85 protein-coding genes and 1 pseudogene (1 of these 86 running past the window's edge) are annotated in these 97,432 nt (G+C 68.9%); 31 read left to right on the top strand and 55 right to left on the bottom strand.

Annotated features, from left to right (window positions below; all coding sequences use genetic code 11):
- Positions 1 to 1,219, bottom strand: a pseudogene (locus RN743_RS07415) (hypothetical protein); the annotation flags it as partial.
- 103 nt (positions 1,220 to 1,322) lie between these two features.
- Between RN743_RS07415 and RN743_RS07410 the strand changes: the two are divergent.
- A complete protein-coding gene (locus tag RN743_RS07410; RefSeq protein WP_310778254.1) occupies positions 1,323 to 2,366 on the top strand; it encodes a Rieske 2Fe-2S domain-containing protein in 1,044 nt (347 codons plus the stop codon).
- Here the strand turns inward: RN743_RS07410 and RN743_RS07405 are convergent.
- The 6 genes from RN743_RS07405 to RN743_RS07380 all read right to left on the bottom strand — a co-directional run bounded on the left by RN743_RS07405 (position 2,363) and on the right by RN743_RS07380 (position 11,148).
- Positions 2,363 to 3,394: a methyltransferase domain-containing protein gene (locus RN743_RS07405; protein ID WP_310778251.1), complete on the bottom strand. Its 1,032-nt coding sequence runs from the start codon at positions 3,392 to 3,394 to the stop codon at positions 2,363 to 2,365. The genes RN743_RS07410 and RN743_RS07405 overlap by 4 nt on opposite strands.
- A gap of 11 nt (positions 3,395 to 3,405) precedes the next feature.
- Positions 3,406 to 5,433 carry a cytochrome P450 gene (locus RN743_RS07400; RefSeq protein ID WP_310778248.1) on the bottom strand — a complete coding sequence of 676 codons (2,028 nt, stop codon included), beginning with the start codon at positions 5,431 to 5,433 and terminating at the stop codon, positions 3,406 to 3,408.
- Positions 5,434 to 5,467: 34 nt separating this feature from the next.
- Positions 5,468 to 7,552 (bottom strand): efflux RND transporter permease subunit, encoded by a 2,085-nt coding sequence (locus tag RN743_RS07395; RefSeq protein WP_310778246.1) that lies wholly within the window; start codon positions 7,550 to 7,552, stop codon positions 5,468 to 5,470.
- Complete coding sequence (locus RN743_RS07390) at positions 7,440 to 8,675, bottom strand: efflux RND transporter permease subunit (RefSeq protein WP_310778243.1); 1,236 nt, start codon at positions 8,673 to 8,675, stop codon at positions 7,440 to 7,442. Before RN743_RS07390 ends, RN743_RS07395 begins: the two co-directional genes overlap by 113 nt.
- On the bottom strand, positions 8,672 to 9,892 hold the full coding sequence (locus RN743_RS07385; RefSeq protein WP_310778240.1) for an efflux RND transporter periplasmic adaptor subunit: 1,221 nt from the start codon (positions 9,890 to 9,892) through the stop codon (positions 8,672 to 8,674). The genes RN743_RS07390 and RN743_RS07385 overlap by 4 nt, the downstream gene beginning before the upstream one ends.
- Before the next feature lie 77 nt (positions 9,893 to 9,969).
- A complete protein-coding gene (locus tag RN743_RS07380) occupies positions 9,970 to 11,148 on the bottom strand; it encodes a leishmanolysin-related zinc metalloendopeptidase (protein ID WP_310778236.1) in 1,179 nt (392 codons plus the stop codon).
- Between the two features lie 321 nt (positions 11,149 to 11,469).
- Here RN743_RS07380 and RN743_RS07375 point away from each other — a divergent pair, with 321 nt between their 5' ends.
- Positions 11,470 to 12,678, top strand: coding sequence for a Fic family protein (locus RN743_RS07375; RefSeq protein WP_310778233.1), 1,209 nt, complete (start codon positions 11,470 to 11,472; stop codon positions 12,676 to 12,678).
- A gap of 7 nt (positions 12,679 to 12,685) precedes the next feature.
- Here RN743_RS07375 and RN743_RS07370 read toward each other — a convergent pair whose 3' ends face one another.
- Genes RN743_RS07370 through RN743_RS07360 form a run of 3 tightly spaced genes read right to left on the bottom strand, consistent with a single transcriptional unit; the run spans position 12,686 to position 16,879 of the window.
- On the bottom strand, positions 12,686 to 13,105 hold the full coding sequence (locus tag RN743_RS07370; protein WP_310778230.1) for a secondary thiamine-phosphate synthase enzyme YjbQ: 420 nt from the start codon (positions 13,103 to 13,105) through the stop codon (positions 12,686 to 12,688).
- Positions 13,106 to 13,158: 53 nt separating this feature from the next.
- Positions 13,159 to 15,573, bottom strand: coding sequence for a molybdopterin cofactor-binding domain-containing protein (locus RN743_RS07365; RefSeq protein WP_310778227.1), 2,415 nt, complete (start codon positions 15,571 to 15,573; stop codon positions 13,159 to 13,161).
- 58 nt (positions 15,574 to 15,631) lie between these two features.
- Positions 15,632 to 16,879 (bottom strand): TolC family protein, encoded by a 1,248-nt coding sequence (locus tag RN743_RS07360; protein WP_310778224.1) that lies wholly within the window; start codon positions 16,877 to 16,879, stop codon positions 15,632 to 15,634.
- 248 nt (positions 16,880 to 17,127) lie between these two features.
- On the opposite strand from RN743_RS07360, the gene RN743_RS07355 reads away from it, so the two are divergent.
- A complete protein-coding gene (locus RN743_RS07355) occupies positions 17,128 to 18,246 on the top strand; it encodes a carboxypeptidase regulatory-like domain-containing protein (RefSeq protein ID WP_310778221.1) in 1,119 nt (372 codons plus the stop codon).
- 15 nt (positions 18,247 to 18,261) lie between these two features.
- Here the strand turns inward: RN743_RS07355 and RN743_RS07350 are convergent, their stop codons facing one another.
- Entirely contained in the window at positions 18,262 to 20,937 is a 2,676-nt protein-coding gene (locus RN743_RS07350) for a sodium-dependent transporter (protein WP_310778218.1), read from the bottom strand.
- Positions 20,938 to 21,070: 133 nt separating this feature from the next.
- On the opposite strand from RN743_RS07350, the gene RN743_RS07345 reads away from it, so the two are divergent.
- From RN743_RS07345 to queF, 3 genes are read left to right on the top strand one after another with little or no spacing between them, the layout of a single operon-like run.
- A complete protein-coding gene (locus tag RN743_RS07345; protein WP_310778215.1) occupies positions 21,071 to 22,198 on the top strand; it encodes a hypothetical protein in 1,128 nt (375 codons plus the stop codon).
- Entirely contained in the window at positions 22,195 to 23,439 is a 1,245-nt protein-coding gene (locus tag RN743_RS07340; RefSeq protein ID WP_310778212.1) for a dicarboxylate/amino acid:cation symporter, read from the top strand. Before RN743_RS07345 ends, RN743_RS07340 begins: the two co-directional genes overlap by 4 nt.
- On the top strand, positions 23,436 to 23,840 hold the full coding sequence (gene queF, locus RN743_RS07335) for a preQ(1) synthase (RefSeq protein ID WP_310778209.1): 405 nt from the start codon (positions 23,436 to 23,438) through the stop codon (positions 23,838 to 23,840). Before RN743_RS07340 ends, queF begins: the two co-directional genes overlap by 4 nt.
- 52 nt (positions 23,841 to 23,892) lie before the next feature.
- On the opposite strand, the gene RN743_RS07330 is transcribed toward queF, so the two are convergent.
- A complete protein-coding gene (locus RN743_RS07330) occupies positions 23,893 to 25,461 on the bottom strand; it encodes a D-aminoacylase (protein ID WP_310778206.1) in 1,569 nt (522 codons plus the stop codon).
- 123 nt (positions 25,462 to 25,584) lie between these two features.
- On the opposite strand from RN743_RS07330, the gene RN743_RS07325 reads away from it, so the two are divergent.
- Together RN743_RS07325 and RN743_RS07320 are read left to right on the top strand one after the other, a co-directional pair.
- Positions 25,585 to 26,142, top strand: coding sequence for an OmpH family outer membrane protein (locus RN743_RS07325; protein ID WP_310778203.1), 558 nt, complete (start codon positions 25,585 to 25,587; stop codon positions 26,140 to 26,142).
- Between the two features lie 91 nt (positions 26,143 to 26,233).
- Positions 26,234 to 26,443 (top strand): hypothetical protein, encoded by a 210-nt coding sequence (locus RN743_RS07320; RefSeq protein WP_310778201.1) that lies wholly within the window; start codon positions 26,234 to 26,236, stop codon positions 26,441 to 26,443.
- Between the two features lie 46 nt (positions 26,444 to 26,489).
- Here RN743_RS07320 and RN743_RS07315 read toward each other — a convergent pair whose 3' ends face one another.
- The 5 genes from RN743_RS07315 to RN743_RS07295 form a co-directional block, all read right to left on the bottom strand.
- On the bottom strand, positions 26,490 to 27,293 hold the full coding sequence (locus RN743_RS07315; protein WP_310778198.1) for a nucleotidyl transferase AbiEii/AbiGii toxin family protein: 804 nt from the start codon (positions 27,291 to 27,293) through the stop codon (positions 26,490 to 26,492).
- Positions 27,290 to 27,928 (bottom strand): hypothetical protein, encoded by a 639-nt coding sequence (locus RN743_RS07310; RefSeq protein ID WP_310778195.1) that lies wholly within the window; start codon positions 27,926 to 27,928, stop codon positions 27,290 to 27,292. Before RN743_RS07310 ends, RN743_RS07315 begins: the two co-directional genes overlap by 4 nt.
- Positions 27,929 to 28,037: 109 nt before the next feature.
- Entirely contained in the window at positions 28,038 to 29,540 is a 1,503-nt protein-coding gene (locus tag RN743_RS07305) for a serine hydrolase domain-containing protein (protein ID WP_310778192.1), read from the bottom strand.
- 16 nt (positions 29,541 to 29,556) lie between these two features.
- Positions 29,557 to 30,126: a RidA family protein gene (locus RN743_RS07300; RefSeq protein ID WP_310778189.1), complete on the bottom strand. Its 570-nt coding sequence runs from the start codon at positions 30,124 to 30,126 to the stop codon at positions 29,557 to 29,559.
- Positions 30,123 to 30,647 (bottom strand): 2Fe-2S iron-sulfur cluster-binding protein, encoded by a 525-nt coding sequence (locus tag RN743_RS07295; protein WP_310778186.1) that lies wholly within the window; start codon positions 30,645 to 30,647, stop codon positions 30,123 to 30,125. The genes RN743_RS07300 and RN743_RS07295 overlap by 4 nt, the downstream gene beginning before the upstream one ends.
- 168 nt (positions 30,648 to 30,815) lie before the next feature.
- Between RN743_RS07295 and RN743_RS07290 the strand changes: the two genes are divergently transcribed.
- Complete coding sequence (locus RN743_RS07290) at positions 30,816 to 32,435, top strand: hypothetical protein (RefSeq protein WP_310778183.1); 1,620 nt, start codon at positions 30,816 to 30,818, stop codon at positions 32,433 to 32,435.
- Here the strand turns inward: RN743_RS07290 and tatA are convergent.
- Together tatA and RN743_RS07280 are read right to left on the bottom strand one after the other, a co-directional pair.
- Entirely contained in the window at positions 32,338 to 32,901 is a 564-nt protein-coding gene (gene tatA, locus RN743_RS07285; protein ID WP_310778180.1) for a twin-arginine translocase TatA/TatE family subunit, read from the bottom strand. The two genes, RN743_RS07290 and tatA, sit on opposite strands and share 98 nt — an antisense overlap.
- A 33-nt stretch (positions 32,902 to 32,934) precedes the next feature.
- Positions 32,935 to 33,447 carry an HNH endonuclease gene (locus tag RN743_RS07280; RefSeq protein ID WP_310778177.1) on the bottom strand — a complete coding sequence of 171 codons (513 nt, stop codon included), beginning with the start codon at positions 33,445 to 33,447 and terminating at the stop codon, positions 32,935 to 32,937.
- A 108-nt stretch (positions 33,448 to 33,555) separates the two neighbouring features.
- On the opposite strand from RN743_RS07280, the gene priA reads away from it, so the two are divergent.
- Positions 33,556 to 35,865: a primosomal protein N' gene (gene priA, locus RN743_RS07275; RefSeq protein ID WP_310778174.1), complete on the top strand. Its 2,310-nt coding sequence runs from the start codon at positions 33,556 to 33,558 to the stop codon at positions 35,863 to 35,865.
- A gap of 103 nt (positions 35,866 to 35,968) precedes the next feature.
- Positions 35,969 to 37,294 (top strand): hypothetical protein, encoded by a 1,326-nt coding sequence (locus tag RN743_RS07270; RefSeq protein ID WP_310778172.1) that lies wholly within the window; start codon positions 35,969 to 35,971, stop codon positions 37,292 to 37,294.
- A 30-nt stretch (positions 37,295 to 37,324) separates the two neighbouring features.
- On the opposite strand, the gene RN743_RS07265 is transcribed toward RN743_RS07270, so the two are convergent.
- From RN743_RS07265 to RN743_RS07230, 8 genes are all read right to left on the bottom strand, one after another.
- Positions 37,325 to 37,969 carry a phosphoribosylanthranilate isomerase gene (locus tag RN743_RS07265; protein WP_310778268.1) on the bottom strand — a complete coding sequence of 215 codons (645 nt, stop codon included), beginning with the start codon at positions 37,967 to 37,969 and terminating at the stop codon, positions 37,325 to 37,327.
- Between the two features lie 23 nt (positions 37,970 to 37,992).
- Positions 37,993 to 39,030 (bottom strand): dipeptide epimerase, encoded by a 1,038-nt coding sequence (locus RN743_RS07260; RefSeq protein WP_310778169.1) that lies wholly within the window; start codon positions 39,028 to 39,030, stop codon positions 37,993 to 37,995.
- Complete coding sequence (locus RN743_RS07255; RefSeq protein WP_310778167.1) at positions 39,027 to 40,262, bottom strand: M24 family metallopeptidase; 1,236 nt, start codon at positions 40,260 to 40,262, stop codon at positions 39,027 to 39,029. The genes RN743_RS07260 and RN743_RS07255 overlap by 4 nt, the downstream gene beginning before the upstream one ends.
- Positions 40,263 to 40,312: 50 nt before the next feature.
- Positions 40,313 to 41,266, bottom strand: coding sequence for a histone deacetylase (locus RN743_RS07250; RefSeq protein ID WP_310778266.1), 954 nt, complete (start codon positions 41,264 to 41,266; stop codon positions 40,313 to 40,315).
- A gap of 59 nt (positions 41,267 to 41,325) precedes the next feature.
- Positions 41,326 to 42,165: an RNA polymerase sigma factor RpoD/SigA gene (locus RN743_RS07245; RefSeq protein WP_310778165.1), complete on the bottom strand. Its 840-nt coding sequence runs from the start codon at positions 42,163 to 42,165 to the stop codon at positions 41,326 to 41,328.
- A 132-nt stretch (positions 42,166 to 42,297) separates the two neighbouring features.
- The gene (locus RN743_RS07240; RefSeq protein WP_310778163.1) at positions 42,298 to 43,101 is read right to left on the bottom strand and encodes a metallophosphoesterase family protein; all 804 of its coding nucleotides are present in this window, start codon (positions 43,099 to 43,101) and stop codon (positions 42,298 to 42,300) included.
- Positions 43,091 to 44,089, bottom strand: a complete 999-nt coding sequence (locus RN743_RS07235; RefSeq protein WP_310778160.1) for a radical SAM protein — start codon at positions 44,087 to 44,089, stop codon at positions 43,091 to 43,093. Before RN743_RS07235 ends, RN743_RS07240 begins: the two co-directional genes overlap by 11 nt.
- A gap of 129 nt (positions 44,090 to 44,218) precedes the next feature.
- Positions 44,219 to 45,571 (bottom strand): HD domain-containing protein, encoded by a 1,353-nt coding sequence (locus RN743_RS07230; RefSeq protein WP_310778158.1) that lies wholly within the window; start codon positions 45,569 to 45,571, stop codon positions 44,219 to 44,221.
- 194 nt (positions 45,572 to 45,765) lie between these two features.
- On the opposite strand from RN743_RS07230, the gene RN743_RS07225 reads away from it, so the two are divergent.
- The 7 genes from RN743_RS07225 (at position 45,766) to RN743_RS07195 (ending at position 53,695) form a co-directional block, all read left to right on the top strand.
- Positions 45,766 to 46,149 carry a hypothetical protein gene (locus tag RN743_RS07225; RefSeq protein WP_310778155.1) on the top strand — a complete coding sequence of 128 codons (384 nt, stop codon included), beginning with the start codon at positions 45,766 to 45,768 and terminating at the stop codon, positions 46,147 to 46,149.
- Positions 46,121 to 48,238, top strand: coding sequence for a hypothetical protein (locus RN743_RS07220; protein ID WP_310778152.1), 2,118 nt, complete (start codon positions 46,121 to 46,123; stop codon positions 48,236 to 48,238). The genes RN743_RS07225 and RN743_RS07220 overlap by 29 nt, the downstream gene beginning before the upstream one ends.
- Before the next feature lie 143 nt (positions 48,239 to 48,381).
- The gene (locus tag RN743_RS07215; RefSeq protein ID WP_310778149.1) at positions 48,382 to 49,014 is read left to right on the top strand and encodes a 2Fe-2S iron-sulfur cluster-binding protein; all 633 of its coding nucleotides are present in this window, start codon (positions 48,382 to 48,384) and stop codon (positions 49,012 to 49,014) included.
- 13 nt (positions 49,015 to 49,027) lie between these two features.
- Complete coding sequence (locus RN743_RS07210) at positions 49,028 to 51,424, top strand: xanthine dehydrogenase family protein molybdopterin-binding subunit (protein ID WP_310778146.1); 2,397 nt, start codon at positions 49,028 to 49,030, stop codon at positions 51,422 to 51,424.
- Positions 51,425 to 51,437: 13 nt separating this feature from the next.
- Positions 51,438 to 52,436 (top strand): xanthine dehydrogenase family protein subunit M, encoded by a 999-nt coding sequence (locus RN743_RS07205; RefSeq protein WP_310778143.1) that lies wholly within the window; start codon positions 51,438 to 51,440, stop codon positions 52,434 to 52,436.
- The gene (locus RN743_RS07200) at positions 52,437 to 53,312 is read left to right on the top strand and encodes a cytochrome b/b6 domain-containing protein (protein ID WP_310778140.1); all 876 of its coding nucleotides are present in this window, start codon (positions 52,437 to 52,439) and stop codon (positions 53,310 to 53,312) included.
- Positions 53,309 to 53,695: a hypothetical protein gene (locus RN743_RS07195; protein WP_310778138.1), complete on the top strand. Its 387-nt coding sequence runs from the start codon at positions 53,309 to 53,311 to the stop codon at positions 53,693 to 53,695. Before RN743_RS07200 ends, RN743_RS07195 begins: the two co-directional genes overlap by 4 nt.
- A 23-nt stretch (positions 53,696 to 53,718) precedes the next feature.
- On the opposite strand, the gene RN743_RS07190 is transcribed toward RN743_RS07195, so the two are convergent.
- The 12 genes from RN743_RS07190 to RN743_RS07135 all read right to left on the bottom strand — a co-directional run bounded on the left by RN743_RS07190 (position 53,719) and on the right by RN743_RS07135 (position 69,312).
- The gene (locus tag RN743_RS07190; RefSeq protein WP_310778136.1) at positions 53,719 to 54,453 is read right to left on the bottom strand and encodes a spondin domain-containing protein; all 735 of its coding nucleotides are present in this window, start codon (positions 54,451 to 54,453) and stop codon (positions 53,719 to 53,721) included.
- Between the two features lie 64 nt (positions 54,454 to 54,517).
- On the bottom strand, positions 54,518 to 55,609 hold the full coding sequence (locus RN743_RS07185) for an NAD-dependent epimerase/dehydratase family protein (protein WP_310778134.1): 1,092 nt from the start codon (positions 55,607 to 55,609) through the stop codon (positions 54,518 to 54,520).
- A 36-nt stretch (positions 55,610 to 55,645) separates the two neighbouring features.
- Positions 55,646 to 56,908 carry a serine hydrolase domain-containing protein gene (locus RN743_RS07180; protein WP_310778132.1) on the bottom strand — a complete coding sequence of 421 codons (1,263 nt, stop codon included), beginning with the start codon at positions 56,906 to 56,908 and terminating at the stop codon, positions 55,646 to 55,648.
- On the bottom strand, positions 56,905 to 59,697 hold the full coding sequence (gene polA / locus RN743_RS07175; RefSeq protein ID WP_310778131.1) for a DNA polymerase I: 2,793 nt from the start codon (positions 59,695 to 59,697) through the stop codon (positions 56,905 to 56,907). Before polA ends, RN743_RS07180 begins: the two co-directional genes overlap by 4 nt.
- Before the next feature lie 152 nt (positions 59,698 to 59,849).
- Positions 59,850 to 60,056 (bottom strand): cold-shock protein, encoded by a 207-nt coding sequence (locus tag RN743_RS07170; protein WP_310778129.1) that lies wholly within the window; start codon positions 60,054 to 60,056, stop codon positions 59,850 to 59,852.
- 145 nt (positions 60,057 to 60,201) lie between these two features.
- Complete coding sequence (locus RN743_RS07165) at positions 60,202 to 62,586, bottom strand: transglycosylase SLT domain-containing protein (protein ID WP_310778127.1); 2,385 nt, start codon at positions 62,584 to 62,586, stop codon at positions 60,202 to 60,204.
- 210 nt (positions 62,587 to 62,796) lie between these two features.
- Positions 62,797 to 63,471: a MotA/TolQ/ExbB proton channel family protein gene (locus tag RN743_RS07160; RefSeq protein ID WP_310778125.1), complete on the bottom strand. Its 675-nt coding sequence runs from the start codon at positions 63,469 to 63,471 to the stop codon at positions 62,797 to 62,799.
- Between the two features lie 131 nt (positions 63,472 to 63,602).
- The gene (locus tag RN743_RS07155) at positions 63,603 to 64,478 is read right to left on the bottom strand and encodes a hypothetical protein (RefSeq protein ID WP_310778123.1); all 876 of its coding nucleotides are present in this window, start codon (positions 64,476 to 64,478) and stop codon (positions 63,603 to 63,605) included.
- A complete protein-coding gene (locus RN743_RS07150) occupies positions 64,475 to 65,167 on the bottom strand; it encodes a metal-dependent hydrolase (RefSeq protein ID WP_310778121.1) in 693 nt (230 codons plus the stop codon). The genes RN743_RS07155 and RN743_RS07150 overlap by 4 nt, the downstream gene beginning before the upstream one ends.
- Before the next feature lie 40 nt (positions 65,168 to 65,207).
- Complete coding sequence (gene gcvP, locus RN743_RS07145) at positions 65,208 to 68,105, bottom strand: aminomethyl-transferring glycine dehydrogenase (protein WP_310778119.1); 2,898 nt, start codon at positions 68,103 to 68,105, stop codon at positions 65,208 to 65,210.
- A 16-nt stretch (positions 68,106 to 68,121) separates the two neighbouring features.
- Positions 68,122 to 68,523 carry a glycine cleavage system protein GcvH gene (gene gcvH / locus RN743_RS07140; protein ID WP_310778117.1) on the bottom strand — a complete coding sequence of 134 codons (402 nt, stop codon included), beginning with the start codon at positions 68,521 to 68,523 and terminating at the stop codon, positions 68,122 to 68,124.
- A gap of 93 nt (positions 68,524 to 68,616) precedes the next feature.
- Positions 68,617 to 69,312, bottom strand: a complete 696-nt coding sequence (locus tag RN743_RS07135; protein WP_310778115.1) for a DUF1707 domain-containing protein — start codon at positions 69,310 to 69,312, stop codon at positions 68,617 to 68,619.
- Positions 69,313 to 69,698: 386 nt separating this feature from the next.
- Between RN743_RS07135 and dapF the strand changes: the two genes are divergently transcribed.
- The gene (gene dapF / locus RN743_RS07130; protein WP_310778113.1) at positions 69,699 to 70,502 is read left to right on the top strand and encodes a diaminopimelate epimerase; all 804 of its coding nucleotides are present in this window, start codon (positions 69,699 to 69,701) and stop codon (positions 70,500 to 70,502) included.
- Entirely contained in the window at positions 70,474 to 71,559 is a 1,086-nt protein-coding gene (gene mutY, locus RN743_RS07125) for an A/G-specific adenine glycosylase (protein WP_310778111.1), read from the top strand. Before dapF ends, mutY begins: the two co-directional genes overlap by 29 nt.
- On the opposite strand, the gene RN743_RS07120 is transcribed toward mutY, so the two are convergent.
- The 4 genes from RN743_RS07120 to dnaA all read right to left on the bottom strand — a co-directional run bounded on the left by RN743_RS07120 (position 71,517) and on the right by dnaA (position 76,611).
- The gene (locus RN743_RS07120; RefSeq protein ID WP_310778109.1) at positions 71,517 to 72,326 is read right to left on the bottom strand and encodes an MBL fold metallo-hydrolase; all 810 of its coding nucleotides are present in this window, start codon (positions 72,324 to 72,326) and stop codon (positions 71,517 to 71,519) included. The genes mutY and RN743_RS07120 overlap by 43 nt on opposite strands.
- Positions 72,323 to 73,801, bottom strand: coding sequence for a YIP1 family protein (locus tag RN743_RS07115; protein WP_310778107.1), 1,479 nt, complete (start codon positions 73,799 to 73,801; stop codon positions 72,323 to 72,325). The genes RN743_RS07120 and RN743_RS07115 overlap by 4 nt, the downstream gene beginning before the upstream one ends.
- Positions 73,802 to 73,818: 17 nt before the next feature.
- Positions 73,819 to 74,946, bottom strand: coding sequence for a DNA polymerase III subunit beta (dnaN, locus tag RN743_RS07110; protein WP_310778105.1), 1,128 nt, complete (start codon positions 74,944 to 74,946; stop codon positions 73,819 to 73,821).
- 282 nt (positions 74,947 to 75,228) lie between these two features.
- A complete protein-coding gene (gene dnaA, locus RN743_RS07105) occupies positions 75,229 to 76,611 on the bottom strand; it encodes a chromosomal replication initiator protein DnaA (RefSeq protein ID WP_310778103.1) in 1,383 nt (460 codons plus the stop codon).
- Positions 76,612 to 76,849: 238 nt separating this feature from the next.
- Between dnaA and rpmH the strand changes: the two genes are divergently transcribed.
- The 3 genes from rpmH to yidC all read left to right on the top strand — a co-directional run bounded on the left by rpmH (position 76,850) and on the right by yidC (position 79,333).
- A complete protein-coding gene (gene rpmH / locus RN743_RS07100) occupies positions 76,850 to 77,023 on the top strand; it encodes a 50S ribosomal protein L34 (RefSeq protein WP_310754963.1) in 174 nt (57 codons plus the stop codon).
- A gap of 357 nt (positions 77,024 to 77,380) precedes the next feature.
- Complete coding sequence (yidD, locus tag RN743_RS07095) at positions 77,381 to 77,602, top strand: membrane protein insertion efficiency factor YidD (RefSeq protein WP_310778101.1); 222 nt, start codon at positions 77,381 to 77,383, stop codon at positions 77,600 to 77,602.
- Positions 77,603 to 79,333, top strand: a complete 1,731-nt coding sequence (gene yidC, locus RN743_RS07090) for a membrane protein insertase YidC (RefSeq protein ID WP_310778099.1) — start codon at positions 77,603 to 77,605, stop codon at positions 79,331 to 79,333.
- Between the two features lie 15 nt (positions 79,334 to 79,348).
- Here the strand turns inward: yidC and RN743_RS07085 are convergent, their stop codons facing one another.
- The 3 genes from RN743_RS07085 to pyrF form a co-directional block, all read right to left on the bottom strand.
- The gene (locus tag RN743_RS07085; RefSeq protein WP_310778097.1) at positions 79,349 to 80,005 is read right to left on the bottom strand and encodes a DUF1207 domain-containing protein; all 657 of its coding nucleotides are present in this window, start codon (positions 80,003 to 80,005) and stop codon (positions 79,349 to 79,351) included.
- A gap of 394 nt (positions 80,006 to 80,399) precedes the next feature.
- Entirely contained in the window at positions 80,400 to 81,197 is a 798-nt protein-coding gene (locus RN743_RS07080) for a DNA-formamidopyrimidine glycosylase family protein (protein ID WP_310778095.1), read from the bottom strand.
- Positions 81,198 to 81,410: 213 nt separating this feature from the next.
- The gene (pyrF, locus tag RN743_RS07075) at positions 81,411 to 82,151 is read right to left on the bottom strand and encodes an orotidine-5'-phosphate decarboxylase (protein WP_343219002.1); all 741 of its coding nucleotides are present in this window, start codon (positions 82,149 to 82,151) and stop codon (positions 81,411 to 81,413) included.
- A 448-nt stretch (positions 82,152 to 82,599) separates the two neighbouring features.
- On the opposite strand from pyrF, the gene RN743_RS07070 reads away from it, so the two are divergent.
- From RN743_RS07070 to RN743_RS07040, 7 genes are all read left to right on the top strand, one after another.
- Complete coding sequence (locus RN743_RS07070) at positions 82,600 to 83,376, top strand: ParA family protein (RefSeq protein ID WP_310778090.1); 777 nt, start codon at positions 82,600 to 82,602, stop codon at positions 83,374 to 83,376.
- Positions 83,366 to 84,262: a ParB/RepB/Spo0J family partition protein gene (locus RN743_RS07065; RefSeq protein WP_310778088.1), complete on the top strand. Its 897-nt coding sequence runs from the start codon at positions 83,366 to 83,368 to the stop codon at positions 84,260 to 84,262. Before RN743_RS07070 ends, RN743_RS07065 begins: the two co-directional genes overlap by 11 nt.
- Positions 84,259 to 85,071, top strand: coding sequence for a M23 family metallopeptidase (locus RN743_RS07060; protein WP_310778086.1), 813 nt, complete (start codon positions 84,259 to 84,261; stop codon positions 85,069 to 85,071). The genes RN743_RS07065 and RN743_RS07060 overlap by 4 nt, the downstream gene beginning before the upstream one ends.
- A gap of 13 nt (positions 85,072 to 85,084) precedes the next feature.
- On the top strand, positions 85,085 to 85,537 hold the full coding sequence (locus RN743_RS07055; RefSeq protein WP_310778084.1) for a polymer-forming cytoskeletal protein: 453 nt from the start codon (positions 85,085 to 85,087) through the stop codon (positions 85,535 to 85,537).
- Positions 85,538 to 85,628: 91 nt separating this feature from the next.
- Positions 85,629 to 86,615, top strand: coding sequence for a calcium/sodium antiporter (locus RN743_RS07050; protein WP_310778082.1), 987 nt, complete (start codon positions 85,629 to 85,631; stop codon positions 86,613 to 86,615).
- Positions 86,616 to 86,726: 111 nt separating this feature from the next.
- On the top strand, positions 86,727 to 86,930 hold the full coding sequence (locus tag RN743_RS07045) for an AbrB/MazE/SpoVT family DNA-binding domain-containing protein (protein WP_310778080.1): 204 nt from the start codon (positions 86,727 to 86,729) through the stop codon (positions 86,928 to 86,930).
- The gene (locus tag RN743_RS07040) at positions 86,893 to 87,393 is read left to right on the top strand and encodes a PIN domain-containing protein (RefSeq protein WP_310778078.1); all 501 of its coding nucleotides are present in this window, start codon (positions 86,893 to 86,895) and stop codon (positions 87,391 to 87,393) included. The genes RN743_RS07045 and RN743_RS07040 overlap by 38 nt, the downstream gene beginning before the upstream one ends.
- A 6-nt stretch (positions 87,394 to 87,399) precedes the next feature.
- Here the strand turns inward: RN743_RS07040 and RN743_RS07035 are convergent, their stop codons facing one another.
- The 9 genes from RN743_RS07035 to RN743_RS06995 all read right to left on the bottom strand — a co-directional run bounded on the left by RN743_RS07035 (position 87,400) and on the right by RN743_RS06995 (position 97,053).
- Positions 87,400 to 88,158: a succinate dehydrogenase/fumarate reductase iron-sulfur subunit gene (locus RN743_RS07035; protein WP_310778076.1), complete on the bottom strand. Its 759-nt coding sequence runs from the start codon at positions 88,156 to 88,158 to the stop codon at positions 87,400 to 87,402.
- A gap of 4 nt (positions 88,159 to 88,162) precedes the next feature.
- Positions 88,163 to 89,959: a fumarate reductase/succinate dehydrogenase flavoprotein subunit gene (locus RN743_RS07030; RefSeq protein ID WP_310778074.1), complete on the bottom strand. Its 1,797-nt coding sequence runs from the start codon at positions 89,957 to 89,959 to the stop codon at positions 88,163 to 88,165.
- Positions 89,960 to 89,986: 27 nt separating this feature from the next.
- Positions 89,987 to 90,703, bottom strand: a complete 717-nt coding sequence (locus tag RN743_RS07025) for a hypothetical protein (protein ID WP_310778072.1) — start codon at positions 90,701 to 90,703, stop codon at positions 89,987 to 89,989.
- A gap of 135 nt (positions 90,704 to 90,838) precedes the next feature.
- Entirely contained in the window at positions 90,839 to 92,332 is a 1,494-nt protein-coding gene (locus RN743_RS07020; RefSeq protein WP_310778070.1) for a dihydrolipoamide acetyltransferase family protein, read from the bottom strand.
- Between the two features lie 33 nt (positions 92,333 to 92,365).
- Complete coding sequence (locus RN743_RS07015; RefSeq protein WP_310778068.1) at positions 92,366 to 93,340, bottom strand: alpha-ketoacid dehydrogenase subunit beta; 975 nt, start codon at positions 93,338 to 93,340, stop codon at positions 92,366 to 92,368.
- 55 nt (positions 93,341 to 93,395) lie between these two features.
- The gene (locus tag RN743_RS07010) at positions 93,396 to 94,481 is read right to left on the bottom strand and encodes a hypothetical protein (RefSeq protein ID WP_310778066.1); all 1,086 of its coding nucleotides are present in this window, start codon (positions 94,479 to 94,481) and stop codon (positions 93,396 to 93,398) included.
- 80 nt (positions 94,482 to 94,561) lie between these two features.
- Complete coding sequence (locus RN743_RS07005) at positions 94,562 to 95,200, bottom strand: OmpA family protein (RefSeq protein WP_310778064.1); 639 nt, start codon at positions 95,198 to 95,200, stop codon at positions 94,562 to 94,564.
- A 25-nt stretch (positions 95,201 to 95,225) separates the two neighbouring features.
- Entirely contained in the window at positions 95,226 to 95,897 is a 672-nt protein-coding gene (locus RN743_RS07000) for a hypothetical protein (protein ID WP_310778062.1), read from the bottom strand.
- 244 nt (positions 95,898 to 96,141) lie between these two features.
- A complete protein-coding gene (locus RN743_RS06995) occupies positions 96,142 to 97,053 on the bottom strand; it encodes an NAD(P)H-binding protein (protein WP_310778060.1) in 912 nt (303 codons plus the stop codon).
- A 128-nt stretch (positions 97,054 to 97,181) separates the two neighbouring features.
- Here RN743_RS06995 and RN743_RS06990 point away from each other — a divergent pair, with 128 nt between their 5' ends.
- Positions 97,182 to 97,432, top strand: the beginning of a protein-coding gene (locus RN743_RS06990; protein WP_310778059.1) for an aconitase family protein. 1,780 nt of this gene lie beyond the right edge of the window; 251 of the gene's 2,031 nt are visible here — the first part of the coding sequence; it begins with the start codon at positions 97,182 to 97,184; its stop codon lies beyond the right edge, outside the window.

The raw sequence follows: 97,432 nt of genomic DNA, 5'->3' as shown, positions 1-97,432 counted from the left end.
CCCGCCAGTACTCGTACAGTGCGACCATCCAGTAGGGCGTGGTGTCCGCGTGGTAGTACGCGTACGGGTAGACGTCGAACCACGGGAGGCGCGCCGCCGCCTGGGAGATCTCGTGCGTGATCTTGCCGTCTTCGCGCTGGTATCTCGCGAGAAAGGCGAGTTCCTCCGCCACCAGCTCCCACTGGCCGAGCGCATCCATGGCGAAGCTCGTCTGCGCCGCGTCGCCGCCGAAGAACCAGCCGAACCCGGGACGGGTCCCGTTGCGCGACAGGCCCCAGCCGGCGACGAACCCGCACCCGAGGTCGGGACTGCAGACGCGCTGCTCCTCCAGGTTGATCTTCGCCCACTCCAGGGCGAGATCGAGCCGTGGATCCGGCGACTCGATGGAGACGGTGGAGGCGAGCACCGAGTCGGCCCACGCCCGTTTGGCGTCGTACAAAGAACGGGCTTCGGCGATCAGCCGGTCGTAGCTGGCGAAGACCTCCTCCCGGGGCGCAGTTCCCCCCACCACCGCGATCGGGATGAACTCCCGGCGCGCGCGTTCCGGGTCGACCGGGATCACCATGGTGCGCGGCGCCTCGCCCAGTTGATGCGCCGGGTGCTCCACGGAGTTCGCGGCCCACGGCGACCCGACGACGGCGTTCGTCTCCTGCAGGCTCTCCGACAGCACGAAGGCGCGCCGTTCCGCATCCCAGTAGGCGTACTGCCCCCCGAGCGAACCCGGCCACATGTAGTTCAGCACGGGCTCGAACTCGGCGATGATCTCGAGCGGTTCGGGGCTCTCCACCTCGAGCAGCACCAGGAGGCCGGGGAGGTCGGCGGGCGCAAGGATGTGCTGGCGCACCTGGAAGGCCGCGTGGCTGTAGGCGATCGTCGTGAGTTCAGGCCGCACGTGTACCGTGCGCGCGACGGCGCTACCCGCGATCGGCGCTCCGTAGGCCGGGGTCGAGAAGCCGAGCCGAAACCCGTTTCCGACCTTGACGGGGTGGACCCACAACTCCGCCTCTCCGGTCTCGAGGCCGAGCCACGCCGACCGGGGCCCGGTCACCCCCAGGTATTCGCCGGGACGCACGGGGCCCGTGAGTTCGATCGGCGACGATGCGATCTCGAAGCGCGGAACCCTGGCCGCGGTCTGGCCGGAACCGTTCGCCGGCAGACCGGCGGCCATCGCGGCCAGGAGCAGGAGGAGCGAGGCCCGCGGCGCAGAATTCAGAGTCATCGCCCGTATCCCTCACTTTCTCGAGATCCGTTCCCGGCCCACCGCCAACACACGAGTGTACACTAGTTGACGCGCCAGCGGGACCGAAACCAAGTTCGCCAGCATGGCTACCTACAGCGATGCGCTGCCGCCGTTTCCCGAAGGCTGGTACTTCATCGGAGACCGCGCCTCCATCGAGCGCGCGAAGCTCATCGAGAAGACGTGGATGGGCGAGGAAATCGTCGCCTGGGCCGACGACGAGGGCCGCATCTGCGTGGCGGACGCCTTCTGTCCCCACCTGGGCTCGCACATGGGACCGAGCACGGGCGGCCTGGTCCGCGATGGCTGCCTCGTCTGTCCCTTCCACGGGTTCGAGTTCGACACGACCGGCCAATGCGTGGCCACGCCCAATGCCCCGCCCCCGAAGGCCGCGAGGTTGAAGCTCTACGAGACCCGCGAGATCCTCGGCATGATCTTCGCCTGGTGGGGGAGCGGCGGCCGAGCCCCCCAGTGGCACCTGCCGGACGAACCACCCACCGGCGCCCAGTGGACCGGGCTCCGATCCTGCAAGCTGCGGTTTCGAGGCCATCCCCAGGAGACGACGGAAAACTCCGTGGACGTGGAGCACCTCGAGTACACACATGGCTACCACGACGTGGAGCCGACCGACTTTTCCGTCGACGGCGCCTACCTGAAGAGTTGTTTCGACTTCAAGGCGGTGCGCCGGATCCTGGGTCTGGTGGACATTCATTCCGAAGTCTCGGTCATCACGCACGTCCACGGACTCGGCTACTCCTTCGTCGAGATTCACGAGAAGTCGGTCGGCATAAGGTCGCGCATGTGGGTGCTTACGACGCCCGTCGACGGCGAATTCGTGGAGTTGACGATGGTCAATCAGGTGCGGGAGATCCGGAAACCGGGGCGGTTCATCTCGGGCCTGGGCTTCCTGCCCGTGCCGCTGCGCCACCGGGTGCTGAATTACTTCATCCTCCGCGAGGAGAGGCGGTTCGTCCTGCAGGACATCGTGATCTGGGACAGGAAGCGCTACCGGTCTCCCCCGCGGCTTTGCCGGACGGACGGCCCCATCGGGAAGTACCGCCGACACTGCCGACAGTTCTATCCGGACCCGGCGATGGCGCCTCGAAGCCCTGACCGCAGCGCCGACTAGGGCTTGCGCGCCAGGAAACAATACAGGGGCGTGAAGATGCCCGTCTTGCCGCCTGCGACGTAAGCCTCCGCGGTTCGGTCAAGGAGTCGAACCACCTCCGCCGAGCCCTTCGGAAAGAACCGCAGCACCTCGGCCAACTTCGACCCCGCGATGAACGCCTTGCGGCCCCAGGGGAGCCTGCGCACCGCGTTCCCCAACGTCCCGTGCCGACTCTCCATGGGTTGATACCAGGGCGTAGCGGGTCCTTCCCGGACCTCCCAGTCACTCCCCTCGATGACCTGGAATCCCGCCCCTTCGAGAGCGCGATTCACTTCTCCGAACGTGGCGATGTCGTGCAGCGCGATACCGCGCATGAGCTCCCGCTTGATGGTCCGGTGCCGGCCGTCCCGCGGATCGAACCGGTCCGTCAGGCACATTTCCTGGCCCCAGAACAGGGCGCCCGGCTTCAGTACGCGGAATACCTCCGCGAACGCGCGTTGCTTGTCCTGCGCATGGCACGTCGACTCGATCGCGTAACCCGCGTCGAAGGTGTCGTCCTCGATGGCGCTCATGTCCTCGAAGCTGCGCTTCCTGAAATCGGTCATGTGCTCCAGCCCCGCCTCGGCGTTCAGCTTCTTCGCCTCCCCCAGCTGGATCTCATTGATGTTGATGCCCACGACCCTGACACCCGCCTCGCGGACGACTCGGCGCATGGGGCCGCCGATTCCACACCCGACGTCGATCACCTCCATGCCCTGTTGCAGCTCCAACATGGAGATCATCGCCCGCTGGTGCCGGAGCTTGGACTCCTCCAGGCTTTCACTGGGCGTGAGGGGCGCGAAGTGCAGGGATTCGCCCCAGCCGTACACCATGAAGCCGTTGCACAGCTCGTAGTAGTCCCTGACCGTTTCCGCGTGGTCGTAGGTGCCCGCGCCCGCAGCCTCCGATGCCGCTCGATCAAGCCAGCCTTCGAGGTGCCGGACTCGACGCGCGACGCCCGATCCCGCGTGCGCAGCTCTCAGCGCTTTCGACAGTTTGCCGAGTCGCATTGTGGGGGGGCTCAGGCGGGCAGCTCCCGCCTCTGCTCGGCGATGCGGAACCTGACCTTCTTGCTCGGCTTCAGCGATGGAAGCGGATTGAAGCGGAGCTTCCGGGCGTATTTCGCCGGCGACACCTCGATCGTGAAATAGTGCGCCAGCATCAACAGGTTGGCCGCCAGGTGCATCTCCATCCAGCGGGTGCCGAGACATTTGTGCGTACCCAGCCCGTACGGGGCGAACCCGAGACTGTGATGCTCACGACGCGACGGCAGGAAGCGGTCGATGTCGAACCTGTGGGGTTCGGGAAAGATGTCGCTCATGTAATGCGTGGCGGTCATGGCGATGTGGACCCGTTCCCCCAGGGGCAACTCGTAGTTCTCGACCGTGCAGGTATTCATCACGTTCCGAACGGACATGGACACGATCGGGTACATGCGCATGCACTCCATGAGGAAGCGATGCGTCACGTCGATGTTGGCGGGGGTGAAATCCTCTTTTTCGGGGTCACCGTTGGCAAACAGCGCATCCGCTTCGGCGCGGATCCTCTCGTAGAGCGCCGGCTGCGATACCATGGCGTAGACTGCGAGGCTGAACGTGTCGCCGAGGTACACGCTGGCAATCAGAGCCGCGGAAAAAGCGAAGAGCAGGTTGGACTCCGGGAGAAACTGCGGGTCGCTGGCATGCAGGCTGAGATAGTCGTCCACCAGGTTCCGCGGGCTGTCCACGCGTTGGGCGGGAGTATGGACGCTCAAGATCCGCTTCATCAGCGTGTCCAGGACGGCCGCCCGACGCCTCATGCCCGGGGTATGCAGCGTGAACCTGGGCAGGATCCTGGCGATGTGCACGCTGAGGGCCCGCTCCTTGTAGACCATCAGGTCGTCCATGAGATCCTGCGTGTCGACGCCGATGAACAGCGGCGACAGCTGGGCGTTCACCATGGCCCGGCCCATGGACGTGGCGCGGTAGGAGTCCCCGACCGTCAGGGTCGACATGTACGCGCGCCCCCTGCCGTAGAGGTCGTCCAGCTGCCCTGCAAGTCTCGTGCGGGAATAGGCCGGCGACAGGAACTTGCGAAGCCGGAAGTGGTCGGCCCCGTCCAGAGCGGGCAGAACGCCGGCCGCGCCGTAGACCTTCTCGAAGTCGGCGAAGTAGTCCCTGGTCCTCAGGTACATGCGCCCGCGCTTTTGCATCCATTCATTCGTCTCGAGTCCGGCCAGGAAGATCATGCGCTTCGAGAAGGGCGGGCGGATCTGGAACACCGGGCCGTACTCCTCCGCGAGACTGCCGAAGAGCGCGTTCAGGTTGCCGTCGCGAACATGCGGGTTGCGCATCAGCCTGGTCAGCGGAACCGTCGGAATCTTCTTGGCGAGAGCAGTATGTCTCCGGATCGGACCGACGAGGTTCTCGGAGACCACAGCGGCGATGGACCGGCCGATCAGGTCCAACTGACAGATCCACTTGATGCGCTCCTCCGCCGCTTCATCGAGTTCGAAGATCAGGCGAAACACATCGCAGGTGTTGACGAGGCACACGATGACGGCGTCTCTCGGTTCGGGAACCTCGTCGGCGAAGATGACGTTGCCGATGCGCGCCTTGATGAACTGGTCAGTCGCGTCTTCCTCGAACATCCCGTACTGCTGCCGATGCATGACGGGGGGAGCCAGCGTCCAGAATTCGCCCTCGTGGTGTTGGAGGATCCCCCGTTCAACCAGGCGATCCAGGGTCAGGTCGACAACCGATTCGGCGCGGGGGGCGAGCCGTTCGACCCAGTACCGGGCCGTGTGTTGGACCGGTTCGTCCGCAATCTCCTTCAGGATGGGATCCAGGACGGGATCGCCCGTCTCGGCCCGGTCCACCACGTACAGGGATGTCAGGTCCGAGTCGAGCCGCGACCGGAAGGAGAGTTCCGCCAGCACCCCGCCGACCACGGCGCAGTTCAGCTGCCAGCCGGGGACCTGATGGAAGTAGCCTCCCTTCTCGTCGAGAAGCATCAGGATGAGTTCGTCGACGAGGCTCAGGGATTCGACCTTCAGACTCTGCACCGTCATTTGTCGGTTCTCGCCTCGCCGCGGTCGACGTGCACTATGCGGCGCTCGGAATCGAAGGACGCCGCGACGGCATCAAGCGCAGATGTAGAGTGCATAGCGCCGGAACCACCATCATAAGTATGGCCGTTATGAAGAGAATGCCGCAACCGAGCGAAGCGGCAAACGGTATCAGGAACTGGGCCTGGATCGCGCGCTCGAGGATCAGGGGCGTGAAGCCGAGGAACGTGGTCAGGGAAGTGAGCATGATCGGACGAAAACGCCCCTTTGCCCCCTCCATGATCGCGGTTCTCGGCGGGACGCCTTCCCGGAGTTTCTGATCGATGAAATCGATCATGACCAGGGAATCGTTCACCACCACGCCGCTCAGACCGAAGATCCCCATGAAGGAGACGGCGCTCAGGGCTACTCCCAGGATCCAGTGGCCCAGGATCACGCCGATGAACCCGAAGGGGATGACGGCCATGATGATGAACGGCTTGGTGTATGAACGGAGGGGGATGGCGAGGAGCGCGAAAATCAGGATCAGCGCGACCGCGAAACCGCGGTACAGCGCGTCGATGGACTCCAGCTGCTGCTGCTGCTCGCCCCCGAACGTGTATGTCAGGCCCGGGTACGCCGCGGCCAGGTCCGCGAGGATCGAACCGGCCAGGATCTCGTTGGCTTCGTCGCCGGAAATCACCGAGGCGTCCACATCGGCGGTGACGGTGACGACGCGCTGGCCATCCCTGCGCCGGAGGGCCGAGGGCGATACGCCCGGGATCAGCGACGCCACACTGACCATCGGCACCTCGTCCCCGCCCGGCGTCCGGAGCAGGTAGCCCTCGATATCGGTAATCGAGTTTCGCTCTTCGGCGGGCAGCCGGACGTAGACTCGTACCTCTTCCCGGCCGCGCTGCACCCGGACGGCTTCCGCGCCGAAGAACGCGGCCCTCGCCTGTCCCGCCAACTCCTGCACGGTGAGACCGAGCGTGCGCGCTTCGGGCCGCAACTCGAGCTGAACCTCCGGGATGCCCGGGGCGTGATCCGACCGTATGTCGTAGACGCCCCTCACGCTGCGGAGTCCGTCGACCACCGAGCCGGCGATCCCGGCGAGGCGCTCCGGGTCCGGGTGTGACAGTACGACCTCGACCGGGTTCCCCAGGGTGAAGATCTCGCCGCTGAAGGTGATGCCGCGGACGTAGGGCAGCACACCCACCTCCTCCCGCCACGCCTGCACGACGTCTCCGGTGGAGATCCGCCTCTGCTGCGCACCGAGGAGTTTGAACTCGATGGTGGCGATATTGGCCTGCGGATTGAGGGTGGGCTGCGGGTTGAGTCCGCCCTCGATTCTCGATCCCAGTCCGACGGTCACGGTGACACCGGTCAGCAGCGGCGGCGCGTCCGCGGGGCGGCTTCGAGAGAGTTGTTCGATGACCCGGTGGCCCGCGGCCTCCAGCTCCAGCGCGACTTCGTACGTTCGCGGAGCGGTGGCCCCATCGGGCATCTCCAACACGACCGTCACGATATCGCCCTCCACGTCGTCGGCCAGCGTGGTGGGGACGATTCCCGCGGGCAGCAGGGAAATGCTCAGCACGAGCAGTGCAACGGCCCCCGTCATCGTCACCCCGGGCCGGGCCGTGGCGAACCGCAGGGCCCGGTCCAGGGGCCCCTGGATGAACCGCTGCAGTTGGGCGTCGACACGACTCTGGAGTCGCGAGAAGAATCGGTCGAACGCGTTGGCCGGCACCCAGTCCGGACCGGGCAGGTGGGACAGGTGGTTCGGCAGAACGAACAGCGATTCCACCAGCGAAAACAGCAGCATGGCGATCATGATGATCGGCAGAGCCCGCCATACGTCACCGACGCCGCCGGGGATGAACAGCAAGGGGACGAAGGCCACCACCGAAGTGAGAACCGCGAACGTCAACGGCACCTTGATCCGCCGGACGCCCCGGATCGCGGCCGCGACCCCCGGGGTCCCCTGATTGCGTTCGTGTTGAATGTGCTCGGCCACAACGATGGCGTCGTCAACGACGATCCCAATGGCGAGGACAAAGGAGAAGAGGCTGATGGTGTTGATCGCCACGTCGAATGCCATCATGGCGGCGAGCGCGCCTACACCCGAAACGGCGAGGCCCACGGCGACCCACAGGGCGAGCCGAACCTGGAGAAAACAGGCTCAGTGCGACCAGCACCAGCAACAAACCCAGAAATCCGTTCTTCAGAAGAAGATCGGCGCGTTCCTCGTAGGCCTGGGATTCGTCGTTCCACAGGGTGATGCCCACGCCGTCCGGCAAGGCCGGGATCACCTCGTTCGCCAGGTGCTCGCGAACCGTCGTGGCCACATCCATCACCTGCTCGCCACCGGCCCGATAGACCTCGACGAATACGGCGGGCCGGTCCTGATGGCGGACGATCAGGTCTGCCTCCTGGAACCCGTCGCGGACCTCGGCAATGTCGCCGAGGCGCACGACCGTGCCGTCGCGGCCGCTGAGAAGGACGATCTCCTCGAAGTCCTGCTGGTCGTAGTTCTGCCCGAGGGTCCGCACCCGAACCTGGGATTCCCGCGTGTCGATGCTGCCGGCCGACAAGTCGAGCGAACTGCGGCGGATCGCCCCGGCAACGTCGGTGAGGGAGAGTCCCAGGGCTCTGAGGCGGTGAAGCGATACCTCGATGGAGATCTCGTAGTTCCGGACCCCGCTGACCTCGACCTGGGAGACGGAGGGTAGCGCGGCGAGGTCATCCTCGATCCGATGCGCCAGTTCCTTCAGCGAGCGCTCGGAGACGTCGCCGTGGACGATGAGCCGCATCATGCTGAAGCGGTTGTCCATCTCCTGGAAGCGCGGACGTTCGGCTCCGGCCGGGAAGGACTGGATGCGATTGACGGCAGATTCGATGTCGTCCAGGGCCCGATCCATGTCCGTACGGGAATCCATCTGGATCCGCACGGAGGCAATGCCCGGAGCCGCCAGGGACTTGACGGCCCTCACGTCATCGAGCCCGCTGACCTGGTCCTCGATCTTGACGACGATCGACTCCTCGATCTCCTCCGGCGTGGCGCCGGGATAGGCCATCGAGACTTCGATGTGGTAGAAGGGGGTGATGGGCCAGGCTTCCCGCTCGAGGCCGGTCAGGGCCACGAGTCCGGCCGCGACGATGCCCATCATCAGGAGATTGGCCGCGATGCCGTTGCTGGCCATGTAGGCGAGCGGGCCGGACCGCTCGCGGCGGTCGTCCGGCTCGGGACCCGCGTCGGGATTCATCGCGCCGGGTCGGTCTGGACGCGCATCCCTTCGGTGGCGAACTGAAGTCCACCGGTGACTACCGCCTGGCCGCCCCGCAGGGCGCCGGTGACGAACACCGCATCGTTGGCGCGTTGCAGCACCTGAACCGGAACGATGCTCACGACGCCGTCGCCGTCCACCGTCCAGACTTCGTTGCCGGGTTGCAGCGCAGCTCGCGGGATCCGGAAGTAGTCCTCCGGTGAGATTCCCTCGATCTCCACCTCCACGAACTTGCCGACCAGCAACGGAGGATCGCCCCCGACGGCGGCGGACGGGCCCGCCGGCGCGCTTGGGTCGAACGGGTCCGGCACGCGCACGATCACGTCGATGGTGCGTGTCTGCGCGTCAACGGAAGTCTCACCCCGATCCACGTAGCCCTCCCAGGCGTACGTGGCATCCCCGTAGTGGGCGACCACACGAGCCGCTACGTCCCGTGCCCCGTCCCCCGCCTCAAGCCCCCACAATCCGGGGACCAGGGCGGCGTCGGCGTCGGAGAGGGGAACGACGACCTCCACCGCCCCCGAAGCGAAGAGGCGTCCGACGGGCTGCCCGGGGTTCACGACCTGCCCCGCATCGACGGATTCCTCGCGCACGAAGCCATCGAACGGCGCGGTGACCCGGGTCCTGGAGAACGCGAGTTTCGCCTCCTCAAGCCGGGCCTGATCCCGGCTCAGCGCGGCGCTGGCCGCTTCCAGCTGAGGCTCCCTCAGCGTGAGCGGACTCGCCTCGGCCGGCGGAGGCCCCGTCTCGCGCCGCTCCACGTACAGTTCATACTGGGCGCTGGCGATCGTTGCCCGTTCCTGTTCCTCGAGGAAGGCGACGCGGCTGGCCGCGACGTTCGCTTCCGCTACCTGCACGCGGTAGGCGTAATCGGCTTCTTCGATGCGGAAGAGCGTCTCGCCCGCCTCCACGCGCCCTCCACTCTGGAATCGCGGACTCACCCGGACGACCTTGCCGCCCACCTGCGGTGCGACGTCGATCTCCTCGCTTGGCCGCACGGTGCCGGATCCGAACACGGGTATGGCACCCGATCCGGCCACAACGTTGGCCGTTTGCGCAAACGGGATCTGGGGGGGCGGTTCCTGGCTTCCCGGTTCGGGGGCCAGCGAGAGCATGAGTGCCACGACCGCAATCGTACCGACCGTGATCACGGCGATGATCCTGAGGCTGGATCCGAACAGCAGTCTGCGCAGCATTGTGCCTTACCCCATGGAGGTCGAGGGACGCCGGCCTGAGCATAGGAATGTACGGTTTATTCGGTCAACGGGATGGACTACCCCGGCGAACGGTCGCGGAGCACGCGCACGACGCGTCCTTGCGCATCGACGACCTGCACCGGACCCCTGAGAACATCGTCGCCCAGATCGACCACGCGGCCGGGTTCCTCGTCCGCGGCGCCGACGCCGGGGAGCAGGTACGGCTCCGCCAGGCTCGCGTCGACCACGTAACCCAGATCGGCCAGCGACCGGATCGTGATCGCGCTCAGGGTCTCCCGGACTCCGATCCTGTTGAGCGGCCTCATGAGTTCCCCGCGCAGCACGGCGCCCCGCCAATGGAGGTTCGCGCTCCCGGCTCCGCCGAGGTTCTCGACCGGGACCTTCGCCCCGCCGGTGTACTCCGTGCCGCCCGCCGCGTCGAAGGCGGCGACGGCCTCGGGACCGACGAAGTGCGCGTCGATCGCCCCCACGCCGAGGGCAGGATCCCGGAGTAGACCGAGCGGGCGCCACAGCAGGCCGAATCCGAGCGCGTGCGCGATCTCGTGAACGGCGAGTTCGGTCGCGTCGCCGGAGTCGATGAGGCCGCCGAAGTCCGACACGTCGAAGAACGCCACGCTCGCGAACGGCAGCATCGACCCTTCGCGCAGGCGGCACACGCCGGCCTGGGCGAGCGTGCGGCCCGGACCGTCGATGTCCCGAAACTCGACGAGGATCATCAGGTCATCGACGCTCCCCACCGGTTCCGCCGTGTGCGCGCCGTAACATTCGATGCGGTCATCGACCGGCACCTCCGGCAGCTCCGTATCCGCCAGCACCGACATCCAGAGTTCCGCCGCCGCGAGGACTACCGCCCGCCGCGGCTCGGTAGCCGTACTGTCGAAGCGGACCTCGATGTCGAACCTGTTCGGTACGGTGACCTCGAAGCGGAGGGCGGCGGCCCGGCCCTGGGGATCGCGTGCCGTGATCGCCACCGTGGCCATCCCGTGCGCCAGGGCGACCAGCCGCACCGTGCCGCCCGACACCTCCGCCGCGACCACCCCGGGGGCCGAAGACCGGACCTCGTAGGAAAGCACATCCCCGTCCGCGTCGCTGAAGAGGCCCGACACCTCCACCAGCGCGGACTCACCCCGGGGAAGTTCCAGGTCGGGAAGCACGCCGATGGCCCTCGGCGCGTGCGTCAGAGGAAGGTCCGTGCTCCCGTCCCCGCACGCCGCCGCCCAGGCGGCAACCAGCACCACGAACGCCCTGAAACCGGGCCTTCCGGAAACCGTCCGGCGCAGCCGAGCGCCCGAACTATCCCGCCCGCACGCGTGGCTGGCCCGAACGTCCTCCACTCTCAAGCGCTTTCAACATCGGTCATTCATCCTCCCGTTGGCTCAAGCGAAGGTAACAAGATTGCGGAGGGGCGTTCGGACGAGCATACAAGCATCTTGTCATGCAAGCTGTCATGTAAGTGGTCGTGGCTGTTGCCATAAACTGCGTATCTAGTTATAATATGGTATCTTATCGTGTCAAACAAGATGTCAAATAAGAAGTCACATGAGGTGTCATGACCTATGGATTGGCGAGAGTTCAGCTTCGAATATCACCTTGACGGACGGCACCTGCAGAGCCTCCTGGTAGAAATCGAGGCAAGCAAGAAGGCGGTAGAGAATCTTCTGCTGCCGCCGGACTGGAAGGACCAACTCGACCGACTGAACCGCATCAGAACCATTCGCGGTACGACTGCCCTCGAGGGAAACCCGCTGTCGGAGGCTCAGGTGCGTGAACTGCTGGAACGCGATACGCGTGCCGATTCGACAACAAAGGAAGCCCTTCAGGTCGAGAATGCGAACGCCGCCCAAGACTGGGTTCGCGAGAGATTCGGGCCCGGTAAGCCGCCGCTAAGCGTTGCGGATATCCTCCACATGCATAGGCTGATGACGCGGGGGTCCGACGAGGTCAACAACGTTCCCGGCCGCTTGCGAGCACACGGCGTGCAGGTCGGTACGCCGGCACTGGGGGGAGTTCACCTGGGGGCGCCTCACGAGAACCTCTCGAATCTGCTCGACGGCTTCGTGGCTTTCGTTAATCCTCGGCGCGTGCGGGATGAACATCCGGTGGTCAGAGCGCTGCTTGCCCATTTCTTCCTGGCGACCATCCATCCGTTCGGAGACGGCAACGGACGTGTGTCGAGACTGGTCGAGGCAGCCATCCTCTTCGAAGGAGGATACAACGTCCATGGTTTCTACGGGCTCTCGAACTACTTCTACCGCAACGGGGACCTCTACAAGAGGCGCCTGCAGGAATGCCGCAGGGAGCAACCGGTCAGCGTGGATCCCTTCGTGGAGTTCGGGCTTCAGGGGTTTGACGCCGAGTTGAAGGGGATCAACTCCTTCATTAAGTCGAAGCTGAATCGCTTGGTCTATCGTTCGACGCTGACTTGGGCGCTCGGAGAACGAATCAGCAAACGTCGCCGTCTCATCAACGAGCGGGAGCATGGTCTTCTGGTTTTTCTCCTTGAGGAAACCGAGCCGATCGACCCGTTCTCGGAAGACCCCTCCAGACGAGTGTTGCTCCGCGAGCTGGTGGATTCACCCTTCGTCCGCACGGTGTATCGCGTCGTTACTCCCAGGACTTTCGTTCGAGAACTCACGCGCCTTGCGGAACTTGGCTTCATCGTCTTCGAGCAGGATTCGGTCGCAGGTGAATCTGTCGTTGGTCTCGACTTCGGAGCGATCGGCAGATACGGCCCCACCGGACAGCTCGAGCCACACCTTCGCTAGGAACTCCCTATTCGCCGACGGCGTGCAGCACGACCGTTCGCCGGTGGGGGCGGCGGCGGTGCTCGAAGAGGAAGATCCCCTGCCAGGTACCCAGTGCCGGCGCTCCGTCGAGCACCGGGATGGCCAAGTGCGTCTGGGTCAGGGCCGACCGGATGTGGGCCGGCATGTCATCCGGCCCCTCCATCGTGTGCCGGTAGCGGGGGTCGCCCTCCGGAACGAGGCGGGCGAAGAAGTTCGAGAGGTCGTGGAGGACGTCCGGATCCGCGTTCTCCTGGATCGTCAGAGACGCCGACGTGTGGCGGATGTAGACGGTGAGCATGCCCGTCTCGATCTCAAGGGTGGCGACCCACTCGAGAATCGGGCCGGTGATCTCGTACAGACCCTTCCCCCGCGTCTCGACCCCGAGTTGTCGGACGAACTGCTTCATTCCGGCGGGATGCGCTCGCCGCTCGAACGCAGCGGGGCTTGCGCCATGGGCTGTCAGGCGACGTCCTCGCGCGCGGCCCCGGCGGCGTGGGCGCGCAGGGCTCTCCACACGCGTTGCGGCGTGAAGGGGAGCGCATCGAGGCGGACGCCGACCGCGTCGTGGATCGCGTTCGCGATCGCCGGGAGCGACGGGTGCAGCGGCCCCTCGCCCGCCTCCTTGGCGCCGTACGGGCCTTCCGGATCCACTGACTCGACGATGAGCGCCTCGAACTCCGGGCAGTCCATGGAGGTGGGGATCCGGTAGTCGAGGAGCGACGGCGACGTATGCAGGCCGCCCTCCACCTCTCCTTCGCGGAAGAGTTGCTCCTCGAAGATCGCCTCAGCGAAGCCCATGTAGGCGGAGCCCTCGATCTGGCCTTCGACGAGCACCGGGTTGAGCGCGCGGCCGCAGTCGTGCGCCACCCAGATGTTCTTCACGCCGACGACGCCCGTGTCCTCCTCGACCTCGACTTCGGCCACGTGCGCGGTGAACGAGTAGGCGGGCGAGGATCCGATCGTGCCGCCGCGGTACTCGCCGTGGACATCCTTCGGCGTGTCGTAGGAGCCGACGGCGCCGAGCAGTCCGAACTTCGTCTCGGCGACGTTGAACGCCTCGGAGATCGGGATCCGGCGGCCGGCGTCTTCGGGAGCCTCCGCGTCGAAAGCCCAGCCGCGGGCCAGACGGACCCGCGGCGCCGGCACGCCCCACTGCTCCCCGACGGCTTCCTCGACCTGCGCGCGCAGCGTACGGCAGGCCTCGACGCAGGCGTTCCCCACCATGACGGTCTCGCGCGAGGAGTAGGCGCCCAGGTCCACCGGCGTGAGGTCCGTGTCGGCGGAGAAGACGCGCACGTATTCGAGCGGGACGCCGAGTTCCTCGCACGCGATGTAGGCCATCGTGGAGTCGGACCCCTGCCCGATCTCCGAGGCGCCGTGCAGGATCGCGACCCGGCCGGAGCGCTCGATCTGCACCTGCACCGCCGCCTGGGGCATCGCGTTCGGGTAGATCGGGTAGTTCGTGCCGGAGATGTACGAGGAGGCCGCCATCCCGAGACCGCGACCCCTCGGCAGCCGCCGGTGGCGCTTCTTCCAGTCGCTGGCGCGTTCCACCGCCTCGAGGCACTCCAGGAAGCCGTTGGATTGGACCTTGAACTCGTTCACCGTCCGACCCGTGCCCATGAAGTTGCGGCGGCGGAGTTCGAACGGGTCGAGGCCGAGCTTCTCGGCCATCTTGTCCAGCGAGATCTCGTACGCGAAGCGCGGCTGTACCGAGCCGTGGCCGCGCTTGGGGCCGCACGGGGCCACGTTCGTGTAGACCCGGGTCGAGTCGAAGCGGTAGGACTCGATGTGGCAGGGCGAGGTGAGGAGCTGCCCCGAGTAGTACGTCGTCACGAGACCGAACGAGGCGTAGGCGCCCCCGTCCAGCGTCGTGTGCGCGTCGAGCGCCCGGAGCTTCCCGTCGCGCGAGGCGCCGAGCCGATACTTCATGTGCATGGGGTGGCGGCCGCGGTGCGAGTAGAAAAGCTCCTCGCGCGTGTAGAGGATCTTCACCGGACGGCCCGTGCGCATCGCGAGGAGCGCCACGCAGAACTCGAGATCGAACGGCTCGGACTTGCCGCCGAAGGCCCCGCCGACGGCCGGCTGTACGACCCGCACCTTCGCCACGTCGTGGTCGAGCACCCGCGCGAGTTCGCGCTGCAGGTAGTGCGGGACCTGCGTCGAGGACCACACCTCGAGGGCGCCATCCGGGTTGAGGCGGGAGATCGCGCAGTGCGGCTCGATCGGCGTGTGCGTCGTCCCGTGGAAGAAGTACTCCCCCTCGATCGTGACGTCCGCTTCCGCCATCCGCGCGTCCACGTCCCCGAACTCGAGGTGGACGTGCTTGAGGACGTTGCCGTTCGCCCCCGGCTTGCGCGGCGCGTGGATGGGCTCCGCGGCGGCCTCGGGCGTCAGCGACTCCTCGGGCGAGAGATAGACGGGAAGCGGCTCGTACTCGACGTGGATGCGCCCGAGCGCCGCGTTCGCCGTGTCCTCGTCGACCGCGGCCACGGCAGCCACCGCATCTCCGATGAAGCGCACCTTGTCGAAGCAGAGGGCGTGCTCGTCGCGCGTCCAGGGGATGATCCCGTACGGCGTCGGCAGGTCCCGTCCGGTGATGACGCCGTACACGCCGTCGAGGGCCTCGGCTTCGGACGTGTCGATGGAGACGATCCGCGCGTGCGCCTCGGTGGAGCGGAGGATCTTCCCGTGCAGCATGCCCGGCAGGACGATGTCGTCCGTGTAGATCTCGCGGCCGGTCGACTTGCGCAGCCCCTCGACCCGGCGCGCGCGGCGGCCCAGCGCCGTGAACTCGGCGTCGGCGAGCCCGGGGAGCCGATCCGGATCCTCCGCGGCGGCCTGCTGTGCGGGCGTCAGTTCGTTCGGGTGCATGCGTCCAATCTACGTTCGACCCGCAGACCGGGCATGAGCCGTGGACGGGGCTTCCGGCTCACGGCTCGCGTTCCGGGGCCCTTCCCATGGCGCGCAGGAGGTCCCAGTAGTCGATCCACGCCGCGGATCGCATGGAGAGGGCGCTGAGCCGGGCGCCCCGGAAGGCGTTCGCCGCGTCGAGCAACTCCAGGAGCGACATTTCGTCCTCACCGTAGGCCGCCATCGCGGAGGCGAGCAGCGCCTCGGCATCCGCCGACAAGCCATCGGCCGCTGTTTCGAGACGGGCGCGGCTGGAGGCGTAGCGGTCCGAGGTCGTCAGGAGATCGTTCTCCGCCAGCCGTCTCCGGAGGTCGAGACGATGGGCGGCCGCGGCGCTGCGGGCGTCGGATGCCTGCCGGGTTCCCGCTCCCCGGTCGAACAGCGGTAACGGAAGGTCGAGACCGAGGCTGAGTCCCTCGAATCCGCCCTCCTGCCGGCGATATCCCAGGCTGACGGTCGGGTCGGGCATCCAACGGGACCTCGCGACGGCGAGTTCGGCTTGCGCGGCGTCCAGATCTCGGCCCGCGGCCTCCAGGTCCGGCCGCTCGAGCAACGCGCCCAGCGCGTCATCTCGAGTCACCAGGGGCGGCAACCCTTCAAGCCCCGTGGACGGTCCGACCTCCTCGATTCCCGTGCCGGGAAAGGTCAGCGCCGCGAGGCGCCGGCGCGCGTCACGGGCGCGGAGTTCGGCCTCCGCCACATCCTGTTCGGCCCGCACTCGTGCCAGTCGTAACCGCCTCGTTTCGTAGGCGGAGATGTCCCCCTCCTCCAGGCGGATTTCCGCGTCCTCCGCCACCTCCCGGATCACCGCCGCGGCCTGCCGCGCCGTGCGTTCCGCCGCTTCCGCGAACCACGCGAGCGCCCAGGCCTCGCGAACGTCGAAGGCGAGCCGCATCGAGTCGCCGCGGAAACGGGCGGCGCTCGCTTCGATCGTGTGGGTGGCCGCCCGGTGACGGGCCGCGGTTCGACCCGGCCACTCCAGGGGTTGAGAGAGGAGCAGATTCTCCTCCCAGTACTCGTCGCCGTTGCGGTCGAGGTCGTCGCGCCTGACCGAAAGCGACGGGTTGAACCAGACACGAGATTGGCGCGCGATTCCGGCGACTTCGGCGGCCTCGGAGCGCGCGATCCTGAGCGCGAGGCTGTTCTCCGCGAACGCCTCCAGGGCCCGCGCGAGCGAGACCCGGCGCACAGCTTCCTGACCGACGGCAGCTTGCGGGAGAAGGAGAAGGGCGCAGAGCGCCGGAAGCGTGCGGTAGCGGATGTTCAAATCCTCGTTGCGATGGCCCGATGCGGTCCAAATGGGCTCTCGACGCGGCCGGCGCCTCGACCGGCGGCGCACCCGGATCTCACGGCCAACCTCACCAACCTCCGCGCCGCGTTGCAAGTGCGGGCCCGCGTGACGAGTGACGCCGCCCGACATTTGGCCGTCAGACTATCGTGCCGCCGCAACCGAAGCCGGTCAGCGGCCAGGTCTTCCGCGGAGAAACTCGTTTACGGACGTACTTCGGAGGCGCCATGAATCAACGGGGCGAATGCTCGCGGCAGCGGTCCCGCTGCGTCGTCGCGGCGCAAACGGGTGGGGCGACGCTGCGAACCGGCCTCCTGTTCGGCGCGCTGCCGTTCGCGACGGGTGCCGCCGGGCTGGCGGGACAGGAGACGGAGGACTGCGGCGCTGATGTTCCCCTGGGGGTCGCGGTCCTGGATGAGTCCGGCTCGATCCCGATTCCATTCGCGACCGTGCGTCTGACGTCGGAAGACGAGGGGGCGTTGGACGGGCCGCTGCGGGGTCAGGCCGGGGCCGATGGTCGACTCGTCCTCTGCGTCCCCGTCGGCGTCGGGCGCGCTACGCTGTGGGCGGAGTTCGGCGACGCCGCCAGCGACGAGACGGAGGTCCCGCTCCAGCCTGGGGCGGTGCAGGACGTGGTCCTCCGACTTCGCGTCGCTTCAGTGGAGAATGGGCGTCTGCTGGGCACCGTGACGGACGCCCTCAGCGACGCTCCGGTGAGCGCGGCCGCCGTGTCCCTCAGGGGCCGTCCCCAGGCGGTTCAGACGAACCGGCAGGGCGGATTCATCCTCAGCGACGTGCCGGTGGGGGTGTACGAACTGTCCGTGCGGCATCTCGGGTATGCTCCGCTGCGACACATGGTCAACGTGGCCCGCGGAGCCACCACGGACATCCAGATCGGTCTGGTCCCCGCTCCGCTCGAGATGGAACCGCTCGTGGCGACGGCGGTGCGCCTGCGCCGGCTGGAGATCAAGGGCTTCTACGAGCGGAAGCGCTGGGGCGAACTGCTCGGCCTCGGCACCTTCTACACCGCGGCCGATATCGAGCGCCGCCACCCTGGGGTCATATCCGACATGGTCATGGAGGAAGCGTCGATCCGACGCTATTGTCGTGTGGGTTCGCGCACCTGCAGGCTGTACTCGACGCGGCTGGCCAGCGGTTCCGGTTCGCGTTGCCACATGCAGATTTACCTCGATGGCGTTCACATCAGCAGCCTCGGCGAGGCTGACCTGTGGGTGTCGCCCGTCGAAATCGGAGGCGTCGAGGTGTACAAGGGTCCGGCATCGCTGCCGGCCGAGTTCGGCGGATCCAGTTCCCGGTGCGGCGTGGTCGCGATCTGGACGAAGTAGGCCCGCGGGCGGGGGTCAGCGGCCTGCGGCCTCCCGCAGCATCGCGTCCAGTGTCGCGCGGTCGAGCCATTCGCCGCGCCTCGCGACGCCGGCGATGCGGCGCGTGTTGCCGATCGCTTCCAGCGGATTGCCCTCCAGCAGCACGAGGTCGGCGGGGCTCCCGTCGACCACCATGCCGGCGCCCCCCTCCCGTCCGAGGAAGCGGGCCGGGTTGACCGTGGCGCTCCGCAGCGCCTCGTACGGTGACAGACCCGCCGCGACGAGTTCCTCCAGTTCGCGATGGAGGGCGAAGCCGAGGGGCGGCGTATCCGTGCCGGCCATCACGGGAGCGCCGGCGGCCACGAGGGCGCGGATGAGGGAATCCGCCACCGCGAAACCATCCAGCGCGGCCTCGAAGTCATCCGGCGAGAAGTTGCTCATCCAGGGGATCGACATGCGCTCGGTGTAGAAGCGGCGCATGGCGGCGGTCATGTGCGACGCCTCCTCCGTGGCGAGGTACGCATCGAGGAGGCGGTCCGGCTTGTGAATCATGCGGACCGAGAGCGTGGGCACGTTCCACGAGCCGGCCCGGCGGGTCCGCTCGGCGAGCGCTCCGATCCGCGCGGGATCTCCGTGAGCCCAGGCGAGCGTGCGCGACCGCAAATCAGGGCCGGGCTGGGCCGGCGCCTCCTCGGGCACGAGGTGCCAGATGTACCCGCGCAGGTGTTCGATGCTGGCCTGGCCCGCCGCGAGGACGCCATCGAGTCCCACCTCGAAGGGCACGTGTCCCGCCACCGGGATCCCGAGCCCGCGCGCCTCGGCGACGACGCCCCGGTAGGCCGCCGCGGGCACGTTGTTGTACACCTTGATGAAGTCGTACCCGGCGGCATGCTGCTCCCGCACAGTGCGGGCGCCGTCGAGGCTGTCGTGGACGATCGCGCGTCCCGCCGTGTCGATGACGGCGGCGAACCCCGGCGGCGGCAACCCCTCGATGATCGGCCCCGCCGTGTGGATGTCCGGGCCGGCCAGTGCGCCGCTCCGGACGCGGTCGCGAAAGTCGAGCGTGTGCGGCCCGCCCGACAGGATGCGCACGCCGGTGACTCCGGTGGCCAGGAACCGCCCGAGCGCCGACTCCTCCCCGAAGTGGACGTGCATGTCGTGGAGGCCCGGGATGAGGAAGCGGCCGCGGCCGTCGACCCGCTCGGCGCCGTCCGGGACCTCCGCTTCGGCCGACGGACTCACGGCGAGCACGCGGCCGTCGCCGATGAGCACCGTCACGCCGGCGAGCACGCGCTCGCCATCCATCGGAAGGACCGAGACCTCCTCGATGGCCAGAGTGGCCCGGGCAGCGGGCGGCGGGCCGGCGCCCGCATTGCCCAGCACGTCCCGCAGCAGCCACCAGGCTCCGACGGCGAGGATCGCGGCGGGGATGACGAAGCGGAGCCAGTAGTAGAGCCAGAGCGTGGGCACCCGCCGCCCGCGGGGCCCATCCTCGCCCGCCGCCAGTTGCCGCAGCACTTCGGAGCGGTCCAGCGCCCACCCCACGGCGACAACCGAGAGCAGCGCGCCGAGCGTCTGGAAACCCGATCCGAAGGTCAGATCCCAGGGCGTGAACACGTTCATGTTGATCATCGGGGGCAGCGCAAACGCGAACACGACCACGGTCGTCAGCGTGACGGCGCGCGAGCGCCCGATCCCGGTGTTGTCGGTGACCCCGGCCACCAGCACCTCCAGCGCCGCCACGTCCGACAGGTAGGCGCCCCCGAACAGCGCCAGGAAGAAGAGCGTCCCGAACACGGCCCCGGCCGGGATCTGCCCGAACACGTCGGGCAGCGTGACGAAGAGGAGACCGGGACCGCTCGCCGGTTCGAGCCCGAAGGCGAACACGGCGGGGAAGATGGCGAGCCCCGCCAGGAGTCCGGCGCACAGGTCGCCGCCCGCGGTGAAGACGGCGTTGCCGCGCAGAGGGTCGCCGCGGTTCAGGTAGGAGCCGTACACGACCATGAACGTGCCGCCCAGCGAGAGGCTGAAGATCGCCTGGCCCAGCGCCCCCAGCATGACGGGCGGCGTGAGCGCGCCGGGATCGAAGGCGCCGAGGTACCAGCGGAGGCCCTCGCCCGCGCCGGGCAGCGTGAGCGAGCGGATGATGAGGATGAGGAGGCCGCCGAGGAGCGCCGGCACGATGAAGCGGCTCGCCTTCTCGATCCCGCCCCGGAGGCCGCGCCGCAGCACCGCGGCGCAGGTGAGGAGCACCGCGCCGGTGCAGACGCACTGCAGGAGGAAGGAGCGCAGCGAAAACCCCTCGTCCGGGGGCAGGATCGCGGCGGCGGCGATCTCGATCCCGACGCCGGAGAGCAGCCCGGCCAGGGCGTGGTACAGTACCCAGCCGAGCGCGTTCGAGTAGTAGCCGGTGGCCGCGGTGACGCCGACGAAGAAGATCCAGCCGAGGGCGCGGCCGAAGGGGAGACCGGCCGACTCGAACGCGCCGACCGGGCCGCGGCGGGTGTGCCGGCCCAGCGTCCATTCCGCCATGAGCGCGGGAACGCCGATCAGCACCACGGCGAGGACGTAGAAGGCCACGAAGGGAGCCCCGCCGAACTCGCCGACCATGTACGGGAAGCGCCACACGTTCCCGAGACCGACGGCGACGCCGATCATCGTGGCCACGAGCCCGAAGCGTGAGCCGAACGTCTCTCGGCTGTCTCGTTCCATCGCCGGCCCTCGGTGTCGAGAGTAGCTTGGCGGGTCGCATGTGGCCGCCGGCGCCCGGCGCCCCGGTGCACTCGCCCCTCGCTGACGGGCGAAACCTTGGGGCAGGGGCCGGCCGAGAGAAAGGGACGCCAGCGTGAAAGCTCCCTGGTTCCGCCGCTATCTGCTGCCGGGGCTCGTCTTCCAGTCGGCCGTCATCGCCGGCGGATACGGCACCGGGCGGGAGAACGTCGAGTTCTTCCTCTCGATCGGCCCCACGCCCGGCCTGTGGGCGATGGCGCTCTCGACCGCGATCTGGAGCGCGGTGTGCGCGGTCACGTTCGAACTCGCGCGGCAGTCCCGCAGCTACGAGTACCGCACCTTCTTCAAGCGGCTGCTCGGGCCGTCCTGGGCCCTGTTCGAGGTCACGTACGTGCTGCTGACGCTGCTCGTGCTGGCCGTCATCGGGGCGGCGGCGGGCTCGATCGCGGACGAGACCTTCGGACTCCCCTACTGGCTGGGCGTGATCGTGGCCCTGGGCGCGGTCGCGCTGCTCCTCTTCTACGGCAGCGCCGCGATCGAGCGCTTCTTCGCCGGCTGGTCGTTCGCCCTCTATGCCGTGTTCGTGGCGCTCGTCGTGTGGTCGCTGGTGCGCTTCGGGTCCACGCTGGGCCCGAGCTTCGCCGCCAGCAGCCTCGACGGCGACTGGCTCGTGAAGGGGGTCCAGTACGGCGGCTACAACCTCTCCGCCGCCGCCGTGGCCCTGTTCACCGTGCGCCACATCCGGACCCGGAACCAGGCCGTGTGGGCCGGACTGCTGGCCGGCGTCATCGGGATGCTGCCGGCGTTCTTCTTCTACCTCGCGATGGTGCCGCACTACCCCGCGATCGTCGACGCGACCGTTCCCTCGAACTTCATCCTCGAGACGCTCGGGTCGAGGACGTTCCAGATCGCCTACCAGGTCATCCTCTTCGGCACCCTGATCGAGACCGGGACGGGGATGATCCACGCGGTGAACGAGCGGCTCGCCGTCACGCGGCGCGAGCGGGGGGCCGGGATGCCGAGCTGGGCGCGGCCGGCGGTCGCGGCGGTCTTCCTCGGGGTCGCGCTCTCCCTCACTCCTCTCGGCCTCATCGACCTCATCCGCCAGGGATACGGGACGATCACGTGGGGGTTCATCGTCTACTACGTCCTGCCCGTCCTCACCGTCGGCGCGTGGCTCGCGTTCCGTAAGCGGCGAGAAGCGGGAACCGCCGGGACAACCGAAGGGAGCGAGGGGACGTGAACACGCGCGCCATTCTCATCGGCCTCGTGCTCGGGCTGGGGCTCGGCGTCGCGGCCTCCGCCACCGGATCTCCCGCGCTCCTGCGGGCGGCCGAGGCCGTCGCGCCGCTCGGACAGGTCTTCCTGCGCGCGATCCAGATGGTCGTGATTCCGCTCGTGGCCGCGGTCGTGTTCGTCGGCGTGGCGCGGATCGGAAACCTCCGCAAGCTGGGGCGGATCGGCGGCCTCTCGGTCGGCTTCTTCTGGGTCACGACGCTGCCGGCGATCCTCATCGGGATGGGCGTGATGGGTTTCGCGCTCACCTTCACGGCGCCGGTGCCGCCCCCGACGCCGACGACGGAACTGAACACGGCGAACCCGGGCGTGATCGACTTCCTCGTGAACCTCGTGCCCAGGAACCCGGTACAGGCGGCGGCGGATGGGTCGCTGCTCTCGATCCTCATCTTCACCGTCCTTCTCGCGGCGGCCACAACGACGCTGCCGCGGGAGAAGCGGGAGACGCTCACGGGATTCGCGGAGTCGCTCGGCGACGCGCTTATCAAGCTCATGAACTGGGTCCTGTGGACGGCGCCCGTTGGCGTGTTCGGCCTCGCGGCGCCGGTGGTCGCGCGCACGGGGCTGGCGCTGCTCCAGAACCTCGCCGTCTTCATCCTCGCGGTCGTCGTGGGCCTCTTCATCCTCAAGGGTCTCATCCTGCTGCCGATGGTCCGCTTCGTGGGCGGCATGCCGGCGGGGCGCTTCATCCGCGGCACGGTGGGGACGTACACCGTGGGCTTCTCCACGACGACGTCGGTGGGCACGCTGCCGATGATGCTGCAGGAGGCGGAGAAGCTGGGGCTCCGGCAGGACCGCTACCGGCTGATCCTCCCACTGGCGGCCTCGATCAACCGGCCGGGGAGCGCCCTCTTCCAGAGCGCGTCGCTCGTCTTCCTCGCGGCCATGTACGGGGTGCCGCTCGACGCGGGACTGATCGCCGCGGCGGTCCTCGCGATCTTCCTCGCCGCCATGACGGTGGCACCGGTGCCGAGCGCGAGCATCGTGTCGATGGTGCCGGCGCTCGATGTCGTGGGCGTGCCGCTGGCCGGACTCGGGATCCTGCTCGGGATCGACCGCGTGCCCGACGTCTTCCGCTCGGCGACGAACGTCATCGGCCACATGGCCGCCGCCACGACCGTCGATGCGATGACGCAGAACGATAACGATGACGATGAAGAGATGGACGAAGGGACGGAGGACGGATGACGAGACTCCCCGCCGCGGGTCCGCTGCCGCGGCCCCGGGATCCGGAGGAGGGACGCGAGACGCTGCGCGCGGAGGCGATCCCGGCGGCCGACATCCAGCGCGTCCGGCTGCGGGCGCTGGAGTTCACCTCGCTGTGCCCCAAGACGGGACAGCCGGACTTCGGACGGGTGACGATCGACTACGAGCCGCGCGACCGCTGCCTGGAGTCGAAGGCGCTCAAGTTCTACCTGTGGTCGTTCCGGGACGAGGGGGAGTTCTGCGAGACGCTCGCGGCCCGGATCGCCGACGACGTGGTCTACGCCGTGGCGCCGCGCCGGGTGCGCGTCGAGGTGGAGCAGAACGTGCGCGGCGGCATCGAGATCGTCGCGACCGCCGAGCGCGGGGAGGCGGCCGCCGACTGAAGTTTCCGCCCTCTCCGCGAGTGCGGGCGCGGGCGCACGTCAGCCGGGGGGCTCAGCGCGCGTGCCGGATGGCGCGGCCGGGGCGGGCGCCGGTCGGCTCCCCGGCGGACCAGGTCTCGATGCCGCCGAGCCACACGCTCTCCACGCCCTCCGCCTGCCGGGTCCCGTTGTCGAACGTCGACCGGTCCACCACGCGCTCCGGGTCGAAGATCACGAGGTCGGCCCGGGCTCCGGCGCGCAGCACGCCCCGGTCGTCCAGCCCCAGCCGCCGCGCCGGCAGCGAGGTCGCGCGCCGCACCGCACGCTCCAGCGTCAGGATGCCGCGCTCCCGCACGTAGTGGCCCAGCACGCGCGGGAAGGTCCCCGCCCCGCGCGGGTGCGCGCTCCGCACCCCGCCGTCGCTCGCCGTCATCACCCACTCCGAGGCCATGAACGTATCGACGTCCTCCTCGTTCATCGTGTGGCCGATGAGCCCCGAGCCCCCGTTCTCCATGATCCAAATGTAGGCTTCGACGTCCGTCATCCCCCGGCGCCGGGCGATCTCGTCCAGCCTCAGTCCGTTCAGTTCGGGTTCGGACCAGAAGGCGACGATCTGCAGCCGGTTCCCGCCGCCCGCCGCGGCGATCCCCTTCGCCACGGAGTCCGGGTTCGTGAACATCCTCGAACGGACCACGATCGCGAGCCCGGATTGCCAGGCCTGGTACGGGTACTGGTCCGCCGTCACGTCCAGTCCCTCCTCGTTCGCCCGCCGGATCCGCTCCAGCACGTCGGGCGCCCGTCCCCACACGGAGGCGTTCCCCGCCTTGATGTGCGACATCTGCACGGGGAGGCCCGCCTCGCGCCCGATGCGGATGGCCTCGTCGACGGCTTCGAGGAGCCCCTCTTCCTCGTCGCGCATGTGGGTCATATAGAAGCCGCCGTGGTCCGCCGCGGCCCGCGCGAGGGCGATGAGTTCGCCCGTCGTGGAGTAGAAGCCGGGGTCGTACTCGAGGCCGCTCGAGAGGCCGAACGCACCTTCCGCCATCCCGCGCTCGACGCGAACCGTCATGTCCGCGATCTCGGCGTCGGTCGCCGTGCGCCGGAAATCCTCATCCAGCACGAGACTGCGCACGGTCCCGTGCCCGACGAGCGTCGCGACATCCACCGTGGGCCGGAGTTCATCGATGCGCCCGAGGTAGTCCGCGACCGGCCACGGCGAGGAGCCGTCGGCCCCGACCACGATCGTCGTGATCCCCTGCGCGAGCTGGGTCGTGGCCAGCGGGAAGTCGAACAGGCGGTTCGTGGAGTGGTTGTGGATGTCGATGAAGCCCGGGGCGAGGACGAGACCCGTGAGGTCGCGCCGTTCCGCGTCGGGCGGAGCCTCGATGGAACCCGGGGCGCCGAGCGCCGCGATGGCCCCCCCCTCGATGAGCAGGTCCCCGACATATCCGGGCGCACCCGTCCCGTCGACGAGCGTCGCGTTCGTGAACAGGACGGTGGCCGGCTCTTCCGCCGCGCCCATGGCCGCCTGCGCGGCGACCCGTTCCGGAGCGCCGGCGCCGACTGCGATCGTCAGGATCGGCGCCGCCAGGAGGCGGAGGCCGCGGCCGCCTTGGCGTGCGCGTTTCGTTCGTTCGGACATATCGCGTACCTTCGTGTTTCCGTGACGATCAACCCGTGAAGCTGACCCGGGCGCGGTCCCCCATGATTGGACCAGCTCGGACGTCGGCAGGTTCCAATAGAGGTACAACTAGAGGTACAACTGATGAAAAGATACGCACGTCTTCCGCTTTCGTCCGCCACCCTGCTCCTGGCGCTGGCGCCTGCGACGCTGGCGGGCCAGACCGAGGGCCAGGCCGCGGACGCGCCGCTCAGCATCGGCGTCATCGATCTGGACGCCGCCGCGTTCGGCTCGCCCGCGGGACAGGCGCTCGCCCAGCAGCTCACCGACTTCCAGCAGGAACTCGCCGCGGAGCTACAGGCGCGCCAGGACGCGGTGCGCGCCGTCGAGCTACGCGTGGCCGAGGCGGACAGCCTGACCGTGGACGAACGCCGGGTGCTCGAACGCGAGTATCAGGACGCCCTCACGGCCTTCCAGCGCTACCAGCAGGACAAGCAGGAGGAAGCGGCCGCGCTGCAGACCGACGGGCGCGAGCGGATCCGAGCGGAACTCGCGCCGGTGATCGAGGCGATCCAGGCGGAACTCGGGTACGACCTGATCCTGAACGCGACGAGCCCCATCATCATCCTGTTCAGCGAACGCGTCGACATCACCCCCCTCGTCATCGACCGCCTCGCTGCGGAGGATCCCGGCGGCGCGTAGGAAACGCGCGTTGATACGCCGGTGACGCAAACCCCTACCCTTTGATCGGTACAGCCCGCGGGCCTACCGTAACAAGGGAGGGGGGACCGCGATGAAGAAGCCGGCTGCGGACACGTTGTACATCATTCTCTCGATCCTGGGAATCGGGGTTGCGCTCTGGGCATTCACCGTGCCCGAGATCCGTGCGATCCACGACGAGCAGCAGGAAGTTCGGAAGGACATCTCCGCCCTCGGCGAGCGCATCGCCCGCATCGAAGGCCTCCTCGAAGGCTACACCGCCCGCTCGAGAGAGGCGGGCTGAGCAAGCCTCCTCCGTTCCGGGTCGAGCCCCCCCGCCTCTGAAGACGTCAGCGGCGGAGGCGTAGCAGGTCCAGCGCGTCGGCCCGTGCGGGCACGTCGTCGCCGCTCTCCAGAAACGGGCGGATGTCGGCTTCGACCGCTTTCCGTTCCACGTCCGCGACTCTCGCCGCGACGGCCTGGCGCCACGTGTCCTCCGTGAGCGCCGACGCGGCGGGGTCCGTCTGGCGGCGGGCCGCGTTGAGGAGATCCAGATTCGGGGGCGGCCACGCGGGGTCGCTCAGGTACCAGACCAGATCGTAGATGTCCCTCCCCTTCAGCCAGGGCCGGTGGAGTACGGCGTGGAGTTTGCCGGCCAGCAGCGAGGCCCGGTCGTGGTGATGGATCCGCAGTGACACGTGCCGCCGCACGAGGCGCGTCTCGGTCACGGCGCCCGCGGGCGGGCGGGTGTCGACCTCGAGCTTGATCCGGAGCGTTTCGTCGCGGTGGCTCGACAGACCGAACTCGTGGGGGAGTCCCTCGAAACGGAGCCACGCGGCGTGGACAGTGCCGGCATCGCGTAGCGAAGCGACCGCGTCGTAGCCCTCCCGCCGGAACTGCGCGTCGATGGCCGCCAGCCAGCTTCGCAGATCGTAGCTCTCGCGCGGCCCCTCGAGGGCGAAGTCGAGATCCTCGGAGTACCTCGGCAACCGGTACAGGAAACGCAGCGCCGTCCCACCCTGGAACGCCAGCGGCGACATGGCGCCCGCCCGCTGCAGGCCCTCCAGGATTCGGGCCTGAAGGTACTCCCGCATCGCGTTGCGTGCGGCATGCGGATCGAGATCCCGGATCAGTTCCCGGAGATGGTCCTTCACGTGACGGGCAGGGGTTCGTAAGCGGACGCCGGATTGCTCGCGCGGCGAATGACGTGCGCCGCGGCGCGGACCAGCTTCGGACTCCCCGTGGCGGCCGCAGCCGCTCGCAGGCGCGTGGACGAGAGTGCCTCGAAGTCCAGCCGCAGTGCGTCGATCCAGGCCGGAGCATCTCCGCCCGGCTGCAGGTGCGCGAGGTCGAGGAAGGCCTTCTCGGGGCGGGCGACGAACGCGCTCTGTCCGTCGACCAGGCTCACGAGCCGATAGCCGGTCCGCAACTCCGGCTTCACGTAGCGGAAGGAGAACCGCCCCAGCGGCGTCTCCCGCACGTGGGGACGCGCGGGCCCGCAACTGGTGACCTCCGGGACGTACTCCGGGATCGCGTTCGCGAAGGCGAGCGCCGACAGCCCGCTCACGTACGAGCCGGGCGAGAGCCGGTTGGCGAGGAGGAAGGGATGCGGAATCACCTTCCGGTACGGCGGCGCCAGCGCGAACAAGCCGCGCCGGAGCCGCAGCAGCTTGCCGGCGGCGCACCAACGGCTGAGCTGCGCCTCCAGACCCGGCTCCCGGGCGCGCCCGCTGCGAAGGAATCCGGTCTCGAACACGGGCTCATCCGCGACGATTTCCAGCAACTGCATGAATTTCATGCAGGAAATGTGCGCTAATCAGCAAGTACGTGCAACGATTAGAGCGTCACGGTGTCACCTGACTCCGTTTGGGAGCGGGAGGGGGGAAGGGGGGAGTCCCCTACCTGGGGAGTGGGCGGGCGAGCTTGATGAAGAGCAGGTTTCGGACCCGGCCGCCGCCCACGCGCATCGCCGAGACGGAGCCGTCGGGCGCGCGCTCGAAGCGCACCTCGCGCATGAACCAGCGGTCCGTGGCGAATTCGTCGCGGGCGCGCGGCTCGAGGGCGATGTCGCCGTGGCGTATGTGGCGCGCGACGAGCCCCTCGCCCGTTGCCTCGAGGTGGTACAGGGCGTCGAGTTCCGGACTGTAGTAGCTGCCCGCGTAACCGGCGAGCGTCGCGGCGTCGGGCGTCGGGGGCGCGACGGAATCGGCGGGCGGAGACGGCGGATCCTCTTCCTCCTCCGGCTCCGCCTCGGGGAAGACCTCGGCGAGGACGACCTCCGCCACCTGCCGCGCCCGGCCACCCGGGTTGCCGTTGGCGACGTTCGTGAGGACGACGACCCCGACGTTCGCCTCGGGATACCAGGTCGCCTGCGTCCGGAACCCCGCGTCGGCCCCCCCGTGCCCCACCGTGCGCAGCCCCCGGTGGTCGCCGATGCTGATGCCGTGCGCGTAGGGGATCGTATCTCCGCTGTTCAGGACCCCGCGCGTCGTCATCATCTCCATCACCTCCGGGCCGCCGACCGTCTCGTGCCGGAAGTTGTCGAGCCAGCGGGCGAGGTCGTCCGCGGTCGTAAAGAGGCTCGTCGCCCCCGCGTTCGCGTAGCTGAGGACCGCCTTGGTGTACTCCGCGCCCGGCCCCCCGCCGTCTCCCTCATCCTCGTCCGCGGCTGCCGGCCGGTAGGAATACGCCCGGTCGGGGACGATGTGTTCGTGGTCGTCGTGGGAGTGGGTGCGGTCCATGCCGAGCGGCCGGAAGATCCTCGCGGCGGTGAACTCCGGGAAGGACATCCCGCTGACCGCCGCCGCCGTCCGGGCGAGGAGGGTGTAGCCCATGTTGGAGTAGAGGTACTCCGAGCCGGGCACGAAGTTGAGTTCCCGCTGGCGCGACATGAGGCCGAGGATCTGCTCGGTCGTGATCACGTCGTCGAGGCGCCAGCCGGAGATCCCGAGAAGCTGCCACTGGTCCCGGATCCCGCTCGTGTGGTGGATCATCTGGCGGACGGTGACCGGATGCTCGAACTCGGGGACGAACCCAAGGTGCGCCTGCACGCGGTCGTCCAGCGAGAGCGCCCCTTCGGCCGCGAGCATCGTCACCGCCATGGCCGTGAACTGCTTCGACACGGAGGCGACGTGGAAGACCGTGCGCGGGGTGACGGGGACGCCATGCTCGATCTGCGCGTAGCCGTAGCCGCGCGAGTGGATGATCTCACCGTCGCGGATGACCGATACGGCGGCGCCCGGCGAGCCCGGGCGGTCCAGGTCGGCGAACACGGCGTCGATCCCGCGCGCGAGGTCGGAGGACGTAGCCGGATCTCCGGCGCCTCCGCACCCGGCGAGCAGGGCGACGCCGACGAGCGCGAGGAGCGCGGCGGGGGCGGGGGCGGGGACTACGGGACGCATGCGGGTGGCCGTGCGATCAGGGATCGTGGAGTTCGACCAGCATCTCGATCTCGACCGACTGGTCGCGCGGGAGCGACGCCATGCCCACGGCCGCGCGGGCGTGCTTCGAGATCGCGGGGCCGAACACCTGTTCCATCAGGTCGGAGTAGCCGTTGATGACCTGTGAGTGCTGCGTGAAGTCGGGCGGCGTGTTCACCATCCCGAGCACGCGCACGATGCGCTTCACGCGGGAGAGGTCGCCGATCTCGCGGGCGAGCGACGCGAGGAGGCAAACGCCGACCCAGCGCGCAATCGCGTAGCCCTCCTCGACTGTGTGGTCGAGGCCGACCTTCCCGGTGTTGGTCTCGTCGAGGCCGCCGCACGGGCCGTGCCCGGCGAGGAAGACGAGATTCCCGGTCGTCACGGCCTTCACGAAGTTGGCGGTCGGGGCGTCCGGTGTCGGGAGTTCGATCCCGAGTTCGGCGAGGCGCTCTTCCGGAGTCTGGGCGGCGGCTCCGGCGGCCAGGGGCAGGAGAAGGAAGAGTCCCGCGAGCGCACCGACGACGGGGCGCGGCGCGGGCCCGGATCGCGACGGGGGCGAAGTCATGCGGTCCCCGCCGGATCGCGCCGCCGTGTGACGATCTCCTCGGGGGTCTCGCCGGTGCGGATCGCCTCGGCCGCGATGTCCACGGCCTCGAAGATCTTCGTATAGCCGGTGCAGCGGCAGAGATTGCCGGAGAGCGCCCGCGCGATGTCCTCGCGGGCGGGGTCCGGATCGCGAGCCAGCAGTCCGTGGGCCGAGCAGAGAATGCCCGGTGTGCAGAAGCCGCATTGCGCCCCTCCCGTGAGATCGAAGGCGTCCTGAAGCGGGTGGGGGCCGGACGCGTCGGCGAGTCCTTCGACGGTCGTGATCTCGTGACCCGTGGCCTCGTGCACCGGCATGATGCAGGAGAGCACCGCCTCGCCATCGCGGAGCACCGTGCACGCCCCGCAATCCCCCTTGTCGCACCCCTGCTTCGATCCGGTGAGACCGAGCCCGTAGCGGAGGGTCTCGAGGAGGGTGTAGTGGGACGGTACTCCGACCCGGCGCCGGTCTCCGTTCACCCGCAGTTCCACCACTTTGTGCATGATGACCAAGTTGTTCCGGGGGCTCGCCGGCGGCAACCGAAATCGGGCGGCGGGCGAAGTCCGCGGGACAGGTCGGGTGCGCATCGTGTGACGAAAGCCCCATGTTGAGCCGTCTGGAGATTGTCCGCCCGCAGCGGACGGCCGCACGGCCACACGGATCACGGCCACATGAGGGAATACACAATGCAGCGCCCTGTTCGACGAACTCTGCTTTCGCTCCTGCTCTGCGCTTCGGGAGTGTGCGCGCTCGTCCCCGAAGCCGCGTGGGCCCAGGAGGTCCCGGTCGACCGCTGGCTGGTCACGGGGGCGGAGCACGCGGCGGGGGACCACCCGCTTCCCGTGGCGGGGGCGGACCGCTTCCCGGACCGGAACCTCGAGACCGCCGCCGGCACGTGGTCCCTCTTTCGCCGTGACGGACAGGCGACGCTGGATTTCTCGGAGTTCTCGGAAACCGGGCAGGCGACGCTCGCCCACGTGTACCTGAAGTCACCGGCGGACGCGAGCGTGCGGCTCGAACTTACCGCCGAGCCCTGCGCGCGGCTCGAGGCGTGGTTGAACGCGCAGTCCATCGCGGACCCCGGAACCGCGCACGAGGTGCGGCTGGCGGCGGGCTGGAACACGCTCCTCGTCGTGCTCGACGGCGAACCCGGATGTGCGCGCACGCTCGCCGCGCGGCTCTCCGGGCAAACGGGTCCGAACGTGCGGGCGAGGCGCGACGACCCGTCCGGCGACCGGTTGACCGTTCAGGCCTCCCGGCCTCCCGGCGTACGGCCGACCTGGCCCGCGGGCGTCGTGACGGTCTCCACCCCCCGCATCACCGGGCTCGCCTGGCACCCGGACGACGACGACCTGCAAGCCGCCATCCGCTACGAACTCGCGAGTTGGGGGGGCGAGTTCGAAGCCCGCATGGAGGGCACCGGCGCCCCGGGGATCCAGCGTCCCCCGCTCGGATTCCGGAGCCCCTTCGATCTTCCCCGCCGGAGCGGCGGCGCCCCGGGCGGGGCGGGCGAGGCGGGCGAAGCGGGTGAGGCCGGTGAGGGGGAAGACGAAACCGGTCCGACCGACCCGGAGGGAATGCGGGCGCGGATGGTCGCGCAACTGCTGGGCCGGCCGGAACCCCGTGCCCCGGCGCCGAGACAGGGTTCCGTGGAGTTGCGCCTCGCGGACGAGTCGTTCGTCGCCGCCTCCAACGACCTCGAGCCGGGCGTGCCCGTCTCCTTCGAGGGTGTCATCCCGTTCCGGAAGCTCCGTGAGGCCGCGCTGCGCGACGACGGCATGAAGGGCGAGTTCCGCTGGGACGGCGGAGACGGAGATGGCGAGGGCCGCATGCCCGCGGCGCCCGTGCTGAGGGCGCTCCACGGGGCGCTGGACCTGGCGCTCGATGCCGGGACGGACGGCGTGTGGCGCGGCAGGCTTCGGGTTCCCGAGGCCCTGGCCGGCTTCACGCTGCGAGGTGAGGAGGGATCGTGGACCGTTGACGGCACCGCGGCGGAGGACGGCCTCCTGTGCGACCCGTGCGAGCGCGGCCGCCGGCTGGAAATCGAGTTCCGAGGGACCGCCGGCGCCGATGCGGAGCCGCCGCGCGCGCGCATCGCGGGTCCCGGGTTCCCGGATCTGCCTGAAACCGGAGTGCCCTCGGCGGTCGAGTTGCTCCGGGCGCTGGAAGGGGATAACCGCCGTTACCGCGCTCTCATCGAGGGTCCGTCGCCGGATCCTCTCCTTCAGGCGGTTCAGTCGGCTCGGCCGAATCGGCCGTCGGCGCGGGCTCCGTCGTCGGCGGGGCGATAACGGGCTCCGAGGGGGGTTTGGGGCCGAACGTCGGGCGCGAGGAATCCGTGGACCAGGGATCGATGAACTCCTGAGCCGGATCCACTTCATCGCGCGGCGTGGGCGGTTCCTGTTCCTCCACGACCGGCCCCGCAGCCGCCTCGGCGGCGTCCTCCTCGTCGCCCGTCTCGTCCGCGGCGGCGCTGGACGCTCCGGCGGCCGCGGCGGTTCCGGCCGCGGTGGCGGTTCCGGCGATCGTCGCGCGGTTCGCGGCCGGCGGTTTCGGAGGCGCGGGCGGCGACTTCCACTGCGTCTCCCGGCCGGCGGCCTCGAGTTCGCGCTGGATCTCGTTCATCCCCTTCCGGAACTCGCGGATCCCCTTGCCGATGGTGCGGGTGATCTCCGGGAGGCGGCGGGGCCCGAACACGATGAGCACGAGCATCGCGATGAGGAGGATCTCGCCGATTCCGAACCCGGTCATATTCATGACGGTGCGATCAGCCGGCCGGCCGGGCCGAACTCAGGGCGTCAGCGCGCGCAGCACGTCCTCACCATAGAACATGCCGATGTACCGCGCCTGCACCGGCGTGACGCTGCGGACGGCCCAGATCAGCTCGACGTGGTTGGGTTCGCGGGGTTCCACCGGAAGCGAGAACCCGCACTCCTCCAGCAGACGGTCCGCCTTCTTCAGGTTGCACTTGCTGCAGGCCGTGACCACGTTCGACCACCCGTTGTCTCCGCCACGCGAGATCGGCGTCACGTGGTCGCGGGTCAGCGACTCGCGATACCCCAGCTCCCGCCGGTGACGGCCGCAGTACTGACAGCGATAGGCGTCGCGCGCGAACAGGAAGGTGTTCGTGACCTGGCGGCGGAAACGGCGGGGAATCTGGATGAACCGGACGAGGCGGATGACGACGGGCGTATCCATCCGGACGCGCTCGGATCGGATCGGACGTTCCGAATCCACCTCCAGCGCGTCGGCCTTCCGGTCGATGAGCAGGCGAACGGCGCGCCGGACCGGAATGATCGTCAACGGCTCGTATGAAGCGTTCAGGGCCAGACAGCCCATGAGCGACCCCCCTTGGATTCGGTGGCGGAAAACAAGCAATCCGGCCGCGACGTGTCAAGCGAAGGCCCCCGCGTGAAGGCGCCGCGGGAGGCGTGCTCCGCCGGCGTGTGCGAGGTCGCCGTCGCGCGGACGTTCCTCGGCACGCTCGCGTACTCGATCCCCGCCTCGCTCGTCGGCGCCGTGGAGCCGGGCATGCGCGTTCGCGTCCCGCTAGGCGGCGGGACGGCGGTCGGCGTCGTGGACCGCCTCGGGCTGAGGGCGGACCGGGAACGGAAACCGCGACTGCGGGAGCTGCGGGGCGTCCTCGACGATGCGCCGGTGCTTGACGCGCCCCTCCTCGAGCTCTGCCGGTGGGTCTCGGACTACTACGTGGCGCCGCTCGGCGTGGTCCTCCGAGCAGCCCTCCCCCCGGGTGCGCTCGGGTCCCGGGCCGGTGGGGGCGGGAGTCCCGGAAGACCGCGCACCGAGCGCGTGCTGCGGCTCGTGCGGGAGCTGCGAACGCTGAACGAGCGGGAGCACGCATTCGGGCGGGCGAATCGGCAGCGCGAGCTGTACGAGACGCTCGAGTCGGTCGGCGGGCAGGCGGACGTCGGGCACCTGACGAAGCAACTCGGCTTCAGCCGGGGCGTGCTCGACGGGCTCGTGGAGCGGCGGCTCGCGGAGTTCGTCGAGCGCGAGGTGGAGCGGGATCCGTTCGCCGGCCCGGTCGAGCCTGAGGTCCGGTTCACGTTGACTCCGGACCAGGTTCGGGTCGTCAGCGACCTCGAACGGCTCGACGCGCCGGGCCGCGTCGCACTCCTGCGCGGCGTGACGGGCTCGGGTAAGACCGCCGTCTACCTCGAGGTGCTGGAGCGCCAACTCGCGCTGGGCCGCTCCGGCATCTTCCTCGTGCCGGAGATCGCGCTCACCCCCCAGACCGTGCAGCGCTTCCGGGCCCGCTTCGGCGACGAGGTCACCGTGCTGCACTCGGGGCTCTCGGACGGGGAACGCTTCGACGCCTGGCGGAGTCTGCGCGAGGGCAGGAAGCGGATCGCGATCGGCCCGCGTTCGGCGGTGTTCGCGCCGGTCCGGAACCTGGGCGCGATCATCGTCGACGAGGAACACGAGAGCAGCTACAAGCAGTCCGACGTGCCGCGCTACCACGCCCGTTCGGTCGCGATCGTGCGCGCGCGCCTGGAAGGGGCGTTGTGCGTGCTCGGGTCCGCGACTCCGGCCCTCGAGAGCTGGGAGAATGCGCGAACCGGGCTCTATCGCCTGCTCGAACTCGAGGAACGGGTGACGGGCCACGGGCTCCCGTCCGTGGAACTCGTCGACCTGCGCGCCGACGCCGGCGAGGGCCCGGGACGGGACGCGGAGGACCCCCCTCCGGGCGGCGGACCCCGGGTCTTCTCCGAACGGCTGCGGAAGGCGATCGCCGCCCGCCTGGAACGGGACGAGCAGACGATCCTCTTCCTCAACCGCCGCGGATACGCCTCCTACGCCGAGTGCGCGGCCTGCGGGCACGTGTGGAGTTGCGACGCCTGCTCCGTGACCCTCACGTATCATCGCCGGCGCCGGCAACTCGTGTGTCATCACTGCGGCGCGACGAGCCCTCCACCGTCCGGGTGCGGCGAGTGCGGTGGTCCCGCGCCGCGCTACACCGGGATCGGCACCGAACAGGTCGAACGCCGCGTGGGCGAGCTGTTTCCGGCGGCCGGCATCGCCCGCATGGACCTCGACACGACGGGCTCCAAGTGGGCGCACGTCGAGATTCTGGACGCGTTCCGGAGGCGGGAGGTCGACATCCTGCTCGGCACGCAGATGATCGCCAAGGGCCTCGACTTCCCGCAGGTCACGCTCGTGGGAGTGATCAACGCGGATGTCGGTCTCCATCTCCCGGACTTCCGCGCCAGCGAACGCACCTTCCAACTCCTCGAGCAGGTCGCCGGACGGGCCGGGCGGGGCGAGGAGCCGGGGGAGGTGCTCGTCCAGACCTCGCGTCCGCGGCACTACGCGCTCGCCGCGGCCGCGGAGCATGACTACGTCGGCTTTGCGGAACGGGAACTCGGGGACCGGGAGGAACCCGGCTATCCGCCGCACCGCCGGCTCGCCAACCTCGTCGTCTCCGGGAAGACGGAGTCCCGGGTGATCGACGTCACCGAAGAGCTGTCCGAGTGGACGCGGCGGCTGATCAGGGATCGCAGGCTCGCCGGGATCGAGGTCATCGGTCCGGCTCCCTGCCCGATCGACCGACTCCGGGAGCGGTGGAGGTGGCACTTCCTGATCAAGGCGGATCGCGCCGCCACGCTCGGCGGCGTGCTGCGCTTTCTCGGAGAGCAGCGGGGCCAGCCCGGTTCGGGCCTCCGCCTCGAGATCGACCGCGATCCAGAGGCGCTCCTCTGAGCGGGCCATCGAACTCGTGCTTCGCTTGTTGGGAGGATCGCGCTCCGTCAAGTTGTGCCCCGCATTCCACCCGCCGGGGCCGGTGCAAGACGAGGGAGAGGAAATGAGGGAACCAGGATCGCGGACCGCCGTGTCCGCGGGAGTCCACCGGCGCCGTCACGCCCGGAGCCGGGGGCTGCCGGGGCTTGTCATGGCGATCGGGATCGCGGCGACGAGCTGCGGGGGGGCATCGCTGCCACCCATCGCTTCGGCCGAGGCTGCGGCCGCGTTCGAGGCGTGCCGCGATTTGGCGTGGGAGGAGAAGCAGGAGTGCTATGAAGCCCGGCTTCTCGACGAACTCGCCGCGGTCGGGGCGGGCGCGGCGCTGGAGATGCTCGAGTCGCTGGCCGCCGCGGACAGGACGGCTCAGGCACAGGCCCACGTCCTCACTCATGCGATCGGCATCAACGCCTACGCGCCCGGAGAGACCTTCACAGACGTCTTCGAGGAGTGTACGGAGGCCTTCCAGTCCGGGTGCTACCACGGCGTCGTCCAGGCCTACTTCATCGCGATGGGCGAACCGAACGCGGAGATGGTCGCCGCGCTCTGCGCGCCCTACGAAACGGACCCTGCCGACCGCTGGCTGCTCTTCCAGTGCCTGCACGGGCTCGGACACGGTCTCACGATGTACTACGGCCACCACCTTCTCACGGCCCTCGACGGCTGCGACCTGCTGACGAACGAGTGGAACCGGAATTCGTGCTACGGCGGGGCGTTCATGGAGAACGTGGTTAACGCGGTCGCTCCTCACCATCCGGCCGCCACGCTCGTGTCCGCCGGAAGCGCCTCGGAGGACGGGGCGGGCGAAGGGGCCGAGGCCTCGGCCCATGGCGCGGGCGCGCACGACCACGGCGTGATGGCGCTGGCCGAGGGCTTCGAAGCCTTCGAGCCGCTGCGTGCCGACGACCCGCATTATCCCTGCTCGATTCTGGACGAGAAGTACCTGATGTCCTGTTACCAGATGCAGACATCCGCCATGCTCTGGCACAACGACTGGGACGTCGCGGACGCGGCCTCCTCCTGCCTCGACGCGCCCGACGGCTGGCGAGACGACTGCTTCATGAGCCTCGGCCGCGACATCAGCGGCCGCACGCTGCAGGACGAGGACGATGCACGCCGCGAGTGCCGGAAGTCGCCGGAGGAGTGGCGCGTGTGGTGCTACGTGGGCGCCGTCAGGAACTTCGTGGACGTGACCGCGACGACGGACGCCGGGTTCTCGTTCTGCCGCGCGCTCGAAGAGTCGGCCAAGCCGCGGTGTCACCAGGCGATGGGAGAGGCGCTGTACTCGCTCTACGCGGACGAAGCCGCGCGGCGCGAGGCGTGCGAGGCGTCGGAGACGGAGGAACTCGCCCTCGCGTGCCGGCGCGGCGCCCTGGTGCGGACGGACTAAGCCACCCGCCGGCGGCGGCGCCCCGACCGGCTACCCGTCCCGGCCGCCTCGCGCGGCGCGCATGAAGCGTCGCAGCAGCCTCTCGTCGAGCCGCCCGTCCGTTCTCACCCCCGAGCAGACGTCCACGCCGAAGGGACGGACCGCGCGCACGGCCGCGGCCACGTTGGTTGGACGGAGGCCGCCCGCGAGGTAGACCGGGCAGCCGGCCCGCTCGACGATGGCGCGGCTGTGGCTCCAGTCGTGGACGCGACCCGTGCCCCCGAGTTGCCGCACGGGGAGGTCCGGGTCCCCCGAGTCGAGCAGGACCGCGTCGACGAGCGGCGCCACCGCGACCGCCTCTTCCACGGAGTGCTCTCCCCGGACGTGGACGACCTGAACGAGCGAGACGCCCGGCAGCCGGCGGCGCAGGCCGCGGAGCGCGTCGGGCGCCACCCGGTCCACGAGCTGGAGCGTGTCGGCCCGGGTCCGGCGCTGCTGATCCACGATCTCCCCGAGGTCCGTCCGCGACGTGAGCAGGAAGGTCGCGACGCCGGGCGGGGCCCCGGCCACGATGCGGCGGATCGCGGCTTCCTCGATGACCCCCGGCCCGCTCGGCATCGCCGACACGAGCCCGATCGCCGTCGCCCCGCACCGGGCGGCGAGCTCGGCCTCCCCGGGGCTCTCGATGCAGCAGATCTTGACCGCGGGCGTTCGATCGTTCAGGCGGGCGCCCCCGCGGCGGCGCGCTCGACACCGAGCCCCGGACCGTCGGTCAGGACGATGCGACCCTCCTCCAGGCGCGGGCCCGTGAACGGATCGGACCGGAGGAGCGCGGCGCCATCCAGGTCGGCGTAGTCCACGAGCGAGGCCAGGTGCGCCGCGGGCGCGATCCCGAGGCTCGTCTCGAGCATGCACCCGAGCATCACCGAAAGGCCGCACGCGCGGGCGGTGTGGATCATGCGCAGCGCCTCTCGCGGACCGCCGCACTTGGCGAGCTTGATGTTGATGCCATCGACGAGCCCGTCGAGTCGCGGGATGTCGCTCGCCACGATGCTCGACTCGTCCACGACGATGGGGAGAACCGCGCGCGAGCGGACGAAGGCCAACTCGTCGTTCTCCGTCGGCGGGAGCGGCTGCTCCACGAACTCCACCCCGTACTCGGCGCACATCGCGATCCCCTCGATGGCTTCCGCCGGCGTCCAGGCCGCGTTCGCGTCCACGCGCAGAGTCTTGTCGGGCGCCGCGCCGCGGACGGCGCTCAGTCGCGCTTCGTCGTCGTTGCTCCCGAGCTTGATCTTGAGGATGGGCCACGCTTCGGCCTCGCGCGTCTTCCGGGCCATGACGTCCGGGGCGTCGATGCCGATCGTGAACGAACTGAGCGGCGCGTCGGCCGGGTCCAGGCCCCAGAGCTTCCAGAGCGGAAGCCCGGCGCGCTTTCCGACCCAGTCGTGGAGCGCCGACGAGATGGCGCAGCGGGCCGACCCGTTGCGGCCGAGGAGGCTCGCGAGTTCCCGCTCGATGTTCTCGAGCCGGAACGGGTCTTCGACCTCCTCGATCCGCGGGGCCAGCTTTCTCAGCGCGGCTTCCACCGTGTCCGCGGTCTCCCCGTAGTACCCGGACGGATCCGCCTCGCCCCAGCCCTCGATCCCCTCGTGCTCCAGCCGCACCCACACGAGGTCGTCGCCCGTCTTCACGCCGCGGCTGATGCCGAAGGGGTGCGCCGTCTCGACGTGGAACGGCTCCCACGAGATTCTCATCCGCCGGTCGTCCGCCAGAGATCGTACTGGATGCGGGACGGAGTGACCTCGGGCCCGTCCTCGCGCATGTAGACATCGATCTCCGTCCGGTGGCCGAAGCGTCCCTCCAGGTAGACGCCGGGCTCGACGGAGAAGCCGACGCCCGCCACGAGCCGCCGGTCGTCGCGCATCTCGATGCTGTCGAGGGTGGGACCGACGCCGTGGAGTTCGCGGTCGATCCCGTGCCCCGTGCGATGGAAGATGGCGTCCTCGTAACCGCGCTCGATCAGCGTCTCTCGCGCCGCCCGGTCCGCGTCCGCGCCGGTGGCGCCCGGGTTCTGCCGGATGACCTCGACCGCCGCGTCGCGGGCCGCGACGACCGCATCCCAGGCGGCGGTCACCTCGGCCGGCGGCTCCGGGCCCAGGAAACCCATCCATGTCTGGTCGGCGAAGACCGCGTCGGGCTCCCCCGCCACGCGCCCCCACAGGTCCACCATGAACACCTGGTCCGCCGCGAGGACCGACGATCCCTCGGCGGGAGGTCCGTAGTGCGGCTTGGCGGCGTTGGGCCCCACCGCGACGATCGTGTCCGTCTCCGTCAGGCCCTCGGCGCGCAGCCGCGCCCGGATCCACTCGGCGAGATCGTACTCCGTGGCCGGGGTCGGCTCGCCGGAGGTTTCGAAGGCGGCGGCCGTCCCGGGGTCCGCCTCGGGCGTCAGCCCCGCCGCGCGCGCCGCCAGTTCGAACGCCGTCCGCGCGGTGCGGGCCAGGATCTCGGCCGCGGCGTGGTGCAGCGCTTGCCCGTGGGCACCCCACTGGGCCGCCGTCCCCGAGATCAGGTCCACCGAACTCACGACCCGGGGGCCAAGCGACTCGACGAGTTCGACGACGCCGGCGGGGACGTGGTCCACGTACGGGATCGAGTCGCGCGGGCTCACCTCCATCGCGACCGTATCCATGCCCCGCAGCATCTCGCGCAGCGCCGCCTCCATCTCGTCCCAGCCGACGTAACTCGTGAGCCGGTGCGGCCAACCGTCCCATCCGGAGACCTCGATCTTCTGGACGAGCGCGTGCGGCGTTTTCCCCGGTTCGACGAGTACGAAGTAACGGCGCTTCTGGCCTTCGGGCAGGCCGACGAGGTGCGCCGCCAGCGGATTGAGGGCCCGGAAGTCGTACAGCAGCCAAGCGTCGATTTCCTGTCGTTCGAGTTCGCTGGAAGCGGTCTCCAGGAAGGTGGCATCGAGGTCGGGCAAGGCCGGACTCCTGTTCTGCGGGGCGCGCCGTGGCGGTCAGTCCGTGGCGGTCAGCCCGTGGCGTCGCGAAGGGCGGTCAGGTGCGAGACGACGTTGCGTCCCAGTTCGTCGGGATTGTAACCGCCCTCGAGGAAGGAGACCACGCGGTTTCGGGCCGTGGCCCGCGTCCGCCCGACGACCTCGTGCGTCAGCGTGTCGAAGTGCGCCGGGGTGAGGGTGAAGCCTCCCAGCGGATCCTCCGCCCCCGCGTCGAACCCGGCGGAGATGAGCGTGAGGTCGGGCTCGAAGCGGGCCAGCGCGCGATCGACGCCGTCGAGCAGCGTCTGCACGTAGCGTTCGGGCGGAAGCCCTGCGGGCATGGGCAGGTTCAGCGTCGTCCCCTCTCCCGCTCCCCGTCCCCGTTCGCCGGCGGCTCCGGTGCCGGGGAAGAGCGGGTGCTGGTGCATCGAGAGAAAGAACACGGAAGGGTCGTCGTAGAAGATGTCCTGGGTCCCGTTTCCGTGGTGCACGTCCCAGTCCACGATCAGAACCCGCTCGACTCCCGGCCGCGTCAGGGCGTGACGGGCGGCCACGGCGATGTGGTTGAAGAGGCAGAAGCCCATCGCCCGATCCGGGGTCGCGTGGTGGCCCGGCGGGCGCACGGCGCAGAAGGCCGCGCGGCACGTTCCGTCGAGGACCGCGTCCACCGCCGCGATTCCGCACCCGGACGCGGCGACGGCGGCGTCCCAGCTTCCCGGCGAGACCGGCGTATCGGGATCGATCCGCACGATCCCTCCGCTCTCGACGGACCGGTCGCAGACCGCCCGCACCCGTTCCACATGTCCCGGCGCGTGGGCCCGTTCCAGTGCGGCGACTTCGGCCGGCGACGGCATGACGGGGAGGACATCCTCGTGAAGCTCGGGCAGCGCCCGCTCGAGCGCGGTCATCACCGCGCGGAGCCGTCCCTGGTGCTCCGGGTGACCCCAGCCCGTGTCGTGCCGGCTGCAGTCGGGATGCTGAACCAGCCCGACCGGCGTCAGCGCCGCCGCCTCAAGCCGGCCGCGCGGGGTCTTGCCACGGGTTGCTAGGTCGCGAAGGTGGCGAGGCTCTGTCCCTCGGGGCCCTCCCGCAGCTCCCGGAGCGCCCGGTCCCGGAGCTGCCGGACGCGTTCGCGCGTCACGCCCAGCAAGCGGCCGATCTGCTCCAGCGTGTGCGGGTCTTCGCCCTGCAGTCCGTAGTACAGCCGCACCACGCGCGCGTCGCGTGGCCGCAGCCGGCGCAGACCCTCGGCGATGTGCCGCTTCAGCAGGCGCTGCTCGACGACTTCCTCGACATCCGTCTCGTCCGCGAGGAACCGCTCCGCGAGATCGCTGTCGTCGGCGGCCCCGACCCGCGCGTCGAGTCGAACCTCGCGCGCGTTCAGTCTCCGCAGCAGCGCGACCGTGGGCATCGTCAACCCCGTCTCCTCGGCGAGCTCCCGATCGCTGGGCTCACGGTCGAGGGTCTGACGCAGTTCACCCCGCGCGCGGATCATACGCGCCAGCTCGTTCGCCCGATTGAGAGGCACCCGCACCGGCCGGCCCTGCTTCGCGATGGCGGACAGGATCGCCTGGCGGATCCACCACACGGCGTAGCTGATGAACTTCACGCCGTGGTCCGGGTCGAACTTCCGGGCAGCGATGACCAGGCCGACGTTCCCCTCCTGAATCAGGTCGAGGAAGCTCAGCCCCTTGTTGCGGTATCGTCGGGCGATGGAAATGACGAAGCGGAGATTCGCGCGGATGAGGCGGTCGAGGGCGGAGGAGTCGCCGCTGCGAGCCGAGCGCGCGGTCTCACGTTCCTCGCTGGGGCTCAGGAGTGGATAACGACCCAGCTCCTCGAGGTAACGTTCCAGGATGTTCGGCGACAAACCCTCGCGATCCATCGCAACTTCCTCTCTCTGACGTCGACCCGGTCAGGCTCCCGATTCCGGCTCCGTCGCGCGCGGACCATCCGACGCTGAATTGAAAATAACGCGGATCGCCCGCGCCGCAAAAGATATGGTCGGGTGAGTGCGTCAGAACCGGCCGCGGGCGCGTTCGCGGGCCGGGAGGACCTCGAGGCAGGTGGTCCACCACCCCGTGACGATCGTCTCCACGAACTCCTCCGGCAGTCCTTCGTCGCGCATCTCGCCGGCGAGGCGCTCGTGATCGTAGCTCACCGGCACGAACTCGAGACTCGGCGGCGCCCCCGTGTCGGCGCCGAAATCGAGCAGTGCGTACCACACCTCCGGCCGCCCGTCGTTCGCGGGCCTGCCCAGGACGCCGACGTTGGCGAAGAATCCGCCGCCGGGCAGCGGGCGATGCCAAGGGATCCCGGTATGGGTCGCGAGCACGATGTCCGCCTCGTACTCGCCGGCGAGCCAGGCCAGAAACTGTGTTGAGGTCGCGGATTCCCAGAGGAACTCGTTCATGCGCCGGGGGCTGCCGTGGCACATGAGCACCCGCGTCCCGTTCGCCTCGAGGCGGATCTCGCCGGGGAGGCGGCCCATCCAGCGGCGCCACCGCTCGTCCGTGTTCCGGAACGTGTAGCGGTACGAGAGCCGGGCGAAGTAGTTGTCGCGCGGGTCGGTGTAGCCGCACTGGCAATCATCGAGGCCGCGCGCGATCGAATCGTCGTAGTTCCCGCGCAGAACGCGAACGTCGTGGTCGATGAGGAGCGGAAAGACCCGGTCCGGGTGGGGGCCGAACGCCCCGAGGTCGCCCAGGCAGTAGATCGCTTCCGCCCCCCGGGAGGCCGCGTCCTCAATTGCCGCCGCCAGCGCCAGGTGATTGCTGTAGACGCCGCCGAAGACGGCGATCCGTCGCGGTTCAGGAGACATCCTGCCCGATGCCCCCGTAGTTGGAGCAGATCGCGCCGTGCAGCCAGCACGTGTGGCACGCGGACTCGCCGAGCCGCACCGGGCGGGACGCCTCTTCGAGCGTCGAACCCATGCGCGCCGCGGGCGTCTCGATGAGGATGGGACAGGCGTAGATGCCGCGGTTCGTCACTACCCGGCTCGACGCGCAGAGCAGCTGGTTCTCGTCGTATCCCTCCAGCATCGCCTCCGTCACGCGCTCCTCATCCGCATAGGGGCGCACCCGGTCGGCTTCGCGTCCGATGCGGAGCGACGGGAGAATCTTGAGCCGCGGGTTCTCGTACCCGAGCGACCGAAGCCGTGCGACGAAGGCTTGTCGAACCTCTTCATCCCGTTCCGGTTCCCATACCTGCGTCGCGGTGATGATCGGAAGGAATCCCTCGGCGAGCAGCTTCCGGACGCCGTCCATCGCGCGATCGAAGGTGCCCGCGCCCCGGATGGGGTCGTTCGTCTCGGGCGACGGCCCGTCGAGGGAAACGCGCATCTCGAGCGAGTAGCTCGCCGCGCGGGCGGTCCGGGCGATGGGCTTCAGGGCCCGCGCGGGGAGCAGAGTCCCGTTCGTCAGCACGGAAGCGGGCCCCCGCTCCAGGGTCCGTTCCAGCATGGCGGGGAGGTCGGGATGCATGAAGGGCTCGCCGCCGGTGAAGTAGTACTCCTTGACGCCCCACTTCTCGGAGCGCCCGAGCCAGTCCTCGACCTCGGCGAGGGAGAGAAACTCGAAGCTGTCGTTGTCCGGGGCACAGCTGATGAAGCAGTGGACGCAGCGCAGGTTGCAGATCGTCCCGGTCACCTGAAACCAGAGCGTGTCCAGGTGGTCCAGCCGCACGAGGGGCGCATCCGCGCGCGGCTCCGCAGCCGGACCCGCGCCGTTCGACGCGGGCGCGGGCGAGTGGATCTTCCGCGCTCTCGCGCTGTCTCGCTGTGGTTCGATCGGCAGCGCCGATCCAGGCATCGGACAAACCTTTCCTTACCGCAGGCTGTTGATCCTACCGCGCGCGCCGGGGCACGCGCGAACGAGCGCCGGGGCGCTCAGGAGCCAAGCGCCCGTGGCGCATGCCAACAGGCAGGTCGTGCAAGGTCTTCAGGCCAGGAGCGGCACTCCCGAGCCGAGCCGCGCCTCCACTTCCTCCTCCGCGGCTTCGATCAGCGCCAGCACCGGCTTCGGATCGCGCGGAGCGGAAGGTTCGAAGGAGAAGATGCGCAGAACCCGCGCCGAGTGGTGCAGGGAACGCCCGAGCCGCGGGATGTCGATGAGGCCGCGCTCGCCCAGCGCCGTCAGCCGGCGAACTTCGCCGTCGTTCCGCACGAGGAGCAGGTTGAGCTCGAGCATGCCCGGGTAGCTCGGGTAGTCGAGCATGACCGCGCCCTCGGCGAGTCCCCACTCGAGCGCCATGCGCCGTTCGAGCGCGGCGACGAGGTCCGGGCGCCGCGACGGCCACGACGACAACGCGTCCGGAAGCTGATCGCCCGTCAGCTCCACGAGCCGCTTCGGAAGGCGCCGGTCGACGAGCGCCCGCAGCAGCTTCGCCGCCCGGCCGACGGCGGACGCGCCGTCGTAACCCGCGCCCGCCGACGATCGTTCGATGCGCCGGCCGATGAGCGCGAGCAGTTCCTCGTCGCTGGGGCCCGCCAAGTCCTCGGACGCGAGCAGTCCGCTGCCGAGCGCCGTCTGCACGAGGCGCACGAAGGTCAGCGTCGCGGCGCGCACGGCGTGGTGCCAGTAGACGTTGCGGAACATCTGGTACTTGGAGAAGAGGAGCGTCTCCAGCGCGCTGAGCCCCTTCTCGCTGACCGCGAGTTCGAGCCGGCGTCCCTCTCCCTCCCGGGCGACGGTGAGCGCGGGGAGCAGGCGGTCGACGTCCACGGCCCCGTACGGCACGCCGCAGAAGAGGGAGTCGCGCCGGAGGTAGTCGATCTTGTCGAGGTCCAGCGATCCGGAGATCAGTCCCTGCAGCGGGTGGCCGGACCTCCCGCGGATGAGGGCACCGATGCGCGCCGGGGCATCCGGGCCGTACCGCTCGAGGACGCGCCGGATGGGGTCCGCCGCCATGAAGCGCGCCGCGATCTCCTCGTGGTCTCCCGGGATCGCGCTCGGACCGAGTTCCTCCACCGCGTGCGAGAAGGCGTAGTGCCCCACGTCGTGGAGGAGCGCGCCGAGACGGACGACCGGCAGTTCGCCCATGTCTTCCGCATCCAGCGCCTCGAGGTGTCCGTCGCGCTCCAGACGGGAGATGGCCCGCGAGACGAGATGGTAGACGCCGAGGGCGTGCAGGAAGCGGTTGTGCACGCCGCCGGGATACACGAGGTGCGCGAAGCCGAGTTGCTTGACCCGCCGCAGGCGCTGGAACTGCGGCGCGTCGAGAATCTCGGCCGCGTCCCCCTCCACGCGGACGTTCCCCCACAGGGGATCACGGATGGTTCGTATTCTGGCCATGGGCGTCGCTGAACATGATCCGCGCGGCGTTCAACGGCCAATCAACCGGGGCGGCGGCATGTGGCCCGCGGCATACGGCCAGTTGGAGGTGCTGGCGGTGTTGCGGCGCGGTCGGGACGTTCGCGAGCTTGGACCCGTCAGGGCTTCGGCAGGGGCTTTCCCACGGGAGCACGAGCAGGCGGAACGGAGGCGGCGTGGAGATCAAACGCGACCGGATGGTGCACCTCGGGTACGCGAAGTACTGGCGCTCCGACCAGATCGTCGGACTGCTCCCGATCGAGGAAGATCGTGGACCCGGCCGGCGCACGGAGGTCTTCGTCGCCAGCCGTTCCGAACCCGTTACGGCCTCGCGATCCGAAGCTTCGATCCTCCGGGACATGGCGTCGCTCCCGGACGAGGCCCGGGTGGCCGAGGCCGGCTCCATCGCCGAGGACCTCGTGGGCGCGCTGCGCGACCTGTCGCCGGTGCTCAAGCGGATGCTGAAGAACGAAGAGGGTTTCGACGTCGAGTACTGGGCCGGCAGACTGCGGCGGGTCATGGAGTCGGACGATGACGGCCAGGAGGACCTCTTCGGCTGACGGGAGGCGCGTGGCCGCCTCCACGGTGGCCACCGCGGCGGCGGTCGCCCTGGCCGTGCTCTGTTTCGCCTCCGGCGCCGGAGCCCAGGAGATCCCGGCAGCGCCGGCCGAGGCTCCGCGGGCCGGGGGCTCGGATGGCTGGAACTCCGAAGCGGCGCTTCTGCTCATCGGGCACGCGATCGATGCGCGGCGGTACGCCTGGGCCGACAGCTCCCTCGAACGATTTCGGGCCGACGTGCAGGGGCACGTGTACTACCTCGGCGACATCCTCGGGGAGCGGCACGTCATCCGGGCGGACCAGGTCGCGGTGGATGTGCGCTGGCAGCGCCCGGACCGCTCGATGCAGACGATCGTCGGGCGCCGGCACGAACTCCGGCTGCCCACCACCATCCACTATCACCTCGACCACCTCTTTCTCGTCCTCGACAACTTCGGGGACCGGATCCGGATCGGAGACGGCCACGGCCAGGAGATCCGTGACGTGCTTCATCCCGCGGCGGCCGGCGCGCGCGAGTTCTACGAATACCGGCTCGCGGACTCGCTCGAGATCCGGGTCCGCGACCGAACGGCGCGGGTCTTCGAACTCGAGGTCCGTCCGCTGGACGGGACGGACGCGGGCGCCGTGGGGTCGCTCTTCGTCGAGCGGGAGACGGGGGCCATCGCGCGGATGCGGGTCACGTTCACCCCCGCCGCCTATCGCGACCCGCAGATCGTGCGGCTCGTCGTCGACCTGCGCTCGGCCCTGCAGGAGGGCCGCTACTGGCTGCCCGACGAGCAGGAACTCGAGATCGTGCGCTCCCTTCCGTGGTTCGACTTCCCGCTCGAGACGCTCGTCCGGACCCGCCTCCGCGTCCTCGACTACGACTTTGGCGAGGAGGCGCTCTTCGGGCTCGGGCCGGGAGACCTCATCTACAGCTATCGGGACGAGGAGCTGGCCCGCTTCGACGCATGGGAAGACCCGCTGTTTGCGGGACCGCTCGAGGGAGGAAGCGCCGACGGCGATCTGGGGGCGGCCGTCGCGGACGCACGCGGACTCCTGCTGCGGCGGACCCTGCTCGGGGGGCGACGCTGGCAGTTGGCGCTTCCGAACGCCTCCGGGGGGATCCGGGCGCGGCGTTCCGAGGGCCTGTTCGTCGGGGCGGGAGGCACCTACCGGCCGAACGACCTCACGCGGGTGTCGTTCGGGGGCGGCCATGCGATCGGGGAGGCGCGGCCCCAGGCGAGCCTTGGGCTGCGCCGACGGGTGGGGGCGGTCGAGGTGGAGGTCGACGGCTGGCTGCGGGCTCACCGCGATGTGGGGCCGCCGGCTGGCGTCGGGGCGTTGCGGACGCTTGCCCTCCTCGCCGGGGGAGAGGACTACGAGGACCCCTACCTCACGACCGGCGGACGGATCGGGATCGCGCGCCGCGAGGGTCCCGTGCGCTGGCAGGTCGGCGCTTCCTTCGAGCGTCACCGGAGCGCCGGACTGGTCGTCGGGACCGCGCCGTTCGGAGACCGGCCGCTTCGCCCCGTGCGCCCGGTCGACGACGGGGAGCTGGCCCGGGTCGATGCCGGACTGACTGTGGAGCTCCAGGGCGGGCCGGGGACGCGGTGGACGCTGGAACTCGCGGGAGAAGCAGCGGCGCCTGGCATCGGGGACTTCGGCTACACGCGCGCCACGGCCGCGCTGCGGGCCCGGGGGTATCCCGGTGGCGCGTGGACCTGGGCGAGCGGGATCGAGTTCGGGGCCGCGGGCGGCACGCTGCCGGCCCAGCGCCTCTTCCTGCTCGGGGGGCGCGGTTCGCTGCCCGGCTACGAGTTTCGCGGCTGGGGCGGGGACCGCATGGCGCTGTGGCGTGCCGAGGTGTCGCGCGCGATCGCGTCCCCCTGGCTGCGGTTGCGCGCCATCGGTGCCGTCGGCCGGGCTGACATCGGCCGCGCCGGCGAGAGCGCCGCCCGCCGCTTCGGCGTGGGCGGAAGCGAGGGGCTGCGGGCCTCGGCCGGCCTCGGCGCGGGCCTTTTCTACGACATCCTGCGCCTCGACGTCATGCGCGGAGAGGACTGGATCGTCCTCCTCTCCGTGGACCCCCGATTCCTCAGGATCCTGTAACAACCCCCGCCGGGAGCGTGGCCGGCAGTCTTGTTTCCCGGGGCGGGCGATGTAAGGATTCACCGTGGATCGTTGCGTCTCCCGCGGGAACGCGGTGAGCGCGACGCAAACGCGCAAGAAGGTCTCCCGCTTGAGGTTCGCACATGAGTGACGCCGAGATCACGACCGAGACCCCAACCGGTCATTCCCGCAGGACGTTCATCAAGGGGGTCATCGCGACCGGCGCGGTGGTCTCCTCCTCCAGCCACCTCTTCCGGGCCCGGAGCCTGTCGGCCAGCGCGGCCGTGCGGGCGTCGATGCCCCGCATGATCTCGCTGAACGTGAACGGGGTGTCGCGTTCGGTCGATGTCATGCCGCAGGAGACGCTGGCCATGACGCTCCGCTACAAGCTGGGGCTCACAGGCACGAAGCTCGGGTGCGACCGCGCGGAGTGCGGCGCCTGCACGGTGCTCATCGACGGGGTCTCGCACTACGCGTGCTCGATGCTGACGAACGCGGTGCGCGACCGGTCGGTGACGTCGATCGAGGGGCTCGAGAGCGCGGACGGCACGCTGCACCCGGTGCAGCAGGCGGTGATCGACGAGGGCGGCTTCCAGTGCGCCTTCTGCGCGCCCGGCTTCATCATGAGCATGGTCGCGCTCACGAACGAGAATCCGGAGCCCACGCGCGAGGAGGCGGCCGAGGCCCTCTCCGGCAACCTCTGCCGCTGCGGGGACTACAACAAAATCCTGAACTCCGCCATGCGTGCCGCCGAGTACGCGCGGCGCATGGTGTGAGGGGAGGACGATCATGGCGCTAATCGGACAGGACATTTCGCCGCCGGATCTGCGCGCGAAAGTCACGGGACGAGCCAGGTACGCGGAGGACTTCAGGGCCGAAGGCATGGTCTTCGCGAAGCTCCTCCTCAGCCCCATGCCGCACGCCCGCGTGCGCAGCCTGGACGCGAGCCGCGCGCTCGCCATGCCCGGCGTGCTCGGGATCCTGCGGGCGAGCGAGGTCAACCAGCCCGACGCACCGGGCGAGGCCGCGCTCACGGATGAGCCGAAGTACGTGGGCGAGCCCATCCTGGCGCTGGCGGCGGTCGACGAGACGACGGCGGCGGACGCCATCGAGCTGATCGACATCGACCTCGAGCCGCTCCCGTTCGCGATCGACCCGCTCGACAGCCTGCGGCCAGGCGGACCGGACGCCCGGGTTGAAGGCAACGTCAGACGCTTCGGCGAGGACGGGCCGGAATGGGTGTCCCTGAAGTGGCCGCAGGCGGAGTTCGACGCGGCGGAGGCCGAGAATCGGCTGCCGATGGGCGATCCGACGGACGAGTGGTCGCACGGAGACCTCGACGCGGCGTTCGCCGACGCGGACTACGTGCTCGAGGACACCATCGTGCACCAGTCGCTCACCCACCACCCGATGGAGCCGCGCAGCTCCATGGCGTACTGGGAGGACGGGCGCTGCTACCTGTACGGATCCACGCAGAGCACCCAGCGCACCCACCAGGCGCTGGCGGGGCAGCTGGGCCTCGAGCCGGAGGACGTCGTATTCGTGGGCCAGTACTGCGGCGGCGGCTTCGGCTCCAAGATCGCCGGCGCCACGATCTACCAGGTCACCGCGCTCCTCGCGAGGAAGATCCAGCGACCGGTGATGATGCGGATCAACCGTTACGAGGAGAACTACATCGGGCGTGCGCGTCCCGGCTTCCAGGCCTGGACGAAGATGGGCTTCCGCAGCGACGGGAAGATCACGGGGATCGACCTCTACATCATCCAGGACCACGGGCCGTACGGACGGTCGGGCGACTACAACACCGCGGGCGCGGTGACGGACCTCATGTACCAGCCCGACGCGATGCGCTTCCGCGGCCTCACGCTCTACACGAACACGCCGCCGCGGGCGGCGCAGCGGGCGCCGGGCGGCGCGCAGATCGTCGCCATGCTGGAGCCGCTCGTCGACAAGGCGGCGCGCGAACTTGGGATCGACCGGGTGGATATCCGGAAGATCAACGCCCCCACGCACGACTCGGAGTTCGGGCCGGGGCGGGCCACGACGACGAGCGCCTTCGTGCGCGAGGCGATCGACGTGGGCGCGGAACAGTTCGACTGGGCTGGCAAGCAGGCGCTCAGCGGACAGCGGAACGGGACGAAGGTCACGGGGGTCGGGGTCGGGCTGAGCCCGTACGTCGGCGGTTCGTCGGGGTTCGACGGGCTCCTCCTCATCCGCCCGGACGGGAAGCTCTACATCCACCAGGGGATCGGGAACCTCGGTACGCACTCGATGGCGGACACGGCCCGGGCCGCGGCGGATGAACTCGGCCTCGAGTGGGACGACTGCGCGGTCATCTGGGGCGACAGCTCGCAGCACCACCCGTACAGCTCGGTGCAGGCGGGGAGCCAGACGATCCACGCGCACACGCGCGCCAACTACGCCGCCGCACTCGACATGAAGCGGAAGCTGCAGGAGGTCGCGGCCGCCGCGCTGGGCGGCGCGGCGAGCGGCTACCGGGTCGAGGGCGCCCGCGTGACCGGACCGGGAGGCTCGATGAGCTTCGCGCAGGCCGCGGAGCGCGCCATCGCCATGGGCGGCGAGTACTCCGGCCAGGAGTTGCCGGAGGACATCAACGACTACACCCGGGGGTCCGCCACTCAGCTGGCGGGCCAGGGCCTGATGGGCGTCGCGCGGGACAACTTCTCGCACGAGGGCTCGACGTGGTCGTGGGTCGTGGGCTTCGCGGTCGTCGAACTCGATACCGAGACCGGCGACGTGGTACTCGTCGACTACACGGGCTCCGCCGACTGCGGGGTCGTCGTGCACCCGCGCAGCCTCGCGGCGCAGATCCACGGCGGCAGCGTGCAGGGCTTCGGCCAGGCGCGCAGCCAGAAGTGGGTGTACGACCCGAAGTGGGGCGTGCCGTTCGCCCACCGACTCTATACCGCGAGACCTCCCGGCATCCTCGACGTGCCGCTCAGCATGGACTGGGCGGCGGCGGGCGAGCCGGACCCGCAGACGCCGATCGGCGCCAAGGGAATCGGGGAGCCCCCGGTCGGAGCCGGATCCGCGGCGGTCACCTCCGCGATCGCGGACGCGCTCGGCGGGCGCTGCCTGTGCCGGATCCCGCTGACGACGGACGTGATCCTGGCCGAGCTCGAGGGCCGGGCGCAGCCGCACGCACTCACCGAGATCCACAGCTAGGGGAGATAGGACGATGGCCGTGATTCGCGACATGATGCCCGCGTTCGAGCTCTTCCAGCCGACGAGCGTGGACGAGGCGCTGGACGTGCTCGAGCGCCACGACAACACCTGGGTTCTGGCCGGCGGCCTCGACTCGATGGACTGGTTCAAGGACCGCATCAAGCGGCCCGACGTCGTCGTCGAGCTGGGCTCCGTGAGCGAGCTGACCGGAATCCGCGCGAGCGGGGACGGGCTTGAGATCGGCGCCATGACTTCGCTGCGCGACGTGGCGGCGAGCGAGGACGTGCGGTCCCGCTTCGGACTCCTCGCCGACGCCGCCGTCGAGGTGGCGACGCCGCAGATCCGCAACCAGGGGACGCTGGGCGGCAACCTCATCCAGGACACGCGCTGCTGGTACTACCGTGGCGGGTGGCCGTGCTACCGCGCGGGCGGAAACATCTGCTACGCGGGGACGCCCCGCTCCATGAACCGCGAGCACGCCGTGACCGGACAGAGCCGCTGCGTGGCGGTGAACGGGGCCGACACGGCCGGGGCGCTGGTCGCGCTCGGCGCGCAGATGATGGTGCGGAGCCAAGGCGGCGAGCGCGTCTACGAGGCCGAGGACTTCTTCGTCGGCCCGGAGATCGACATCGAGCGTATGACCGTGCTGGAACCGGGAGATCTCCTGACGCACGTGCGCATCCCCGGCGACTGGGCGGACGCGCGCTTCTACTGGGAGAAGGTCCGCGACCGGAAGTCGTGGGACTGGGCGCTGGCCAGCGTGGCCGCCGCGATCGTCGAGTCGAACGGCACGATCGAGCGCGCCCGGATCGCGCTCAACGGCGTGGCCCCGACGCCGGTGCGGCTGACCGACGTCGAGGACCTCATCCAGGGCATGCCGGCGAACGACGACACCGGCATGGCGGCCGGCGAACTCGCTACGCGCGGCTTCAAGCCGCTGCGCCACAACGACTACAAGGTGCCGCTCGCGCGGAATCTCGTCCGGCGCGCGGTGCGAGGAGACATGGCCTAAATGGAGATCCTCAGAACGGCGCCGAATCCCTGGGGCCAGGAGGTACTCGTCGGCGTCGCCTGGGATCTGCTCTGGGCCGCCGCCATCGCCGGTTTCCTGTTCGTGGTCGGGCACCATCTGTACGTCTGGATCATGGCGCCCAAGGCTCCGAAGACCGCGCCGGAGGCGGCGCCCGACGTGCCCGAGCGGGTCGAGCGCCACTCACAGGCGTCCCGGACCTTCCACTGGCTCATGGCGGCGACGATGCTCACGCTGCTGGTCACGGCGTTCTTCCCCGTGATCGGCGTCCAGTTCGCCTGGGTCACGATTCACTGGATCGCGGGGATCGTCCTGACGCTCCTCATCATCTGGCACATCATCCACGCCTCGACGAAGCAGGATTTCTGGTCCGTGTGGACCGGGGCGAAGGAGATCGGACAGGCGTTCCAGGCGGCCGGGAAGTTCCTGCGCCGCCAGCCGGCCAAGGAGGAGCGGTCCGGAAAATACCCGCTCGACCAGCGGGCCTACCACAACGCCGTGACGCTCGTCTCGCTCGGGGTCATCGTCACGGGAATCCTCATGATGTTCGGGGTCGACACCTGGTTCTGGGCGAGCAATCCGTATTTCCTCTCCGACTCCACGTGGGGGCTCGTGTTCGTCCTGCACGGGCTGTGCGGCGTCGGGCTCGTCACGATGGTCATCGCCCACGTCTACTTCGCCATCCGGCCCGAGAAGCGCTGGATGACCCGCTCCATGATCAAGGGCTGGATCACGCGCGAGGAGTACCTCGAGCACTATGATCCCGACCTCTGGAAGCTGGGGACGGAGCCGGCCGGGGCCGAGATGGCGGGGGGGAGCGCGTCGTCCGCGGACGCCGACGGGGTCGTGCCCGCTTGAGCCGCGAGGAGCTGAAGGCTCACATCGAGGTGCTCGAAAAGGCGTACGAGTTCTTCCTCTCCTACGCCGCGCTCGGCGCCGAGCGTGAGGAAGCCTCGAAGGTCGGCGGCCAGTTGCGGGAGTACCTGAGCCGGGCGGATGCCGCGCTCCGGGCGCTGGCGGACGACCTCGGCGGCCTGGTGGCGGCGGAGGGGCTGGAACCGGCGGGCGCCTACGGCGAGATGATCGACGTGACTTCGGCCGATGCCGCGCGGGCCGGGGCGGCGGTCCGGATCGTCCTCACCCAGGAGACGATCAGTTCGCAGTTGATCGACAACCTCAACGCCTCGTCCCACCTGAGGGCACTCCTCACCGACCTCTTCCTCCTCGACGACGTCGTCTGAGTCTCTCGTGAGGGGCGACGGCGTTAGCCGTCCGTGCGCGTGAAGGTGAAGGTGCCGATGGGCTCGTCCGAGAAGGGGCTCTCGCCCCGCAGACTGCGGATCGGTTCCTTCGGCTGGGTGTCGTCGTTGGCGGAAGTGTACACCGGGCCGCTGTCCGTCCCCGCGTCGTAGGGATAGAGGACGACCTCGAGTTCCTCGATCCAGTTTCCCTCGTCGTCCCGTAGCGAGAGTCCCGACACGCCCACGAACCAGTCCGGGCTCGGGGCGATCATCGTGACGAGGGTGACGAGCGGAAACTCCTCCCGCAGCGCGATCGCCTGAATCGTCGTGCTCCCGGGGCTGCGGATCCCGGAGCCGTTGACGACCGCCAGCGCGTCTCCCGGGATTTCGGCCTGGATCTCCGCGGTGAGCGTGGAGGTGCCGCCCGTTTCGGCCATGCTCTCGATCCCCGGCGTGGCTATGCCGTCCCGGGCCCAGAAGGTCACACCGGCCTTGTGCACGGCGCCGATGAGCGGTGAGAAGTGGGCCCCGCCCGGAAAGTTCGTCGGGTGCGTCGACGCGCTCCACGTCGCATCGAAGACCACGCGGTACGTCGCCGTGGTCGCCGCGACCGGGGGCGGCGGTGGTGGCGGTTGAGGCTCCGGGCCCGGTCCGGGATCGGTCCCGGCACCCCCGCACCCCGCCATCGCGGCGAGAGCGACCGCGCCCACCACTGGCCGAAGCCACGCCTGTCGACACTCCGCAACCGTGGGAATCATGGTGGCTTTTATCCGATCGAGTCCGCCGAAGGTTCCGGTTTCCCGGCGAGAAGCCGGCGGCGACTCAGGCGCCGGCGTGCCAGGCGGCGAGGACCTCGGCTTCCATCTCGGCGGGGAGGCCGGCCCGGGGTTCGGCGCGGCGATCCTCGGGGAGCGAGTTCCACCACTCGACCGTGTCGCGGGCGGTGTCGGCGAGCGGGCGGAAGGTGAGCCCGGCCTGCACGGCGGCAGCGACGGAAACCTGGTTCATGCCGACCGTTTCCCCTTCGGGCGGCGTCCAGTTCGTCATGTGGCCCCAGGGCGCCACCTCGTGCTCCTGCATGAACTCGGTCGACACCCAGGTGAACGTGGCGTTGGAGCCGAGCGCGGCGCGGATCTCCTCCAGCATGGCGCCGAACTGCTGCACCTCGCCCGTGGCGTTGTACGTGCCTCCGTTCCCGGGGCCCTCGACGAGGCGCACGATCCACTCGGAGAGGTCGCGCGCGTCAACGTTCTGCACCGGGTCGGCGGGGGTGTTGGGGGCGAGCACCTCCCCTCCGCGGTCGACGCGGACCGGCCAATACGTCCAGCGGTCCGTGTTATCGCCGGGCCCGACGATGAGCCCCGGGCGCACATTGATCGCGTTCTCGCCGAAGGCGTCGCGCGCGTACTGCTCGCAGCGCGCCTTCCTGGGCCCGTAGCCTCCGTCGTCCTCGGCCTCGTCGGGCGACAACTGGCCGACGTGATAGTCCTCGTCGATCCCGACCTGGGCGAAGTCCGCGTAGGCGGAGATGGAGGAGACGAAGAGGTAGCGGTCGACCTGGTCGCGCAGGAGCTCGGTCGTCGATGCGACCCAGCTCGGGTAGGAGGCGGAGTTGTCGATCACCGCATCCCACTCCCGGCCCTCGAGGGCCGACAGATCGCTCGTCCGGTCGCCGATCAGGTGCTCCACGCGCGCGAAGTAGTCCTGGTAGAAGGGCGGCTCGGTCTGCCCGCGCGTGAAGATCGACACCTCGTGGCCCCGGTCGAGCGCGTACTTGACCTGGTGCGGACCGATGAAGCGGGTGCCGCCGAGGATGAGGATGCGGAGCGGGCCGCCCTCGCTCCCCGCGCAGGCGGCCGACCCGAAGGCGCCGAGTACGCCGAGCGCCCCGCCGGCCCGGGCGGATGTCTTCATGAACTCTCGTCGGGTCTGGTTCCACGCCATCGTGATCTACTCCCTTTCTGTGCCTGCTTCTGTGCCTGCTCCTGTGCCTTCCTCGCCCGGCGCCCTCTCTGCGGCGCGGGGTCCGGACCAGCCGTATGCGTCCGCCACCGTGATCGCGATCTCCGCCGCGAGCTCGCTCCCCGAGTCGGAGTTCGTCATCACGAAGACGCCGTCGTCGCCGTCGATGTACGCCGCGAACGTGCAGCGGAAGCCCTGGTTCGAGCCGCCGTGCCGAAAGCGTTCGCCATCCTCCGAGATCGCCGGGCCCAGTCCCCAGTCGTCGGCGTCGGGCGTCAGCATCTCTCGCGCGAGCGCTTCTCCCAGCACGCGGGTCGACTCGCCCTTCCAGGCACGCTGCATCTCCCGGGCGTAGAGCGCGAGTTCGCTCGGCGTCGTCCACAGTCCGGCGGCCGCCTGTTCCGGATAAGTATGCCACCCGCCGGGAACCCGGTCGCCGTTCGGCCGGTAGCCCGTCGCGATGTCGTCCTGGCGCTCGGGGGGAATCGGCTGCTCGTACGTCGAGCGCGTCATGCCGATCGGGTCGAGCACCTCCTCGCGCATGACCTCGGCGAACGGTGCGCCGCGGACGTCCGCCACGAGTTGCTGCATCACGGTGTAGCCGCCCCCGGAGTAGCGCCAGCTCTCCCCCGGCGCCTTGTAGACGCGCACGGGGTCCGTGTTGCCGCGCCCGTCGAGGACGCCCGGCCCGTCCGGCGCCTCCTCGGCCGGCCCGTAGCCCGGGAAGCCCCACACGGTGAGGCCGGCCCGGTGCGTGAGGAGCCCCCGCAGGGTGACGGGCGCCTGCTCCGTGAACTCGTTGTCGGGCACCTGCCAGCTCGTGAGGTGGGCGTTGACGTCGCCATCGAGGTCAACGCGGCCCGATTCGACAAGCCGCAGCGCGGCGAGCGCGGCCACGGGCTTGGAGATGGAGGCCGCCTGGAAGAGCGTGTTCGGCGTCACGGGGCGGCCCGATTCGACGTCGGCGAGCCCGTAGCCGCGAGCCCAGGCGATCTCGCCGTCGACCAGGACGGCGACGCTCACGCCGGGCACACCCAGTTCGGCCATGCGGTCGGCGAGCGAGGACCGCACGACCGGCTCGCCCCGAACCGTGAAGGTGGGCAGCAGCGAGGACTCCACGATCGCCTGGGGGGAGCCGTCCGCAGCCCCTTCCGGCACGGAACTGTCGGGCGTGGGCGGCGGCGCGCACGCGAGCGCACACGTGAGCACACACAATGTCCAGGCGATGAGGACGGTCCGGGCTGCGTTCACGGTCCCTTCCCGAATTTGCAGTCGTACCAGCTGCGGCCGATCCCGAGATCGACGCGCAGGGGGACGGTCAGCTCGATGGCCCCCTCCATCTCCTCGCGCACGACCCGGCCGATCGATTCAACATCGGACTCCGGGGCCTCGATGAGCAACTCGTCGTGCACCTGGAGCAGCATGCGGGACCCGGTCCCCGCGAGACGTTCGTGCAGCCGGATCATCGACACCTTGATGAGGTCCGCCGCCGATCCCTGGATCGGGGAGTTCGTCGCGGTCCGCTCGCCGTAGCCGCGGATCCCGGGGTTCCTCGACCGGATCTCGGGGATGTAGCGGCGGCGCCCGAACAGCGTCTCGACGTAGTTCCGCTCCCGCGCCAACTCCTTCATCTCCTCGAGGTACGCCGCGACGCCCGCGAACCTCTCGAAGTATCCGGCGATGAACTCGCTCGCCTGCCCCCGCGAGATGCCGAGCTGCTGCGCGAGCGCGAACGGGCCCTGGCCGTAGATGGTCGCGAAGTTGATCGTCTTCGCCTGCTCGCGCATGGTCGGCGTGACGTCATCCGGCTCGACCCCGAAGATCCGGGCCGCGGTCTCGCGGTGGATGTCGCGCTCCGCGCGGAACGCTTCCACGAACGCCTCGTCCCCGGAGAGATGGGCCATGACGCGGAGTTCGATCTGCGAGTAGTCCGCTCCCGTGAACAGGTGGCCCGGTGCGGCGACGAACCCCTTCCGGATCTCGCGTCCCAGCGCCCGCCGGATCGGAATGTTCTGGAGGTTCGGATCCGAGGAGGAGAGTCGGCCGGTCGCGGCGATGGTCTGGTTGAAGCGCGTGTGGATGCGTCCCCGGTCGTCAATGAGCCGCGGGAGCACGCTCACGTACGTGCCGTCCAGCTTGTCGAGCTCCCGGTGTTCGAGGATGAGGCGGGGGAGTTCGTGGCCCATGGTCGCCAGTTGCTCGAGCACGGACTCGTCCGTTGAGGGGCCGGTCTTCGTCTTCTTGAGGACGGGCAGCGCGAGCCGGTCGAAGAGCAGCTCCCGCATCTGCGGGACGGAACGGAGGTTGACCTCGGTCCCGGCGATCTTGTGGATCTCCGAGCGCACGGCGTCGAGATCGCCGCGCAGACGCCCCTGCAAATCGTCGAAGAAGTCGAGGTCGATCGCAATGCCGGCCCGCTCCATGCTCGCGAGCACCGTGACGAGCGGCATCTCCACCTCGCGGAAGAGGCGGCCCATGCCCGTGCGGACGAGGTCGGCCTCGTCGACCTTCGCGAGCCGGTGCAGGAGGGCGGCGCGCGGCCCGGCCCACTCGGCGACCCGCTCGGGCTCGATCGATGCCAGCGGAAGACGGTTCCGTCCGGTGCCCGTGATGGCGTCGCCCGTCTCGAGGCCGACGCCGAGCCGGTCGGGTGCGAGGGTGGCGAGGGCGCGGTCGCGACGGGCCGGATCCAGACAGTAGGAGGAGATCTGCGTGTCGAACGCACCGTCGTCGTCGAGGCCCCCCAACTCGACCTCGTGCCGGCGCAGGAGTTGGGCGGCGTACTTGAGATCGTGCCCGAGTTTCGGCGTGTCCGAGGCCAGCAGGTCGCGCAGGCCTCGCATGTCGGACGACATCAGCTCCGGCAGGCCCACGGGCTCTCCCGCATCGAAGGCGAGCGTGGGGTTCCCCGCCGCGTCGTGCTGGACTTCCGGGGCCCGGTGCCCAAGGGGCAGGTAGAAGGCGCGCTCCTCGGAGGCGGCGAGCGCGAGGCCGACGAGGTCCGCGGCGAGCGGATCTTCGGAGCTGCCCGCGACGAAGAGTCCGATGCGCGCAGCTCGGGAGCACTCGGCCAGCACGGCGGCCAGCCGATCGGCGTCGGCCACCACGACCACCTCCGCGGCGAAGCGCTCGGCCTCGGTCGCCGGAGCCTCCAGCTCCCTCAGCAGGTTGTGGAACTCCAGGTCGCGGAATACGGACGCGGCTTTCCCGGCGTCGAGCGGTCGCGACCGGAGGCCCTCCAGATCGAGGCTCACGGGCGCGTCGGTGCGGATCGTCACCAACCGCCGGGAGCGCCGAGCGTCCTCGGCGTGCTTGAGAAGCGCGTTTCGAGCCCGAGCCGCCGTGATTTCCTCCACCCGCGCCAGGATGGACTCCAGATCGCCGAACTCCCGGATGAGGGCGGGCGCGATCTTCTTTCCGATGCCGGGGACGCCGGGGACGTTGTCGGACGAGTCGCCTAGCAGCGCGAGGAAATCGGTCACGCGCTCCGGGGGCACGCCGAACCGTTCCTCGGCGTTGGCGGGCGTCACCCACACCTGGTCGACTCCGGCGGGTCCGCCGCGGCCCGGATTGAGCAACGCGGTGCGTTCGTCCACGAGCTGGTGGAAGTCCTTGTCTCCGGAGACGATGACGGTGCGCAGACCCTGGCCCGCGGCTTGCTGCGCGAGGGTCCCGATCACGTCGTCCGCCTCCCACCCGTCCGCCTCGATGACGGGCACCCGAAAGGCGGCGAAGATCTCCCGGCAGCGGGGGAGGGATGCCCGGAGTTCGTCGGGCATCTTCTCCCGCGTGGCCTTGTACTCCGGGTAGATGTCGGTGCGGAAGCTGTCGCCGGCATCGAACGCGACGCCGAGATAGTCGGGGGCGTGATCGGCGATCAGCCGCATGAGGAAGCGGGCGATGCCGTAGGGGGCGGACGTGTTTTCGCCGCTCGAGGTGGTGAGCGGGCGGTTGATCATGGCGAAGAACGCGCGGTAGATGAGCGCGTAGCCGTCGAGCAGGAACAGCGACGGACCGGCGGACTGCGGGGGTTTCACCACGCGTGGCGCTGCCACACGGCGTTCACGGGCCGGCGGGGAGGGTCAACATGGCATCCAGTATGTCCCTGGGGCCGTCCGCGGCAAAGCCCGGCGACAAAAAAACGCCCCGCCGCGAGGGGCGGGGCGCGTGAAGCTCCGGCTACGGCCTCCGGTCAGGCGGTGCGCACGACGCGGGTCGCGTGCAGGCCCTTGTCGCCCTGCGTGAACTCGAAGTCCACCGCCATCCCTTCGACGAGCGTCTTGTACCCGTCCATGTCGATGGACGAGTAGTGCACGAAGACGTCATCGCCGCCGTCGGGCTGCTCGATGAAACCGTACCCCTTGGAGTCGTTGAACCACTTGACCGTACCTGATGGCATCCTGCCTCCTGCGTACCTCGGTGATGGGTGTTGCGGGCGCTCCGCGCAGCTGGTTGTGCGTCGTTTTTCGCGCCGCCGGACACGAGACGTTGCTATGCTACGGGGGCCATTTCGACCCGTCAACACGCCGTCCGGAACGACCGGTTCAGGGGTTCGGGACGCCCAGGTCCGGGTACAGGAAACGGTAGATTTCGGCCAGTTCCGTGACCGCCCGGACGTACTCGCGCGTCTCCCGGTAGGGGATCCGCTCGACCAGTTTTTCGTCGTCCGCGAACTCGGGAAAGTCGCGCCAGCGCGTGTATCGGTGGGGGCCGGCGTTGTAGGAGATCATCCCCGCGATATCGAAGCCGTCGAAGCGGCCGAGGACTTCCGACAGGTACCGGGTCCCTAGCATCAGGTTGACCTGCGGGACCGTGAGCTGGTGACGCCGATAGCCTGCGAGTCCGGCGCGGGAGGAGACGTTGCGGGCCGTCTCGGGCAGGAGCTGCATGAGACCGATGGCATTGGCGACGGAACGGATCTCCGGGTCGAACATCGACTCGCGACGCGAGAGTCCGGCGACGAAGTGCGGCGGGAGTCCGTTCCGCTCGGCCGCGGCGACGAGGGCCTCGCGGAAGGGCAGCGGATAGATCGCTTCGAGGAGCGGGCGGGTCCAGCGGCCGCGAATCGACTGCGCGCGCCAGCCCTCGCGGATTCCCTCCCGCGTCCATTCCGCGTCGTTCAGGGCGTGGGCGAAGGCAAGGATGGCGCCGTAGGTCCCCGGGCCGCGCTCGCTGGCGCGGCGGTATTCCCGGCGCGCGCGCTCGGGCCATCCCACCTCTCGCAGCACGTTCATGCGCCGGAGCGCCGTGGCGTGGATGGGATCGAGGTCGGGCAGCGGCTCGCCGTCCCCGATTCCGACCGCGGCCAGGCGATCCGTGCCGGTGCGGGGCTCCGCGAGGATCGCGTAGTAGTCGAGCGGGCTGTACCTGAGGGCGCGGGCGTAGAACGCGCTCGCGCCCTGGGTGTCGCCCAGCGCCTCCGCGACCTTGCCACCCCAGTAGATCGCTCCCTGGACCCACTCGCCCTCCGGGTAGCGCTCACGGTATTCGGCCAGGAGCATCCGCGCCTCCTCGTAACGGCCCTCGTGGTACGCGAGCAGCGCGAGCCGTTCCAGCGACCGCGTCCCGTAGCTCGCGTCCGGGAACGCGCGGTAGGAGCGCTCGAAGCCCTCCGCGGCGATGTCGGGGCGGCCGGCATCGTGCTCGAGGTCCGCGATGAGGTAGGCGGCGCGGGCGGCGACATCCCCGGAGCCGCGGGCGGCCGTCTCGCGAGCCTCGTCGGCGTCGCCGTGGCGACCGAGCGCACGGTAGATGCTGGCGGCGAGCATCCACAGCGACGCCCGGGGCGCGGCGACGGAAGCGGGGTCCCCGGTCCACGGGGCCAGCGCCTCGGCCGCCCGCGCGGGAGCGCCCAGCGCCATGTACGCCGACGCGAGGGATTCGGCGATGCCCGGGCGTTCGGCCGCCGGTGCGAGCTCCAGCGCCTCCGCCAGATAGCCGGCGCCGCGGGAGTGACGTCCTGCGCGGGTGTCGGAGCGCCCGACATCGCGCAGCGTCCGCCAGGACCTGGTGAGCGCGAGGAGCGCGGGTCCCGTCTCCGGCGTCTGGAGGCCTCTCCTGATCGCATCCGCGAAGGCCGACGCGGCCGAGGCGGAATCCCCGACCGCCAGGTAGTGCGGTCCGAGGTGCCGGGCGGCGAGGACGTTCCGGACGCCTTGGCCGGCGCGGCTCGCGAGCGCGGCCCCACGTTCCGGATCCTCGAGCTTGAAGGCCAGGCGGGCTGCGGGGAGGCGCGCGGAATCCGCCGGAACGCGGGCCTCGCGCACGATCGAGTCGGCGAGGGCGAAGGCGTCCCGGTCCTCGGCCTCCGCCAGGGCGTAGAGGCGCGAGAGCCGCAACCACGAAGCGAGTTCCGGGTGTTCGCCCTCGGCGAGCGCGAGCTGGTCCCGCGCTTCGTACCACTGGTAGCGCCGGTAGGACACGCGGGCGAACTCGACGCGCGCGCGAAGCGGCGGGGTCCCGTCGATCCCGCTCAGATACGCGCGGTAGTGCGCCGCGGAACGGGTCAGGCTGTCGAGCCCCGCGTACGCCCGCGCCAGGAGGACCGTCGCCTGCGACGGCGCGGACGGTGGCCAGCTTTCGCGCTCCGAGAGGAGGTCCAGCACGGAGGCCCATGCCCGCTGATCCGCGAAGGCCCGCGCCGCCAGCAACACGGCCTCGTCACCCTCCACCTCGCCCGCGGCCAGCGCGGGCGCCAGGAGAGCCGATGCCGAGACCGGCATCCGGGCTTCGAGAAGGCGCCGCGCCCGTTCCAGCACATCGGCGTCTGCCGACATCGCCGCGACCTGTCCGGGGCCGGGGGCGCGCGCCGCGCTCCCGGCCTGCGCGGCGAGCGCGGACGTCAAGGCCAGCGTCAGTAGCGACCCCAGCCAGGGAGCGCGCAGCCCGTGGATGCGCACGAGGCGCCGGATTCGCCGCTGAACATGCACAGGAAGGCCTCCTTCCCACGTCGTCCCCACCCCATTCACTTCGGGCCGTGGCAGCCCGTGGCCCGACACCGAACTTCGATGCTCCGGTGCCCTCGATGCAAGCCGAGGGCCCGGGCCTCCGAACGAAAAACGGCCCGCCGGGATGGCGGGCCGCTTGTTCGGAATCCCTTGTGCGCGCCGGGGACGCCCCGGCGACCGGCTTCCCTTCTTCTAGCCGACCGCGCGCGCGTGCAGCGCGTCGATGAGGCGCTGGGCACTCTCTTCCATGTCGATGACGAGGCGGTCGATCTTCGTCACGAAGTAGTTGTGGAAGATGTTGATCGGAATCGCGATCGTGAGACCCGTGGCGGTGGTGATGAGCGCGACCTTGATCCCGCCGGCGACCAGCGTGGCTTCCACCTCGCCCGCGATCTCGATGGCCTGGAAAGCCATGATCATCCCGATCACGGTCCCGAGGAAGCCGAGGAGCGGAGCGACGTTCGACAGCGTCGCCAGCCACACGAGGCCCTTCTCGAGCCCCGCGACTTCGATCGCGCCGGCGTTCTCCACCGCCTGCGTCGCGCGGTCGGTCCCTTCGTTGTAGCGCGAGAGCCCCGCGCTGAGGACGTTCCCCGCCGGAGCGCCGGACTCGGTGCAGACTTCGAGCGCTTCATCGAGGTTGCCGGCGGCGATCTGTTCGTCGGCTTCCCGGAGAACGGTCTTGTTCTTGCCGCCCTTCAACTGCAGGTCGACGAGCTTCCAGAGGATGATGAGAATCCCAATGGCGAGCGCCGCCCCCAGCGGCCACATCATCCAACCCCCGGCATCCCAGATCTCCACCAGATTGAGCGACTGACCCTCACCCAGCGTCAGTGTCTCCTGCAACCAGAGTGTGGACGCTATCAAGGTGGTCCTCCCGGTAAGCGGTAAGGTTCATCGATCGGCTGACTCGCCACGTCCGGCGCGGATGCGCCCGAGTACGAGCGGAACCAAGCTAGAAGCGGTCTGCGGGACCGTCAAGCGTCGGAGCGGGACCGTTAGCGGCGCCAGAGCCAGGCGCCGGACCGGTGGACGCGCTCGTGGCGGGCCGCAAGGCGGATCAGAACCGGGGAGGTCGCGATCCCGGCCGAAGCGTTCGCCTCGTCCACGGCGGGCGTATCGAACGCGCGGGCCACGGTGTCCGCGAGGCACTCTACGATGAGGTGACGGCCGGGCACGGGGTCGAGCAGCTCGTTCAGGCCGATTGCGGGCCCCTTGCCGGAGACCCCGGCCCCGGGGCGCTCATCGGGCCCGAACTCGCGTCCGTCGAGGTCGCCGAGGCGCTGCCGGTCTTCGAGGAGGATGGACCCGTGCTGAAGCAGGCCCCCGTGGCGGCGGCACTGGGCGCTGCCCACGAGCTTGCGGCCGCGCGCGGTGAGTTCTCCCGGGGCGGGATCGCGAAAGCAGCTCGCGGCCGAGATGCGGGCCGCCTCCGCGAAACTCGCCTCCGCACCGTCGCTCCCAACCTCGTCGAGCGGGACGCCCAGGGCGCGCAGCCCTTCGGCCAGGGCGCGGTGCACGGCGTGCAGGACGGCCCGGGGCCCGCCCCAGGCCCGCGCGGGACAGGCGAAGGCGTACGTGATCTCGGGTCCGTGAAAGACGGATCGGCCCCCCGTCGGCCGCCGGACGGCGTCCACACCGGGGCGGAGGTCGTCGGGAGAGCGCCCGAGCAGCCGGTCCGGAGCCCGCTGATGCCGCCCCAGCGACAGGCACCAGGGCTCCCAGCCATAAAACCGGAGCAGCGTCGAACCGGCGGCGGCGAGTTCGAGCATCGCCTCGTCCACGGCCATGTTGCGCGCGCCGTCCGCCACGGCGTAGGGGAGTACGACGCACGGCGATCCCCGGGGCCGGGCACGCGCGCCCCGCGCGGTCACAACTCCAGAGCCTCTCCGGGCTTGAGGATCACGACCTCGGCGGTGTCGCCCACGGCGTCCACGAAGCGGGCCGGATCGACATCGATCAACTCCCACGTGCCGTAGTGGTTCGGAACGGCGATGCGGGGTTCGATCATCTCGATCGCGCGCGCGGCGTCCTCCGGGCCCATCGTGAAGTTGTCGCCGATCGGCACCAGCGCCACGTCCACCTCCCCGTTGAGAAGCTCCATGTCGCGCGTGAGCCCCGTATCTCCGGCGTGGTAGACGCGCGTGCCGTCCACGTTGAGGAGAATGCCGGCGGGCGTTGTCGTGTACGCCTCCGCGCCCGGCGCGTCGATCTTCCCGCCGTGGAGGGCCGCCGTGAGCTTCACGCGCCCGAACGGGAACTCGTGAGCGCCACCGATGTGCATCGGGTGGGCGTTCGCGTGCCCCTGCACCTCGCCGGCGTACGACACGATCTCGTACGTGGCGATGAGCTGCGCGTCCGTCGCCGCGAGGATGTCCCAGGCGTCCGCGATGTGGTCGCCGTGCCCGTGCGTGAGCAGGAGATAGTCGAGGCGATCCGTGAAGTGCTCCGGTCCGACGACCGCCACGGGATTCCCGGTCAGGAACGGGTCGATGAGGATCCGCGTGCCATCCGCCGTTTCGATCTCGTAGCAGCTCTGGCCGTGAAAGACGAGTCGCGCCATCCGCTTCCCTCCTGTTCCTGTGAGCCGGCGGCCTCGGTTCCTATGTGCCGGCGGTCTCGCTTTCGTAGCTCTCGATCGGTGGACACGCGCAGATGAGGTTCCGGTCCCCGTACGCGTTGTTCACGCGGCGCACGGGCGGCCAGAACTTCCACTCCCGGGTCGAAGGCGCGGGCCACGCGGCTTCCCGCCGCGTGTAGGCGTGGTCCCACGCGTCGGCCGTGACCATCTGCGCGGTGTGGGGCGCATTTTTCAGCGGGTTGTCCTTCGCATCCAGCGCCCCCTCCGCGATCCGCCGAATCTCCTCGCGGATCGAGACGAGGGCGTGGACGAGCCGGTCCAGTTCCCGCTTCGACTCGCTCTCCGTGGGCTCGATCATGATCGTGCCCGCGACCGGAAACGACATCGTGGGCGCGTGGAACCCGTAGTCCATGAGGCGCTTCGCGACGTCCTCGTCCGTCACGCCCGTCCCCCGCCGGAGCGGACGCAGGTCGAGGATGAACTCGTGGGCGACCCGCCCGCGATCGCCCCGGTAGAGGACGTCGAAGTGCTCGCTGAGACGGCTGGCCATGTAGTTCGCGTTGAGGACGGCCGCCTCGGTCGCCGCGCGCACCCCGTCGCGCCCGAGCATGGCGATGTAGGCCCACGAGATGAGGAGAATCGAGGCGCTCCCCCATGGCGCCGCGGAGACCGGCGGGATCGCGGCGTCGCCGCCGACATCGATCAGCGGGTGTCCCGGCAGGTAGGGCGCAAGTTCGGCCGTGACGCAGATCGGACCCATCCCGGGACCGCCGCCTCCGTGCGGGATGGCGAACGTCTTGTGGAGGTTGATGTGGATGACGTCGGCGCCGTAGTCGCCCGGCCGGCAGAGGCCGACCTGGGCGTTGAGGTTGGCGCCATCGAGGTACACGAGTCCGCCGTGTTCGTGGACGATGTCCGTCACCTCCCGGATGGCCGACTCGAACACGCCATGGGTGGAGGGATACGTGATCATCGTCGCCGCGAGCCGGTCGGCGTGCTTCTCCGCCTTGGCGCGCAGATCCTCGACATCGATGTTCCCGTTCTCGTCGCAGCGGACGACCACGACCTTCATCCCGGCCATGACCGCGCTCGCGGGGTTCGTCCCGTGCGCCGAAGACGGGATGAGGCACACGTCCCGGTGTCCCTCGCCCCGGTCCTCGTGCCGGGCCGCGATCACGAGGAGGCCGGTGTACTCGCCCTGGGCCCCCGAGTTCGGCTGCAGCGAGCAGGCGGGCAGTCCGCTGATCTCGCACAGCCACCGCTCCAGTTCGTCGAACAGGCGCCCATAACCCTCGGCCTGGTCCACGGGGGCGAACGGGTGCAGCGACCCGAACTCGGCCCACGTCACGGGGATCATCTGCGACGTCGCGTTGAGCTTCATCGTGCAGGATCCGAGCGGGATCATGCTCGTGTTCAGCGACAGGTCGCGGGTTTCGAGCCGATGGATGTAGCGCAGCATCTCGGTCTCGGAACGATACCGGTTGAAGACCGGGTGCTCGAGGTAGCCCGACGTTCGCGCGAGTTCCGCGGGATATGCGGGCTCCGGGATGTCCGCGGCGATGTCTCCGGCGCCGAATTGCCGCCCGCCCTCGCCCCCGAAGACGGCGAACAGATCCTCCAGGTCCTCGCCCCGCACGGTCTCGTCGAGGGCGATCCCGACGGTCCCATCTTCGAAGTCCCGCAGGTTGATGCCGCGTTCGCGCGCCCTCGCGAGAATGTCGGCGGAGGTGAAACCCGAGGGGATGACCTGCAGGGTGTCGAAGAACTGCTCGTGAACGATCGTGTGCCCGAGCCGCTCGAGTCCGCGGGCGAGGGTCCACGTCAACTTGCGTACGCGGGTCGCGATGGCGCGGATGCCTTCCGGACCGTGATACACGGCGTACATCCCGGCCATGATCGCGAGCAGCACCTGCGCGGTGCAGATGTTCGACGTCGCCTTCTCCCGCCGAATGTGCTGCTCGCGCGTCTGCAGGGCCATCCGGAGCGCCGGGTTCCCATCCGCGTCGACCGAGACTCCGATGATCCGTCCCGGCAGCTTGCGCCGGAACGCGTCCGTGGCCGCGAGGTAGGCGGCGTGCGGCCCGCCGTAACCCATGGGTACGCCGAACCGCTGGGAGTTGCCGACGGCGATGTCCGCGCCGAACTCGCCCGGTGGTGCGAGCAGGGCGAGCGCGAGGAGATCCGCCGCCACCACCACTCCGGCCCCGTGCTCGTGAAGGGCGTCGCAGAGCCCGCGATAGTCGAGAACGGCGCCTTCCGTGGTTGGGTACTGCAGGAGCGCGCCGAAGGCATCGTCCGGATCGTGCGCCGCGAGGTCGCCGTGCTGGAAGAGCCGCACCTGGATTCCGAGCGGCCGGGCGCGGCCCCGGACGACGGCGACGGTCTGGGGGTGGCAGGCCTCCGACACCAGGAAGACGTTGCGGTCCTCGCTCCCCTTGGTGCCCCAGAGCATGAGCATCGCCTCCGCCGCGGCGGTTCCCTCGTCCAGGAGCGACGCGTTCGCGATCGGAAGCCCCGTGAGGTCGATGACCATCGTCTGGAAGTTGAGCAGGGCCTCGAGCCGCCCCTGCGAGATCTCTGCCTGGTAGGGTGTATACTGCGTATACCAGCCGGGGTTCTCCATGATGTTCCGGAGGATGACGCCGGGTGTCAGGGTGCCGTGATACCCCAGACCGAGATAGGAACGGAAGGGGCGGTTGAGACGCGCGAGTTCCGCCGCGTGATCGAGGAGCCTTCTCTCGGTGATGGCTTCGGGCAGGTCGAGATCGCGCCCCAGGCGGATCGGCTCGGGCACGGTCTCATCGACAAGGTCGCTCACGCTCCTCGCGCCGACCGCCTCCAGCATCGCCTCGATGTCCGAGGGCGCCAATCCTATGTGGCGCTCAGCGAACTCGCCGAACGGCTCCATCTCCAGCCGCATGTTCAGGAGCGGGCCGTCAGATCTCGTCCGCGTCGGCGACGAGGGCGGCGTACTGTTCGGCCGTGAGGAGGTCGTTGAAGTCCTCGGGCGTTTCCAGCGCGAGCCGGATCATCCATCCATCACCGTACGGATCGCTGTTGACGAGACCGGGGTCGGCCTCCAGCGCCTCGTTCACTTCCACGATCGCTCCCGACGCGGGGCAGAAGAGTTCGGAGACGGTCTTCACGGCCTCGACGGTTCCGAACGCTTCCATCTGTCCGAACGCTTCGCCGGGCGCGGGGAGTTCGACGTAGACGACATCGCCCAGTTCGCCCTGGGCGTAGTCCGTGATCCCGATCAAGACCTCGCCGTCGACATCGGTTTCCCGCACGTATTCGTGCTCGGGCGTGTATCTGAGGTCTTCCGGAATGTCCGACATGCGTACCTTGCCTTGCTTCGGATCGAGCGTCTCTGGGGTCGCGGCGTGGGGACTATATCCGAGCCGCGAGCCGGGCGTCAAGCAACTCTCCGGCTAGTCGCCCGACGCGAGTCTTCGCCGGGCTTTGCGATCCTTTCTGATCCGCTTCCGCGCGTCTCTCGCGCTCTCGCCCGGGTGTCGCTCGACGACGTCCACGCCTCCCATGCAGACGAGACCGCTGAGGCGAAGGACGGGCGCGTCCGCGGCCGGCGGCGTGACGGGTTCGGGCATGGTCACGCCCCCCATGAGCGCGATGCCGCCCCACTCGACGCGGACGCCGGGCGGGACGACGATGTCGACGCCTCCCATCAGCGCGAGGAGCCGGACCGAAACCGTCTCGGTGGCGAATGCCGCCTGCCGGAAATCGAGGTCCGTCCCCCCCATCACGGCGACGGCGGTGAGCTGGCGCGGCGGAACCCAACTCCCCTTGCGCTCCGTCGCCCCCCAGATCGAGACGATGAGGTCGTGCTCCTGAACGGGCCGCGCCGGATCCACCGCCACGGAGGCGGCCGGGGGGGACTCGGGTGCCGCCCGGGGCTCCGGTGCCGCCGGGCGAGTCTCGCTCCGGAGTGCGGGGAGGTCTCGCTCGAGCGCCACGAGTTCCGCCCGGGTCCGCGCGGCGTACGCGATGTCCAGGCGGCGTTCCAGTTCCGTGGTGTTCATGGCGTCCCGCGCGAAATGCGCACAGAGACGGTCCACCGTCGCCTGCCGCTCCTCCGGCGACAACGCCTTCTCCTGGCTGTCCCTCATCTCCCCCTCGCCGTCTGGCCGGCATGATTCTCACGCAAGGTGACGGGGTTAGCAGGCCGCGGCAAAAGCGAAAAAACTTGCCGCACGGGCGAGCGGACGGCATCATGGCGCACAGCAGGTGTTTCTGTGCCCTGTCCGTGAACCCTTTGGAAGGAGGTGATCTAGTGTCTGAAGGATGGAGAACCGGGTCTGACTCGGCACGGGCAAGCGATCGCCTCGAGGCAGCGTAACCGGTCCTGAACCGGTGGCGCTCGAGACATGCGCCGACCTGAAAGCTGCGGTGCCTCGCCGGCGTCGCGTCGAGTCAGGTTTCGGTTGAGACAAGAGCCGGCCGCGGGTTTCACGCTCGCGGCCGGCTTCGTTTTCATCCCCCCTCCGCTCTGAAAATGTCGTTATTCAGCAAATACACCGGAGCCGGCAACGATTTCGTGATCGTGCGCGGCGAAGAACTGGGGCTCCGGGATGCGGGGGCCCTGGCCGCCGCGCTGTGCCCCCGCGCGACGGGCGTCGGCGTGGACGGGTTGATCACCGTCCGAAGCCTGAGCGAAGAAGTCGTCCGCCTCCGGTTCTTCAACCGCGATGGCTCCGAGTTTGCCACCTGCGGGAACGGTTCGCGTTGCGCGGCGCGCTACGCGGTGGACCGGGGGCTCGTGCCCCCCGATCACATCCTCGCGACGGACGACGGTGAGATCCTGGCGCGGGTGCGGGCGGACGGCGTGGCGCTGGAATACGCGCTCGACGCCCGCGTCGAACGCGAGTTGCGCGTGCCCATCGGGACCGGACCGCAGCGGGGGCGGGACGCCTGGCTCGTGCGGATGGGGACGGCGCACCTCGTGGTCCCCGTCCCGTCGGTTGACGTGGAGGACTTCGACGATCTCTGCCGACCCCTGCGGTGGCGGGAAGATGTCGGTCCGGGAGGGGCGAATGTGCACCTCGTCGCCCGCGACGGACGGGCGGCGCTCATCCGCACCTTCGAACGCGGCGTGGAGGGGGAGACGCTCGCCTGCGGCAGCGGCTGCATGGCGGCGGCGTTCGCCCTCCGGGCCGCGGGCGAGGCGGGGGACCGGGTCGAGTTCCTCGCCCGATCCGGGGCCGCGTTGACGGTGGAGTTCCTCGAGGCTGGGCGGATCCGCCTCAGCGGACCGGCGGTGTTCATCTTCGATGGCGTCTTTCCCGAAGCCACGCCCTGACCCCGGGGACTCCGCGGTAGCGGCGTCGCTGCTGGAATGGTTCGACGCGCGGCGGCGCGACGACGTCGCCTGGCGCGGAGAGCGGGATCCCTACGCGATCCTCGTGGCCGAGGTCATGGCGCAGCAGACGCGCGTGGAGACGGCGGCGCCGTACCATCGGCGGTTCATGGATCGCTTTCCCGACGTTCGGACGCTCGCGGAAGCGGAAGAGGACGAGGTCCTCGGCCTCTGGGAGGGATTGGGGTACTACGCGCGGGCCCGCAACCTGCGGCGGGCGGCGCGGCGCGTGGTGTCGGAGTACGGCGGCCGGATCCCGCGGGCGGTGTCGGAGCTGCGGACGCTCCCGGGGGTGGGCCCGTATACGGCGGGCGCCGTCGCCAGCGTCGCGTACGGGCTGCCGGAGCCCGCGGTCGATGGGAACGCACGCCGCGTTCTGTCGCGCCTGGGCGATCTCGAGACGGCCTCTCCCTCCGAGCTCGACCGGGCCGCGCGCAACCTCCTCGGTGCGGCCCCGGACCGTCCCGGCGATGTGAACCAGGCGCTGATGGATCTTGGGAGCGCGGTCTGTACGCCGCGCGGCCCGCGCTGCGGAGCGTGCCCGCTGTCGAATCGATGTCAGGCGCTGCGACGGGGTACCGTCGGGCAGCGGCCCGCGCGGAAGCGGCGCGCTCGATCGCCCGAGCGGGTCGAGGCGGCGGCGGTGGTCCGCCGTGGCGGACGGGTGCTCGTGTTGCGGCGACCGTCGGACGGGCTCCTGGGCGGCCTGTGGGACTTTCCCTCCGTCCGGTTATCCTCGACGACGACGACCGCCGCAGCGCTCACCAGCGCTCTCCTGGAACGGTACGGTCTCGACTGTCGCGTGGGCGAGGAGATCCGCGTGCTGAGTCATACGTTCAGCCATTTCCGTCTGCGGCTCGCGGTGCATGGGGCCCGGTGGCGATCCGGCGAGGTCGCGCAGCGGCGGCCGCACCGCTGGGTGGGCGCAGGGGAGTTCGGCGATCTCGCGTTTCCGGCCTATCTCCGGCGGCTGATCGACGAGGATGTCTCCCCGAGGTAGGCGAGGTAGGCGCGGATCGTGAGGTCCGCCGCCGCGTGGTGCGAGGCGGGAAGATCCCCGTAGACCGCGGCCCGGATCCCCGCCGTGGTTCGGCCGCCGGCCTCCAGCGCCCGCCGGACCGACGCCACGCGCTGCAGCCGGTGCGTGCGGCATTCTTCGAGCCGCGCCAGCGCGTCGTCAACGGGCGGGCCGTGTCCCGGGAGCAGGCGCTCGGGACGGAGAGCCGCGAGGCGGGCGAGACTCGCGAGGTAGGCTTCGACGGACCCGTCCGGGTGGGCGATCATGGTGCTCCCTTCTCCGAGTACGAGGTCCCCCGTGAAGAGGCTGCGCGACGGTTCGAGCAGGTAGCAGAGGTGGTCCGCGGAATGACCCGGCGCAGGGATCGCCCGCAGGCGGAACCCCTCTCCGGGCTCCAGGGTCTCGTCATCCGCCAGCGCGCGGCCCGGCGACCCCACGCGGTCGAGGGTGGCGGCGGATGCGCGGAGTTCTCCCCAGCGGGCGGCGGCCTCGGCGGCGGACGCCGCGTGGTCCGCGTGGGCGTGCGTCAGGCAGACCGCCGCCACGAGTCGTCCGGCGATCACGTCTTCGACGCGGCCCAGGTGCGCTTCGTCCCGCGGTCCGGGATCCAGGACGATCAGCGGCCCGGTCCCGATCACGTACGTCTGCGTCCCGGTCAGGGTGAGCGCGCCCGGGTTGTCGGCGCGCACCGCCGTGACGCCCGGTCCGTGCCGGGAGACGTATTCCCGGTGCACGGCGCCGGAGGTCACGAGACTTCGTCGTATCCGGGGTCTCCGGGAGCGAGGGGTGTGACCCCCTGCTCACCGACGCCGAGTCTGACCAGCGCGGGCTCCACATGCACGTCGCCGAGCGCCGTCATGGCATCCTCGACCGACCGGAAGCCGGCGAGGCGCTCGATCGTCCGCGTCGTCGGGAACATCATGGGCAGCCGGCCGGCGGAGAAGCGCCGGAGTGCCGCGGCGGGCGTCGTCCAGATCGCCGCCTCGTGTTCCGGCGTGAGACGCACGCGACGCGGCCGCTCCTCCAGCCAGAGGAGGAAGAAGCGGGTGTCGAATCTCAGCGCCGCACCGCGCGGTGTGATCCAGCGGGCGAAGTACGCCATGCGCGTGGACGAAAAATCGAGTTCGAGCCGCTCCGCCACCTGCGAGAAGGGGATGCTCTCCGCGAGCAACGCTCGGCGGGCTCCGGTGAGCGCGTCCGATCCGATGCCGCGAAGCGGCGCCGGCATGATGCCCGTCTCCTCGAACAGTTCTCGCAACGCCGCCACGCACGCCGCGGCTTCGCCTACGCCCGGGAGTCGGTCCGTCCACGTCGCGCGGGCGTCATCCGCGTCGATCGCACCACCCGGAAAGGCCCACGCCCCGGCCCCGAACCGGGCATCGGCGGGGCGCTGAAGCAGGAGGAACTCCAACCCGGCGGGCGCCTGGGTCGCGACGACGACCGTGGCGGCGGGCCGCGGAGTCAAATCCCGCTTGCCACACGGGCAATGACGAGCAGGACGCCCAGCAGCAGGAAGGCGACCGGCAGGGCGGCCGCCAGCAGCCATGCGGCGAAGGCTCTCCCCGGTGGTGGTCCGGTGCGCCTCCCGCAGGCCGATCACGGTCAGCACGACTCCCCAGATGCCCGCCACCCAGCCGCCGATGAACGGGACGATGGCGAATACGCCCGGGCCGCATGCATAGCATACGGTGCGAACCGTGGCCGTGAGGCTTCGGCGCCCGGGGACCAGCACCAGCACGAACGCATGGAGGACCAGGCTCGCGATGATGAGGTACAGCACCGCCCAGAAGGGGGCGAGGAAGAAGTCGGCGAGTCTGCCGATGGAGCCGCCGGTGTCCGCGGCTTCCGGCACGGCGACGTTCATGATCTCGGCGAGCGTCTCCACGAAGCCCGGTTGGGTCGCCGGGAGCAACGCACCCCAGGTCAGCGAGAGCGCGGCCGCGAGGACGCTGACCAGGAGATAGTAGAGGACCGGGCGCACGGCGGCGCGTTCGAAGGGCCCGTCGGCGAAGAAGGCGCCGGGCTCGAACACGCTCCGGCGCCACGTCTCGATGAGGTTCAGCGGGAAGGACACGGCCGGGTCCTCCCAGGCGGGCAGGTTCACCGCTCCCGTACGCTCCCCGTCCCCCGCGCGCTCTTCCCTCGATCCGGCCGCCCCCGCTCCACAGAATGGACAGCGGTCGAACGCGGCGCTCTCGTGCCCGCACGTCGCGCACGCCATCATCCTGTTCGCGACGCGAGTCAGTCCAGGATGCGCAGCGGCATGACGAGGCAGAGATAATCCGGTTCGCCGCTCGCGGGAGAGAAGGTGGCCGCTCGTTCCGGGGCCTTGAACGTCATTCGAACATCCTCCTCCGGCATGTGACGCAACACCTCGAGCAGGTACGTCGCATTGAAGCCGATCTGGATGTCCTCGCCCTCGTAGTCCAGCGAAAGCGCGTCCTCCGCTTCCCCGAGATCCGGCGTCTGAACCTTGAACCCGAGGTCGCCGGCCTTGAACGAGAGGCGCACCCGCCTCGTCGAGTCGTCAGCCATCACCGCGACGCGCCGCACGGCCGTCTCGAGAGCCGCCCGGTTCACGGTCGCAACCTTGTCGTTGTCCTTCGGGATGACTTGTTCGTAGTTCGGATACGGCCCTTCGATGAGCGAGGTGAAGACCTCGCGGTCCTCCGACCGGAACGCCAGGTGGTTCTCCGAGCGTGCGACCTGAACCACGGTGTCGGCGGAATACAGCTTCTGCACCTGGTTCAGCGCCTTGGGGGGAATGATCAGGTCCACCTCCGCCGGCGAGCCGCTGACATCCAGCTCGCGTGACATCTTCGCGAGGCGGTGGCCGTTCGTGGCGACCATGACCGTGGCCGCGTCGCGCAACTGCCACAGAATCCCGTTCAGAATCGGTCGGCTGTCCTCCGTGGAGACCGCGAAACTCGTCCGCTCGATCAGCGTCTGCAGCTCGCCGGCGGACATCTCCCAGCCGGCGGCGAAGTCGACCTCCGGGAAATCCGGGAACTCGTCCGGAGCTTGTCCGTAGAGGCGGAACTTGCTCCGGCCGCACTCGATGTCCACGCCGTTCGCGGCCGCCTCGCCGTCTCCGCCCGCGGCCGCGAACTTCACCGGCGCATCGTCGAGTACGCGCGAGATTTCCAGGAGCTGTCTCGCCGGCAGCGCCACGACGCCCCCTTCCGAGACCTCGGCCGGCACGGATAACGAGACGAAGATCGACATGTCCGTGCCGCTCAGCCGCACGGCGTCGTCCTCCGCATGGATCAGGATGTTCGAGAGAACCGGGAGAGCGGCTCGCGTCGGGACCGCGGCGGCGCTGGCCGCCAGCCCCTTCTGGAGTGCCTCTCGGGTGATCGAGAATCTCATTTCAACTCCGCCGGTATCGGTTCGGGTTTTCCACCGTGGGTTCTACGGTTGCGTATGATATGCGTATCAACAGAGTAGTAGTAGAGCCTGTCGAAGTGTCGAAACTCCGGGGTTCCCCACGTTTCCCGCGGCCTCGGACGCTGCGGCCGCTGTCGACACGCGGACACGGTTGTCGAAGCTCTGGCCAAACCCCGGCGTCGCCATGCGAACCGTACACCCGAACGTGTGTGTAAGGAGCAGGTCTTCGTCCGATTTTGCACACGGTAATGAACGAACGGGGCATCAGGTTCGAAACAGCTCTTGCTGCAGCTGGCCGACGCGGCCGCGAAGCGCGGGATCCGACGCCATGTCCGCCTCGACCTTGTTGACGGAGTGAATGACGGTCGAGTGATTCCTGCCGCCGAAGAGGTGGCCGATGTCGGAATAGGGCAGGTCGAGGTGCGTCTTGATGAGGTACATTGCGACCTGCCGCGGGACCGTCACGGTCCGGTTCCGCCTTTTTGACACGAGGGCCTCCACCGAGACGCCCCAGGAGGCGGCGATGCGGGCACGGACTTCCTCCGCGGACACCTCGATCACCTGTTCGTCGGCGTCGTTGCCCTCGGGCCCCAGTGCGTCGCGCGCCATGTCGAGGGAGATCTCGCGTCGGGTGAGCGAGCTGAAGGCGAGGAGCTTGATGAGGGCCCCTTCGAGTTGCCGGACGGAGGTACGCCGACTCCGCGCCACGTACTCGATGACGTCGTCGCCGATCTCGATCCCGTCCTCGTCGGCCTTCTTGCGGAGGATGGCGGAACGCGTCTCCAGGTCGGGAGGCTGGATGTCGGTGACGAGACCCCACTCGAAACGGGAAACGAGCCGTTCCTGGAGCCCGGGGATGTCCTGCGGGGGCCGGTCGCTCGTGATGACGATCTGCTTCTTGGCGTCATAGAGTGCGTTGAACGTGTGAAAGAACTCCTCCTGCGTCCCTTCCTTGTTGGCGATGAAGTGGACGTCGTCGATGAGCAGGACGTCGATGCGGCGATAGCGCTCGCGGAAAAGGGCGGTCTGCCCGGTCCGGATCGCATCGATCATCTCGTTCGTGAACTGCTCGGAGGGGACGTAAGCGACCTGGCAGTCCGGGAGCCGGCGGAGAATCGTGTTTCCGATCGCGTGCATCAGGTGCGTCTTGCCGAGACCGGTGCCGCCCCAGATGAAGAGCGGGTTGTACGTCGTGGCGGGCGCGGCGGCCACGCGGTCGGAGGCCGCGGCCGCGAGTTCGTTGCTGCCACCGATGACGAAGCGAGCAAAGGTGTAGCGTTCGTTGAGCGCCGCGGCCGCCGGAAGGCCGCCGCGATTCGGCGTCTGCGAAGCCAGCGCGTGACCCGGGTCGCCGGGGTAGGGTTCCGTGATTTCCGGGAAGTCGAGGCGCTCCTCGGCCCCCTTGTGTTCGAAGCGGAGTCGAAGCCTCGCGCCGAGTTCTCGCTCGGAGATGTCGCGCAGGAGGGTTCCGTATTTGTCCTCGACCCATTCGACCGCGAAGCGCGTGGGCGCGGAGACGACGAGCGTATCGTCGGAAAGCGAAACGGCCTCGGTCGATCCGAGCCAGGTGCGATAGGTCTGCTCCGGGAGCACGAGCTTCGCCGACGCGCGAATCTTGATCCAGGCCTCGTGTGCAGTCAGCTCCATCCGTGACGCGCCGGCATGAGAAAAAGACGGTGGGATAGGGGCCCTGATCTTAGGCGAATCCGCTGGCGAGTGTCAACGAGCGGAAACGCCTCGCCACGGGGTGCACAGGTCGTGGGCGGAGGTGTGCGCGCAGCGCGGCGCGGGCGCTCCGAATTGACACTAACCCGCATCACGTCTAGACTTCCGGGCTGGCCTCGAAAAGCCTGTGAGATGACCGGAAAGCCTCGGGTGATGTGAGATGGGGAAGCCCACATACAGCAAGCCGACCAACAGAAAGCGCGTTCGCGATCATGGATTCCGGGCGCGCATGAAGACGAAGGCGGGCCGCCGCACGCTGTCGCGCCGCAGAAGGAAGGGCCGACGTCGGCTTACCGTCAGTGACGCGTTCCGTCGCAAGCGACGAAGCCGCTAGCGGGCCTCGGCCCGAGAGCTTTCGACGGCCTCGCGCGGCTCGGCTGCGCACAGCGCGGGACATTCGCCGAACCATCCGTGCGGGCCGTTGCCACCGTGGCCGCATCGTGGACGTGTTCTTCGCTCCGTCGCCCTCGGGCCGCTCCAGAGTCGGAGTCGTGACGCCTCGCCACGGGCGCGGCGCCGTCGCGCGAAACCTCGTACGCCGACGTCTGACCGAGATCGCCCGCATTCACATTTCGCCTGCCCTTGAGAGCCGCCGGCTCGAGCTGGACCTGGTCGTGAGAGCGAAACCGGCCGCCTATGACGCCTCGTACCAGAGGCTTCGAGTGACGTTGATGGACTCGCTGGAGGCCGTATGCGCAGAATGATCATCGGAGCGATTCGCGGCTACCAGCTCGTGGTTTCCCCCTGGTTGCCGCCCGCCTGCCGGTACGAACCGAGTTGTTCGGAATACGCCCTGACCGCGGTGCGGCGATTCGGTGCCGCCCGGGGGGGCTGGCTGGGCGTTCGGCGCCTGCTTCGCTGTCATCCCTTCGGGTCGTGCGGCTACGACCCGGTTCCCGCCCGGGAGCGCTGAATGGAACGCCGTCTGCTTCTCGCCATCGCGCTGATGGTCGGCGTGATGATCCTCTCAAACGTGTTCTTCCCGCCGGCCGAGAGGCCCGTGGCGCCGGTGTCGGCTGACAGCGCGCAGACGCCGGAGACACCGGAAACCACGGCGGCGGCGGACGAGATAAGCCGTCTTTCGGCCGAGGAGAGAGCGGCTCGGGACGTAGCGGCGGTCCTGGCCGAGGCGGAGGAGACGCCCGCCGATGCGGAGGAGACGGAGGAGGCCGCGCCGGGAGTCCCCGAGAGTTCGATCGTCACGGTGCGGTCGGAACTCTACGAATACCGGTTCGACACGCGGGGCGCGCGACTCGTGGGCGCGACGATGCTCGCGCACCGGAACTTCGCCGAGGGAGGACATGGCGGCCGCAACGTCGAACTGGTACGGCCCGACGATTCCATCCTCGCGTACGCGCTGACGCTGCGTGGCGACACGGTCTCCCTCGGTTCGATTGCCTTTACCGCGTCGACATCGACGCTCGAGGTGACGGATGGGCCCGCGGAACTGCGTTTCGAGGCCGCGATCGGCGAGGTCACCTTCGATGTCTCGTATCGCTTCCACCCGGACGATTACCGGATCGACGTGAGCGGCGGGCTGCGCGGCCTGGGGGACGTGGGGCACGTCGTTCTCGTGGGCCTCGGCCGCGGGATCGAGCGAAACGAGGCCGTGCCCCGGGAGGACCAGGCGGCGATGTCGCTCGTCACCCGGAGCCGCTCGGGACAGATCGCGGCCGAGCGGCTGGACCGCGTGGACGACGGCGAGACGAGGCCGGCATCCGGCGCTCCGTTCAGTTGGGCCGCATCGAAATCGAAGTACTGGCTGGCCGCCGTCGTCGTGCCGCCGGCAGGTCCGGGCATCGGGGGCGTGATGCTGCGGGGCGTGCCCGAGGAGGACGCGGCGGAGATGCAGGCCGCGCTGCCGGTGCCCGCCGGCAGCGCCGGCTTCGAGTACGCCGCGTACGTCGGCCCGCAGGACTTCGCGCGGCTGCAGGCCGTGGGGCAGGAACTCCACAACGTGAACCCGGTCGGCTGGGCCTGGCTCCGCTGGTTCACCCGGCCGTTCGGGAACCTGATCGTCGCGATCCTGATCTGGATGCACGAGTCGTTCTCGCTGGCGTACGGCTGGGTCCTGATCCTGTTCGGCGTCGGGTCGCGGATCATCCTCTCGCCGCTGTTCCACATCTCGGGACGCGCGCAGATGAAGCAGATGGCGCTGCAGCCGGAGATCAAGAAGCTGCAGGAGCGTTACAAGGGCGACCCGCAGCGCCTGCAGCAGGAGCAGATGAAGCTCTTTCGGGAACACGGGGTCAACCCGCTGGGCGGCTGTCTGCCCATGTTTCTGCCGCTCCCGATCCTGATCACGCTGTTCTTCGTGTTCCAGAACACGATCGAGTTCCGCGGGGTGCCCTTCCTGTGGCTGCTGGATCTCTCCCTGAGGGATCCCCTCTTCATCGTGCCCGTCCTGATGGGCGGATCGATGCTGCTGCTGAACTGGATCACCCAGCGGGGCATGCAGACGAACGCGCAGATGAAGATGATATCCTACGTGTTGCCGGTCGTCTTCACCTTCTTCTTTGCGAACTTCGCGGCCGGGCTGAACCTGTACTACACGGCGTCCAACATCATGTCGCTGCCGCAGCAGATGTACCTCTCCCGAGAACGCAGGAAGGCACAGCCCCCGGCCGCCCGGAAGAAGGAGTAGCGAGGCGCCGGGCGGTCACCGCACGTGGGAGACCGAAAGCCCGATGAGGCGCTCGGACTGCCGAAGGAACTGCTCCGCGCGGGACGGACCGAAACCCAGGAGCAATCCGACGCGCGTCCCCCGGGCCAGCCCGGCCCCGAGTTCCGCCGCGATGGCAGGCTCCCACCCCAGTTCCGCCCACCCGAAGTAGTCGACCGAGGCGTGGAAACGTGCGCGCGCTCCCGGCGCGGACTCCCAGGCGGCGCCGGCGCGCAGCGAAAGGGGCTCGAAGTCGGTCGTGGCGCGCAGCAGCACTCCCGGACCTCCGTAGACGGTGAGGCCCGACGCCGGAGATCCCTGAAGCATGAGTTCCAACCCCTCGCGGCTCGTGCTGATGGGACGGGCGCCGGTGTCCAGGAGGAATTCGTCCCCCAGATGCGAACTCACATGATAGAGTTCGGCACGAGCGGCCACCGCCCCGAACCGCGCGCGCAGGAGAGCTCCGATTCGGTAGTGCACTTCGATGAGCGCCTGATCCGGACCTCCGAGATCAAAGCGGGAAAACGCCCCTCCGTGAATCGCTCCTGCGTATTCCACCTTCCCGCCCGGATCGCGCCGGATCCAGAACCCGAGGCGGTCGCCGACGTCGGCGAGGGCAATGCCGTCCCGGAGGGAATCGCGCCTCGCGCTCAACAGCGCGAGACGATGCAGGGGCTCGAGGGGGGAGCCCGACGGCGTTCGGAAGGGATGACCGTTCGGGTCCCGGATTCCGATTGCGGCGGCGCCGGTCTGTGCGACAAGAGGAGCTGCCGCGGTGACGGGAGCCGCCAGCAAGAGCAAGCCGACCACGAGGCAGTCCACGTGAAGCGTCCGGAGAGGCGCGGCCCGGACGCCGTCTGGCAGGCCATGACAAGAGCCCCGCTGCGTTCGAGCGCCGCCGCATCTCGCCTGAAACGCCGCGCCCTGCGTCGCTCCTCGGTAAAATAGCGCCGCTGTTCTCCCTCGTCGTTCCTTGTCAGGCGAGTGCTTCACCGCTCTCGGCGCTGACGCGGGGTTTTGCCACGGCCTGCCACGCTGCGCTGAACCTTCAGGCGGCGCGCTGGCACCTCGGGCAGAGCACGGTCTTCCGGCCCGTCACGCGGACGGAAGTCAACGCATGTCGGCACCTCGGGCAGGCGCTGCCCGACGAGCGTGAGTTGATCAGCCACCCCGGATCGGAATGCGCGGCGCTCCAGTGAAGCGTGGCCCGCCTCAGAACCCGCTTCAGGTAGCGGTGAAGCCGGTCGAGCTGCTCCGGTTCCAGCTGACCGACGCGAAGGTCGGGGCGCACGCCGGCCTGGAAGCAGATCTCGTCCGCATAGTCGTTGCCGATGCCGGCGATCGCCTTCTGATTCAGGAGAAAGCCCTTGATGCTGGAACGAACGTTCCGCGCCGCAAGCGCCTCGAAGCGCTCAAGCGTCAGGTCGTCGCTCAGCGGGTCCACGCCAAGGCTCTGGAGCGACCCCTTCTCGTTGAATTCGCTCCCCGCCACGGCCTGGACCGTGCCCTGGGAGCCCGACGACGAGAAACGGAGTTCCCTGCCGGCCGCGAACTGGAACCGGATCCGCGTCCGGTCGGTCGGAGGCGCGGTCTGGGATTCGAGGCGCAGGAGGCCGTCATCCCCCATGTCGAACATGAGGCTGTAATCGGAACGGAAGCGGAGGACGACGTAGCGACCGTGGCGTTCCACGGAATCCACGGCGTGGTTCTCAAGGTGATTCTCGACGATGTCGCGCTCAATTGACGCGACGTCCGGGTCGTCGATCCGAATTATGGAGATCGTTTTGCCGGTTGTGTAACCGGCAATGCGTTCGATCATCCGCTCAACATCGGGAAGCTCTATCATTGCATCACGGCTCCGGTGGGCAAGACTGGGTGCAGGGTAGACATACCCCCGTACGAAGGAAATGTGCCCCGTGCTTCATGGACGGTGGAGGAAACGACCTCGAGGGAGTATCGCCACCCAGTCTCAACGCTGTGTCAAGCAGCAACGCAACACGGGACCGCCGACATCGGTATGTATGACCATAACACTATGATAAGCAACGTGTTACAGTGTTTACGCCTCTTGTTGCTTCGCCTCTTCGGCGTGTCGAAACCAAGCCGATATTCTCTCCTGGATGGACGCTGCCGCCCGCGCGGGATCGGGAGCGTTTCGGATGGGTCGTCCCATGACGATGTAGTCGGCCCCGGCCTCGAACGCGGACTCCACATCCACGGTCCGCTTCTGGTCATCGGTCCCGGCTTCCCTCGCCGCGCGGATGCCGGGGACGACGATGCGAAACCGGCGGGACACCGCGGAGCGAACTCGAGCGGCCTCGTGGCCGGAACTGATGACGCCGGCGCAGCCGATACTCTCCGCGCGACGGGCGCGCGAGAGGACGACGTCCCCAATGTCCGCTTCAAAGCCGAGGTCTTCCATGTCCGCCCGGTCAAGACTCGTTAGAACGGTCACGGCGAGGATTCCGAGGTCACCCGTGGCGGCGTCGCAGGCTGCACGCAGGATCGCATCGTTGCCGTGCACCGTGACGAAGTCCACGTCCCGGGTTCGGAGTTGTCGAACCGCGGAGCTGACGGTCTGTGGGACATCGAAGAGTTTGAGGTCGGCAAACACCTTCTTGTCGTTGGAGCGGAGCCAGTCGGCGAGCTCGAAGTATCCTCCGGAGAGGAAGAGTTCCAGGCCGATCTTGTAGAAGGAAACGGTATCGGCCAGGGCGTCGACGGTTCTTCGCGCTTCCGAGGCACTCGGAACGTCGAGTGCGAGGATCAGCCGTTCGGTCGCGGGGATCGTGGTGGTTATCGTGGCCTCCCGAGGTTGTTGCCGTCGCGAACCAGGCGGTCCGAGTGCCGCTCGGGTTTGACTCCCGGCGAGCGGGGAGCCGACTCGTGGCGGTGGCGAGTGGGGGACGAAGCTCTTCGCGGGCGCGCGTGGCCGCAAGAGACAGACCGTCGACGTCGAGCTATCGTTTCACGTGAAACGCCGGGTTCATTCAGGCGGTACGCGGACCGGCTCCGTCACCACCGTCATCGCATGTTTCACGTGAAACATCGGGTCCCGCGGACCCGGTCGCCCGGGTCACCAGAGCGCCATATATTCGGGGCTTCGCTTGCAGTCCGTGGCAAACCCCTGCGAAACGCATTCGCCGCTCGAACACAGCAGGGCTTTTGTCACCACAGGCTGCCGGGAGTGTGGTCGGTTCATGTCGCCGGGTGCGGCGATCAGCGAGGGGTGGATTGATTTGGGTCGGGTGATCGCGATTGCGAATCAGAAGGGCGGGGTCGGCAAGACCACCACCGCGATCAACCTCGGCGCCTCGCTGGCGATCGCGGAGCGCAACACCCTCGTCATCGATTGCGACCCGCAGGGCAACGCGACGTCCGGCTTCGGGCTGCGCAAGGACGGAGACGTCCCCAGCGTGTACGACTGCCTCGTAAACGGACAACCGCTTCAGGCGGCCGTCCGGCCGGAAGTTCACTTCCCGTGTCTGTCCGTGGTCTCTGCGAGCCGCGACCTGACGGGCGCCGAGGTGGAGTTGATCGATCGATCGGATCGTCAGCGAATCCTCGGCCGGAAGATCGAAGCGTTGCGGGATGACTTCGAGTATATCCTGATCGACTCACCACCCTCCCTCGGGCTCCTCACGCTGAACGCACTGGCCGCCGCGGACGCCGTGCTGATCCCGATTCAATGTGAGTTCTATGCGTTGGAGGGGCTCAGCCAGCTCCTGAACACCGTGCGGCTCGTGCAACGCAGCATCAACCCGGAACTCGAGATCGAGGGAGTGCTGCTGACCATGTACGATTCGCGCCTCAACCTCGCGAAACAGGTGGCGGCCGAGGCGCGTGAGTACTTCGGGGGCAAGGTTTTCGATACGATGATCCCGAGGAACATTCGCCTCGCCGAGGCCCCGAGCTTTGGAGAGCCGATCGCGCTGTACGACGTCCTGTCGAGTGGGGCGCGCGGATACCTGAGCTTGGCCCGGGAGCTGATCGACCGGCACAGGAGCGCCCAGGTTGCCCCGTAACGACCGCCGTCTCGGGAAGGGGCTCGCGGCCCTGCTGGGCGAAAACCTCGGAACGGAACGCGGAGCGGCGGAAGCGGAGATTCCGGTCGAAGCCATCCGGGCGAATCCGTTCCAGCCTCGCGGCGACTTCGACCCGGCTCGCCTTGCGGAACTCGCGGACTCCATCCGCGAGAACGGCCTGCTCCAACCCGTCGTCGTCAGGCCCGTGGGAGAGGCGTTCGAGATCGTCGTGGGCGAGCGGCGATTCCGGGCGATTCAGAGTCTCGGCTGGACGTCGGTTCCGGCTCTGGTGCGGACGCTTGACGATGAACAGATGCTTGTGGTCGCGCTCGTCGAAAATCTGCAACGTCATGATCTGTCAGCACTTGAAGAAGCCCAAGGGTATCGGCGGCTGATGCGGGACTTCGATCTGACGCAGGAGGAAGTCGGCCGGCACGTGGGGCGGGACAGGTCCACCGTGGCGAACGCTCTTCGACTGCTCGCCCTGCCCAAGGCGGTGCTGGGTTTGCTCGCCAAAGGGAAGTTGTCGGCGGGCCATGGCCGCGCCCTGCTGGGGTTGTCCACGCCTGAGGAGCAAACCCGCGTCGCGCTGGAAGCCGTGAAGCACGGATGGTCCGTGAGGGCGACGGAACGCCGGGTCCGCCGGGAGCGCCCGGAACAACGGGGGCGGCGGGCTACGCGGAGAAAAGGACCGGCAGGGGGGGGCGATCCCGTGGTGAGGCGAGCCGAACTGGGGCTTGAGCGAGGGTTCGGAACCCAGGTGCGGATCCGGACGCGATCGGATGGAGCAGGCGAAGTCGTCGTGCGTTTCCACGATACGGATGATTTTCTGCGGCTCGTGGCCTTGATGGGAGGGGACGAACTCGCCGCGGAGCTTCGCGAATGACCTTCCTCCGGCGATGGACGCTGCAGTTGGTTCGACGGGATGGCCGACAAGTGCGGTCCCTGCCGCTCAGCCGTGCACGACTGCTTCTCTCGGTGGCGGGTGCGATCATTGGCTTGTTCGGTCTGGGGTTTCTGGGAGGCCTGCTGACGGCTTGGCGAGCCGAGTCCAATCGCGTGCTCGAACTGGAGGCGGAACTGGCGACGCTCGAGAGCGAGCGCGAGAGGACGAACCAGTTGGCGGGTCGTTTGAACGAACTCGAGGAAGAGTTCGGTGTCCTTCAGGCTGCGGTAACCGCCGGACGCCCCGCCGAAACCCCGCCGGTGAACGTCGTGCTGAGGGGAGGGGCGGAGGTCAGTTCGCCGATCTCGACAGAGGCGACGACTCCTGCCTGGCCCCTCACGCAGCGCGGCTTCGTCACCCGCCACTACGGCTCACGGCCTGCCGATTCACGCGAAGGACACCCGGGATTGGACATCGCGGTTCCGACCGGGTCGTACGTGCGGGCGATTCAGGCAGGGAGGGTCGAGGAGGCGGGCGAAGACCCGATCTACGGAAAATTTCTGCGGATTGCGCACGCGGATGGGCTAACGTCATTGTATGGCCACAACGCCTGGTTGTTCGCCGAGGCCGGCGACGCAGTGGAGCGACTCGAGGTCATCGCTCTGACGGGGAACACGGGAAGATCCTCGGCCCCGCATCTGCACCTGGAACTGGCCCGGAACGGCACACTATTGGACCCACTCTCGCTGGTGGCGGACCACAGCGGTCGGGACGACATGGTAGCCCCGGCGGAGAGGAAACCGGAGTAAGGATTGGAGCGAAATGGCTAGAGATTCTCGACATGGCGGGCACACCCGTGAACTGAGCGACGTGGTTTCGGTGGTCGCGCCGGGGATGACGATCCTCGGCGATGTGATGTGCGATGGCACGGTCCGGGTCGAAGGCAAGATCGAAGGCTCGGTCAAGGCGACGAAATCCGTTGTCGTCGGCAAGGACGGACGTATCACCGGGGATATCGACACGCAGGATGTCGTGATTGCCGGCACCGTGGTGGGGACCGTCGTGGGAGCCAGTCGCGTGGAACTGCAGGAAACCTGCAAGATCGAGGGCGACATTCGGAGCCGCCGGGTAAAGCTTGAGGAGGGCGGCCAGATAGAGGGTCGTCTGCACATGACGGCGAAGGCGGCGGACCAACAGCCGACCGCTTCTCCGCGCAAGGGCGCGTCCCCCTCGATCCAGCCGCAGAAGGCCCAGCGCGCGGCCGGGCCCAGCTGAAGCGAGGCTTCCGCCCGGCCTCCCCGCCGCAGGGGTCGCGCCGCGCTCCGCCGTATCGGGCGATACGCTTGACGGAATCCCGTAACCGAGGATGAGGAACACCCTCCTCTTCGCCTTCGCGTTCGTACCCTTGACGCTCGGCGCGGACTGGCTCGTTCGCGGCGCCGCCGGCCTCGCGCAGAGATTCGGTGTCAGCCCGCTCGTCGTTGGCCTGACCGTGGTCGCTTTCGGCACCTCGGCCCCGGAACTGGTCGTAAGCGCACTTGCGTCGCTGGAGGGCCAACCGGACGTAGCCGTGGGCAACATCATGGGTTCCACGGCCGCGAACGTGGGCTTGATCGTGGGAATCGGCGCCCTGATTCGGCCGATCGAGGTTCACCGGCGGGTCATCGTGCGCGAGACGCCGCTCGTCATCATCGTCCTCTCTCTCGTGATGGTGCTGTCGCTCAACGATGCCGTCGGACGCCTTGACGGACTCCTGCTCGTATCCGGCTGGGCCCTCTACCTCTTCTTTCTCCTGAAGTGGGAACGAGTTGGCGTGTTTGGCACGCCCGAACGCGCTCCCGGTCCGGACGCGCCTGCGCCGGGGACCGGGACCGGTCCGGCGGAGACCGATATCGCGGCGCCGGGGGCCTGGTGGTCGCTCGTACGGATCGGCCTCGGCCTGCCCTGCCTTACCTACGGGGCGCGTTGGCTGCTGGAGGGCGCCGAGGGGATCGCCAGGTCGCTGGCCGTTCCGGAAGCCGTGATCGCCGCCACGCTGATCGCGGTCGGCACTTCACTGCCGGAACTGGCCTCTACGCTGGTGGCCGCCTTCCGGCGCATGGGAGACATCGCGATCGGCAACGTCATCGGCTCGAACGTGTTCAATCTCGGCCTCGTGCTCGGGACGGCCGCGCTCGTGCGCCCGCTCGTTCTCGACCCGACCATCGTCGTCGGCTATGTGCTTCCGGCCCTGGCCTTCTCCGTCATCCTCATCCCCCTCGCGCTGCATCGCGGCACCGTGCAGAGGACGGAGGGCGGACTCCTCCTGCTGCTCTATCTCGCGTACATCGTGATGGTCTGGTGGTTCAACTGACGTGATCGTCCGACCCCATCATCGCGCTCCCCCACCCTCGCGCTTTGGACCCTCCGGTTGCCAAGCGATCTGGTAAAGCGCTAGGATGGCCGTATGGTCGTTTCCGTAAAGATGAGCAGCAAGAACCAGATCGTGGTTCCCAAAGCCGCGCGGGAGGCACTCCGCCTCAGGCCCGGCGACCGGCTCGCGGTGTCGGTGGACGGCGACACCGTACGGATGGAAAAGCTGCCGCCGGACCGGGAGGATCGTCTACGGGGCGTGCTTCGGGATGTCGTCGATGCCGGGGATCTCTGGATCGAACTCGAGGACGCCTGAAATGGTGGACGACGCGAGTCGCACCGGTCTCGAGGAGCACCTGGCCGGGGCGGGTCTCGTCCACGTCGACGCCCGCGTATTTGCACTTCACCTGACCGGTACGGGGCCGACGAGACAAACGGAACTCGCCTTCTCGGGCATCGCGAGCGGCAGGATCAAGGCCCAGACGTCGAGCCTGACTCTGTACCAGGTGCTCGTGGAGGTGTACCGGCAGGGAAAGCCGACCGTGGCTCGCGACGTGGCGCGGCACATGCAACTCTACCCTCGGCTGGACATCGTGTCGGCCAGCCCCGAAATTGCCGTACAGGCCGCCGAGGTACGCGCAAAGCTCGGGGGTCGGCCGGAACGAGCCCTGCAGATTGCGACGGCGCTCGTTTCGGGCGCCGAAGTGTACCTCACTTCAGGCTCGGGACTCCGCCGGATTGCCGGGATGCGCGTGTTGAACGTCGAGGATGCCGGTTAGGGCGAGTCAGGGGGACGCGGCCGCGCCACGTCGCCGCACGAGTCTCACGAGCGCCTTCACGGGGTCGTAGAAGCGGTCGACGACCCGCTCCTTGAGGGGAATGATCGCGTTGTCCGTGATGGAGATGCTCTCCGGGCATACCTCGGTGCAGCACTTCGTGATGTTGCAGAACCCGATACCCCCCGACTCCTTGAGGAACGCGCTCCGATCCTCCACGTCGATCGGGTTCAGACTGTATCCGGCCGTTCTCACGAGGTACGTGGGGCCGATGAACTCCTGGTGCTTTTGGTGTGACCGGAGTACGTGACATACATCCTGGCAGAGGAAGCACTCGATGCACTTCCTCATCTCCTGCGCCCTTTCGATCTCGAACTGCTTCATCCGCCAGCCGTCCTCCGCATCGCGGGGACGCGGCTTGAAACGCGGGATGGAGGCGTTGTTCCGGTACGCTTGAGACACGTCGGTGACGAGATCCTTGATGACGGGAAAGGCCTTCATCGGCGTGACCGTGATCGATTCGCTGTCCTCGTAGTCGGAGAGCCGGGTCATGCACGTCAGGCGAGGTCGCCCGTTGACCTCACAGCTGCAGGATCCACACTTCCCGGCTTTGCAGTTCCAGCGCACCGCGAGATCCGGCGCGTGCTCCGCCTGGATCCGGTGGATCGCGTCCAGCACGACCATGCCCTGATCGATCTCGATCGTGTAGGATTCGAGCCGTCCGTCGTCGTCGGACCCGCGGTAGACCTGGAAAGTTCGTTCCGCCACCTCGCTACACCCCTTCCTCGATGAGCTGCCTCAGTTCCGCCGGCGGCTCCGATACCTCTTCGGTGTCGGTCACCATCCGTCCGTCGGACGATCGGATGACAAGATTCACGCGCCCGAGCGAGGCGTCAGCGTCCGGATAATCGATCCGGGTATGCGCGCCGCGGCTCTCCCGACGCTCGAGCGCGGAAAGCACGACCGCCTCGGCCACGGTGAGCATGACGTCGAGGTCGAGCCAGGTGTGCCAACCCGGGTTGAAGGCCCGCCCTCCGCGGATCGAGCAGGTGTCGAGCGCCCCGCGCAGTCGGTGGATGTCTTCGAGGGCCTCGCGCAGTGCACGTTCCGTACGGGCGATTCCGACCTTGTCCTGCATGATCTGCTGCAATTCCTCCTGCAGGCCGAAGGGATTCCGCCCACCTTCGCGGGCGAAGGGTGCCGTCGCGCCCGCGACGGCCGCGGACAACTCGGACGCCGGGATCTCGGCGAAGGATACGTCTTTCGCTTCTTCGGCGGCCGCGGCGCCGGCGCGTTGACCGAACACGATAAGGTCGGAGAGCGAATTCCCGCCGAGGCGATTGCCGCCGTGGAGGCCCGCGGCGACTTCCCCCGCCGCGTACAGCCCGGGAACGCCGGTCGCCGCCGTCTCCGGGTGTACCTTCACTCCGCCCATCGCGTAGTGGGTCGTCGGCCCGACCTCCATCGCGTCGGTCGTGATGTCGACACCCGCGAGTTCCTTGAACTGGTGATACATGCTCGGGAGCTTGGCCTTGATGTACTCGGGACTCCGCTTCTCCGAGATGTTGAGGAAGACACCGCCGTGCGGGCTCCCGCGGCCGGCCTCGACCTCCGCGACGATCGCCTTTGCCACGACATCCCGGGTGAGCAGTTCCGGCGGCCGGCGGTTGGCCGTGCGATCGCCTTCCACCCAGCGATCGGCCTCTTCTTCGCTCTCCGCGTAGTCCCCCTCGAACATCTCGGGGACGTACCGGAACATGAAGCGCTCGCCATCCCCGTTGGTGAGAACGCCTCCCTCGCCCCGAACGCCTTCCGTGACGAGCGTGCCGCGCACGCTGGGCGGCCACACCATGCCGGTGGGGTGGAACTGAACGAACTCCATTCCCATGAGTTCAGCCCCGGCGTCGTAGGCGAGCGCCACCCCGTCGCCGGTGCACTCCCAGGAATTGGACGTCACCTTCCAGGCCTTGCCCAGTCCTCCCGTGGCAAGGATGATCGTCCGGGCGCGGAAGAGCACGAACTCGCCCGTCGGACGCCAATACGCGAGTGCTGCGGCCACCCGGCCGTCAACGAGGATCAAGCGGAACACCGTGCACTCCATGAAGACGTCGGCCCCTTCGTGCACGGCATGATCCTGAAGCGTCCGGATCATTTCCAGACCCGTCCGGTCGCCGACGTGCGCCAGCCTTCCGTACGTGTGCCCCCCGAACGGACGCTGGTTCATGCGACCATCCTCCGCCCGGTCGAAGAGGGCGCCCCAGGCCTCGAGCTCTCTCACGCGATCCGGAGCCTCCTCGGCGTGCGCCCTGGCCATCCGCCAGTCGCACAACCCCTTGCCGCCCCGCATCGTGTCGCGGAAATGGACCTTCCAGTTGTCTTCGGGACGGTTGTTGCCGAGCGCGGCCGCCATCCCGCCCTCGGCCATGACCGTGTGCGCCTTGCCGAGCAGCGACTTGCCGACGAGTCCCACGGATGCGCCCGCCTCCATGGCGGCGACGGCCGCGCGGAGGCCGGCGCCTCCGGCTCCGATCACGAGGACGTCATGCTCGTGGCGTTCTGAAATCTCCATGAAAAAGTCCGCTGTGCTCCGTTGGGTTCAGAAGAGTCGGGGATCCTCGAACACCCGCATCGCCACCAGCCGGATGTACAGATCCGTCATGCACACGAAGACGAGGCTGAACCAGGCCCAGCCCATGTGTCGCTTGTTGAACCAGCTCACACCCTTCCACGCCTTGTGGCGAGCCTTTCCCGCCAGCGCGCAGGAATAGCAATCGACATCGCCGCCGATCAGATGGCGGAGCGAGTGGCAGCCGAACCAGTACCCGGAAAGCAGCACGAGGTTGATCAGAAGGACGATGGATCCGACTCCGACGCCGAAGCCGTCCTCGAAGAAGAACCCGTGAATCGTGTCGTACGTCAGGAAGAGCCAGATGACGATCGAGGCGTACAGGAAGTAGCGGTGAAGGTTCTGGAGGACCCACGGCAGCCGCGTCTCGCCCCCATACCTTTCGCCGCGGAACTCGCCGACCGCACAGGCGGGCGGGTCGAGGAAATAGGCGCGGTAATACGCCTTCCGGTAGTAGTAACACGTTCCCCGGAACCCGAGGATCACGCCCATCATGAGGATCGCCGGAGAGAACGGCCACCAGTCGATTCCGAACAGGCGGATCTGTTCCGGGCAGCTGGCGGCGATGCACGGCGAGTACAGGGGAGACAGGTATGGGTCGGCGAAATAGTTGCCGCCCTGCAGGACCGCCCAGGTGGCGTAACCGCCGAAGAGGCCGAGCCCCAGCGCTACGCTCAGGGGCGGCACCCACCACCGATCCCTGCGGAGGGTCTTGCCGAAACCGCGATCTCGAACCGCGACCGAGCTTTCCATGGTCTTTCGTCGACTCTTCGTGGGGTGGGGTGGGAACGCGGCCAGCCTACCCGGCCGTCAGGATGACTGTCAAGCGGAGTCGTCCGGGAAACCCTCGAGGTATTCCTGGACCCGGTTGAGGAAGAACGCCGCCATGGCACCGTCGACCACGCGATGGTCGTAGGAAAGGCCGAAGTAGGCCCGGTTGCGGATCGCGATCACGTCATTGCCGAATCCGTCCTGAACGACGACGGGACGCTTCTCGATCACGCCGGTGCCGAGGATGGCGACCTGGGGCTGGTTGATGATCGGAGTCCCGAACAGGTTCCCGAACACCCCTACGTTCGTGATCGTGAACGTCCCCCCCTGGATGTCGTCAAAGTCGAGCGCCCTGCCGCGAGCCTTCCCGGCGAGTTCGTTCGAGCGTTGCGCGAGTCCCAGCAGGCTGAGTTGATCCGCGTCCTTGAGGACGGGCACGATGAGCTCGCGGCCATCGTTGATCGCCACCGCGATCCCGAGATTGATGTTGCCGTGGTACACGATTCGCGATCCGTCGACCGACGAGTTGAGGACCGGGTATTCGCCCAGGGCCTCGATCACGGCGCGATAGATGAAGGGGCCGTAGGTGAGCTTCACGCCCTGATCGGCGAAGCGGGATTTGAGCGAGCGCCTCAGTTGAACGACCCGTTCGAAGTCCACCTCGATCACCGATGTCACGTGCGCCGAGACGCGCTTGGACATGAGCATGTGTTCCATCGTCCGCAGGCGGACCCTGCTCATCTCCTCGACGCGGTCGCGGTCGCGGATCGGCACGGAGCCGAGCCGGACGTCCAGCGTGGCCCCGTGAATCGGGATCCGAAGCGTGCCCGGCGCCGCCGGCCCGGGCGCCGCTGTCTCGGGGAGCGCTGGCTCCGGGGCCTTCACGTCGGAGGCCGGGACCGGCGACGGGACCGCGGCGGGCGCCGCAACGGGGGTGGGCGCTGGCGAGGGGGCGGGCACGGCCGTGGGAGCGGGGGCCGCCTCCGGCCCTCCGGCCGAGATGAACGCCAGAATGTCATCCCGGGTCACGCGGCCGGAGGTGCCCGTCCCGGGCACCTGGTGGATGTCGACGCCGTGTTCCGCGGCGATCTTCCGCACGAGCGGGGTCGATCGAGTCCTCAGCCGCTCATCCCGACTGGCGGGCGCCCCCCCGGCCGCCGGAGAAGGAGACGCGGGCGTGGCGTCCGCCGCCGGTCCCATCGGAACTGCCGCCACCGCAGTGGACGCCACGGGCTCTACGGCCCTCGCATCCAGCGGCGGATCGGCCGGCGGGGCCGAAGGTGCGGCGGGTGCCGCGACCGTGGCATCCGTCTCGATGCGGGCGACGACCGTGTCGATCTCGACCGTCTCTCCGTCCTGCACGAGAACTTCGGCAAGCACGCCCGCCGCCGGCGACGGAATGTCGGCGTCCACCTTGTCCGTGGATATCTCGAACAGATCCTCGTCACGCTCGACCGCATCCCCGACATTCTTGAGCCAGCGCGTCAGCGTCCCCTCCGCGATGGACTCCCCCATCTGCGGCATGATGACATCCACTTTGGACATAGGTGTTCTTCCCCGGCGTACAGCCGCGTGGGTTCAGTAACTCAGTTGCAGGCGGGCCATCGAGACGATGTCCGCCACCTGGGGTAGATGCGCCTCCTCCAGCTCGGCCGCGTACGGCACCGGCGTGTCGAGTGCGGCCACCCGCCGAATCGGAGCGTCGAGCCACTCGAACGCGCGCTCGCAAACCAACGCTGCCACCTCGCCGCCGAAGCCGCCGAACCGCGGCGCTTCGTGCAGGACGAGAAGCCTCCCCGTCTTCTTCACGCTCTCGAGGATCGCGGCGCCATCGAGCGGTTGCAGCGTCCTCAGATCGATGATCTCAATCTCGGCGCCATCCTCCTCCGCCAGCTGTTCCGCAGCCTCCTGCGCAGTATGGACCATGGCGCCATACGTGACCAGCGTGAGGTCCGTTCCTCCACGATGCGTGCGGGCCTTTCCCAGCGGCGTCAGGAACTCCTCGCCTTCCTCAAGTTCTTCACGGAGTCTTCGATACAGGTACTTGTGCTCGAAGAAGAGGACCGGGTCCGGGTCCCGAATCGCGGCCTTGAGCAGCCCCTTCGCATCTCTCACCGTGGCCGGAGCCACCAGCTTGAGGCCGGGCACGTTGGCGAAATACGACTCGACGTTCTGCGAGTGAAAGGGTCCCGCGCGCACGCCGGCGCCGCAGGGTCCCCGAATCACCAGCGCGGCTCCCGCTCCCGTACGGTAGCGGACCTTGGCGGCGAAGTTGACGATCACGTTGAAGGCCGGTGCGATGAAGTCGATGAACTGCATCTCGCACACGGGCTTCAGGCCCATCTGCGCCGCCCCGATCGCCGCGCCCACGATGGCCGCCTCGCTGATCGGAGTGTCGATGACGCGATCTTCTCCGAATTCCGCGAGCAGCCCCTCCGTAATCCTGAAGGCGCCGCCGTAGGCGCCAATGTCCTCGCCCATGATGAAGACGTTGGCGTCCGCCCGCATCTCCTCACGGATCGCCTGTCGAATCGCTTCGAGATAGGTAGCCACGGCGCAAAGAATAACCGCGTGCCGTCCGCATCAGCAACGTCTCGGCGGCTGTCCTTTACTTATGTGTAAAGGGAAGTTCCGTGACGTGCAGCGCGACACCCGGATGGTCGGTTGACTCCAGCACCGCGGCGAGGGCCACCTCTCGCCGAACGTAGCCCAGGCCGATGGGTCCGAAACGTGGAGAATGAGCGGCGGAGGTGATGACACCAACCGGCTTCGCGCCACCGGTGCCAGAGGACGTTCGAAGTTCGGCGCCCACGAGGTCGCGTGCCTCGTGGAGGGTGTCCCGGGTCCAGCGAAACCCGCGCAGGTGGCGGTTCACATGGCCCCGGTAATGGATGCGCGCGACGACCTCCTGGCCCGTGAAGCACCCCTTGGCAAAGCTGATCGCCCGGTCATCCTGGCCCGCCTCCTGGGCCAATCGCTCCGTGCCCAGTTCGGCGCCGAAGACCGGCAGCCCTCGCTCCAACCGCAGGATCTCCCAGTCTCCGCGGACGGCGGCGGCTCCACCTGCCCGTGCGACGGCGCCCTCCAACTGCCGTAAAGGCCGGTCCTCAGCACGTGATCGGCCGGCGGGGTCGACATACAGGTCGAACCCGGCCCCCTCGATCTCCTCCCGGCGGACCAGGAGGGCCGTCGCGCCGTCACTACGTACGGTTGTCGCTTCGAGCGGAGCCAGTTCGCCCGGCTGCCGCGTAAACGAGATTCCCGCAGCCGAACCCCAGTGTTCGAGCGTCTCGGCGGCCAGCGGTCCGATGAGCGTATGCACGGCAACGCTCGTCTCGCCGTGCCCGGCAAACATTGGAGGCACGTACTTCCGGAGGTGATTCATCAGGGCGGGCAGGGCATCGCCCGGCACGTCCAGCCAAAAGGCTTGCACTCCCGGGTCTGCGGCGTCGCGCTCGAATCCCGCCACGGGCAGGATCCGCAGATCGACGACCACGCGTCCGCGGCGATCCAGGAGAAAGGAATAGACGCCCCGCCCGAACGGCACATCCTTCACATCGTTCGAGGCGAGGCCGTTCACGACGCGCAGCGCCGCGGTACCCGATACGGCGACGACCGCCCGCGGGACGTTCGAGAACAACGCGACACGCTCGACGGCGGCACGATACCCTTCGGACCCGGACCCCTCCGGCATCAAGTCGACGGCAAAAAAAGCTCCCGGGCCGAAACCCGGGAGCCTGGCTCCAACCTGGCCATCAAGCGCAACTCAAAACACTAGTTCGAGCCCGGTCCGGCCCACTCGACGACGAACGTCGCACGACGGTTCTCGATCCCGGTCTGGCGATCCTGCACCCCGGTGTCCTGGTTCACGAGGCGCGACTCACCCATCGCCACAACGCCGATGTTGTCGGCGTTCATCCCCGCGGTCTGCACGAGGTAGTCCCTCACGCTCTCGGCGCGCGCCTGGGACAACCTCATGTTGTACGCTTCGGATCCGGCGCTGTCGGCGGAGCCTTCCACGGTGACCCGGGCCTGAGGGAAGGATCCCAGGATGGTGGCCGCGAACGCGTCCAGAATCGGGCGGTCGACGGCCCGCACCTCGGAGCTGTTGAAGTCGAAGTGCACCGGAAGGGAAACAGCGAGTCCCGCCCCGTGCATGTCGTCGTCGCTGACGTGGCCTCCGAACTCCTGCCGCAGACGATCGAGCCCGCTCCGCAGCTCATCGATATCGCCCTGAAGCGCCTCTACCGCAGCCGTATTCGCGGCGATGCGGGCCTCGTGATCCGCAAGCTGGCCGTCCACGGGCTCCATGACGCGATCGAGTTCCCACTGGCGCACGAGCTGCATGCAGCCCGCAGACAGGAAGGCTAGACCCACCACAACCATCGACACCCACACCCTGTTCTGGCGCATCCTGGCTATTCCTCCTTTTTCCGGCTTATGGGAAGTTGACCCGGAGGCCAACCGAGAGCGGGATCTCCATTATGGAGCTGAACCCGTGCACGTTGTTGAGTTCGCCGTACACATGCGTCTCTTCCTCGTCCGTCATGATGTAGCGGAGGTCGAGTTGGGCGAAGAGCGTGACCATCGGGACGTCCGTCTCCGCATGGCGAGCGAAGTTGAGCCCCGCCTTGATTCCGGCGTTGCCGGAAAAATACGACCCGTTCACGAGAGCGACCGTATGGAGTCCCGGACTCGGGTGGTTCTGCAGCAGGAACGCGTCCGAATCGAGCGTCGAGGCGCCCAGGCCGAAATCGACCGCGACGGTGGCATTCCCCATCGGGTCTGTGAGGTGATACTCGATCCCGCCCGTCAGATGGAAGATCTGGAAGTTCGGGTCGATCGCCCCCTTCGTGCCGAGCATGTCGAGAGCGCCCTCTACCCGCAGCGCCAGACGCGGCTGCAGGAAGTAGGATGCCGCGCCCGAGAAGGACGGACCCGCCTCGGCCGCATCGGCGATCTCGCCCATCGGGATCGCCATCCCGACGCCGCCCTCGAACGACCAGAACATCGGAGAGTAGGGACTCTGGGCCTCGGCCCGGATCGGCAGAAAAGCGAACGCCGCCATCGCGCCAACCGCCAACACCAGCTTTCTGAACACATCCTTCATATCGACCTCCTGCGAGTTATGAGGCTGCCGAGGAACGCGCGGGCTGTCCGATTCGCCACGCAAACCACGCACGAACATCCAACTGCAACCAGCGGCACCCGGCCTCCGATGGCGCCGGAAAAATCGAAGCAAGCTAAGCCCGATGTCGAATAACATGCAAGAGATACAAAGCGGGCTCCGGTGCGTACGGAAACCTCGTTCCGGGGAGGCCGAACAGGCTCCCGGGCATGCGAAGATCCGCGGCTCAGGCGCGGGAGACGTACGCCGCCAATCCCGTCGCGAGGTCGCGCGGGCGAAACGCCGGGAAACGGCCGCGGGCCAGGTCGGAATCGGCGATTCCATCCTGGGTTGCGAAGTCCACGGCGTCGCGCGACAGGATCTGGCCGGGGAGACGCTCCACGCAGGCCGCGGCGAGCTTGACGAGACCTTCCGGGATGTGGAGAATCGCCCGGCGACGTCCGAGCGCCGTCATGGCCGTCCGGACGACGTCGTCCAGCGACAGGACATCCGGGCCACCCGCCTCCAGAGTGAGCCCGTCTCCCGCCGCACCCAGCGTCGCCTCGCATACGAGGTCCGCCAGGTCATCCACATGTATCGGGGTGATCCGCCCGGAGCCGTCCCCAAGCTGGGGAAAGACGAACGGAATCGCGCGAATGAGCGCGATGAAGCGGTTCAGGCTCCGGTCTTCGGGGCCGTACACCCAGGAGGGCCGAACGATGACGTGGGCGAGGCCCGATTCCCGGACCGATGCCTCCGCCAGCCCCTTGGCGCGATACCAGGTGCGCGCGGAGCCCGGATCGGCCCCGACCCCGGACAGGTAGACCAGCTTGCCTACTCCCGCCTCCACCGCGGCCTCCACCAGGGCGGCGGTGCCGCGGGCGTCGACCTCCATGAACGTCCGGCCGCGGGCGGGCGCCTCCACCGGATAGCCCGGGAACTGGACGGAGAGGATGGCCGCGTCCACCGCGTCCATCGCCCGTGCGAGGGCCGCGGGCCGCCGCACATCCCCTTCGACGTATTCCGCCGGGAGCCCGAGGCTCCCGGCACCGGCGGGGTTCCGGGTCAGCACGGCAACCCGCGCCCCGCGACCGTGCAGCCCCCGGACGAAGGCACGCCCCAGAAAGCCTGTTCCACCCGCGACGAGGACCCGCTGCATCACTTCACCTCCCGACTGGCGCCGGGGCGCGCTTCACCTGAACATCCCCCGGATGACATCGTAGCCGTCGTCCGAGGCGAGACCAATGTCACCCCGATCTTCTGGCCCGGTCAGGGCGGGAGTACAACATGCTGGAACATCTGCTCGAGACCGAGGTGGCCAGGCGCCCGCCGACCGTGCGCTTCAAGGGCCGTATCCTCTTTCTTACCGAGGATCCGGACCTCATCCGCCGCCAACTCGCGGGGGAGGACCTCGACTGGGATCCGTCGATCCCTCTGCGCGACGACATTTCGACCGATGAGATCACGCCCGGCTGGGTCTGCTACCACTTCGACGAGAAGCTGGGGGAATATCCGTACGTGGGCCTCCTGTGCGGCGA

The organism is Candidatus Palauibacter scopulicola, assembly GCF_947581915.1.
Lineage (GTDB): Bacteria > Gemmatimonadota > Gemmatimonadetes > Palauibacterales > Palauibacteraceae > Palauibacter > Palauibacter scopulicola.
Note: the sequence above shows the minus strand (reverse complement) of the source record. Positions and strands in the feature narration are given on the sequence as shown.

Coding starts and splice junctions, on each gene's coding strand:
- RN743_RS07330 (WP_310778206.1), bottom strand. CDS start 25,461: ATGTCCGAACGAACGAAACGCGCACGCCAAGGCGGCCGCGGCCTCCGC.
- RN743_RS07370 (WP_310778230.1), bottom strand. CDS start 13,105: ATGAAGCAGTTCGTCCGACAACTCGGGGTCGAGACGCGGGGGAAGGGT.
- RN743_RS07115 (WP_310778107.1), bottom strand. CDS start 73,801: ATGATGGCGTGCGCGACGTGCGGGCACGAGAGCGCCGCGTTCGACCGC.
- tatA (WP_310778180.1), bottom strand. CDS start 32,901: ATGAATATGACCGGGTTCGGAATCGGCGAGATCCTCCTCATCGCGATG.
- RN743_RS07300 (WP_310778189.1), bottom strand. CDS start 30,126: ATGACTTCGCCCCCGTCGCGATCCGGGCCCGCGCCGCGCCCCGTCGTC.
- RN743_RS07030 (WP_310778074.1), bottom strand. CDS start 89,959: ATGGAGATTTCAGAACGCCACGAGCATGACGTCCTCGTGATCGGAGCC.
- RN743_RS07170 (WP_310778129.1), bottom strand. CDS start 60,056: ATGCCATCAGGTACGGTCAAGTGGTTCAACGACTCCAAGGGGTACGGT.
- RN743_RS07055 (WP_310778084.1), top strand. CDS start 85,085: ATGGCTAGAGATTCTCGACATGGCGGGCACACCCGTGAACTGAGCGAC.
- gcvP (WP_310778119.1), bottom strand. CDS start 68,105: ATGCGGCTGGAGATGGAGCCGTTCGGCGAGTTCGCTGAGCGCCACATA.
- RN743_RS07400 (WP_310778248.1), bottom strand. CDS start 5,433: ATGACGGTGCAGAGTCTGAAGGTCGAATCCCTGAGCCTCGTCGACGAA.
- RN743_RS07220 (WP_310778152.1), top strand. CDS start 46,121: ATGACGGCCAGGAGGACCTCTTCGGCTGACGGGAGGCGCGTGGCCGCC.
- RN743_RS07310 (WP_310778195.1), bottom strand. CDS start 27,928: ATGCAGTTGCTGGAAATCGTCGCGGATGAGCCCGTGTTCGAGACCGGA.
- RN743_RS07235 (WP_310778160.1), bottom strand. CDS start 44,089: ATGCCTGGATCGGCGCTGCCGATCGAACCACAGCGAGACAGCGCGAGA.
- RN743_RS07000 (WP_310778062.1), bottom strand. CDS start 95,897: ATGAAGGATGTGTTCAGAAAGCTGGTGTTGGCGGTTGGCGCGATGGCG.
- yidC (WP_310778099.1), top strand. CDS start 77,603: ATGGAACGCCGTCTGCTTCTCGCCATCGCGCTGATGGTCGGCGTGATG.
- RN743_RS07150 (WP_310778121.1), bottom strand. CDS start 65,167: ATGGCGCGACTCGTCTTTCACGGCCAGAGCTGCTACGAGATCGAAACG.
- RN743_RS07020 (WP_310778070.1), bottom strand. CDS start 92,332: ATGTCCAAAGTGGATGTCATCATGCCGCAGATGGGGGAGTCCATCGCG.
- RN743_RS07305 (WP_310778192.1), bottom strand. CDS start 29,540: ATGCGTCCCGTAGTCCCCGCCCCCGCCCCCGCCGCGCTCCTCGCGCTC.
- RN743_RS07200 (WP_310778140.1), top strand. CDS start 52,437: ATGGAGATCCTCAGAACGGCGCCGAATCCCTGGGGCCAGGAGGTACTC.
- RN743_RS07260 (WP_310778169.1), bottom strand. CDS start 39,030: ATGAGAATCTCGTGGGAGCCGTTCCACGTCGAGACGGCGCACCCCTTC.
- RN743_RS07290 (WP_310778183.1), top strand. CDS start 30,816: ATGAGGGAATACACAATGCAGCGCCCTGTTCGACGAACTCTGCTTTCG.
- RN743_RS07060 (WP_310778086.1), top strand. CDS start 84,259: ATGACCTTCCTCCGGCGATGGACGCTGCAGTTGGTTCGACGGGATGGC.
- RN743_RS07270 (WP_310778172.1), top strand. CDS start 35,969: ATGAGGGAACCAGGATCGCGGACCGCCGTGTCCGCGGGAGTCCACCGG.
- RN743_RS07385 (WP_310778240.1), bottom strand. CDS start 9,892: ATGCTGCGCAGACTGCTGTTCGGATCCAGCCTCAGGATCATCGCCGTG.
- RN743_RS07390 (WP_310778243.1), bottom strand. CDS start 8,675: ATGAATCCCGACGCGGGTCCCGAGCCGGACGACCGCCGCGAGCGGTCC.
- dapF (WP_310778113.1), top strand. CDS start 69,699: ATGTCGTTATTCAGCAAATACACCGGAGCCGGCAACGATTTCGTGATC.
- RN743_RS07325 (WP_310778203.1), top strand. CDS start 25,585: ATGAAAAGATACGCACGTCTTCCGCTTTCGTCCGCCACCCTGCTCCTG.
- queF (WP_310778209.1), top strand. CDS start 23,436: ATGACGAGACTCCCCGCCGCGGGTCCGCTGCCGCGGCCCCGGGATCCG.
- RN743_RS07405 (WP_310778251.1), bottom strand. CDS start 3,394: ATGCGACTCGGCAAACTGTCGAAAGCGCTGAGAGCTGCGCACGCGGGA.
- RN743_RS07005 (WP_310778064.1), bottom strand. CDS start 95,200: ATGCGCCAGAACAGGGTGTGGGTGTCGATGGTTGTGGTGGGTCTAGCC.
- RN743_RS07045 (WP_310778080.1), top strand. CDS start 86,727: ATGAGCAGCAAGAACCAGATCGTGGTTCCCAAAGCCGCGCGGGAGGCA.
- RN743_RS07350 (WP_310778218.1), bottom strand. CDS start 20,937: ATGGAACGAGACAGCCGAGAGACGTTCGGCTCACGCTTCGGGCTCGTG.
- RN743_RS07205 (WP_310778143.1), top strand. CDS start 51,438: ATGGCCGTGATTCGCGACATGATGCCCGCGTTCGAGCTCTTCCAGCCG.
- RN743_RS06995 (WP_310778060.1), bottom strand. CDS start 97,053: ATGCAGCGGGTCCTCGTCGCGGGTGGAACAGGCTTTCTGGGGCGTGCC.
- dnaN (WP_310778105.1), bottom strand. CDS start 74,946: ATGAGATTCTCGATCACCCGAGAGGCACTCCAGAAGGGGCTGGCGGCC.
- RN743_RS07410 (WP_310778254.1), top strand. CDS start 1,323: ATGGCTACCTACAGCGATGCGCTGCCGCCGTTTCCCGAAGGCTGGTAC.
- yidD (WP_310778101.1), top strand. CDS start 77,381: ATGCGCAGAATGATCATCGGAGCGATTCGCGGCTACCAGCTCGTGGTT.
- RN743_RS07240 (WP_310778163.1), bottom strand. CDS start 43,101: ATGTCTCCTGAACCGCGACGGATCGCCGTCTTCGGCGGCGTCTACAGC.
- RN743_RS07210 (WP_310778146.1), top strand. CDS start 49,028: ATGGCGCTAATCGGACAGGACATTTCGCCGCCGGATCTGCGCGCGAAA.
- gcvH (WP_310778117.1), bottom strand. CDS start 68,523: ATGTCGGACATTCCGGAAGACCTCAGATACACGCCCGAGCACGAATAC.
- RN743_RS07295 (WP_310778186.1), bottom strand. CDS start 30,647: ATGCACAAAGTGGTGGAACTGCGGGTGAACGGAGACCGGCGCCGGGTC.
- RN743_RS07375 (WP_310778233.1), top strand. CDS start 11,470: ATGGATTGGCGAGAGTTCAGCTTCGAATATCACCTTGACGGACGGCAC.
- RN743_RS07355 (WP_310778221.1), top strand. CDS start 17,128: ATGAATCAACGGGGCGAATGCTCGCGGCAGCGGTCCCGCTGCGTCGTC.
- rpmH (WP_310754963.1), top strand. CDS start 76,850: ATGGGGAAGCCCACATACAGCAAGCCGACCAACAGAAAGCGCGTTCGC.
- RN743_RS07050 (WP_310778082.1), top strand. CDS start 85,629: ATGAGGAACACCCTCCTCTTCGCCTTCGCGTTCGTACCCTTGACGCTC.
- RN743_RS07215 (WP_310778149.1), top strand. CDS start 48,382: ATGAGTGACGCCGAGATCACGACCGAGACCCCAACCGGTCATTCCCGC.
- dnaA (WP_310778103.1), bottom strand. CDS start 76,611: ATGGAGCTGACTGCACACGAGGCCTGGATCAAGATTCGCGCGTCGGCG.
- mutY (WP_310778111.1), top strand. CDS start 70,474: ATGGCGTCTTTCCCGAAGCCACGCCCTGACCCCGGGGACTCCGCGGTA.
- RN743_RS07190 (WP_310778136.1), bottom strand. CDS start 54,453: ATGATTCCCACGGTTGCGGAGTGTCGACAGGCGTGGCTTCGGCCAGTG.
- RN743_RS07365 (WP_310778227.1), bottom strand. CDS start 15,573: ATGCACCCGAACGAACTGACGCCCGCACAGCAGGCCGCCGCGGAGGAT.
- RN743_RS07185 (WP_310778134.1), bottom strand. CDS start 55,609: ATGAAGACATCCGCCCGGGCCGGCGGGGCGCTCGGCGTACTCGGCGCC.
- RN743_RS07080 (WP_310778095.1), bottom strand. CDS start 81,197: ATGATAGAGCTTCCCGATGTTGAGCGGATGATCGAACGCATTGCCGGT.
- RN743_RS07230 (WP_310778158.1), bottom strand. CDS start 45,571: ATGGCCAGAATACGAACCATCCGTGATCCCCTGTGGGGGAACGTCCGC.
- RN743_RS07320 (WP_310778201.1), top strand. CDS start 26,234: ATGAAGAAGCCGGCTGCGGACACGTTGTACATCATTCTCTCGATCCTG.
- RN743_RS07040 (WP_310778078.1), top strand. CDS start 86,893: ATGCCGGGGATCTCTGGATCGAACTCGAGGACGCCTGAAATGGTGGAC.
- RN743_RS07135 (WP_310778115.1), bottom strand. CDS start 69,312: ATGAGGGACAGCCAGGAGAAGGCGTTGTCGCCGGAGGAGCGGCAGGCG.
- RN743_RS07245 (WP_310778165.1), bottom strand. CDS start 42,165: ATGGATCGCGAGGGTTTGTCGCCGAACATCCTGGAACGTTACCTCGAG.
- RN743_RS07010 (WP_310778066.1), bottom strand. CDS start 94,481: ATGCCGGAGGGGTCCGGGTCCGAAGGGTATCGTGCCGCCGTCGAGCGT.